Annotated in this window: 103 protein-coding genes and 1 pseudogene (2 of these 104 cut by a window edge); 63 read left to right on the top strand and 41 right to left on the bottom strand. The window is 75.9% G+C overall.

All coding sequences use genetic code 11. From position 1 onward, the window contains the following. The 7 genes from ACI79O_RS03875 to ACI79O_RS03845 all read right to left on the bottom strand — a co-directional run. A protein-coding gene (locus ACI79O_RS03875) for a hypothetical protein (protein WP_456887741.1) crosses the window boundary here: on the bottom strand, positions 1-177 show its 5' end (the start). The gene continues 1059 nt to the left of window position 1, outside the view; only the first 177 of its 1236 coding nucleotides appear in the window; its start codon is at positions 175-177; its stop codon lies beyond the left edge, outside the window. Positions 178-284: 107 nt separating this feature from the next. Continuing rightward, positions 285-1427 carry a glycosyltransferase family 4 protein gene (locus ACI79O_RS03870; protein ID WP_456887742.1) on the bottom strand — a complete coding sequence of 381 codons (1143 nt, stop codon included), beginning with the start codon at positions 1425-1427 and terminating at the stop codon, positions 285-287. A gap of 228 nt (positions 1428-1655) precedes the next feature. Continuing rightward, positions 1656-3968, bottom strand: coding sequence for an LGFP repeat-containing protein (locus ACI79O_RS03865; protein WP_456913410.1), 2313 nt, complete (start codon positions 3966-3968; stop codon positions 1656-1658). Beyond that, the gene (locus tag ACI79O_RS03860) at positions 3965-4546 is read right to left on the bottom strand and encodes a hypothetical protein (protein ID WP_456887747.1); all 582 of its coding nucleotides are present in this window, start codon (positions 4544-4546) and stop codon (positions 3965-3967) included. The genes ACI79O_RS03865 and ACI79O_RS03860 overlap by 4 nt, the downstream gene beginning before the upstream one ends. Before the next feature lie 321 nt (positions 4547-4867). Further along, positions 4868-6058: a glycosyltransferase family 4 protein gene (locus ACI79O_RS03855; protein WP_456913409.1), complete on the bottom strand. Its 1191-nt coding sequence runs from the start codon at positions 6056-6058 to the stop codon at positions 4868-4870. Positions 6059-6069: 11 nt separating this feature from the next. Beyond that, positions 6070-7266 (bottom strand): glycosyltransferase family 4 protein, encoded by a 1197-nt coding sequence (locus ACI79O_RS03850; protein WP_456887751.1) that lies wholly within the window; start codon positions 7264-7266, stop codon positions 6070-6072. Further along, entirely contained in the window at positions 7263-8561 is a 1299-nt protein-coding gene (locus tag ACI79O_RS03845; protein WP_456887753.1) for a lipopolysaccharide biosynthesis protein, read from the bottom strand. Before ACI79O_RS03845 ends, ACI79O_RS03850 begins: the two co-directional genes overlap by 4 nt. Before the next feature lie 96 nt (positions 8562-8657). Here ACI79O_RS03845 and ACI79O_RS03840 point away from each other — a divergent pair, with 96 nt between their 5' ends. Both ACI79O_RS03840 and ACI79O_RS03835 read left to right on the top strand, forming a co-directional pair. Beyond that, positions 8658-11747, top strand: coding sequence for an arabinosyltransferase domain-containing protein (locus tag ACI79O_RS03840; RefSeq protein WP_456913408.1), 3090 nt, complete (start codon positions 8658-8660; stop codon positions 11745-11747). Between the two features lie 152 nt (positions 11748-11899). Further along, positions 11900-12868: a decaprenyl-phosphate phosphoribosyltransferase gene (locus tag ACI79O_RS03835; protein WP_456913407.1), complete on the top strand. Its 969-nt coding sequence runs from the start codon at positions 11900-11902 to the stop codon at positions 12866-12868. A 10-nt stretch (positions 12869-12878) separates the two neighbouring features. On the opposite strand, the gene ACI79O_RS03830 is transcribed toward ACI79O_RS03835, so the two are convergent. Genes ACI79O_RS03830 through ACI79O_RS03810 form a run of 5 tightly spaced genes read right to left on the bottom strand, consistent with a single transcriptional unit; the run spans position 12879 to position 17674 of the window. Then, positions 12879-13700, bottom strand: a complete 822-nt coding sequence (locus ACI79O_RS03830; RefSeq protein WP_456887760.1) for a DUF1028 domain-containing protein — start codon at positions 13698-13700, stop codon at positions 12879-12881. 19 nt (positions 13701-13719) lie between these two features. After that, positions 13720-14388 (bottom strand): CoA transferase subunit B, encoded by a 669-nt coding sequence (locus ACI79O_RS03825; RefSeq protein ID WP_456877188.1) that lies wholly within the window; start codon positions 14386-14388, stop codon positions 13720-13722. After that, entirely contained in the window at positions 14385-15203 is an 819-nt protein-coding gene (locus ACI79O_RS03820; RefSeq protein WP_456887763.1) for a CoA transferase subunit A, read from the bottom strand. Before ACI79O_RS03820 ends, ACI79O_RS03825 begins: the two co-directional genes overlap by 4 nt. Positions 15204-15261: 58 nt before the next feature. Further along, entirely contained in the window at positions 15262-16062 is an 801-nt protein-coding gene (locus ACI79O_RS03815; protein ID WP_456887766.1) for a TIGR03089 family protein, read from the bottom strand. Positions 16063-16102: 40 nt separating this feature from the next. Then, a complete protein-coding gene (locus ACI79O_RS03810; protein WP_456913406.1) occupies positions 16103-17674 on the bottom strand; it encodes an LCP family glycopolymer transferase in 1572 nt (523 codons plus the stop codon). A gap of 385 nt (positions 17675-18059) precedes the next feature. On the opposite strand from ACI79O_RS03810, the gene ACI79O_RS03805 reads away from it, so the two are divergent. From ACI79O_RS03805 to glfT1, 6 genes are all read left to right on the top strand, one after another. After that, positions 18060-19319: a glycosyltransferase family 2 protein gene (locus ACI79O_RS03805; protein WP_456887771.1), complete on the top strand. Its 1260-nt coding sequence runs from the start codon at positions 18060-18062 to the stop codon at positions 19317-19319. Positions 19320-19487: 168 nt separating this feature from the next. Beyond that, the gene (locus tag ACI79O_RS03800) at positions 19488-21818 is read left to right on the top strand and encodes an N-acetylmuramoyl-L-alanine amidase (RefSeq protein WP_456913405.1); all 2331 of its coding nucleotides are present in this window, start codon (positions 19488-19490) and stop codon (positions 21816-21818) included. Between the two features lie 111 nt (positions 21819-21929). Next, complete coding sequence (locus ACI79O_RS03795; protein WP_456887775.1) at positions 21930-23888, top strand: DUF6541 family protein; 1959 nt, start codon at positions 21930-21932, stop codon at positions 23886-23888. A gap of 18 nt (positions 23889-23906) precedes the next feature. Beyond that, positions 23907-24764, top strand: a complete 858-nt coding sequence (gene wzm, locus ACI79O_RS03790) for a galactan export ABC transporter permease subunit Wzm/RfbD (protein WP_456887777.1) — start codon at positions 23907-23909, stop codon at positions 24762-24764. Then, positions 24761-25528: a galactan export ABC transporter ATP-binding subunit Wzt/RfbE gene (gene wzt / locus ACI79O_RS03785; RefSeq protein WP_456887779.1), complete on the top strand. Its 768-nt coding sequence runs from the start codon at positions 24761-24763 to the stop codon at positions 25526-25528. The genes wzm and wzt overlap by 4 nt, the downstream gene beginning before the upstream one ends. Then, the gene (gene glfT1, locus ACI79O_RS03780) at positions 25525-26439 is read left to right on the top strand and encodes a galactofuranosyltransferase GlfT1 (RefSeq protein ID WP_456913404.1); all 915 of its coding nucleotides are present in this window, start codon (positions 25525-25527) and stop codon (positions 26437-26439) included. Before wzt ends, glfT1 begins: the two co-directional genes overlap by 4 nt. Before the next feature lie 69 nt (positions 26440-26508). Here the strand turns inward: glfT1 and ACI79O_RS03775 are convergent, their stop codons facing one another. Further along, positions 26509-28458, bottom strand: a complete 1950-nt coding sequence (locus tag ACI79O_RS03775) for a glycosyltransferase (RefSeq protein WP_456913403.1) — start codon at positions 28456-28458, stop codon at positions 26509-26511. Between the two features lie 18 nt (positions 28459-28476). Next, on the bottom strand, positions 28477-29664 hold the full coding sequence (glf, locus tag ACI79O_RS03770; protein ID WP_456887784.1) for a UDP-galactopyranose mutase: 1188 nt from the start codon (positions 29662-29664) through the stop codon (positions 28477-28479). 188 nt (positions 29665-29852) lie between these two features. On the opposite strand from glf, the gene gmd reads away from it, so the two are divergent. The 6 genes from gmd (at position 29853) to ACI79O_RS03740 (ending at position 35719) form a co-directional block, all read left to right on the top strand. Continuing rightward, entirely contained in the window at positions 29853-30833 is a 981-nt protein-coding gene (gene gmd, locus ACI79O_RS03765; RefSeq protein ID WP_456887786.1) for a GDP-mannose 4,6-dehydratase, read from the top strand. A gap of 1 nt (position 30834) precedes the next feature. Next, complete coding sequence (locus ACI79O_RS03760) at positions 30835-31803, top strand: GDP-mannose 4,6-dehydratase (RefSeq protein WP_456887787.1); 969 nt, start codon at positions 30835-30837, stop codon at positions 31801-31803. Positions 31804-31820: 17 nt separating this feature from the next. After that, entirely contained in the window at positions 31821-32714 is an 894-nt protein-coding gene (locus tag ACI79O_RS03755) for a glycosyltransferase family 2 protein (protein WP_456913402.1), read from the top strand. Then, a complete protein-coding gene (locus ACI79O_RS03750) occupies positions 32711-33808 on the top strand; it encodes a mannose-1-phosphate guanylyltransferase (RefSeq protein ID WP_456913401.1) in 1098 nt (365 codons plus the stop codon). Before ACI79O_RS03755 ends, ACI79O_RS03750 begins: the two co-directional genes overlap by 4 nt. A 99-nt stretch (positions 33809-33907) precedes the next feature. Continuing rightward, entirely contained in the window at positions 33908-34678 is a 771-nt protein-coding gene (locus ACI79O_RS03745; RefSeq protein WP_456887793.1) for an SDR family NAD(P)-dependent oxidoreductase, read from the top strand. Positions 34679-34732: 54 nt separating this feature from the next. Then, a complete protein-coding gene (locus ACI79O_RS03740; RefSeq protein ID WP_456913400.1) occupies positions 34733-35719 on the top strand; it encodes a DNA-3-methyladenine glycosylase family protein in 987 nt (328 codons plus the stop codon). Positions 35720-35834: 115 nt separating this feature from the next. Here ACI79O_RS03740 and rfbA read toward each other — a convergent pair whose 3' ends face one another. From rfbA to cofD, 3 genes are read right to left on the bottom strand one after another with little or no spacing between them, the layout of a single operon-like run. Continuing rightward, a complete protein-coding gene (gene rfbA / locus ACI79O_RS03735) occupies positions 35835-36707 on the bottom strand; it encodes a glucose-1-phosphate thymidylyltransferase RfbA (protein WP_456913399.1) in 873 nt (290 codons plus the stop codon). Positions 36708-36736: 29 nt separating this feature from the next. Beyond that, positions 36737-37795, bottom strand: a complete 1059-nt coding sequence (locus ACI79O_RS03730) for a coenzyme F420-0:L-glutamate ligase (RefSeq protein WP_456887799.1) — start codon at positions 37793-37795, stop codon at positions 36737-36739. Then, on the bottom strand, positions 37788-38759 hold the full coding sequence (cofD, locus tag ACI79O_RS03725) for a 2-phospho-L-lactate transferase (RefSeq protein WP_456887801.1): 972 nt from the start codon (positions 38757-38759) through the stop codon (positions 37788-37790). Before cofD ends, ACI79O_RS03730 begins: the two co-directional genes overlap by 8 nt. A gap of 315 nt (positions 38760-39074) precedes the next feature. Between cofD and ACI79O_RS03720 the strand changes: the two genes are divergently transcribed. Together ACI79O_RS03720 and ACI79O_RS03715 are read left to right on the top strand one after the other, a co-directional pair. Then, a complete protein-coding gene (locus tag ACI79O_RS03720) occupies positions 39075-39326 on the top strand; it encodes a WhiB family transcriptional regulator (RefSeq protein WP_176449815.1) in 252 nt (83 codons plus the stop codon). A gap of 151 nt (positions 39327-39477) precedes the next feature. After that, on the top strand, positions 39478-40425 hold the full coding sequence (locus ACI79O_RS03715; protein ID WP_456887803.1) for a hypothetical protein: 948 nt from the start codon (positions 39478-39480) through the stop codon (positions 40423-40425). On the opposite strand, the gene ACI79O_RS03710 is transcribed toward ACI79O_RS03715, so the two are convergent. Then, positions 40400-41386 (bottom strand): hypothetical protein, encoded by a 987-nt coding sequence (locus ACI79O_RS03710; protein WP_456913398.1) that lies wholly within the window; start codon positions 41384-41386, stop codon positions 40400-40402. The genes ACI79O_RS03715 and ACI79O_RS03710 overlap by 26 nt on opposite strands. Positions 41387-41459: 73 nt before the next feature. On the opposite strand from ACI79O_RS03710, the gene ACI79O_RS03705 reads away from it, so the two are divergent. Beyond that, positions 41460-42353, top strand: coding sequence for a hypothetical protein (locus ACI79O_RS03705; RefSeq protein WP_456875292.1), 894 nt, complete (start codon positions 41460-41462; stop codon positions 42351-42353). Between the two features lie 68 nt (positions 42354-42421). Here the strand turns inward: ACI79O_RS03705 and ACI79O_RS03700 are convergent, their stop codons facing one another. Continuing rightward, positions 42422-42901 (bottom strand): metallopeptidase family protein, encoded by a 480-nt coding sequence (locus ACI79O_RS03700; RefSeq protein ID WP_456875293.1) that lies wholly within the window; start codon positions 42899-42901, stop codon positions 42422-42424. Positions 42902-43112: 211 nt separating this feature from the next. Here ACI79O_RS03700 and ACI79O_RS03695 point away from each other — a divergent pair, with 211 nt between their 5' ends. From ACI79O_RS03695 to hpf, 13 genes are all read left to right on the top strand, one after another. Continuing rightward, positions 43113-43463 (top strand): DUF3499 domain-containing protein, encoded by a 351-nt coding sequence (locus ACI79O_RS03695; protein ID WP_089402638.1) that lies wholly within the window; start codon positions 43113-43115, stop codon positions 43461-43463. 91 nt (positions 43464-43554) lie between these two features. Continuing rightward, on the top strand, positions 43555-44916 hold the full coding sequence (locus ACI79O_RS03690; RefSeq protein WP_456913397.1) for a phosphomannomutase/phosphoglucomutase: 1362 nt from the start codon (positions 43555-43557) through the stop codon (positions 44914-44916). After that, entirely contained in the window at positions 44913-45122 is a 210-nt protein-coding gene (locus ACI79O_RS03685; RefSeq protein ID WP_456874385.1) for a Trm112 family protein, read from the top strand. The genes ACI79O_RS03690 and ACI79O_RS03685 overlap by 4 nt, the downstream gene beginning before the upstream one ends. Further along, the gene (locus ACI79O_RS03680; protein ID WP_456874386.1) at positions 45119-46261 is read left to right on the top strand and encodes an SIS domain-containing protein; all 1143 of its coding nucleotides are present in this window, start codon (positions 45119-45121) and stop codon (positions 46259-46261) included. Before ACI79O_RS03685 ends, ACI79O_RS03680 begins: the two co-directional genes overlap by 4 nt. A 137-nt stretch (positions 46262-46398) precedes the next feature. Next, positions 46399-47355 carry a DUF808 domain-containing protein gene (locus ACI79O_RS03675; RefSeq protein WP_456887807.1) on the top strand — a complete coding sequence of 319 codons (957 nt, stop codon included), beginning with the start codon at positions 46399-46401 and terminating at the stop codon, positions 47353-47355. A gap of 114 nt (positions 47356-47469) precedes the next feature. After that, positions 47470-48645 (top strand): mannose-6-phosphate isomerase, class I, encoded by a 1176-nt coding sequence (gene manA, locus ACI79O_RS03670; RefSeq protein WP_456913396.1) that lies wholly within the window; start codon positions 47470-47472, stop codon positions 48643-48645. A gap of 66 nt (positions 48646-48711) precedes the next feature. Further along, positions 48712-49551, top strand: coding sequence for an HNH endonuclease family protein (locus ACI79O_RS03665; protein ID WP_456887810.1), 840 nt, complete (start codon positions 48712-48714; stop codon positions 49549-49551). Positions 49552-49672: 121 nt separating this feature from the next. Further along, the gene (gene ahcY / locus ACI79O_RS03660; protein WP_456913395.1) at positions 49673-51169 is read left to right on the top strand and encodes an adenosylhomocysteinase; all 1497 of its coding nucleotides are present in this window, start codon (positions 49673-49675) and stop codon (positions 51167-51169) included. Between the two features lie 216 nt (positions 51170-51385). Further along, on the top strand, positions 51386-52093 hold the full coding sequence (gene mtrA / locus ACI79O_RS03655; protein WP_456874391.1) for an MtrAB system response regulator MtrA: 708 nt from the start codon (positions 51386-51388) through the stop codon (positions 52091-52093). Between the two features lie 7 nt (positions 52094-52100). Beyond that, complete coding sequence (gene mtrB / locus ACI79O_RS03650; RefSeq protein ID WP_456887813.1) at positions 52101-53819, top strand: MtrAB system histidine kinase MtrB; 1719 nt, start codon at positions 52101-52103, stop codon at positions 53817-53819. Beyond that, positions 53816-55534 (top strand): LpqB family beta-propeller domain-containing protein, encoded by a 1719-nt coding sequence (locus ACI79O_RS03645; protein ID WP_456913394.1) that lies wholly within the window; start codon positions 53816-53818, stop codon positions 55532-55534. The genes mtrB and ACI79O_RS03645 overlap by 4 nt, the downstream gene beginning before the upstream one ends. A 62-nt stretch (positions 55535-55596) precedes the next feature. Further along, on the top strand, positions 55597-56382 hold the full coding sequence (locus ACI79O_RS03640) for a ComF family protein (protein ID WP_456887816.1): 786 nt from the start codon (positions 55597-55599) through the stop codon (positions 56380-56382). 36 nt (positions 56383-56418) lie between these two features. After that, positions 56419-57141, top strand: coding sequence for a ribosome hibernation-promoting factor, HPF/YfiA family (gene hpf, locus ACI79O_RS03635; protein WP_456913393.1), 723 nt, complete (start codon positions 56419-56421; stop codon positions 57139-57141). Between the two features lie 39 nt (positions 57142-57180). Here hpf and ACI79O_RS03630 read toward each other — a convergent pair whose 3' ends face one another. After that, positions 57181-57735: a GNAT family N-acetyltransferase gene (locus ACI79O_RS03630; protein ID WP_456887819.1), complete on the bottom strand. Its 555-nt coding sequence runs from the start codon at positions 57733-57735 to the stop codon at positions 57181-57183. Between the two features lie 10 nt (positions 57736-57745). Further along, positions 57746-58138, bottom strand: a complete 393-nt coding sequence (locus ACI79O_RS03625) for a pyridoxamine 5'-phosphate oxidase family protein (protein ID WP_456913392.1) — start codon at positions 58136-58138, stop codon at positions 57746-57748. Positions 58139-58181: 43 nt separating this feature from the next. Here ACI79O_RS03625 and ACI79O_RS03620 point away from each other — a divergent pair, with 43 nt between their 5' ends. Both ACI79O_RS03620 and secA read left to right on the top strand, forming a co-directional pair. After that, positions 58182-58895, top strand: coding sequence for an SDR family NAD(P)-dependent oxidoreductase (locus tag ACI79O_RS03620; RefSeq protein ID WP_456913391.1), 714 nt, complete (start codon positions 58182-58184; stop codon positions 58893-58895). 71 nt (positions 58896-58966) lie between these two features. After that, on the top strand, positions 58967-62071 hold the full coding sequence (secA, locus tag ACI79O_RS03615; protein WP_456913390.1) for a preprotein translocase subunit SecA: 3105 nt from the start codon (positions 58967-58969) through the stop codon (positions 62069-62071). A 57-nt stretch (positions 62072-62128) separates the two neighbouring features. Here secA and ACI79O_RS03610 read toward each other — a convergent pair whose 3' ends face one another. Both ACI79O_RS03610 and ACI79O_RS03605 read right to left on the bottom strand, forming a co-directional pair. Further along, positions 62129-62677 carry an Rv3235 family protein gene (locus tag ACI79O_RS03610; RefSeq protein ID WP_456913389.1) on the bottom strand — a complete coding sequence of 183 codons (549 nt, stop codon included), beginning with the start codon at positions 62675-62677 and terminating at the stop codon, positions 62129-62131. Positions 62678-62749: 72 nt separating this feature from the next. Further along, positions 62750-63448, bottom strand: coding sequence for a hypothetical protein (locus ACI79O_RS03605; RefSeq protein ID WP_456887828.1), 699 nt, complete (start codon positions 63446-63448; stop codon positions 62750-62752). A gap of 83 nt (positions 63449-63531) precedes the next feature. Here ACI79O_RS03605 and ACI79O_RS03600 point away from each other — a divergent pair, with 83 nt between their 5' ends. After that, positions 63532-64101 (top strand): hypothetical protein, encoded by a 570-nt coding sequence (locus ACI79O_RS03600; RefSeq protein WP_456913388.1) that lies wholly within the window; start codon positions 63532-63534, stop codon positions 64099-64101. A 2-nt stretch (positions 64102-64103) separates the two neighbouring features. Here ACI79O_RS03600 and ACI79O_RS03595 read toward each other — a convergent pair whose 3' ends face one another. Then, positions 64104-64421 (bottom strand): helix-turn-helix domain-containing protein, encoded by a 318-nt coding sequence (locus ACI79O_RS03595; protein ID WP_456887832.1) that lies wholly within the window; start codon positions 64419-64421, stop codon positions 64104-64106. A 206-nt stretch (positions 64422-64627) separates the two neighbouring features. Here ACI79O_RS03595 and ACI79O_RS03590 point away from each other — a divergent pair, with 206 nt between their 5' ends. From ACI79O_RS03590 to ACI79O_RS03575, 4 genes are all read left to right on the top strand, one after another. Beyond that, a complete protein-coding gene (locus ACI79O_RS03590) occupies positions 64628-65563 on the top strand; it encodes an SAF domain-containing protein (protein WP_456913387.1) in 936 nt (311 codons plus the stop codon). Continuing rightward, positions 65563-66855 carry an AAA family ATPase gene (locus tag ACI79O_RS03585; protein WP_456913385.1) on the top strand — a complete coding sequence of 431 codons (1293 nt, stop codon included), beginning with the start codon at positions 65563-65565 and terminating at the stop codon, positions 66853-66855. Before ACI79O_RS03590 ends, ACI79O_RS03585 begins: the two co-directional genes overlap by 1 nt. Before the next feature lie 104 nt (positions 66856-66959). Then, entirely contained in the window at positions 66960-68342 is a 1383-nt protein-coding gene (locus tag ACI79O_RS03580) for a WS/DGAT/MGAT family O-acyltransferase (RefSeq protein ID WP_456913384.1), read from the top strand. Positions 68343-68411: 69 nt separating this feature from the next. Further along, positions 68412-68924 (top strand): DUF6912 family protein, encoded by a 513-nt coding sequence (locus ACI79O_RS03575; RefSeq protein ID WP_456887840.1) that lies wholly within the window; start codon positions 68412-68414, stop codon positions 68922-68924. Between the two features lie 8 nt (positions 68925-68932). Here ACI79O_RS03575 and ACI79O_RS03570 read toward each other — a convergent pair whose 3' ends face one another. Then, positions 68933-73111: an FtsK/SpoIIIE domain-containing protein gene (locus ACI79O_RS03570; RefSeq protein ID WP_456913383.1), complete on the bottom strand. Its 4179-nt coding sequence runs from the start codon at positions 73109-73111 to the stop codon at positions 68933-68935. Between the two features lie 157 nt (positions 73112-73268). Between ACI79O_RS03570 and ACI79O_RS03565 the strand changes: the two genes are divergently transcribed. After that, the gene (locus tag ACI79O_RS03565; RefSeq protein WP_456874409.1) at positions 73269-73562 is read left to right on the top strand and encodes a WXG100 family type VII secretion target; all 294 of its coding nucleotides are present in this window, start codon (positions 73269-73271) and stop codon (positions 73560-73562) included. Between the two features lie 3 nt (positions 73563-73565). On the opposite strand, the gene ACI79O_RS03560 is transcribed toward ACI79O_RS03565, so the two are convergent. After that, positions 73566-74498, bottom strand: coding sequence for an MFS transporter permease (locus ACI79O_RS03560; protein WP_456887843.1), 933 nt, complete (start codon positions 74496-74498; stop codon positions 73566-73568). Then, positions 74495-74983, bottom strand: a complete 489-nt coding sequence (locus ACI79O_RS03555; RefSeq protein WP_456887844.1) for a hypothetical protein — start codon at positions 74981-74983, stop codon at positions 74495-74497. The genes ACI79O_RS03560 and ACI79O_RS03555 overlap by 4 nt, the downstream gene beginning before the upstream one ends. 189 nt (positions 74984-75172) lie before the next feature. Here ACI79O_RS03555 and ACI79O_RS03550 point away from each other — a divergent pair, with 189 nt between their 5' ends. After that, positions 75173-75826, top strand: a complete 654-nt coding sequence (locus ACI79O_RS03550; RefSeq protein WP_456887846.1) for a TIGR04222 domain-containing membrane protein — start codon at positions 75173-75175, stop codon at positions 75824-75826. Positions 75827-75956: 130 nt separating this feature from the next. Then, the gene (locus tag ACI79O_RS03545) at positions 75957-76466 is read left to right on the top strand and encodes a MaoC family dehydratase (RefSeq protein ID WP_456887848.1); all 510 of its coding nucleotides are present in this window, start codon (positions 75957-75959) and stop codon (positions 76464-76466) included. 24 nt (positions 76467-76490) lie between these two features. Here ACI79O_RS03545 and ACI79O_RS03540 read toward each other — a convergent pair whose 3' ends face one another. Then, the gene (locus ACI79O_RS03540) at positions 76491-76943 is read right to left on the bottom strand and encodes an NUDIX hydrolase (RefSeq protein ID WP_456887850.1); all 453 of its coding nucleotides are present in this window, start codon (positions 76941-76943) and stop codon (positions 76491-76493) included. An 81-nt stretch (positions 76944-77024) separates the two neighbouring features. On the opposite strand from ACI79O_RS03540, the gene ACI79O_RS03535 reads away from it, so the two are divergent. The 5 genes from ACI79O_RS03535 to ACI79O_RS03515 all read left to right on the top strand — a co-directional run bounded on the left by ACI79O_RS03535 (position 77025) and on the right by ACI79O_RS03515 (position 80374). After that, positions 77025-77648 (top strand): DUF6758 family protein, encoded by a 624-nt coding sequence (locus tag ACI79O_RS03535; RefSeq protein ID WP_456874415.1) that lies wholly within the window; start codon positions 77025-77027, stop codon positions 77646-77648. A gap of 127 nt (positions 77649-77775) precedes the next feature. Then, a complete protein-coding gene (locus ACI79O_RS03530) occupies positions 77776-77934 on the top strand; it encodes a hypothetical protein (protein ID WP_456874416.1) in 159 nt (52 codons plus the stop codon). Between the two features lie 6 nt (positions 77935-77940). Then, positions 77941-78579: a PH domain-containing protein gene (locus ACI79O_RS03525; protein WP_456887852.1), complete on the top strand. Its 639-nt coding sequence runs from the start codon at positions 77941-77943 to the stop codon at positions 78577-78579. A 43-nt stretch (positions 78580-78622) separates the two neighbouring features. Next, a complete protein-coding gene (locus tag ACI79O_RS03520; RefSeq protein ID WP_456913382.1) occupies positions 78623-79480 on the top strand; it encodes a PHP domain-containing protein in 858 nt (285 codons plus the stop codon). 36 nt (positions 79481-79516) lie between these two features. Beyond that, complete coding sequence (locus ACI79O_RS03515) at positions 79517-80374, top strand: RecB family exonuclease (protein WP_456913381.1); 858 nt, start codon at positions 79517-79519, stop codon at positions 80372-80374. Here ACI79O_RS03515 and ACI79O_RS03510 read toward each other — a convergent pair. Beyond that, on the bottom strand, positions 80371-81009 hold the full coding sequence (locus ACI79O_RS03510; protein ID WP_456874420.1) for a LysE/ArgO family amino acid transporter: 639 nt from the start codon (positions 81007-81009) through the stop codon (positions 80371-80373). The genes ACI79O_RS03515 and ACI79O_RS03510 overlap by 4 nt on opposite strands. Before the next feature lie 76 nt (positions 81010-81085). Between ACI79O_RS03510 and ACI79O_RS03505 the strand changes: the two genes are divergently transcribed. Next, positions 81086-81973, top strand: a complete 888-nt coding sequence (locus ACI79O_RS03505; protein WP_456913380.1) for a LysR family transcriptional regulator ArgP — start codon at positions 81086-81088, stop codon at positions 81971-81973. Here the strand turns inward: ACI79O_RS03505 and ACI79O_RS03500 are convergent. From ACI79O_RS03500 to ACI79O_RS03485, 4 genes are read right to left on the bottom strand one after another with little or no spacing between them, the layout of a single operon-like run. Beyond that, entirely contained in the window at positions 81970-82839 is an 870-nt protein-coding gene (locus ACI79O_RS03500; RefSeq protein WP_456913379.1) for an oxygenase MpaB family protein, read from the bottom strand. The genes ACI79O_RS03505 and ACI79O_RS03500 overlap by 4 nt on opposite strands. Further along, positions 82836-83756: an alpha/beta fold hydrolase gene (locus ACI79O_RS03495; RefSeq protein ID WP_456887867.1), complete on the bottom strand. Its 921-nt coding sequence runs from the start codon at positions 83754-83756 to the stop codon at positions 82836-82838. Before ACI79O_RS03495 ends, ACI79O_RS03500 begins: the two co-directional genes overlap by 4 nt. A gap of 48 nt (positions 83757-83804) precedes the next feature. Further along, positions 83805-84968, bottom strand: a complete 1164-nt coding sequence (locus tag ACI79O_RS03490; protein WP_456887869.1) for an outer membrane protein assembly factor BamB family protein — start codon at positions 84966-84968, stop codon at positions 83805-83807. 15 nt (positions 84969-84983) lie between these two features. Beyond that, positions 84984-86516: a DEAD/DEAH box helicase gene (locus tag ACI79O_RS03485; protein ID WP_456913428.1), complete on the bottom strand. Its 1533-nt coding sequence runs from the start codon at positions 86514-86516 to the stop codon at positions 84984-84986. A 477-nt stretch (positions 86517-86993) separates the two neighbouring features. On the opposite strand from ACI79O_RS03485, the gene ACI79O_RS03480 reads away from it, so the two are divergent. Then, on the top strand, positions 86994-87644 hold the full coding sequence (locus tag ACI79O_RS03480) for a ferritin-like fold-containing protein (RefSeq protein ID WP_456874425.1): 651 nt from the start codon (positions 86994-86996) through the stop codon (positions 87642-87644). A gap of 60 nt (positions 87645-87704) precedes the next feature. Here the strand turns inward: ACI79O_RS03480 and ACI79O_RS03475 are convergent, their stop codons facing one another. Then, on the bottom strand, positions 87705-87941 hold the full coding sequence (locus tag ACI79O_RS03475) for a DUF3107 domain-containing protein (protein ID WP_089402287.1): 237 nt from the start codon (positions 87939-87941) through the stop codon (positions 87705-87707). A 97-nt stretch (positions 87942-88038) separates the two neighbouring features. Beyond that, entirely contained in the window at positions 88039-88680 is a 642-nt protein-coding gene (locus ACI79O_RS03470; protein WP_456887876.1) for a TetR/AcrR family transcriptional regulator, read from the bottom strand. A gap of 68 nt (positions 88681-88748) precedes the next feature. On the opposite strand from ACI79O_RS03470, the gene ACI79O_RS03465 reads away from it, so the two are divergent. The 10 genes from ACI79O_RS03465 (at position 88749) to ACI79O_RS03420 (ending at position 103045) form a co-directional block, all read left to right on the top strand. Continuing rightward, complete coding sequence (locus tag ACI79O_RS03465; RefSeq protein ID WP_456887877.1) at positions 88749-89837, top strand: alpha/beta fold hydrolase; 1089 nt, start codon at positions 88749-88751, stop codon at positions 89835-89837. Positions 89838-89963: 126 nt separating this feature from the next. Then, positions 89964-90926, top strand: a complete 963-nt coding sequence (locus ACI79O_RS03460; protein ID WP_456913378.1) for a DUF3152 domain-containing protein — start codon at positions 89964-89966, stop codon at positions 90924-90926. A 120-nt stretch (positions 90927-91046) separates the two neighbouring features. Then, positions 91047-91985, top strand: a complete 939-nt coding sequence (locus ACI79O_RS03455; RefSeq protein WP_456913377.1) for an ATP-binding cassette domain-containing protein — start codon at positions 91047-91049, stop codon at positions 91983-91985. After that, entirely contained in the window at positions 91982-93622 is a 1641-nt protein-coding gene (locus ACI79O_RS03450; protein ID WP_456887882.1) for a hypothetical protein, read from the top strand. Before ACI79O_RS03455 ends, ACI79O_RS03450 begins: the two co-directional genes overlap by 4 nt. 105 nt (positions 93623-93727) lie before the next feature. Then, positions 93728-94888 (top strand): adenylyltransferase/sulfurtransferase MoeZ, encoded by a 1161-nt coding sequence (moeZ, locus tag ACI79O_RS03445; RefSeq protein ID WP_456887883.1) that lies wholly within the window; start codon positions 93728-93730, stop codon positions 94886-94888. A gap of 91 nt (positions 94889-94979) precedes the next feature. Further along, complete coding sequence (locus tag ACI79O_RS03440) at positions 94980-95570, top strand: TIGR03086 family metal-binding protein (RefSeq protein ID WP_456887885.1); 591 nt, start codon at positions 94980-94982, stop codon at positions 95568-95570. 3 nt (positions 95571-95573) lie between these two features. Next, a complete protein-coding gene (locus tag ACI79O_RS03435) occupies positions 95574-95873 on the top strand; it encodes an MGMT family protein (protein ID WP_456887887.1) in 300 nt (99 codons plus the stop codon). A 66-nt stretch (positions 95874-95939) separates the two neighbouring features. Continuing rightward, positions 95940-99128 carry an ATP-dependent helicase gene (locus tag ACI79O_RS03430; RefSeq protein ID WP_456913376.1) on the top strand — a complete coding sequence of 1063 codons (3189 nt, stop codon included), beginning with the start codon at positions 95940-95942 and terminating at the stop codon, positions 99126-99128. Further along, positions 99125-102529, top strand: coding sequence for an ATP-dependent helicase (locus ACI79O_RS03425; protein ID WP_456913375.1), 3405 nt, complete (start codon positions 99125-99127; stop codon positions 102527-102529). Before ACI79O_RS03430 ends, ACI79O_RS03425 begins: the two co-directional genes overlap by 4 nt. A 21-nt stretch (positions 102530-102550) precedes the next feature. After that, the gene (locus ACI79O_RS03420) at positions 102551-103045 is read left to right on the top strand and encodes a GNAT family N-acetyltransferase (protein WP_456887894.1); all 495 of its coding nucleotides are present in this window, start codon (positions 102551-102553) and stop codon (positions 103043-103045) included. A gap of 40 nt (positions 103046-103085) precedes the next feature. Here ACI79O_RS03420 and ACI79O_RS03415 read toward each other — a convergent pair whose 3' ends face one another. The 3 genes and pseudogenes from ACI79O_RS03415 to ACI79O_RS03405 all read right to left on the bottom strand — a co-directional run bounded on the left by ACI79O_RS03415 (position 103086) and on the right by ACI79O_RS03405 (position 106335). After that, the gene (locus tag ACI79O_RS03415) at positions 103086-105035 is read right to left on the bottom strand and encodes a DUF222 domain-containing protein (protein ID WP_456913374.1); all 1950 of its coding nucleotides are present in this window, start codon (positions 105033-105035) and stop codon (positions 103086-103088) included. A 61-nt stretch (positions 105036-105096) separates the two neighbouring features. Further along, a pseudogene (locus ACI79O_RS03410) lies at positions 105097-105309 on the bottom strand (GNAT family N-acetyltransferase); the annotation flags it as partial. A gap of 189 nt (positions 105310-105498) precedes the next feature. Next, positions 105499-106335, bottom strand: a complete 837-nt coding sequence (locus tag ACI79O_RS03405) for an alpha/beta fold hydrolase (RefSeq protein WP_456874439.1) — start codon at positions 106333-106335, stop codon at positions 105499-105501. 46 nt (positions 106336-106381) lie between these two features. On the opposite strand from ACI79O_RS03405, the gene ACI79O_RS03400 reads away from it, so the two are divergent. From ACI79O_RS03400 to nudC, 5 genes are all read left to right on the top strand, one after another. Then, entirely contained in the window at positions 106382-107785 is a 1404-nt protein-coding gene (locus ACI79O_RS03400; RefSeq protein ID WP_456913373.1) for a M20/M25/M40 family metallo-hydrolase, read from the top strand. 90 nt (positions 107786-107875) lie between these two features. After that, positions 107876-108784 carry a DUF2510 domain-containing protein gene (locus ACI79O_RS03395; RefSeq protein ID WP_456887902.1) on the top strand — a complete coding sequence of 303 codons (909 nt, stop codon included), beginning with the start codon at positions 107876-107878 and terminating at the stop codon, positions 108782-108784. 44 nt (positions 108785-108828) lie between these two features. Then, entirely contained in the window at positions 108829-110139 is a 1311-nt protein-coding gene (locus tag ACI79O_RS03390) for a M16 family metallopeptidase (RefSeq protein WP_456913372.1), read from the top strand. Further along, positions 110136-111512, top strand: coding sequence for a M16 family metallopeptidase (locus ACI79O_RS03385; RefSeq protein ID WP_456887906.1), 1377 nt, complete (start codon positions 110136-110138; stop codon positions 111510-111512). Before ACI79O_RS03390 ends, ACI79O_RS03385 begins: the two co-directional genes overlap by 4 nt. Next, the gene (gene nudC / locus ACI79O_RS03380; RefSeq protein WP_456913371.1) at positions 111509-112468 is read left to right on the top strand and encodes an NAD(+) diphosphatase; all 960 of its coding nucleotides are present in this window, start codon (positions 111509-111511) and stop codon (positions 112466-112468) included. Before ACI79O_RS03385 ends, nudC begins: the two co-directional genes overlap by 4 nt. An 86-nt stretch (positions 112469-112554) precedes the next feature. On the opposite strand, the gene ACI79O_RS03375 is transcribed toward nudC, so the two are convergent. From ACI79O_RS03375 to ACI79O_RS03365, 3 genes are all read right to left on the bottom strand, one after another. Beyond that, positions 112555-113025, bottom strand: a complete 471-nt coding sequence (locus ACI79O_RS03375) for a uridine kinase (RefSeq protein WP_456887909.1) — start codon at positions 113023-113025, stop codon at positions 112555-112557. Positions 113026-113210: 185 nt separating this feature from the next. Beyond that, complete coding sequence (locus tag ACI79O_RS03370; protein WP_456913370.1) at positions 113211-113822, bottom strand: ANTAR domain-containing protein; 612 nt, start codon at positions 113820-113822, stop codon at positions 113211-113213. A 121-nt stretch (positions 113823-113943) separates the two neighbouring features. Beyond that, a complete protein-coding gene (locus tag ACI79O_RS03365) occupies positions 113944-114207 on the bottom strand; it encodes a mycoredoxin (RefSeq protein ID WP_456874447.1) in 264 nt (87 codons plus the stop codon). A gap of 173 nt (positions 114208-114380) precedes the next feature. Between ACI79O_RS03365 and ACI79O_RS03360 the strand changes: the two genes are divergently transcribed. Beyond that, positions 114381-115343, top strand: the start of a protein-coding gene (locus tag ACI79O_RS03360; protein ID WP_456913369.1) for an ATP-dependent helicase. Its footprint extends 1077 nt past the window's final position; only the first 963 of its 2040 coding nucleotides appear in the window; its start codon is at positions 114381-114383; the stop codon falls past the right edge of the window.

Genomic DNA, 115343 nt, shown 5'->3' with positions numbered 1-115343 from the left:
CGCGGCGGCCGCCTGGACGCCGTTCAGTGGCTGGAAGCAGATGAGCGAGTAGGCGATCAGGGCGCTGACCTCGGCGAACTGTGCCGCCCCCAGCATCCGGGCCGCCACCACGTAGAACAGGTAGTTGCCCGCGTGGCCGATCATGGATGCGGTCAGGACCGTCAGTCCCGAGCGCACGCCGCCACCGGAACCCTCCGCCGCTGTCGAGCTCATCGATACCGGGGAGGTGGCGTCCGGCGCCGGCGCGGACGACATACCGCTGCCGGGCGTGCTCGGTGAGGCGCTCACGAGGCGGTCGTCCGCGCGCCGGAGGAGCGGGCGCCGTCCACAGCTCGGCGTAGGGACGCTGCCGTCAGCCGGGCCGTGGTCTCCCAGGAGAAGCGCCCCGCTCGCGCACGCCCGGCAGCGGAAAGTGCGGCGCGCTGCCCCGGCGAGGCGATGAGCTCCTGCACCGCCGCGGCGAAGGTGCGTGGGTCACCCGGGGCCACGTAGCGGGCCGCGTCACCGCCGACCTCGCGCAGCACCGGGATGTCCGACGCGACCACCGGGCAGCCGCGCTGCATCGCCTCCAGGACGGGCAGGCCGAAGCCCTCGAACAGGGAGGGGCATACGTAGAGGTCGGCCCGGGCGAACAGCGCCTCCAGTTCACCGCGCGTCACCCAGCCGAGCAGGACGACGTCGTTCTCGAGACCCAGTTCGGTCACCAGCGGGCGGAGCGGGTCGTCGCCCTGGCTGCCGGTGACCACCAGCAGGGGACGGCCGTCGGCGGGCACCTGGCTCCACGCGCGCAGGAGCGTCGGGAAGTCCTTGTGGGGGAGCCGGTTGCCGGTGCTGAGCACCAGTGGCCGGCCGGTGTCCGGCACGGCGGCCGGGAGCCGGTCGGCGGGGTCCGGCGGCGCGGGACGACCGGCGGCGAGCGGGACGACGTCCACGCGCTCAGGACCGATACCGATGAACTCGGAGATGTCGGCGGCCGAGGCCTGTGAGTCGGTGAGGACCCGTGAGGCGGCACGGGCGGCGCGGCGGCAGAGGACCCCGACGGGTCGGCCGATCGGGCCTGCCACGTCGGGCAACCGGAACGACAGCAGGTCGTGCACCGTCAGGACGGTAGGAAGCGCCTGGAAGACCGGCCCGAAGTTGGCCGGGGAGTGCAGCACGTCGGCGCCCAGCCGCCGGCCGACCGGGCCGACGACCAGGGACTCGGCCACCGCCCAGACGACGCGGTTGCGCCCGGACATCGGGATGCGTCGCACCTCTCCGGGGAACCAGTCGAGGGGGAGCTCGGTCCCGGCGTTCACCAGTGCCGTGAACCGCAGGTCGGGTGCGACGGCCGGCATCGCGCGGTACAGCTCGTGTGCGTAGGTTTCGGTGCCTCCGCGCTGGCCCGTCAGGTGCATCAGGTCGACGGCGACGTGGGTTGTCGTCATGCCCCACGGGTCCTGGCCGGTCGGTGCATTGCCATCTCGTCGGGTACCTCACTCTGGTCGACTCGAAGCGTCAGCCTGGGCGGCTGCGCTCCAGGAACGGCGGTCACGCCGAGGAGCCGCCAGAGCCGCCGGGGCGCCGGTGGGCGGCGCAGGGCCTCACCGAGGGTACCCGGACGAGCACGGCGCCGCGGCCGCCGAGCGGTCCGACACCGTGCTCGTCCGGCCGGGTCAGCGCCGAGTGATCACGTGGGTGCGGGAGTCCCACGACAGGGTGCCGCCCTGGAACTGCTGGGTGCAGCCGGCGGAGGTGCACGCCATGTCGCTCGTCGGGTAGCCCAGTGGACCGTCGGCCCGTCCCTCGTTCACCCAGGTGGCGCCGAAGCCCCCGGACACGGCGTGGGCGCCGGTCGCCGCCGACCAGGCGACCTCCCCGGCGGCGAACCGCTGGGTGCAACCGTCGTCGCGCAGGCCGCAGGTCGTGCTCGTCGTCGGGTAGCCGAGGTAGCCGTTCTCCCAGCCGGTGGCGGCCCAGGCGTCGCGGACCGGACCCCAGGACGCCCAGACGCCGGTGGTGGGGGACCAGTAGGCCGAGGCGCCGGTCATGTGCTGGGCACAACCGCCTCCGCGCAGGCCGCAGACCATGTCCATAGTCGGGTAGCCGAGCGGGCCGTCGGCCCCGCCCGTGGACACCCAGAGCGCGGCGATGCCGCCGGACAGGGCCCGGGTGCCGGTGGCCGGCGACCAGGTCAGCTGGGCGTATTGGAACGGCTGCGTGCAGCCACCGCCGGAGTGCCCGCAGGTCATGGCGCCGGTGGGATAGCCGAAGGAACTCCGGTCGTGCCCGCTCGCCGCCCAGGCGGCCAGGATGCCGCCGGACATGGCAGCGGTGCCCGACTGGGGACTCCAGGTGACGACCCCGCCCTGGAACTGCTGGCTGCAGCCGCTGCGATTCAGACCGCAGACCATCGCGCCGGTCGGGTAGCCGAGGGAGCCTGCCTGACCGCCACCGGCTGCCCACAGTCCTCCGATGCCGCCCGAGACCACTCGTCCACCGGTGGCCGGCGACCACGTCACCGACCCGAACTGGAAGTCCTGCCGGCAGCCGCCGCCGGTCAGACCGCAGACGACCTCGGCCGTCGGGTAGCCGACGGGCCCGTCCTGCCAGCCACTGTCGGCCCACGTCTGCCGGACCACGCCCGCGGTCAGCTGCGCCCCGGTGGGCGCCGTCCAGTACAGCGAGCCGCCCTGGAAGTGCTGTGCACACCCGCCCTGGCGCAGACCGCACACGAGGTCGGTGACCGGATAGCCGAGGACGCCGTCCTGCCATCCCCGGGCCGCCCACGCGCTGCGAACAGCACCGCTGGTCGCGCGGGCGCCGGTCGCGGGACTCCAGTAGACGGAGCCGCCCTGGAAGTGCTGGGCGCAGCCGCCGTCGCGCTGGCCGCAGACGGTGTCCATCGTGGGGTACCCGAGCGATCCGCTCTGCCACCCCCTCGCGGCCCACAGGTCGCGGACCGGACCGAGCACGGCCCGGGCACCGGTCGCCTCGGTCCAGTAGACCGAGCCACCCTGGAAGTGCTGGGCGCAGCCGCCCTGTTCCAGGCCGCAGACCATCCGCGTGACGGGTTGGCCGAGGACGCCTCCGGCGCCGCCGAGCGCGTTCCACGTCGCCGCGATGCCGCCGGAGACGTATGGCACGGTGCTCGAGCCGAACCAGTCGTTGAAGTACAGGTAGAAGTTGCGGTTGCCGTATGCCGCGCAGGTGTCGTTCGCCGCCTTGTACCCGGCGGCGAGGGCGGCCGCGGTGGGCTGGTAGGGCGTGTAGTTGTACAGGCCCGCGGTGGCCTGGTTGGCGATGTAGACCTGGGAACCCCCGCACTCGGCCTTCGGGGAGTAGCGCACGAAGTTCGTCCGGCCGGCGACGTGCGCGTAGCCGGTGGGGTTGGCTGCGTAGCGCTGGAACTGCCGGGCGGCGCCGTAGACCTGGTTGAAGAACCCGTAGTAGGCGGCGTCGCACGCCGCGGTGTCCGGGCAGCCCATGCCGGCGGCGCTCTTGTAGCGGTTGGCCCAGAGCGTCGAACCGTCGTTGGTCACCAACGACTGTTCCTTCTGGATCAGCACGAGCAGCACCTGCGGGTTGACGCCGCAGGCGCGGGCGACCTTGGTAAGGATGGTCGCCGCGCTCTCGCGGGCGGCGCCGGTGTAGGTGCCGCGACACAGCGAGTCGGCGTTGCGAGTGTAGGTGTCCTGCACGAAGTCCTTCAGGCACGGCGTGCCGTCGGAGCCGGTGCGGCAGGAGGCGCCCTTGGCGTTGATGAAGGCGGCGACGGCAGCGGCGTCCATCGACGTCGCGTCGAAGAAGACGTCGTCGCTGATGATGTTGCCGGCGTCGAACTGGCTGACGTCCGCGGTCTCCACCAGCTGCGGGGTGGCCGGGGTGCCGTCCGGCAGCGTGCCGGCGCCGACGATGAGGAGGGCGGCGCAGCAGACCGCGGAGACGGCGAGGCCGAGCAGGCGCCTGGACGGGCCGACGAGGTTCACGGGACGACCACCTCGGCGGCCTGCGACGCGCCCTCACCGGTGTCGGAGACGTAGCTCAGCACCGCCTGCCACGTGCCCGTCGACAGCCGCGGGTCGGCGAGGCTGATCTGCCCGCAGGAGGTCGTGCTGGCGTCGGCGAGCGCCTGCGTGGTGGTGCTGAGGACGGTCGGGCCGCTGGTCAGCGTGAGGGTGCAGGTGCCGCCGACCTCCACGACACCGGACACGTAGCCGGTGGCCTGCACCGCGGCGTTTGCGGCTTCCCAGGTGACCGACGTGAGGACGGCCTGCAGCGCGTCACCGTCCGAAGGCGGCGGTGCGTCGGTGGCGACGTCCTCGGGTGCAGGTGGGGTGACCTCGGCCACGGGGAGCCCTCCGCCGCCGTCACGGGGAGGCGGGGACGACGGGACGGAGGAGGCGGTCTCCGACGCCGTCGCGGGCGGCGCCGCCGTGACCGACGGCACGCTCGTCGCCGTGCTCGTGGCCTGCTCCGGCCCGTCGCTGGACCGAGGAGCGACCAGGACGGCACCGGCGGCCGCGACAGCCGCCGAGACGCCCAGGGCGGCGAGCACCAGCGTCACACGACGACGGTGGACTCGGGACACGTGACCTCACAGGCATGTCTCGTGGCGACCCTCAGGTCGCACCGGGTGGGACCGGTCAGGACCGGACCGGTCCTCACCGGGACAGTCATCGGCAGGACTCCAGGGATCCATGACGGGTCGGACCGGGAGGGCCGTCCGGTGGCACCGGGTCCGCCTCCCGCGGACGGCGGCGCGCCGGCCGGAGGCGGGCGAGCTCAGGACGGCACGTGGTGGTCCGTCAGCACGTCCGGCTCCCGGGTCGTGTGTCGACGCAGGGCCACCGCGGTCACCGGGAGGGACGGTGTCGCACCGCCCGGGTCAGGGCAGCGGAGCCGCACCCCGGGCGTTGGTCAGCGCGGCCAGCACACCGTCCGCAGCGGCGGTCATGGTGCGGGTGCGGGCCGCCTCCTCGAACCACGCGCGGGTCGATCGCCGCAGGGCCTCCCCGGCGAGCACCACCTCGGCGATCGCCGCGCCGAGGTCGGCGGGCTCGGTGCTGCGGGCGACCGCTCCGTTGACCCCGGGCTCGACCAGCTCCAGGGAGGCGTTGTCCGGCGCCTCGGCCAGCACGACGGGTGTCCCGGTCGCGCACGCCTCGACGACCACCAGCCCGTAGCCCTCCCGGCGGGAGGGGTTGACCAGGCAGGCCGCCCCCGCCATCGCGCGCTCCAGCTCGTCCTGGGCGACGAAGCCCGGGACCTCGACGACGTCGTCCAGACCGAGACGGGCGACCTCCGCCACCACCGCCGCGCGGCTCTCGCCGTCGCCGAACAGGCGCGCCCGCAGCGCGGGGACCCGCGCCCCCGCCTCGGCCAGCGCCGCGGGGATCGACTCCACCCGCTTGTCGGGGATCATGCGCCCCGCGTACACCACGGTCGGCGGCTCGTCGGGCACCGGCCGGGCCTCGGCGTGCGTGTCGCCGTGGATCAGGCCGGGACTGATCACCGGTGGTGTCCGCAGGCCCTCCGCCTCGAGGCGCCGTCCGTTCATGCGTGAGTGGCAGCTGGCGAGTGGGCTGAGTCGGACCGCGAGCCGCTGCAGCAGCGTGGCGATCCGCCCGACCACGGCGCCCGAGTACTGGCGCCACTGCTCCGGTCGCCAGACCTCGAGGAAGTCCGCGCAGATCGGCATCCGGCGGCCCAGGAGCGCGAGCCGGACCGCCGGGACGTTGAGAGCGGGCAGCGCGCTCACCAGGACGGCGTCGTACCGCCGCCGACGGCGGAGCAGGTGCCGGGACACGGCCAGCGCGAAGCCGAGGGCCGGGGGGAGCCGCCGGCCGCCGTGCTCGTCGTACAGCCGCGCACGCCCGGCCACCTCGACCACCTCGAGGCCGGCCGGGACGGGAGGTGGCGTGTCGTCCCACTGTCGCCGCGTCAGGTACGAGACCCGGTGTCCGCGCTCGACGAACCGCTCGGCGAACGCCCGGTACTGCCGCTCCCCGCCACCCGTGGTGGCCGGGAAGAAGCAGTCGTAGACGACCGCGATGTGCAGCCCGTCGGCGTCGGCCACCCGTGTCCCCCTCACCCGCTCCAGCGCCCACCCGGGCGGGGCCGACGGTACCGACCGGGTCGGTGCGGATCGCTCAGCAGCCCCCCGGTGCGCTCGACCGCGAGACGGGCGAACAGCTCCTCGTGCGCGTCCAGCACCGCCGAGACGGAGTAGCGCGCACGCGCCTGCTCACGGCCGCGCCCTGGGTCGGGTGGATCCGTGGCCAGGCGGCGCAGGCCGGCCGTGATGCCCGGGACGTCGCGTGGTGCGACCACGGTGCCGAAACCGGTCTCCCGCACCGGGACCCGGACGCCCGGCAGGTCGCTCGCGAGGACCGGGACGCCGGCCAGCATCGCCTCGACCTGGACGATGCCGAAGGCCTCGAAGGCGTTGACCGACGGCAGCGCGAAGACGTCGAGTGACGCGTAGAGGTCGGCGAGGTCCTCGTCGGGCACGAACCCGAGCAGGCGCACGCGGGTGTCGTCGCCGATCGCCGCCCGGACCCGGGCCACGACCGAGCCTCCCGCCACGTCGGCGAAGGCGCCGCCGATGAGCAGGCGGGCGTCCGGGTCCTCGAGTGCGCGGAAGGCCCGGACCAGGTACTCCAGCCCCTTCTCCTCGACGATCCGGCCCAGGAAGCCGACGTGCGGCCCCCCGGTCTCCCGGAACCGCGGCCGGCCGGCCGGGCGCGCGTGGCACGGTGGGGGGATCACCGTCGTCCGCCCGTCCATGGCCGGCCAGAGCCGGCTGGACCGCGCGTAGTCCTCACTCGTCACCACGACAGCGTCGGCCCTGGTCAGGGCCCTGCGACTGGCTGCGTCCACCCCCGCGGTCTGCAGCCGGTTGACCGCTCCCGGCGGGAGGCTGACGTCGCAGTGGTACGTGGTGGCCACGGGGGAGGCCAGGCGGCCGGCGAGGAGCGCCGCCTCCGGCATGGGCAGGTGCAGGTTCGTCACCGCGGCCCCACGGGCCGCCCGCCCGATCCGGCTGACCAGCGACGGAGCCGCGATCCCCTTGCCCAGCCGGGCCAGGACCGGCGCCCGCTCCACCTGGACCCCGTTGAGCACCTCCCGCTCGGGGAGGGACCGGTCGTGCCGGCTGGTGAGCACGCGGACCCGGTGCCCGCGCGCGGCGAGGCCCTCGGCGACGTCGCGCGCCACGTTGGTCAGGCCGCTGACGTAGGGCGTGTAGTAGTCCAGGGCGACCAGCAGGTCCAGCGGACCGGTCATGCCCGGCCTCCTCTCTCTCCGTCGGTGGACGCGACGAGGTCGCCGGCCGCGGCACGCCGGCCGGCCAGCAGGAGCCCGAGGCTGACCGCCAGCGCAGCCCCGGACCCGAGGGTGAAGGCCAGCCCGGCACGGAGCACGAGGTCGGGGACGACGGCGAACACGACCCCCGCGACGGCCAGCCCGGTGACCCACACCGTGGCCACGTCCCGGTGCCGCCCGTCGACGAGCAGCGCCTGGCCGGTCAGCAGCAGCCCCAGGTACAGCCCGCTGCCGACGGCGAGCACCGCGAGGGAGCCGCCGTCGAGCGCGTAGCGGTCCCCGAAGAGCACCCCCACCAACGCCGGGCCGGCCAGCCACCCCAAGAGGCCACCGGCCGCGGCCACCGCCGCCACGCCGGCAGCGGTCCGCCCGACCAGGCGGCGGACCGCGTCCCGGCTCGCCCCCGCCCCGGTCAGCGCCGGGATGAGCGCGCCCTGGAGCGGGACCGCCACGAAGAGGGGCAGCCGGACGAGGGTGAAACCGGCGACGAACTGCGCGGCGAGCACCCGCTCGTCCGCCATCGCGACCGCCGTGACGAGCACCGGTGCCGCGTTGAGCAGCGCCTGGGCGCACAGTGACCCGACCATGAGGTGGCCCACGTCACCCCAGCGCAGGCGCAGCCTCCGGTCGTCCCCCGGCGAGGAGGACCGGCGGCGTCCGAACCGGAGAAGGACCGGCGCATGGGCCAGCAGCACCGCGGCGGCCAGCGTCCAGCCGAAGTCACCCGCACCGTCGGGCCCGGCGAAGGCGGCCACCGCCCCTGCCGCGGCCAGCCGCAACACGGCCTCGGCGAACAGCACGGTCCCGTGCAGCCGTATGGCGCCACGGCCGAGGAGCAGCCCGCGGAGCACGAACTGCGGGGCCGAGCCGAGGCACACGACCAGGAGGGCGACCAGGAGCGCCACGTCCGCGCCGAGAACGCGCCGCAGCAGCGGCCACCCGGCGAGCACCGCGAGGAGCGTGACGGCGGTGATGGCACCGGCCACCCGCACCGTCCCCCGCGGCAGGCGTCCGCCGCCGTCCAGGTGCACCAGCCGGGCGATCTCCAGCTCCAGCGGTTGGAAGGCCCCGAGTCCCACGACGAGCGCGATGGACCAGAAGGCGCCGAAGTCGGCGTACTCGGCCGCTGGCACCGACCGCGCCACCACGGCAAGGTAGGCGTAGGTGAGGATCCCCGAGCCTGCTACGCCGACGGCGGCCCAGCCGAGGGAGGACGCGAGTCGCGGCGCCGGGCGGTTCAGGACCGGGTCCCGCACGCGCTGCGGTCCAGTGGCCGCCCCGGTAGCACGGGACCACCGTAGCGGCGCGCGTCGTGGAGCGAACGGCACAGGACGGAGTGACGGGGTGCATGCGTGGGCGTGATCGACCAGGAGCAGACCGGCGAGACGGGCAGCGGTGCCGCCGGAGCCGCCGTCGCCCGGCGCCCGGTGACCGGGCTGGTCCCGCTCGTTGTCGCGCTGGTGGCCGTCCTCGGCGCCGTCCTGCTGCTCCTGGCGCCCGTGCAGATGAGCGTCCCGACCGCGACCTGGCCGCAGGAACCGACGCGGCCGGCGTCCACCATGCTCGAGTTGACCAACCAGACCCCGCAGGCGATCGACGCGCGGTTCAGTTGCAGAGCCGTGCGGGCCGCCGCCGGTGCCGAGGGCGGCGTGGTCCTGTCGACCCTGGTGCCCGACCAGCCCGCGGCCGCGGGAGAGGGACTCCTGGTCACCACACGGGACGGCCGCCTCACCGTGGTGCTGCGGGGACAGACGCTCCTCGACGAGCCGATCGGCAGCGGGAACTGCTCGTACCGGCTGACCGGCACCCCGGACGCGGTGGTCCTCGAACGGGACGGGTCGCCGGTCGGCGCCGCGCGCGGTGACCGCGTCCTGCCGGACGTCGACGTCCTGGCCACGAGCGTCGCCCAGCTGCCCTCGGACGACGACCTGAGGGTGACCCTGCAGGTCGACAACCAGTTCAACACCACCCCGACGGTCGCCAAGCTCGTCTTGACCGCCGTGGTCGTGCTGGCGGCACTCGCGTCCCTCGTCCTGCTGCGCCGGGCCGACCGCAGGACCGCGCGGCCCGCCGACCCCGGGACCCGGGCGCGGGGCGGCCTGCCGGCGGTCGTCGTCGACGTCCTCGTCGTGGGCGCGATGGTCCTGTGGCTGTTCATCGCGCCGGCGTCCGACGACGACGGCTACTACGCGGCGATGGCCCGCAACGCCGCGGCGGAGGGGTTCGTCGGCAACTACTACCAGCTGTTCAACCAGTCCTTCACGCCCTTCACGTGGTTCTACCGACTGCTCGGCTGGTGGCAGCCGGCCGGGGACAGCCCGGTCGTCCTGCGGATCCCTGCGCTCGTCGCCGGCCTGGTCACCTGGCTGCTGCTCCGGCGCTACGTCGCCGCGCCCGGTGCCCTGCCGGCCGCCGTCCGCGAGCGGCGCTGGGGCCCGGCCACGGCGGCGCTGCTCCTGGCCGCGGCCTTCCTCGCCTGGTGGCTGCCCTACGGCATGGGGGTGCGGCCGGAGGCGGCCGTCGGGCTGCTGGCGCTCGCGTCGCTGGCCGGCGTGGTCACCGGCCTGCGGACGCGGCGGCTGTTCCCCGTGGCCCTCGGTCTCACCGCCGCCGCGCTGAGCGCCACCTGCCACCCGACCGGCCTGGTGGCCCTCGCGCCGTTCCTGGTGGCGCTGCCCCGACTGGTCCCCCTCGTGGGCGACGGCGTCTCCCGCCTCGGCGCGCTCACCCGCACCGCCCTGGTGGTCGCCCCCGGTGCCCTCGGCAGCGTCGTGGCCTTCGCGGACGGCACGCTGCACGACTTCCTGCGCGGCCAGGAGCTGTTCCTCTCGGTACAGGAACAGAACTCCTGGTACGACGAGTACCAGCGGTACAACTTCCTGCTCAGCCCCATCCCGATGGGGTCCTACGCCCGCCGCGCCGCGGTGCTGCTCGGGGTCGTGGCCCTGCTGTGGTTCCTCGGCCTCGCGGCCGCCGCCCGCGCCCGGGACGTCGCCGTGCCTCTCCCGCTTCTGCTGGCCGGCTCGTCGCTGGCGGCGGCGTTCCTGCTCCTGTGGATCACGCCGAGCAAGTGGACCCACCACTTCGGGGCGCTCGCCGGCCTCGGCCCGGTGTTCCTCGGGCTCTTCCTCGTCAGCCTGCCGTGGCTCGCCGCGCAGGTGACGCGCGGGCGGCGGACCGGCGCGGGCGTGCCGGTGGCCGTCCTGGGATCGCTCGTGCTGGCCTGCGCGCTGGCGCTGCGGGGGCCCAATCAGTGGGCCTACAGCTGGCTGCCCGGCATGCCCCAGCCGATGGTGCCGCCGTACCTGGGCCCGCTGACGCTGGGCAGCCCCGTGCTCTGGGCCGTCGTGGCGGTCGCGGTGCTGGGTGTACTCACCCTCGTCCGGCGGCGCACGGGGGGCTCCTGGGCGCGGTCCTGGGTGGCCGCCCCCGTCGTCGCCCTCGTATGCCTCGGGACCGGCCTCACCTACCTGCTGGGCAGCTTCGCCTACGCCGCCGTGACGACGCTCGACGACTGGTCGCCCTGGGCCGACGCGCTCGCCGACCCGCTGGCCGACGACTGCGGGGCGGCCGGCGGCATGGAGGTCCTCGACGTCGGGGCGGCGCGCCCGCTGGTCCCCGGCGACGACGCGGCGGCGACGACCAGCACGGCGTTCGTGCCGGACGGCGGCTGGTTCCCGGTCGACCCGCCCCCGCCCGGGACCGGGGACGTGTGGGGAACCCTCGCCCCGCCGGAGGGGGAGGACGCCACGGGGACGCTCACCACGCCCTGGTACCCCGTGCCCGACCTCGCAGGCGACGAGGCGCTGACGGTCCTGGCCGCCGGGCGTCTCGACCGCGGCAACGAGGTCTCCGTGGAGTACGCGACGGCCGGGGACGGCGGGGAGCCGGTGCTCACCGGCCGCCAGCAGCTCACCGACGCGGTCGACTCGCCCGTGTGGCGCACGTTCGTCCTCGACCCCGGTGGGGCCGGAGGGGCGCCGGACCTCGTGCGGCTGGCCGCGGAGGACCGCTCGGGAGGAGCCGGCGGTTGGCTGGCCGTGACCTCGCCCTCGGTGCTGCCGTGGACGCCCCTGCAGGACGTCCTCCCCGAGGACGAGGCGGTGGCCACCGCCTGGCAGGTGTCCTTCCTCTTCCCGTGCCAGCGCCAGCCCGTCGTCCGCCTGGGCGTCACCGAGCCGGTGACCCACGGCGTCGTCTGGCGCCCGGGCCCCGGCGCGTGGGGACTGGACGACAACACCTGGCAGGTCCCGCGCGGCGGGCTGTTCGCGCCGGTCGAGCGGACCTCCGCGGTCACCGAGCTGGCCACGCGGTTCCCCGACTGGCCCGACGTCCGCGACCTGCAGGTCTTCCGGTTCGAGCTGCCCTACACCCCCGACGCCTACGACCTCCGGGTCGACCGGGAGACCCGGCTGGGCTGGCAGGGGGCCCCGGCCGGGTGACGGAGCCGTCCGCCCCGCGGGCGCTCGATGTCGGTACTCTTCACGCCCTGCCGGGAGTGGACCGGCCACGTTCAGGGCACCGGTAACGCGACACGGGGGTAGGACGACGCCGCGGAGGCGGGTGGACGACGACGGTCGGGGAGGACGGACCAGTGGACGTCGAGGGCCAGACCGCGCCGGGCCGGACCGTGGAGTACCGGGACAACGTCGCCGTGGCCGCCCCGCTGGTCCCTCCCCCGCGCACGGGTCTGAGCATCGTCCGCGGCCTCTGGCGGACCATGCGACCCCGCCAGTGGGTCAAGAACGTGCTCGTCTTCGCGGCTCCGCTCGCCGCGGGGAGGGTCCTCGACCTCGACGTGCTCCGCGCCACGCTGGTCGCCTTCGTCCTCTTCTGCGCCGTCGCCAGCGGCATCTACCTCCTCAACGACGTGCGCGACGTCGAGGAGGACCGCCGGCACCCGACCAAGCGGTTCCGGCCGGTCGCGGCCGGCGCCCTGCCAGTACCCCTCGCCGTCGTCGCGGGGACAGTCCTCCTCGTCGCGGCGTTGGTCGCGGCGGTGCTCCTCACCCGGGTGCAGCTCGCCGGCGTGCTGGGCGCCTACGCCGGGATCTCGTTGGCCTACGCGTACCTCCTCAAGGACCAGCCGGTCATCGACCTCGCGGTCGTCGCCTCGGGGTTCCTGCTCCGCGGCGTGGCCGGCGGTGCGGCGGCGGGGATCGCACTGTCACAGTGGTTCCTGCTCGTCGCTGCGTTCGGCGCGCTGTTCATGGTGGCGGGCAAGCGCTACGCGGAGCTGGTCGCAGTGGGGGAGGAGGCCGCCACGCGGCGGTCGCTGAAGGAGTACTCGGCCAGCTACCTGCGCTTCGTGTGGAGCCTCTCGGCCGGGGTGACCTGCACCACCTACTCCCTGTGGGCGTTCGAGCTCTACGAGGACGACCCGGGGTTCCCGTGGCAGACGCTGTCGATCGCCCCGTTCGTCCTGGCGCTCCTCCGGTACGCCGTCGACGTCGACCGGGGCCGAGCCGGCGCGCCCGAGGAGCTCGTGCTGCGGGACCGGGTGCTGCTGGGGCTGGGCGTGGTGTGGGCGCTGTTCGTCGGGATGGGCGTCTTCGTCAACTGACCGGGCGGGATCAGTCGAGCAGGCGGGAGACCGCGGTCAGTCGCGAGTCACCGGCCATCGAGGCCAGCCACGCCGACCAGCCCGGCCGCCGCCGCACCGCGGCGAGGGCCGCACGGGCGGCCGCCCGGTCGCCCCGGCGGGAGGCGGCCAGCGCGGCGTAGAGGTCGCGGGCGCCCTCGGGGGCGAACAGGGCGAGGGTCTCGTAGTCGCGCTCGTCGTAGGCCCGTTGGAGGTTGCGCAGCATCCGCAGCTGGGCCACCGGGTCGCCCGAGTCGTCGACCCGCAGGTCCATCCGCACGCCGTCGTCCTCCTCCGACGCCGGCTCGCCGCTCACCACCAGCAGCGCCGCCGACTGCCGCCCCCGCAGGTCGCCGCCGGCGTCCTGGCCGGCGGTGAGCGCGGCCAGCAACCGGTCGGCCAGCCCGCCGTCGTCGGCCTGGTAGGCCGCAGCCATCGCCGGCAGCACCTCCGGCGAGCCGAGCATGTTGCCCTGCACGCTCCACCCGTCGCCGACCAGGTGGCCGCTGACCGGGAACGAGCCGGGCCCGGTGTCGGCGGCGACGGCGCCGTCGGGCGCGAGCACGGCGATCTGCCGGTCCACGTCCTCGGCGGCGTGCGCGGCCCGGCGCACCAGCACCTCCGGCGCCGTGCCCTCGGCCAGGCCGCCGAGCAGCACGTGGCCGAGGCCGCGCGGGCTGCGCGCCTGCACCGCGACGACGCCGACGCCGGGCCGGGCGCTGGGCACGGCGCGGCCGACGGCGAGGATGCAGGAGGAGACGGCGATGCCCATCTCCCCGGTGACCGGGTCGCGGGCGACGACCGAGAACGTCACCGGGGGCGGGCGGGGGTGCTCAGACGGTCGCCGGCAGCGCCATCGTCGGGACGTCGCCGGGGACGGTCAGCGGGGCGCCGGTCTTCTCGACCACCTCGTCGGGGGTCACGCCGGGGGCGACCTCGCGGAGTACGAAGCCCCCGGGCGTGACGTCGACGACGGCGAGGTCGGTGACCACGCGGTCCACGCAGCCCTTGCCGGTCAGCGGCAGCGAGCACTCCTCGACCAGCTTCGGCGACCCGTCCCGGGCGACGTGCTCCATCATGATCACCACGCGGCGGGCGCCGTGGACGAGGTCCATCGCCCCGCCCATGCCGTTCACCATCTTCCCGGGGATCAGCCAGTTGGCGAGGTCGCCGCGGGGGTTGACCTGCATGGCGCCGAGGATGGCGAGGTCGAGGTGCTTGCCGCGGATCATCCCGAAGCTGGTGGCCGAGTCGAAGAAGCTCGCGCCCGGCAGGATCGTGACCGTCTCCTTGCCGGCGTTGATGAGGTCGGGGTCCTCCTCGCCCTCGACGGGGTAGGGCCCGACGCCCAGGACGCCGTTCTCCGAGTGCAGCACCACGTGCACGCCGTCGGGGACGTGGTTGGGCACCAGGGTCGGCATGCCGATGCCGAGGTTGACGTAGGCGCCGTCCTCGAGTTCCTGGGCGACGCGGGCGGCGAGCTGGTCGCGGGTCAGGGTCACTGGGCGCTCTCCTCGGTGGCCTCCTCGCCGGCGGCGGCGAGGGGCGCGTCGTCGGTGCCGGCGGCCGGCCGGGGACGGGTGGTGCGGCGCTCGATCCGCTTGCCCTCCGGGCCCACGACGACCACCCGGTCGACGAAGACGCCGGGCAGGTGCACGTGCTCGGGGCGGATCTCGCCGGGCTCGACCAGCTCCTCGACCTCGGCGATCGTGATCCGCCCGGCCATGCCGGCGAGCGGGTTGAAGTTCATCGCCGACTCGTGGAAGACCAGGTTGCCGTGCCGGTCGCCGACCGCGGCGCGGACCAGGCCGTAGTCGGCGGTCAGCGCGGTCTCGAGCACGTACTCGACGCCGTCGAAGACGCGGGTCTCCTTGGGCGCGCTGGTCTCGACGACGTTCCCGTCGGCGTCGTAGCGGACCGGGATGCCGCCGTCGGCGACCATCGTGCCCACGCCGGTGGGCGTGTAGAAGGCGGGGATGCCGGCACCGCCGGCGCGCAGCCGCTCGGCCAGCGTGCCCTGCGGGGTCAGCTCGACCTCCAGCTCGCCGGACAGGTACAGGCGGGCGAGCTCCTTGTTGCCGCCGACGAACGAGCTGATCGTGCGGCGGATCCGACCGGCGTAGAGCAGCACGCCCAGCGCCTGGTCGTCGACCCCGCAGTTGTTCGAGATCGTGACCAGGTCCCGCGCGCCCTGCTCGAGCAGCGCGTCGATCAACCGGATCGGCACGCCGCACAGGCCGAACCCACCGACGGCGAGCACGGCGCCGTCGGTGATGTCGGCCACCGCCTCCCGCGTGCTCGCGACGACCTTGTCCATCAGGCGACCCCGTCCATCAGCTGACCACCGTCTCTCCCGGCGCGGCGGGCCGGCCGCCTCAGGCGGGCCGGCCCAGCTCGCGGATGCCCTCGATCCGGACGCCGAGCGTAGCGGTGACCCGCTCGGCCTCCGCCCGGCCGCGCAGCGTGGCGGGATCGGTGTCCCGGCACAGCACCAGGGAGGCGCCGGCGGCCAGCGGCGCCAGCAGCCAGGCCACGGGGCCGGCCTCCGCGGCGGTCCGCTCGTCGACCAGCAGCCGGTCCCCGGCCGCGATCCCCAGCCGCCCGGCGAGTTCCCCGGCGGCGGCCGCGAGCCCGCCGAGGGTCAGCTGCAGACCGCCGGCGGACAGGCCGGGGGAGTCCGGGTCCGGGGGGACGTACGGGGTGAAGACGTCGCCGTGGCCGCGCACCTCGAGCGCGAAGTCGCGGGCGGGTCCGGCGTACCCGGCCATGCCCAGGCCCAGCGGGTGCAGGGAGAGGCCGAGCAGGTCGGGCAGGTCCTGCTCCTCCAGCGGGGCGAGCCGGTCCTGGGCGGCGAGGACGACGTCGGCGGCGTCGAGGCTGCCGTCGTCCTCGGCGGCGGTGTCCAGCACCGCGGCGCCGCAGCTCCAGACCCCGAGCAGCACCGCGGCGGTCTGCCAGTGCACCGGCAGCACGACGGCCACCGTGCTGCCCGGGCCGACGTCGAACTCGTCCTGCAGCAGGTTGGCCGTCTTGGCCACCCAGTTGGCCAGCGTCGCGGCGGAGAGCTCGACGCGCCCGCCGCTGGTGTCGTCGTAGGCCGTGACCAGGGGAGCGGAGGGGGCGTGCCGCAGTACCCCGGCGAGCAGGTCCGACGGGGTCCTCGGCGCAGGGCTCATGTGCCGAGCTTCCCAGCCGGCCTGGTCGGGGATGCGTCCCTCAGTTGATGCAGCTGGTGTCGGCTGCCGTCCGGGGGACCTCGGCGGTGGTCTCGCCGGCCGGCGCGGGCGGCGTGGTCGGCTGCCCGATGCCGTTGAAGTCGCTGCCCAGGACCAGCTGCACGGTGCCGCTCGCGGCGTCCTCGCTGACCTCGGCAGTGGCTCCGGGCACCTGCCCGGCCAGTGTCGTCGCCAGCGCCTCGTCGCCGGCGGCATGCCGGACGACGGTCTGCTCGTAGTCGCTGCTGTCGGCGTTGCCGGTGGAGGTCACCGCGAAGCCGGCGGCCTCGAGCTCGGCAGCGGCCTCGGCGGCCAGTCCGGAGGTACCCGAGCCGTTGTAGACCTCCACCGACACCTGCGACGGCGCCACGGTGGCCGGGGCCTCGGTCTCGGGTGCAGCCGGGACCTCCGGCTCGGCGGAGAGGTCGGCGAAGAACTCGTGCAGCGTGTCCTCGTCGGCCAGCTCGAGGATCGAGCGGCCCTGCTCGTCGCGGCCGTCGCCGACGATGGGCACGGTCTGGAACTCGATGCTGTCGGCGGCCACCGCCTGCATCTGCTGGGCGAGGTCGAGCAGCACCAGGTCGCGGTCGATGGTCAGCGACTCCGACGCCGCCTGCACCAGCTGTCGCTGCTTGCCCAGGTCGAGCAGCACGTCCTCGGAGAGCATCTTGCGCAGGACGCCGCCGATGAACACCTGCTGGCGGACGATCCGGTCGAGGTCGCCGCGGGGCAGTCCGTGCCGCTGCCGGACGAAGGCCAGCGCCTCGGCGCCGGAGATGGTCTGCTCGCCGGCGGGGAAGACCGCGCCGGAGAACCCCGAGTCGTCGACCGCCTCGCACAGGTTCACCGTGACGCCGCCGACGACGCTCGTGAGGTTGAAGAAGCCGAGCAGGTCGACCTCGGCGTAGTGGTCGATCTGCAGACCGGTGAGCTGGCTGATCGTGCGCACCAGCAGCTGTGCGCCGCCGGCCTGGCGCTCCTCCTCCGGCGCGGAGTCGTCGACCTCCGCGTACCCGTGGGCGTAGGCGGCGTTGAGCTTGTCCATCCCGTAGCCGGGGATCTCGACGTAGGAGTCGCGCGGGAAGGAGACGAACGAGGCGCGCGACCCGTCGGCGGGGACGTGCACCAGGATCATCGTGTCGGTGTTGATCCCGGAGTCCGAGCCGGCGGTGAGCTCGGCGAGCTGCTCGGGGGTGAGCGCGGCGCGGCTGTCGTTGCCGACCAGCAGCAGGTTCATCGCCTCGGGGGCGCCCCCGGTGTCGGCGTTGCCGTCGGTGGGGATGGCGTCGGTGCGGTTGACCGTGGCCTCGGCGACCCGGCCGAGGTACCAGCCCCAGCCGCTGCCGGCGAGCAAGAGCACCGACAGGACGACGGCGAGCGGGCGGGCCGCGACGGCAGCGCGGCCTCCCCGGCGGCGCGGCTCGCCGGCCGTGGCGCTGCTGCGAGCGCCCCGCGGCACGGCCTCCTCGCCCGTGGCGCCCCGGCTGCTGCGCGGGCGGGACGGGCGACCGGCACGCGGGTCGAGCCGCGCCGGGAGCGGCCGGCCCGAGGGCTCGTTGCGGTCTCGGCTCACGCGATCGAGGTTAGGGGCGGCCGGTGGCGGCAAGCGGTCCGCGACACGGGGGAACGCTCCGTCTCGGCGCGCGTGCCCGTCTGGCACCGGCCGCCCGCCTGGTCGTGCACTGCCCCACCGGGCACGGCCGTCACAGGGGCACCCGACGGGTCCGGGCCCCGCGTGGCTCACCGGCTCCGGCCGAGGGCGCTGCCTGCCCGGAATATGCTCTGCAGATCGTCGGCGACCCGGGCCCGGCGCAGTGCTCCGGTCTCCACCGCGAGGCGGCGTGCTGTTCCAGCACTCGTGACACTTCCGTCACAGTCGTCGGCGACGTTCGGGCGTGTCCGCGGTGTGGCCGCTTACCGTGGCCCTGTTCTCACCACGAGCCCGAGGAGCTGCACCTGTGGGTGCCCACGACACCGAGATCGAGCTGTCCATCGTCATGCCCTGCCTCAACGAGGCGGAGACGCTGGCGGTCTGCATCCGCAAGGCGCGCGGCTTCCTCGAGCGCAGCGGCGTGAGCGGTGAGGTCGTCATCGCCGACAACGGCAGCACCGACGGCTCGCAACAGATCGCCGAGGCCGAGGGCGCGCGGGTCGTGCCGGTGACCGAGAAGGGCTACGGCAACGCCCTGCTCGGCGGCATCCGGGCCGCACGCGGCCGCTACGTGGTCATGGGCGACGCGGACGACAGTTACGACTTCTCCGACCTCGGGCCCTTCGTCGCCGAACTGCGGGCCGGCGCCGACCTCGTCATGGGGAACCGTTTTGCGGGTGGCATCGCCGACGGCGCGATGCCGCCGTTGCACCGCTACGTCGGCAACCCGGTGCTGTCCTTCATCGGTCGGCTCTTCTTCAAGGCCCGCGTCGGGGACTTCCACTGCGGCCTGCGCGGCTTCAACCGCCAGCGGTTGCTCGAACTCGACCTGCACACGACGGGCATGGAGTTCGCCTCCGAGGTCGTGGTCCGCGCCGTCCTCGCCGGACACCGCATCGCCGAGGTCCCGACGACGCTGAGCAAGGACGGGCGCAGCCGGCCCCCGCACCTGCGCAGCTTCCGGGACGGCTGGCGTCACCTCCGCTTCCTGCTGCTCTACGCGCCGCGGTGGCTCTTCCTCTTCCCTGGTTTCGCCCTGGCCGGCGTCGGTGCGCTCGCCACGGCGGTGCTGCTGTTCACCCCGGTGACCATCGGCTCGGCGACCTTCGACATCGGCACGCTCGGCTACGCGGCCGCCGCCCTGTTGATCGGCAGCCAGGCGATCGCCTTCTGGCTGCTGACCAAGGTCTACGCGATCGAGGAGGGCTTCCTGCCACCGGATCCGCGCATGACCCGGCTCTTCCGCCGCTTCACCCTCGAGGTGGGGCTGGTCACCGGCGGTCTCCTCTTCCTCATCGGCGTCGTCGCGGGGGTCGTCTCGCTCGTCAGGTGGGGACAGGCCGGTCTGGGCGCGCTCGACACCGGGACACAGATCCGCATCGTCGTCGTCGCGATGATCGGCCTCATCCTGGGCGCGCAGGTGGTCCTCAACAGCCTCTTCGTGTCCATCCTCGGTCTCGGGCGCAAGGACCGCCCCCGCGTCGACATCGCCGATCCCGGGGTCCCGGCCCGGATGCCCGTCACGCAGGTGTCCCCGGTCGTGTCTCGGGGGCAGTCCGCGGCCTGAGAGGGCTCCGGCCGGGGCGAGCGGGTGGCTCGTCCCGGCCCGCCAGGTCTCACGGGCGGTTCCGGTCACGAGAGCGCACCTGCCTGCCGATGACGAGATGACCGGGTCGTGCGGGTGTCGCACCTCCTGGCACAACCCTCGAGTCGTCGAGTCCTGGAGCTCCCTGTCGTGCGTCGCCTGTTCGCGGGACTGCTCGCCTTCGTAGCGGTCACCAGCACCCTTCTGGTCCTGCCCGTCTACGCGGCTCCCCAGCCGGGGGCCGAGCCGGTCCAGACCTCGGTCGAGGAGGTCCCGCTGGGCTCCGTGGAGGACCCCGCGCCGGAGGCCGACGTCCAGGAGGGGACCACCGAGCCCGTGAGTGGGGTGCCGGACACCGCGTCGGTCCTCACGGTCACCCGGGAGTCGACCGACGAGTTCTCCCTGGTCGGCGTCACCTGGGCGCCGGACCCGGCCGTCGTCGACGTCGCCGTCCAGGTCCGGGTCCGCAGCGGCGACGAGCCCTGGGGCGAGTGGGCGCAGGTCGGTCCGGAGGACGCTGGTCAGGACGCGGGACAGCCCGCCGTCGGGAATGGAGAGCCGCGCCGGGCCGGCACCGCGCCGCTGTGGACCGGCCCCAGCACCGGTGTCGAGGTCGAGCTGGTGACCCGGTCGGGTGCGGCGCCGACCGACGTCCGACTCGACCTGGTCGACCCCGGGGAGAGTGCAGCCGACGCCGCGCTGGAGACGCCCGACATCCAGGACACCGCCGACGCGGCGCTGGCCATGCCCCCGGTCTACTCACGCGCGCAGTGGGGCGCCGACGAGTCCATCCGCACGTGGGCTCCTCAGTACGCCCCGACGATCAAGGCCGCGACGCTGCACCACACCGCGGATGCGAACGGCTACACGGTCGACCAGGTGCCGGCGATGATGCGGTCGATCTACCGCTACCACACCGTCAGCCTGGGCTGGGGCGACATCGGCTACAACGTCGTCGCCGACAGGTTCGGCCGGTTGTGGGAGGGCCGTTCCGGCGGTCTGGCCAGCACGGTCGTCGGCGCCCACGCGGGCGGCTTCAACAGCGGCACCTTCGGGGTGTCGATGCTCGGGAACTACGACACGGTGGCGACGACCCAGCCGATGGTCGACGCGGTCGCCGCGATCATCGCGTGGAAGTTCTCGCTGTACGGCGTGGACCCCACCGGGACCACGACCCTGATCTCCGGCGGAGGCGGGACGGCCCGGTACGCCTCCGGGACACCGGTGACGCTGCCGACGGTCTTCGGCCACCGCGACGTCGGCTCGACCGCCTGTCCGGGCCGCTACGGGTACGCCAGGCTGCCCGAGATCCGCGCCAAGGTGGCTCGCACGCTGAGTACGTCCGTGGACCCCGGCACCGCCATCGGCTCCCGCTACCTGGCCGACGCGAGCGTGCGGGTCGCCCTGGGCGCGCCCACCGGACCGGAGCAGGACGGCGGCGGGTACCGCTGGCAGCCCTTCGATCGAGGTCGGATGTACTCCTCAGCGGAGACCGGGACGCACTTTCTCGTCAACGGCAACCTCGCCGCCTACCTGGGGACTGGTGGCCCGCCGGTGCTGGGCCTGCCGACGACCGACGAGCTGGTCGTCCCTGGCGGTGGCGGCGTCTACAACCACTTCCCCCACGCCTCGATCTACTGGTCACCGGCCACCGGGTCCCAGGTGGTCGTCAACGCCATCCGGGCGCTTTGGATCCGCAGCGGCTGGGAAGCCGGCCGGCTCGGTTACCCGACCAGCGGGGAGATCGGGCTGCCCGGCGGGCGCGGCGTCGTCCAGCACTTCGAGGGCGGCGACGTCTACTGGTCGCTCGACACACCGAGCACCGCGGTCGTCGGTGGGATGAAGGTGTCCTACGACCGGCTCGGCGGGCAGCAGAGCCGACTCGGGTACCCGCTGTCCGGAGAGGAGCACCTCGCCGTGACCGGTGGCTTCCGCCAGCGGTTCCAGGGGGGTGACGTGTACTGGACCGAGCGGACCGGTGGCCAGGTCGTGGCGGGTGGTATCGCGCTGGCCTACCAGCGTCTCGGCGCCGACGCGGGGCGGCTGGCCTACCCGGTGGCCGGGGAGGAGTACCTCGGCGACGACCGCGGCTTCCGGCAGCGGTTCCAGAGGGGGGCCGTCTACTGGACAGCCGCCACGGGGGGCATGCAGGTCACCGGGGGCATCGGCGGGCTGTACACCGCCATGGGCGCGCAAGCCAGCCGGTTGGGCTATCCCCTCACCGACGAACGGGGCCTCGCGGACGGTCGCGGGATCGTCCAGTCGTTCGAGGGCGGCGTCGTCTACTGGAGCGCGCGCACGGGACCGCACTACGTGGCCGGGGGCATCGGCGCCCTGTACCGCGACCTGGGCGCGGAGAAGAGCCGGCTCGGGTACCCGACCAGTGACGAGACGGCGGTCCCGGGTGGCTTCGTGAGCACCTTCGAGCACGGGCGGATCACCTGGACGCCCGCGGAGGGGCCGCGCGTCTGGTACGGCTGAGACGAGCGTGTCGGGTGGGGGTGACCGGTCCGTCCGCCTCCGCGTCGGCGTGCACCTCCCTGGCTACCCTGGGCCCATGCCCCGCGGTGCCCTGTCGACCTCCCGAGCCCAGTGAGCGCCGGGCTCGCCGTCGCCGCCGCTGGCCTCCTCCTCTTCTTGCCGGGAGCGATCGCTGCGTCGGCCCTGGGCATGAGGGGTGCGTCCGCCCTGGGGGCGGCGCCGGCGCTGTCATTGGGCCTGTACGCCTGCGTCGCAGTGGTCTTCGGGGCCGCCGGGGTGCGGTGGGAGCCGACGACGGTCGGCCTCGCTCTGCTGGTCGTCCTGATCGGCCTGACCGCCGCTCGCCGTCCGTGGCGGCGGGGCGTCACGGACGCGCCGGACAGGACGGGGACCCGCGCGGCGCGGTGGCGCCCGTGGTCGGGGCACGCCGCCGTCCTCGCGCTGTGGGCGGTGGTCTCGGCGGTCTCCGCGTACCTGGTCGTGCGGGCCAGCCAGGGTCTGCAGCGACCGCAGCAGTACTGGGACGCGATGTTCCACGCCAATGCCGTCCGCTGGATTGCCGAGCACGGCGACATCGCTCCCGCCGATCTCGCGCCCCTGGCCCAGCCGGAGAACGACGCGTTCTACTACCCCGACGTCTTCCACGGTGTCGCAGCACTGCTGGTCGACCTCGGTGCCGGGTCGGTGCCGGTCGCGATCAACGCAGTTCTCGCCGTGCTGCCGGGGGTATTCGCCGCTGGGGCGGGGCTGCTCGCCTGGGTCCTGTTTGGCCGCCCCGTCGTCAGTGCCGCTGCCCTCGTGCTCGCCACGGTGGTCACCGCCTTCCCCTACGACCTGTTCTTCTGGGGGCCGCTGTGGCCGTTCGGCACAGCGGTGGCCGCCATCGGTTCAGCGGCAGCGCTCATCCTGCTCCTGGCGCGCCACGGGAGCTCGGCTACTGCGGTGGCTGCGGCCCTGGGGTTGCTGGGGGTCGTCCACACGCAGCCGGCCGCCGGCGTTGGCTGCCTCCTCCTCGCCGTGGTCCTGGGCCTACCCCAGATGCTCGTCTGCCTCCGGCGGCTCCCCGGGCCTCGCGAGCGGCTGCAGCACGCGGGTTGGGTCCTGTTCGCGGCTGCTGTCTTCACCCTCGTGTCCGCCCCGCTGGTGTCCTCGCTGACAGGACAGAGCGGCGGCCTCGGCGGTGTGGACTGGCCAGCGGTTGCCTCGCCGGGTCAGGCAATCGGCCAGTTGCTGACCTTCAATCAGGACTCGGCCCACCCCCAGTGGGCGTTGGCCGCACTCCTGCTGGTCGGTGTGCTGGCGGCCCCCCGCTGCGGTTGGCGGGGCTGGTCGCTGCTCGTGGCCACCGGACTGTTCGCCGCCCTGTACGTCATGGCCGCCGCGTACGACGAGCCGCTCCAGCAGTCGCTGACCTCGCTGTGGTGGAACGACCGCTGGCGTTTCGCAGCGCTGTTCGCGGTCCCGGCGGTGATCGTGGCCGCCGTCGGCGTGCAGGTGGCCGCGGACGGGCTGCGAGACCTCATCGCACAACTGCCGGGAGCCGCAGGACGACGAGGACGGCGACTCGTCCCGGTGCTGGTCCTGGTCGTCGTGGCGGGAGTGGTGGTCCTCGCCTATTTCCCTCGCAACCAGGAACGGGTGGCGCTCGGCTACACCGACGGCCCCACCTTCTCCGAGGAGGAGCAGAGGGGCTATGCCGTCTTGGCGGATCTGCACGACGGTGGAGCCGTCCTCAACGACCCCTTCGACGGGTCGGCGTGGTCCTTCGCGTACTACCAGCTGCCGCTGGTGTTCCGGTCACCGATCACGCCGCCCTACCGACCCGAGGACATCGGCGAGGACCGGCTCCTATTGTTCCGGGAGTTCAACCAGTTGGACACCGACGAGGCCGTCCAGACAGCCGTCGAGGACTTGGACGTGCGCTGGGTGGTGATCAGTGAGGGCTTCACCGCCGTCGGCCAGACGCGGGCGGCGGGTCTCACCGATCTCGACCAGGTCGATGGGCTGGAGCTGGTCTACAGCGATCGGCAGACGAGCATCTACCGCCTCACCCGACCCGGACGGGTCTGAGAACCAGAGAGTCCTGACATGAGCCTCGACGCACCCGCGGCGCCGCCGCCCGTCACGTCCAACACCCGGCCGTGGCGCAGCGCGTTCGCCGATCTCTCCGGCGGCTGGCGCCAGCGCCAGCTCTGGGGGCACCTGGGCTGGCAGGACATCCGGCAGCGCTACCGGCGTTCGGTCCTCGGCCCGGTCTGGATCACCATCAGCATGGCGGTCACCGCCGTCGCGCTCGGCATCCTCTACTCGGGCCTGTTCGACATCCCGCTGGAGCGGCTGCTGCCGCACGTCCTCGTCGGCTTCATCGTCTGGGCCTTCATCAGCGGCTGCATCACCGAGGGCTCAGAGGTCTTCATCGCCAACGAGGGTCTGATCAAGCACCTGCCGTCTCCGCTGTCGGTGCACGTCTACCGGCTGGTCTGGCGGCAGACCCTGTTCTTCCTGCACAACCTGATCGTCTACGGGGTCATGCTCCTGGTCTTCCCCCAGCCGTTGAAGTGGACGGCGGTGTACGCCGTCCCGGCGTTCGCGGTGCTGGCCCTCAACGGCGTCTGGGTGGCCCTCGCCGTCGGCATCATCACCGCACGGTTCCGCGACATCCTGCCGATCACGCAGAGCGTGGTGCAACTGGCGTTCTTCCTGACGCCGATCGTCTGGATCTACGACGAGCTGGTGAACAGCCCCAACCCGGACATCGCCGAACGGGCACGGCTGGCCGAGTTCAACCCGTTCCTGCACTTCCTCGAGATCATCCGTCGTCCGCTGCTGGGCCAGGACCAGCTGCTGCGGTACTGGGTGGTCGTCCTCGCCATCACGGTGGTCGGCTGGGCGCTGACACTGCTCGTGCTGCGCCGCTACCGGTCCCGCGTCTCCTACTGGGTGTGAACGTGTCCGACATCTCCTATTCGATCGGCATCACGACCAAGGACGCCTGTGTCGACTTCCCGATCTTCGACGCCAAGAGCCGGTCGCTGAAGAAGACCGTCATGGGTCTGGTCGGCGGCAACATCGACAGCGGCGCCAAGGTGCCGGTCATCGAGGCGCTGCGGGACATCACCGTGCACCTCGAGCACGGCGCCCGAGTCGGGCTGGTCGGTCACAACGGCGCCGGCAAGTCCACGCTGCTGCGGCTCCTGTCGGGCATCTACGAGCCCACGCGCGGGATCGCGGAGGTCCGTGGCCGGGTGGCGCCGGTGTTCGACCTCGGCGTGGGCATGGACCCGGAGATCTCCGGCTTCGAGAACATCATGATCCGCGGGTTGTTCCTCGGCATGACGCGCAAGCAGATGCAGGAGCGCGTCGACGACATCGCCGACTTCACCGAGCTCGGCGACTTCCTGCACATGCCGCTGCGCACGTACTCCACCGGCATGCGGGTACGCCTGGCCCTCGGCGTGGTCACCAGCATCGACCCGGAGATCCTGCTGCTCGACGAGGGGATCGGCGCGGTCGACGCCGCCTTCCTCGAGAAGTCCAAGCGGCGGCTGGTGGAGCTCGTCGACCGCTCGGGCCTGCTGGTGTTCGCGTCGCACTCCGACGAGTTCCTCCGCGAGCTGTGCGACACGGCCATCTGGATGGAGCACGGCCGGATCAGGCAACAGGGCGACATCGACGACGTGCTGCGCGCCTACAAGGGCCAGCCCGCGTGACGTCGTCGGCAGGCGGGGGCCGGTCGTCGGAGCGCGTCGTCGCCGTCGTCGTGACACGGCACCGCAGGGAGCTGCTCGCCGAGAGCCTGGCCGCGATCGCCGCGCAGAGCCGCGGCGTCGACCACGTCGTCGTCGTGGACAACGGCCCGGACCGGTCTGCTGCCGACGTCGTCGCGGCCAGCGGGCTGCCCGCCACCTACCTGCCCAGTGAGCGCAACCTGGGTGGCGCCGGCGGCTTCGCCTACGGCATGCTGCACGCCCTCGCCACGGGTGCGGACTGGATCTGGTGCGCCGACGACGACGGCCGGCCCGCCGACGACACCGTGCTCGCCACGCTGCTGGCCGCCGCGGAGCGGCACGGGTTGGCCGAGGTCAGCCCGCTGGTCACCGACATGGCCGACCCCGACCGGTTGGCCTTCCCGCTGCGCCGGGGGCTGACCTGGCGCCGCCGCCGGAGCGACTTCGACGGGCTGGACCTGCTGCCGAACTACGCCTCCTTGTTCAACGGGGCGCTGTTCCGGGCCGAGGCGCTCGACGTCGTCGGCGTCCCGGACCACCGGCTGTTCTTCCGCGGCGACGAGACCGAGATCCACCGGCGGATGCTGCGCGCCGGCCTGCGCTTCGGCACCTGCCCGCAGGCGGCCTACCTGCACCCCGAGGGGACGACGGAGTTCGCTCCGATCCTCGGTGGGCGGCTGTCGGCCCAGTACCCGGCCGACGAGGTGAAGCGCTACTTCACCTACCGCAACCGTGGCTACCTCATGTCGCAGCCGGGCATGCGCTGGCTACGGCCGCTGGAGACGATTCGCTTCGGGTGGTTCTTCCTCGTCTCCCGTCGTGACCGCGCGGGGTGGAGGGAGTGGCGCCGGTTGACCCGCGCGGGCCGCCGGGAGCAGCTCACTCGCCCATGACCGGGGCCGGACCCACGACGAGAGGGGCCCACACCGGCCGGTGTGGGCCCCTCGTCCCGGATCGCTGTATCAGCGCTGTGTGGCCTCGCCGCTGGTGAAGGCCTTTTCCCAGCTCTGGGGTGACGTGAGCTCGCCGAGGTGGGCGCGGTACTGCCTCGCCAACGAGGGGAACTCGCGGTAGAGCCGGGCGTGTACCCGGATGGAGTGCCGCAGCATCTCCCAGAAGGTCCGCGGCTCCCGGCGGCGGAAGGTGACGCCGCGACCGTCGGCCGTGCCGACGGTCGCACTGTCGAGGCGGGAGAGGAGGAACCAGCGGGCGTCCTGGGCGCTGATGTTGAGCTCCGGCCGGTCCTGGCTCTCGGGCTTCGGCTTCCGCAGGTTGTGCGCCATCGCCGCCAGCAGCGTGCGGCCGATGGTGAGCGGCGTCGTCGGCGGCTTCATGAACCTCTCCGCCTTCACCGCGCCCAACGAGGGCAGCGGCAGGTCCGAAGAGGAGGGGAGCACGACCCCGTCGGGGTGGTCGCCCTGGTGCCGCAGGGCCGTGGGCAACGCGGTCGGCAGCAGCGGGAAGAGGCGCTCGGGTCCGGCGAGGAAGTCGTCGTACGCCCGGTGGTGCAACGCCGCGGTGGCGTACTGCAACATGATCAGGAACTTGAGGTCGAACTTGAAGGTGTCCCGCAGCAGCGTGCCGCCGTGCTTGTACTGGCTGTGCAGCGCGGCGGCGACCAGGCGGTTGCGGGTGTGGAAGTACGCCTGCCAGCCGGCGGTGTCGTCCTTGTCGCTCCACGACAGGTGCCAGACCGCGACGCCCGGGAGGGTGGCTACGGGGAAACCGTTCTCCCGAGCGCGGATGCCGTACTCGGCGTCGTCCCACTTGATGAAGACGGGCAGTGCGAATCCGAGCCGTTCCAGCGCCTCACGCGGGATCAGGCACATCCACCAGCCGGTGTAGTCGACGTCGATGCGGCGGTGGAGCGACGGCGACCTCCGCAGGCTGTCCCTCGCGAAGTCGTGCGCGTACTCGGTGTTGGGCGCCGCTCGCCAGAAGAACTTGTCCGGGGCCACGACCTCGCCCATGGTGTGCAGCACGGAGCGGTCCTGCAGCGCCAGCATCTGGCCGCCGACGAGCATGGGGGTCTTGGCGAAGCGCGCGAAGGCGAGGACGCGGGCGATGCTGTCGGGCTCGATCTGGACGTCGTCGTCGAGCAGCAGGTGGTGGGTCGCGTCGGTGTGGGTCAGGCTCTCGTACATCGTCCGCGAGAAGCCGCCGCTGCCCCCGAGGTTGCCCTGCGCGACCAGCATCAGCCGGCCGCCGAGATCGGACTCGGCCGTCGCGAACCCGGCGGCGTCGCGCACCTTCTTGCTGCCCTGGTCGGCGACGATGACGGTGGAGATCTGCTCGCGTACGTGATCATCACCGGCGAGGGCCTGCAGCGCCGCCACGCAGTCGTCCGGGCGGTTGAACGTGCAGATGCCGATGGACAGCCGGGCCTCACGCTCCGGAGCCTGCGGGGAGTACCAGGCGGCATCGCGGATGGTCAGCGGAGAGTCGTCGGCGGTGAGGTCGAACCAGTACCAGCCGCCGTCCTCGAACGGGGTCAGGTCCAGGGCGAACTCCAAGCGCCGGTCGTCGCCGGTCGTGGTCACGCCGGTGACGTGGATGACGCTGCCGTCGGCCTTGGACCGGTACACGTCGATGCGGCCAGGGCCGGAGACGGTCATGCCGAGGACCACCTCGCGGAGCACCGTCCACCGCCGCCAGTAACTGGCGGGGAAGGCGTTGAAGTAGGTGGCGAAGGAGACCTCGTTGCCCGCGGCCACGGTGGCGTCCGCGCGGGACGCCGACTTGGCCCGCTTGGTCCGGTCCTCGTCCACGTACAGCGACCGGACCTTCAGCGGGTCGCCGGGACGGGGCAGGATCACCCGCTGCAGGAGTGTGACCGCCTTGCCCGAGGCCAGGTCCTCGGCCGAGAGCTCGCTGACCCGCTCCGGGGAGACCGGGGACTGCGTCGTCGTCATGGGAGTCAGTCCTCGCTGTCAGTCATCGAGGCGGCCGTCGAGCGAGCCGCCCTCGTCGAAGAAGGGCCGGATGCGGTTGTCGAACATGCTCAGCGCCGACCCGATGGCCATGTGCATGTCCAGGTACTTGTACGTGCCCAGCCGGCCACCGAAGAGCACACGCTTCTCGGCGGCCTCCTTCTTGGCCAGCTCCCGGTAGCGCTCGAGCTTGGCGCGGTCCTCGGGGGTGTTGATCGGGTAGTACGGCTCGTCGCCGGTCTCGGCGAAGCGCGAGTACTCCCGGACGACGACGGTCTTGTCCGCCGGGTAGTCCCGCTCGGGGTGGAAGTGCCGGAACTCGTGGATCCGGGTGAAGGGCACGTCCTCGTCGGCGTAGTTCATGACCGAGGTGCCCTGGAAGTCGCCGATCGGCAGGACCTCGGTCTCGAAGTCCAGCGTGCGCCAGCCGAGCTCGCCGGCCTCGTAGTCGAAGTACTTGTCGATCGGGCCGGTGAAGACCGTCGGCACGTCAGCGGGCAGCTCGTCGCGGACGTCGAAGTAGTCCGTCGACAGCCGCACCTCGATGTTCGGGTGGTCGGCCATCTTCTGCAGCCACGCGGTGTAGCCGCCGACGGGCAGGCCCTCGTAGGTGTCGTTGAAGTACCGGTTGTCGAACGTGTAGCGCACCGGCAGGCGGGCGATGACCGCGGCGGGCAGCTCGGTGGGGTCGGTCTGCCACTGCTTCTTGGTGTAGCCGCGGATGAAGGCCTCGTAGAGGGGACGGCCGATCAGGGAGATCGCCTTCTCCTCGAGGTTCTGCGCCTCGGCGGTGTCGATCTCACCGGCCTGCTCCGCGACGAGCTCCCGGGCCTCGGAGGGGGAGAAGCTCTTGTCGAAGTACTGGCAGATCGTGGCCAGGTTGATCGGCAGGGAGTAGGTCTTGCCCTGGTAGATCGAGTAGACCTTGTGCTGGTACTTCGTGAAGTCGGTGAACTGGTTGACGTACTGCCAGACCCGCTCGTTGGACGTGTGGAACAGGTGGGCGCCGTACCGGTGGATCTCGATGCCGGTCTCGGGCTCGGGCTCGGAGTAGGCGTTGCCCCCGACGTGGTCGCGTCGGTCGAGGACGAGCACGCGCTTGTCCAGCTGGCTGGCCACCCGCTCGGCGACGGTCAGACCGAAGAAGCCGGAGCCGACGACCACGAGGTCAGGTCTCGCTGAGGTCACGGGACCCGACGATACCGTCGCGGCCCGCTCGAGCCCCGCTGCCCGAGGTGTGCCGGACCCGTCCGGTCCGCTCGTCTGCCCCGTGGGCCACAGGGTCACCAGGGACCCCTGCAGGTGCGCCGCCCCGGCACCGCCCCCACGGGGCCGTGCGAGCATCGGCGGGCAACCACCGTCTCAAGGAGCAGTTCATGAAGCGCGCGTTGATCACCGGGGTGACCGGTCAGGACGGTCTCTACCTGGCGGAGCTCTTGCTCGGCAAGGGCTACGAGGTCTACGGCCTCGTCCGCGGGCAGAACAACCCCAAGGTGGAGATCGCCCGGCAGATCCCGGGGCTCGAGCTGCTCTTCGGGGACCTCACCGACCTGTCCAGCCTGCTGCGCGCCGTCCAGGCCGCCCAGCCCGACGAGGTCTACAACCTGGGGGCGATCTCGTTCGTCGCCTACTCGTGGGAGAACGCCCACCTCACCTCGGACGTCACCGGCAAGGGCGTGCTCAACATGCTCGAGGCCGTCCGGCTCTCCTGCGGCGACGACCCGGGCCGGATCCGCTTCTACCAGGCGTCCAGCTCGGAGATGTTCGGCAAGGTCCAGGAGGTCCCCCAGCGCGAGACCACCCTGCTCTGGCCGCGCTCGCCCTACGGCGTGGCCAAGGTCTTCGGCCACTACATGACGATCAACTACCGCGAGTCCTACGGGATGCACGCCTCATCGGGGATCCTGTTCAACCACGAGTCCCCGCGCCGCGGGCCCGAGTTCGTCACCCGCAAGGTCACCCGGGCCGTCGCCCGGATCCACCTCGGCCTCCAGCAGGACCTCCAGCTGGGCAACCTGGACGCGCGCCGGGACTGGGGGTTCGCCGGCGACTACGTCGAGGCGATGTGGCTGATGCTGCAGCAGGACCAGCCCGACGACTACGTCGTCGCCACCGGCGAGACGCACTCCATCCGCGAGCTGCTCGACGTCGCCTTCCGCGCCGTCGGGGTCGACGACTGGGAGCCCTACGTCAAGCTCAACCCCGCCTTCGTCCGACCCGCCGAGGTGGACCTCCTCATCGGGGATGCGTCGAAGGCCGAGGAGAAGCTGGGTTGGAAGCCGAAGGTCGGCTTCGAGCAGCTGGTCCAGATGATGGTCGAGTCCGACCTCGCGGAGCAGCGCTCCCTGGCCGGCTGAGATGGCCGTCGCGCTGGTGACCGGGGTCAGTGGTCAGGACGGGGGCTACCTGGCCGAGCAGCTCGTCGCCGCCGGGCACCAGGTGCACGGCACGGTCACGGGTGAGGGCGGAGGACCGCTGCCGCCGCACCTGGCCGCGCTCGGCGACGCCCTGTGCGCGCACCGGGCCGACCTCCGCGACCCGGCGTCGCTGACGGCGCTGGTCGACGAGGTCGCCCCGGACTGGGTGTTCAACCTCGCCGGCGTGTCCAGCGTGGCGGCGAGCTGGTCGGACCCGGTGGGCACCCTCGACGTCAACGGCCGGGCGGTCCTCGCCCTGCTCGAGCACCTCCGCCGCCGGCAGGAGGACGGTCTGCTCGTCCGGCTCGTCCAGGCCTCGAGCGGGGAGGTCTTCGCCGGTGGCGCCGGGACGCCGGTGACCGAGGACTCGCCGGTCCGTCCGGTCAACCCCTACGGCGCGGCCAAGGCCGTGGCGCACCAGGCGGTCGGCATCTACCGCGCCCGAGGTGTGCACGCGAGTTCGCTGGTGCTTTTCAACCACGAGTCCCCGCGGCGTCCCGAGCGCTTCGTCACCCGCAAGATCACCCGCGGGGTCGCCGCCATCGCGGCCGGCCGGGCCGACCGGCTCGTGCTCGGCAACCTCGACGTGTGGCGGGACTGGGGCTGGGCACCGGACTACACGGTCGCCATGCTGCTGGCCGTCCAGGCGGCGGAGGCCGACGACTACGTCGTCGCGACCGGGCGCGCACACAGCCTGCGGGACCTGGTCTCGGCCGCCTTCGCCGAGGTGGGGATCGACGACTGGGCGCCGCTCGTCGAGTCCGATCCCGGCCTGGTCCGGCCCGCGGACGCCGAGGTCCTGGTCGGCGACTCGTCGCGGCTGCGCGAGCGCCTGGACTGGGCGCCCACCGTCGACTTCGAGGAGATGGTGGCGACGATGGTCCGCCACGACGTCGAGGAGCTGTCCTGAACGACGTCCTGCGTGTCGTGGCGGTGACGTACTCGCCCGGTGAGGCGCTGGAGGGGTTCGTCACCTCACTGGCCGGGGCCACCACTCGCCCGGTCGAGGTGGTGCTGGCCGACAACGGCTCCACCGACGGCGTCCCTGAGCGGGTCACGGCGGAGCACCCGCACGTCCGGCTGCTGCGCACCGGGGGCAACGTCGGCTACGGCGCCGCGGTCAACGCGGGCCTGGCCGGGGCGCCCGGTCGGTACGCGCTGGTGGCCAACCCCGACGTCCGCCTCGAGCCCGGCGCCGTCGACGAGCTGCTCGCCGTCGCCGCCCGCTGGCCGCGGGCGGCCACCGTCGGCCCGGCGATCCGCACGCCCGCGGGTGAGCTCTACCCCTCCGCCCGCGACCTGCCCCGGCTGTCGACCGGCGCCGGGCACGCGCTGCTCGGCTGGGTCTGGCCGGGCAACCCGTGGACGGCGCGCTACCGCCGCGAGCGGGAAGCGCCGCGCGAGCGCACCGCCGGGTGGCTGTCGGGCTCGTGCTTCCTCGTGGACCTCGAGGCGTTCCGGGCGGTCGGCGGCTTCGACCCCGGCTACTTCATGTACTTCGAGGACGTCGACCTCGGCGAGCGCCTCGGTCGTGCCGGGTACCTGCACGTGTACGCGCCCAGCGCCGTCGTGGTGCACGAGGGCGGGCACGCCACCCGGCGCGAGCCGCACCGCATGCAGCGGGTCCACCACACCAGCGCGCTGCGCTATCTCGCCGGCCGGTACCCCGGCCGGTGGAATGCGCCGCTCCGGGGTGCGCTCCGGGTCGGACTCGGCGGCCGGATGCTCGTCTCCTACGTCAGTGGCCGGGTGGCCGCGGGCGCGCGTTTCCAGCGCCGGGCCGACGATGTCGGCCGCGGCAGTCGAGAGGCAGGTGCATGAGACACGCGGTGATCATGGCCGGCGGGTCGGGCACACGGCTGTGGCCGCTGTCCCGGTCGGCCCGGCCCAAGCAGCTGCTCGACGTCGTCCAGGACCGCGACGGGGGCGCGCACAGCCTGCTGGCCGAGGCGTTCGCCCGGCTGGAGACCGTGCTGCCGGCCGAGCGGATCTGGGTGTGCACCGCCGCGCGCTACGGCGACGGGGTGCGGGCGGCGCTGCCGCGGCTGCGGCCCGACCGCCTGGTGCTCGAGCCGGTGGCCCGCGACACCGCCAACGCCGTCGGGCTGGCCGCCGCGCTGGTGGCCGAGGCCGACCCCGACGCCGAGCTCGCCGTGGTCAGCGCCGACCACGTCATCCGGCCGGTCGAGCGGTTCGCCGCCGCGCTGGGCACCGCCTACGACGCCCTCGCCGTCCGTCCGCGGGCGCTGGTCACCCTCGGCATCCGGCCCACCGCGCCGGCCACCGGGTTCGGCTACGTGCGCCGCGGCCCCGCCACCGAGGTGCCCGGGGTCGCCGAGGCGGCGGCGTTCAAGGAGAAGCCCGACCGCGCCACCGCGGAGGGCTACCTCGCGTCCGGGGAGTACCTGTGGAACTCGGGCATGTTCGTCTGGCGGGCGCGCACCGTGCTCGACGCGCTCGCCGACCACCTGCCCGCGACGGCGGAGGGCCTGGCGCGGGTGGTGGCCGCCCCGGCCGGGCCGGCCCGCGACGCCGTCCTCGCCGAGGTCTTCCCGACGCTGCCGAAGACGAGCGTCGACTACGCGGTCCTCGAGCCCGCGGCCACCGAGCCGGGCCGGGTGCTGGTCGCCGACCTCGACGTCGAGTGGCTCGACGTCGGCTCCTGGCCGGCACTGGCACAGACGCTGCCGCAGGTGGGGGAGGACGCCGTCGGCGGGCTGGCGGTGACCCTCGACAGCGCCGGCAACATCGTCTTCAGCGACGACCCCGGGCACCTGGTGGCGCTGGTCGGCGTCCGCGACAGCGTCGTCGTGGCCACCGCCGACGTCACGATGGTCTGCCCCGTGGGTGACGCCGAGCGGGTCAAGCAGCTGCTGGCCGCCGTCGAGGAGCGCTTCGGCCCCCGCTACAGCTGATGGAGGACCCCCTGGCCCCACGCCTCGCTCTCGCTCGGAGCGGGACCCCGCAGGAGGGCCGTTCCCCTCCGTCACCGAGGGCGTGGTGGGATGCCGGGCATGCAGAGCTTCGACGTCGCAGCTGTCGTGTCCGGCGGGGCCTCGGGCCTCGGGGAGGCCACCACCCGCGCACTCGCCGCGCGCGGGACCGCGGTCACCATCGTCGACCTCAACGAGGAGCGGGGGAAGGCGCTGGCCGCCGAGCTGGGCGGGCACACGACCTTCGTCCGCACCGACGTCACCGACGAGGGCCAGGTGGCCGCGGCGGTCGAGGACGCCACCGGCAAGGACCGGCCGCTGCGGATCGCGGTGAACTGCGCCGGCATCGGTTGGGCGCAGCGCACCGTGGGCAAGGGCAACGTCGCCCACGACCTCGACCCGTTCCTGCGCACCGTGATGGTGAACCTGGTCGGCACCTTCAACGTGCTGCGGCTGGCTGCCGCGGCGATGGCCGCCACCGAGCCGGAGGAGGACGGCGAGCGCGGCGTCGTGGTCAACACCGCCTCGATCGCGGCCTTCGACGGGCAGATCGGCCAGGTCGCCTACGCCGCGTCCAAGGGCGGGATCGTCGGGATGACCCTGCCCGCGGCCCGCGACCTGTCCAGCGTCGGCGTGCGGGTGTGCACCATCGCGCCCGGCCTGGTCGACACCCCGCTGCTCGGCGGGCTGCCCGAGGAGGCGCGCACGGCGCTGGCCAACGGAATCCCGTTCCCCAAGCGGCTGGGCCGTCCCGACGACTTCGCGCAGCTGGCCCTCGGCATCATCGAGCACGGCTACCTCAACGGCGAGACCATCCGCATGGACGGCGCCCTGCGCATGGCCCCGCGCTGACCGCGACCGCCTGCTGAGGCGCAGGACCGCTCTCCCTCTTCCCCGGAGACCCGCGTGACCACCTCCCTGCCGGCCGCGACCCCGCCGGTACCCGCACCCCGCCCCGAACCGGCGTCTGCCGGCACGGGCGCCGACGCCGACTTCGCCGACTGCTGGCGGCCGGACTGGCCGGTCGACCTCCGGGGGGTGCTGTACCCGCACCAGCGCAGCGCCGGCGACCCGGCGATGCAGTGGGAGGGGGACGCCGTCTGGCGGACGACGACCACCCCGTGCGGCCCGGCGACCGTGCGGATCACCCACCGGGCCGGCGAGGTGCGGGTGCTGGCGTGGGGGCCGGGCGCCGAGTGGGCCGGCACGGCGGTGCCCGGCTGGCTGGGCGCGGACGACGACCCGGCGGGCTTCGACCCCGACTGCCACCCGCTGGTGCGCGAGCTCGCCCGACGCACGCCCGACCTGCGGCTGGGCCGCACCGGCCGCACGTGGGACGCGCTGGTGCCGGCGGTCCTCGAGCAGAAGGTCACCGTGGTCGAGGCGCACCGCGTCTGGCGGGCGCTGCTGCGGCTGGCCGGCGACCCCGCGCCCGGACCGGCCCCCGCGGGCATGCGGGTGCTGCCCTCGCCCCGTCGACTGCGGGAGGTCACCGACTGGGAGTGGCACCGCTGCGGCCTCGACGGCGCCCGCCGGCGCGCGCTCCTGCACGTCGCCTCGGTCGCCCACGCCCTCGAGCCCGGCGAGGACTGCGACTCCCCGGCGCTGCAGCGGCGGCTGCGGACCGTCCCCGGGATCGGCGTGTGGACCGCGGCGGAGGTCGTGCAGCGCACCCACGGCTGCCCCGACACGGTCAGCTACGGCGACTACCACCTCAAGAACCTGGTCGGCTGGTCGCTGGCCCGCCGCAAGACCGACGACGACGGGATGATGGTGCTGCTCGAGCCCTGGCGCGGGCACCGGCAGCGGGTGGTCCGGCTGCTGCGCCTGGGCGGGAGCATGCCGCCCCGGCGCGGCCCGCGGACCGCGCCGACGAACCACCGCCGCATCTGACGCCCGCGCCGTCCTCCCTCGCCGTAGCGCGTCCTCCCTCGCGGTGGGCCGTGAGGGAGGACGCGCCACGATCAGGTCACCTGATCCCGGCGGGGGCGCGGCGGGGCGGGCGAGCTCAGCGGTGGCCGTCCTCCAGCAGGCCGAGCAGGTAGGCGCCGTAGCCGCTCTTCGCCAGCGGCTCCGCGGCCCGGCGCAGGCCGTCGTCGTCGAGCCAGCCCTGCCGCCAGGCGACCTCCTCGATGCAGCCCACCTTGAGGCCCTGCCGCTCCTCGACCACCGACACGAACTCCGTCGCCTGACGCAACGAGGTGAAGGTCCCGGTGTCCAGCCAGGCCGCGCCGCGGTCGAGCACGGTGACGGTGAGCCGGCCCTCGTGCAGGTAGTGCTCGTTGACCGCGGTGATCTCCAGCTCGCCGCGGGCGCTGGGCCGGATCGAGCGGGCCACGTCCACCACCCCGGCCTCGTAGAAGTACAGCCCCGGGACGGCGTAGGAGCTCTTGGGCCGGGCCGGCTTCTCCTCGATGGACAGCACCCGGCCCGCCCGGTCGAACTCCACGACGCCGTAGTCGGCCGGGTTGGCCACGTGGTAGGCGAACACGTGCCCGCCGTCGGGTGCGGGCAGCCGGCCCAGCGCCGTGCCGAGGCCCGCGCCGTAGAAGATGTTGTCGCCGAGCACCAGGGCCACCGGCTGGTCCCCGACGAAGTCGGCACCGATGAGGAAGGCCTGCGCCAGCCCCTCGGGCCGCTCCTGCACGGCGTACTCCAGCCGCATGCCCAGCCGGCTGCCGTCGCCCAGCAGCGCGCGGAACGCGGCCTGGTCGCCCGGGGTGGTGATCACCAGCACCTCGCGGACGCCGGCCATCATCAGCGTGGAGAGCGGGTAGTACACCATCGGCTTGTCGTAGACCGGCATCAGCTGCTTGCTGACCGCCTGCGTGATCGGGAAGAGACGGCTGCCGGTGCCCCCGGCCAGGATGATGCCGCGCATGACGGCGGACGCTACCGACGGCGGCGTGCTCAGACCCGGGGGGAGCCGAGCCACAACCTCCCGACGAGGGAGGAACCGCCCGGCGTGCCCACCGGCTCCCAGCGGGTCGCCCAGCCCTCGGCGTGCAGCTGCACCACCACCGCCCCGAGCAGCGCCCCGAGGTTGACCGCCGCGGTGGTGGTGGCCCGCTCGGGCAGGTGCACGTCGACGACGCCGTCGCCCTCTCCGCCGTGCCGCAGCACCACCGGGAACTCCGGCAGCGCAGCGCTGGCCACCCGGAACGCCGCGGCCACCGCCTCCCGGTCGCCGTCGCGGGGCACCAGGTCGGCCCCGGGCCGCCGGCCGGCCACCAGGTCGCGGCTGCCGTAGGGGAACAGGTCGCCGGGCCCGAGCCGCACCAGCGCCCGCGCGCCGGGGTCCTCGGCGACGGGTGCGAAGGCCAACCCGCGCACGACGGCGACCGGCACGCCGTCGAGCTTGCCCTTGACCAGGTCGGCGGCCGAGGCCAGCTCGTCGACGACGGCGACCTGCGTGGTCTCCAGCCGGTTGCCGTGCGCGTCGACCGCGCCGCGGTGGTCGGTCAGCGGCGCGATGCCGGCGGACCCGACCGCGACGTCGGTCAGCCCCTCCCGCCAGGTCCGGCCGAAGGTGTCGCTGACCACCACCGCCACGTCGACGCCCAGCAGCTCCCGCAGCCGGGCGCGGAGGCGGCGGGCGGAGGCGTCGCCGTCCTCGGGCAGCAGGACGAGGGCGTCGCCGGGCACGTTGGAGGCGTCGATGCCGGCGGCGGCCACCACCCAGCCGTGCCGGGTCTCGACGATCCGCAGCGGCCCGCGGCGGGCGACCACGCGCACCGTCTCGGCGTCGATGGCCCGCTGCCGGACCGCCTCCCGATCGGCGCCCGGCGGCACCGGCACCACCCGGCCCTCCACCTTGGACACGACCTTGGAGGTGACGACGACGACGTCGCCGTCGGCCAGCCAGGGCGCGGCGCCGGCGACCGCCGCGGCCAGGTCGTCGCCGGCGGTGAACTCCGGCAGCCCGCGGACCGGCAGGACCCGCAGGCCGTCCTCGGGCGGCTCAGCCACGGACCGGGACCCCGGCGGCGTCCAGCGCGGCCCGGGCCATCGCGGCGGTGGCCTCCGGCGAGCTCATCAGCAGCGGCACGGCACGCACGTCGACGCCGGGCACCTCGGCGGGATCCCCGGTGTGCACCAGCCAGGCGTCGAGCAGACCGCCGTCGGACCGCGCCCCGTAGTGGCGGCCCACCCCCTCGGCGCTGACCTCGACGCCGAGCACCGGCAGGCAGCGGTCGGCCATCCCGCGGACCACCCCGCCGGCGACGACGGGGGAGACGCCGACGACGCGGCCGGGGGCGGCGCGCAGCGCGTCGCGCAGGCCGGGCACGCCGAGGACCGTGCCGATGGACACGACCGGGTTGGACGGGGCCAGGACGACGGCGTCGGCGCGGGCCAGCGCCTCGACCACGCCCGGCGCCGGGCGGGCCTGTTCGGCGCCGACCTGCACGAAGGCGTGCGGCTGCGGCTCGGCGCGGTGGCGCACCCACCACTCCTGGAAGTGGATCGCGCTGCGGCGCCCGGTGCCGGGGTCGTCGACGACGACGTGGGTCTCCACGCGCTGGTCGCTCATCGGCAGCACCCGGACGCCCGGCCGCCAGCGGTCGGCCAGCGCGGCGGTCACGTCGGAGAGCGGGTAGCCGGCGTCGAGCATGCGGGTGCGGACCAGGTGGGTGGCGAGGTCGCGGTCGCCCAGGCCGAACCAGGTCGGCTCGGCGCCGTAGGCGGCCAGCTCCTCCTTGACCGTCCAGGACTCCCCGGCCCGGCCCCAGCCCCGCTCCGGGTCGATGCCGCCGCCGAGGGTGTAGACGACGGTGTCGAGGTCGGGGCAGATGCGCAGGCCGTGCAGGGTGACGTCGTCGCCGGTGTTGACCACCGCGGTGATCGACTCCGGCGGGGCGACGTCCCGCAGGCCGGTGAGGAAACGGGCTCCTCCGACGCCACCGGCGAGCACGACGATCTCCACGAAAGTCATCGTGCCCCATGGTCAGTTGTCCACTGTTCGACGGGCGTGTCGGGTATGTGCACGAGAAGTGACGAACGATCCGTGACGGGTGTGACGGCTGTGGTCGAGCGCTTACACCGGGCGCAGTTGACGCTCGGGCAACGACACGCGTGTAATTCCGGCGGTGTGAGGGGCGGGGCAGCGCCGGGGACGGACCCGGTGCCCGACGCCCCGGACGACAGCGAGAGGGGACGCATCGTCATGGCAGAGGTCTCGTGGCTGAGTGACTACGTCAGCGGGGCGGACCGGACCGGCCGGGGTGCCGGGTCCGCCGACCAGGGGCTGATGGGGATGCTCGGCATGGGCCTGACCGACGACGTCGCGTCCTGGCAGGAGCGCGCGCTGTGCGCCGAGACCGACCCGGAGGCGTTCTTCCCCGAGAAGGGCGGCTCGACCCGGGAGGCGAAGAAGATCTGCACCGGCTGCGAGGTCAAGGCCGAGTGCCTCGAGTACGCGCTCGCCAACGACGAGCGGTTCGGCATCTGGGGCGGGCTCTCCGAGCGGGAGCGCCGCCGCCTGCGCCGCCGCGCCATCTGAACGCAGGCCCCGGCAGGGGCCGAACGGGACCGTCCGACACACCGCCGTGCGACATCCCCCGTCCACTCCCGCAGCCCCCGACGGCACCGCCGTCGGGGGCTGCGGCGTCCCCGGGCCGGGGGTGCCGGAGGCCGCGTGGTCGGATGGAGGGGTGCGCCCCGGTCCCGGCCCCACGGCGGGACGGGAGACCCGCGTCGTGCTGGGCCGGGCGCGGGTGGCCCGCGAGGTCCGTGCCGCGGTGCCGCTCGCGCGCAGCGTCCGGTCCCCGCTGACCGCGTCGGCGCCCTGGCTGACCACGGTGCTGGCGGTGCAGGCCGCCCACCGGCGGCCGCGGCTGCTGCCCGCCGCGGTGGTGGTCGGGCCCCACCGGTCGGCCCGGCCCGACGCGCTGGCCCTGCTCGCCCTCGCCTCCGCCGGCCCGGTGGTCACCGCCACGCTGCTCGGCGACGGCCTGCCCGTCCCCGGCGGCCGGCCCGCCGCCCGGCTGCCCGCCCGGGACGACGACGCCGCCGCGCTGCTGGCCGCCGGCGTCCTCGGCCTGCTGACCTCGTTCCGCCGGCCCTGGCGGCTGCGACTGGCTGGGCTGCCGCTGGGCGACCCGACCGTGCGCGCGCTGGCCCGGCTGCGGCCCGACGCGGTCGTGGCCACCACCCGCAGCCGGCGGCTGGTCGACGACCTCGACGCCCTCGCCGCCGCCACCGGCGCCCGGGTCGAGCGCAGCCGGGACGCCCGCGCGCTCGACGCCGCCCTGCCGGCGCTGCTCGCCGGCGAGCGCGACCCCCGGGCCCGCGACCTGGTGCGCGCCGCGGCCCGCCTGCACGCCGCCGTCGGCCGCCTCGAGGTCGCCACGGTGACCGACGGCGGCCGGCTGCGCGGGGGCCTGCTCACCCTGCTCGACGGCGACTCCCCCGGGGGCGGCGGCCCGGCCGGCGCGGACCGGCTGCCCTGGTGGGGGCTCGCCGAACCCGGGGGCCTGCGCGAGGAGACCGGCGCCCCGCTGGTCGGCGTCTCGGTGGGCGGCCGCGGCCGCGTGGTGCGCGCGGTGGCCGACCGCGCGCTGCGGCTGCTGCCGGTCAGCCCGCGACGCGGATCCGGCTGAGCAGGGGATCGCGGAGTGACTCCGCCCGCTCGGTGCCGAGGAACAGCGTCCCCTGGGCGCGCGCCTCACCGTCGCGCAGCCGCGCGGCCGGGGCCACCGTGACGCTGAGGTCGTAGACCCGGCCGGTGTAGACCGGGGGTGTCCCGGCCGGCCGCGTGTAGGTGGGGAACCGCCCGGCCAGCCGCAGGGCGTCGCCGTCGCGGGTCACGGCCAGCGCCGGGGTGGGCAGGTCGGCGTACTCGGCGCCGGTGGACGTGCAGCCGGCCGCCTCCGGGTCGCGCGGCGCGGTGGTGCCCAGGCAGTTCCAGGTGGGCAACCGCAGGTGCGCCAGCGCCGTGCCGTCCTCGCCGACGGTCACGCTCACCGCCGGGTAGGTGGCGGTCACCCCGACCGCGCGCCGCTCGAGCACCAGGCCGCCGAGGGCCAGCCGGGCGCTCACCCCGTCGTCGCCGAGGGGGACCGACCGGGCGGCGAGCCACCCGGCGCCCTGCTCCCCGGGCAACGGGTCGGCGGGCACCGGGGGCAGGTCGGGCGGGCGGGTCGTCGGCGTGGCGGGCGGCGGGGACGGGGGAGCGGCCGGCGGGGGAGGAGCAGCCGCGGGCGCCTCGCCGCGGCCGGAGCCCAGGGCGAGCGCGGCCAGGACGGCGACCAGTGCCAGCGCCGCCGCGGTGAGCGCGGCGACCGTGCGGACGGCGGCACCCTCGCCGGCCGGCGCGGCCGAAGGCGGCTCCGGCCGCGCGGGAGCGGGACGGGGCGGCGTCCCCGGCGGCGCCTCGAGGAACCCGGGGAGGTCGTCGTGCGCCCACCGTCGGGTGACGGCCGCCGCCTCGGCGGGAGGTGAGGGGTCCGGCGGGGCGGCGCCCCGCGGCCGGGTGCGGACCAGCAGCACCGCCACGGCGGTGAGGGCCGGCAGCGCCCCGCCGAGCACCACCCAGGCGGCGAGCGGCGCGGGGGAGTCCATCCCCTGCAGCATCGCAGGGCACCGGCCCGGCCATCTGCGTGCGGCACGCCGCGAGCCCTGGCACGATCCCCCGGTGGCCGAGAGCGGGACGACGTCGTCCGGGATCCGCGACCGCGTGACCTCGCTGCTCGCCGAGCTCGGCGTCGCCCAGCCCGTCCTGGCCGTCGCCGACCTCAGCGCCCGCCTCGGCGTGGTGCAGGGCGTGCTGGCCGACCGGGTCCTCGACCTCGCCGTCACCGAGAGCGGCCGACGCCGGCTGCGCGCGGAACTGCGCGGACGGCGCTGGGCCGAGGAGCGGCAGGTCGGCGTCCCCGAGGTGCTCGCCGCCGCCGACGACGGCCGCTGGCTGCTGTCGCGCCGGGTCCACCCCGGCCCCTCCGGCGGGCCGCGGTGGACGGCGGCCGCGGTCGAGACCGCGGTGCGGATCGCGCCGCTGCCGGTACCGCCGGGGCAGCCCTGGTCGCCGCCGTCGGGTCCCGCGCTGCGCCGGGCGCGGGCCTCCGTGGGCGACACCGGCCGGCTGCTGCGTGGCGGGCTGCGCCTGGGCGAACTGCGCGCGGTCCGGGCCGCCGCCGCACAGCTGCCGCTGTCGGAGGTCGGCCACGGCGACTACCGCGCCGCCAACCTCGTCCTCGACGGCGACGCCCCCGAGGGCGAGGAGCGGCTGGTCGTCCTCGAGTGGTCCGGCGTGCGCGCCGCGCCGCGCCACCGCGACCTGCTGACCCTGTGGGCCACCACGCCCGACGCGCAGGACCGGGCACAGGTCGGCGAGGTCGTGCTCTCGCGCACCGCCGGCTGGGAGGAGCCCGACGTCGGCCTGCTCTGGCACGCCGTGGCCTTGGAGCAGCTGGTGGCCCGGCTGACCCGGGCCGACCGCGGCGACGGGCTGGACGTCGCCTTCGCCCGCGCCCGCCTCGACGAGGCGCGCCGCATGGCCGAGGAGCTCGGCAGCCCGGTCGAGAGGTGATGGAACGGCCCCCTCGCGGGGGGCCCGCGGCGAGCGGGGCGAGGCGTGGGGGCGAGGAGGTCCTTCCGTCAGCCTGTGGGGTCGATCTCCTCCGGGTCGCGGCCGAGCAGCACCGCCACCTGGTCGACAACGACGTCGCGGACGAGGTCGGCGAGGTCGTCGCGGTCGTGCGCCCGGATCTCCAGCGGGCGCCGGTAGACGACGATCCGCGCGGGCACGTCGCGGCCGTCCTCGCGGTGGGCGGGCAGCACGCGCGCCAGCGGCACCGTCGCGTCGTCCAGGACGTCGGGGTCGAGGACCACCTCGTCGGGGCTGGTGTGGTCGACCCAGGGCACGTCCTCGACGGCGAACTCGACACCGGCCAGCTCGCGCTCCCAGCGCCGCTCGATGTCCTCGACCGCGTCCAGGACGAGGTCGTCGAACTGCTCGGCGCGGCTGCGCGACAGCGGCACCTCCTCGGGCACCAGGCGTCCCCGCAGGCCCCGGCCGTGCCGGTCGCGACGGGAGCGGGCAGGACCGGAGGAGGGACGCTTCGCGGGTCGGCTCATGGCGGGGCGAGCGTACGGCCGACCGGAGGACGCGGGCAGCGCCCGCGGGCGACGCGGGGTCCGCGGCGACCCGCCGACCCCGCCCGCGAGCCGCCCCCTGCCGGGGCGCACGGGGACGTCGGGTTGGATGGGAGAGGAGGTGCAGCGGGCGGTGCGCCTGCTCGCCGCGACCCCCGCGCGCGGCTACTGTGCCTCGCGTGAGGAACCGGTGGTGAGGCAGTCTCGTCGCTGCTCGCGCAGCGGCTGCGCGCAACCGGCGGCGGCGACGCTGACCTACGTCTACGCGGAGTCGACCGCCGTCGTGGGCCCGTTGGCCACGTTCTCGGAACCGCACAGCTACGACCTCTGCGAGTTCCACGCCGAGCGGCTGACCGTGCCGCGGGGCTGGGAGGTCGTCCGGCACGAGATCGACGTCGAGGACTCCGGCCCGACCGGCGACGACCTGCTCGCGCTGGCCGACGCCGTCCGGGAGGCGGCCCGGCCCGAGCCCCCGCGCGCCCCGGCCGACGACGGCCGCGGCACCCGCCGCGGCCACCTGCGGGTCCTGCCCGACCTGGACTAGCCGGACCTCCGGGGAGCCCGTCCCCGCCCGCGTCGATAAGGTCGGCCGGACCGGGGGACCAGCGCCCGGCCAGTCCAGGCGAGGGTGGGCAGTGGCGGGTCTGTCGTCGATCATCAAGGCGTACGACGTCCGGGGCGTGGTCCCCGACGAGTGGGACGAGGACGTCGCGCGGCGCATCGGCGCCGCGTTCGCGGAGTTCGTGGTGCGCGAGAGCGGCGCGACCACCGTCGTCACCGCCCACGACATGCGCCCCTCGTCGGTGCCGCTGTCCCGGGCCTTCGCCGCCGGTGTCCTCTCCCGCGGCGTCGACGTCGTCGAGGCGGGCCTGGGCTCCACCGACCTGCTGTACTTCGCCGCCGGGTCCCTCGACGTCCCGGGCGCGATGTTCACCGCCAGCCACAACCCCGCGCAGTACAACGGCATCAAGCTCTGCCGGGCCGGGGCCGCCCCGATCGGGCAGGAGTCGGGGCTGGTCACCATCCGCGAGTGGGCCGAGCGCGACGACTACGAGCGCACCCCCGACCGGGCCGGCGAGGTCACCTCCCGCGACGTGCTGCACGAGTACGCCGCGCACCTGCGCTCGCTGGTCGACCTCTCGACCATCCGGCCGCTGCGGGTCGTCGTCGACGCCGGCAACGGCATGGGCGGGCACACCGTCCCGGTGGTCCTCGACGGGCTGCCGCTCGACGTCGTGCCGCTGTACTTCGAGCTCGACGGCACCTTCCCCAACCACGAGGCCAACCCGCTGGACCCCGCCAACCTGGTCGACCTGCAGGAGGCCGTCCGCCGGGAGGGCGCCGACATCGGCCTGGCCTTCGACGGCGACGCCGACCGGGTGTTCGTCGTCGACGAGCGCGGCGAGCCGGTGAGCCCCTCGGCGGTCACCGCGCTGGTCGCCGTCCGGGAGCTGGCCAAGGGCCGCGGCACGACGGTCATCCACAACCTGATCACCTCGCGCGCGGTGCCCGAGATCGTCCGCGAGCACGGCGGGCAGCCGGTGCGCACCCGCGTCGGGCACTCGTTCATCAAGGCCGAGATGGCCCGCACCGACGCCGTGTTCGGGGGCGAGCACTCCGCGCACTACTACTTCCGCGACTTCTGGCGCGCCGACACCGGCATGCTCGCCGCCATGCACGTGCTCGCCGCGCTCGGCGAGCAGAGCCGGCCGCTGTCCGAACTCACCGCCGCCTACAGCCGCTACGCCGCGTCGGGCGAGATCAACTCCACCGTCGGCGACGCCGCCGGGCGCACCGCCGCCGTCCGGGAGGCGTTCGAGGGGGAGGGCGCGACCGTCGACGAGCTCGACGGGCTGACGATCGACCTCCCCGACGGCTCCTGGTTCAACCTGCGGGCGAGCAACACCGAGCCGCTGCTGCGGCTCAACGTCGAGGCGCCCGACAGGGCGCGGATGGAACAGCTGCGGGACCGAGTGCTGGAGATGGTGCGCGCATGACCGCTGGAGGCCCGCTCGGCCTGGACCCGGTGCTGCTGGGGATCCTCGCCTGCCCCGACACCCACCACAGCCCGCTCACCGTCGACGAGGCGGCCGGCGAGCTGGTCTGCGTGACCTGCGAGCGCGCCTACCCGGTGCGCGACGGCATCCCGGTGCTGCTGCTCGACGAGGCACGGCGCCGGGACGGCGGGACGGCGGCGCCGTGACCTCGCCGGAGCTGGCCGAGGAGGTCCTCGACGACCTCGACGTGCTGCGCGCCCGCGACCCGCGCGGCCTGCTGCCCGCCGTCGCCGGCGCCGGCGCGCAGGTCCGTGAGACCTCCCGGCTGGTCGACGAGGCGGAGCTGGAGCGGGTGACCGGCGGCGGGCGCCCGCGCGGGCTGGTCATCGTCGCCCGCCGCGAGGGCGCCGTCGCCGCGTCGGTCCTGCGCGCCCTGCTGGGACCCTCGAGCCCGGTCACCGTCGACGTCGTCCCGGGCCCCGACCTGCCGGTGTGGACCGGGCCCACCGACATCGCCGTCGTCGCCACCCGCACCGGCGCCGGCCGGTACGCGGTGACGCCGGCGTACGAGGCCGCCCGCCGGGGCGTGAGCCTGCTCGGCATCGGCGCCGAGGACGCCCCGCTGCGGGCGGCCTGCTCCACGGCGCGGATGCCCTACGTGCCGCTGCCGCGCTCGCGGGTCCGGCACACCACGCTGTGGTCGCTGCTGACGCCGCTGCTCCGGCTGGCCGGCGAGCTCGGGCTGGTCCGGGACGAGGTGGCCGATCCCCAGGCGATCGCCGCCGCGCTCGACGAGATCGCCGTCGAGTGCGGGCCGGCGCGGGAGTCCTTCGTCAACCCGGCCAAGACCCTCGCCCTCGAGCTGCTCGACGCCTTCCCGGTCATCGCCGCCGAGGGACCGCTGGCCGGCACCGTCGCCGAGCGCTTCGCCGACCAGCTCGCCACGCTCGCGGGCCTGCCCAGCACCGGGTTCCGGCTGCCCGACCAGCGGGTGGCCGCCTGCGCCGTCCTCGGGGGTCCGCTGGCCGCCGGTGACCCCGACGACTTCTTCCGCGACCGCGCCGAGGACACCGGCCGGCGGCTGCGGCTGCTCACCGTCCGCGACACCGACGCCGCGCTCCACGACGGCGCCGGGGAGCGGGAGCCGCGGTCGGCACAGGAGGCGATGGCCGAGGTCCTGCGCACCGCCGCGAGCGGCAACGTCCCGGTCAGCGGCCTGGCCGAGCACGGTGAGCCCGACCGCCACGGCCGGCTGCCCCGCCTGGCGCGGCAGCTCGCGGTCGCCGACTTCAGCGCCGTCTACCTCGCCCTGGCGCTGGACCAGGAGCGGGCCCTGCGCCGGTGAACCGCGCGTTCCCGGTCCCGCGGCGTTCGATCGCGTTCCGGTGGGTACCGGCACCCGGGGGTGCGCCGGCGCTGCGGCCGGACGGACCCCCACGACCGTGACAGCACACGAGTGCTGACCGACTGGAAGGACCTCCCGTGGCCGGTGGACTCGTAGCCCTCTTCGACGACGTGGCGCTGCTCGCCCGCACCGCCGCCGCCTCCATCGACGACGTGGGGGCCGCGGCCGGGCGGGCCAGCGTGAAGGCCGCCGGCGTCGTCGTCGACGACACCGCCGTCACGCCGCAGTACGTGCGCGGGATCGCCGCCGAGCGGGAGGTGCCGATCATCCGGCGCATCGCCCTCGGGTCGCTGCGCAACAAGCTGCTGATCATCCTCCCGGCGATCCTGCTGCTCAGCCAGTTCCTGCCCTGGCTGCTCACCCCGATCCTCATGATCGGCGGTGCCTACCTCTGCTACGAGGGCGCCGAGAAGATCTGGCACCGGCTCAAGGGCGGCCACGACGACCACGGCTCGGCGGAGGAGGCGATGCCCGACGAGGACACCGTCGTCCGCGGCGCCGTGCGCACCGACTTCATCCTGTCGGCGGAGATCATGGTCATCGCGCTCAACGAGGTGGCCGCCGAGGGGTTCTGGTCGCGGGCGGTCATCCTCGCCGTCGTCGGGCTGCTCATCACCGTCGTCGTCTACGGCGTCGTCGCGCTGATCGTGAAGATGGACGACGCCGGGCTGCGGCTGTCGCAGTCGGGGAAGAAGGGCGTGGCCGGGCTCGGCCGCGGCCTGGTCAAGGGGATGCCGAAGCTGCTCAGCGCGCTGACGGTGATCGGGACCGTCGCGATGCTGTGGGTCGGCGGCCACATCCTGCTCGTCGGCAGCGAGGAGCTCGGGCTGCACGCGGTGTACGACGTCGTCCACCACTGGGAGGAGGCGGCGCACGAGGCCACCGGGGCAGTCGGCGGCGTCGTCGGGTGGCTGGTCAACACCGGGGCCAGCGCGGTCATCGGACTCGTCGTCGGTGCGCTGATCGTGCTCGTCCTCAGCCTCACCCTGCACCGGCGCAAGGACCCCGCCGCGAGCGGGACGACGACGCACTGACCCGGGGAGGCCCGCCCCGGCCGCCGGGAACCCGTCCGTCACGTGCGCCCCGGGTGCCTCTCAGGATGACAATCTGCCCGGTCGCCTCCTGCCGCGCCGGTAGCCTCCGGGGCGATGTGGCAGATGACCAACGCCGTCCGGCACTATCCCTGGGGCTCCCGGACCGTCATCCCCGGACTGCTCGGTGAGCCGGTCCCGGCCGACCGGCCCTACGCCGAGTTGTGGATGGGCGGCCATCCGGACGAGCCCAGCGTCCTGTCCACCGGGGCCCCGCTGGACGCGGCGATCGCGGACCGGCCCGGCGAGATGCTCAGCGCGGAGGTGTACGAGCGCTTCGGTGCCCGCCTGCCCTTCTTGATGAAGGTGCTGGCTGCCGACGCCCCCCTGTCACTGCAGGCGCACCCCACCATGGCGCAGGCGCGCGTCGGCTACGCCGCCGAGGAGGCAGCGGGAGTCCCGAAGGACGACCCGACACGGACGTTCAAGGACCCGTGGCACAAGCCGGAGCTGCTGCTCGCGCTGACCACCTTCGAGGCGCTCTGCGGCTTCCGGCCGGTCGAGGAGTCGCTGCACTGCCTGGCCAAGCTGCAGCTGCCCGAGCTCAAGCCGACGATCGCCGCCCTCGCCCGTGGCGGCCTCCAGGCCGCCATCCCGCAGCTGCTGGCGCTGTCGGGGATGCGGCGCTCGCACCTGGTCGAGGTCGTGGCCGAGAAGGCGGGGGAGTACGTCGCCGCCCACGACCCCGAGTTCATCAACACCTACCGCTGGGCCGCGACCCTGGCCGAGACCTACCCGGGCGACCCCGGTGTGGTGATCTCGCTGATGTGCAACCACCTCAAGCTGGCCCCCGGGGAGGCGGTCTTCCTGCCCGCCGGGAACCTCCACGCCTACCTCTCCGGAGCCGGCGTCGAGGTCATGGCCAGCTCCGACAACGTGCTGCGTGGCGGGCTGACCGACAAGCACGTCGACCTGGCCGCGCTCATCGAGGTCCTGGACTTCTCCGACGGCAAGGTCCCGGTCCTGCACCCGGTGCTCGGGCCCGGAGGCCTGCGCTACCCCGTTCCGGTCGACGACTTCGACCTCACCCGCTGCCAGCTCGACGACCTCACCGGGTCGCTGAGCACCCGCGGTCCCCAGGTCCTGCTGTGCACCGAGGGCCGTGCGGTCCTGACCGGGGCCGACGGCGAGGTGGCCCTCGAGCGCGGGCAGTCGGCGTTCGTGCCCGCCGGTGCCCCGGTCACCGCGCGCGGCCCGGCGGTGCTCTACCGGGCGACGACGAACCTGCGCTGAACCGGGAGGAACCCACGGGGGCGTGTCGCCGCCGGGACCGCCGGGGTGGCGGACGTAGCGTCGGTCGTGCTCACCCGGTCCTCCTGGCGGGCGGTCCTGGCGCTCGGCGTCGCAACCGTGCTCGCGTCCGGCTGCGACGCCGTCGAGGCACCCGCGGCGCCCGTCCCGTCCGCCGGCACCGCCCTGGCCGAGCTCGAGCAGATCGAGCTCCGCGGCCGGGCGCCACGCACCGGCTATGACCGCGACGAGTTCGGTGACGCCTGGGCCGACACCGACCGCAACGGCTGCGACACCCGCAACGACGTGCTCGCCCGCGACCTCACCGGCGAGGTGTTCCGACCGGGCAGCGACTGCGTCGTCGTCTCCGGGACACTCCAGGACCCCTACTCCGGCGCCACCATCGAGTTCCGCCGCGGCGAGGGCACCAGCGAGGCGGTGCAGATCGACCACGTCGTCGCGCTGTCGGACGCCTGGCAGAAGGGCGCGCAGCAGTGGGACGACGCCCGCCGCACAGAGTTCGCCAACGACCCGCTCAACCTGCTCGCCGTCGACGGGCCGCTCAACCGGGCCAAGGGTGACTCCGACGCGGCCACGTGGCTGCCGCCGGCCCGCGGCTACCGCTGTGCGTACGTCGCCCGCCAGGTCGCGGTCAAGCGTGCCTACGGGCTGTGGATGACCGCCGCCGAACGCGACGCGGTGGCCACCGTGCTCCGGGGCTGCCCCGACGAGCCGCTGCCCGGCAGCACCCCGCTGCCGGCCCAGCAGACCCCGCCGGCCCCCGACCCCGGGCCGTACCCCGACTGCGCGGCCGTCCGCGCCGCGGGTGCCGCGCCGATCCGCGCGGGCGACCCCGGCTGGAACCCCGACCTGGACGGCGACGGCGACGGCGTCGGCTGCGAGTCCTGAGCCGCTCCAAGGCCGGCGTTATGCTGGTCGACGGCACGAGCCCCGCCGAAGCCTCGGCATGCTCGCTCACCTCAGCGACCCCGAGTCCCCGCCGCGGCGGGGGCGTCGACCCTGGAGCGACATGACCGCCACCACCGGCACCCGCGCCCTGACCACCCCCGACGGCGAGACCGACTTCAAGGTCGCCGACCTCTCCCTGGCCCCCTTCGGCCGCAAGGAGATCCAGCTCGCCGAGCACGAGATGCCCGGTCTCATGGCGCTGCGCGCCGAGTACGGCGACGCGCAGCCGCTGGCCGGCGCCCGGATCGCCGGCTCGCTGCACATGACCGTGCAGACCGCCGTCCTCATCGAGACCCTGGTCGCGCTCGGCGCCGACGTGCGCTGGGTCTCCTGCAACATCTTCTCCACCCAGGACCACGCCGCCGCCGCGATCGTGGTCGGGGAGGGCACCGCCGAGCAGCCCGCGGGCGTGCCCGTGTTCGCCTGGAAGGGCGAGACGCTGGAGGAGTACTGGTGGTGCACCCAGCGCCTGTTCGAGTTCCGGAACGGGGGCGGCGACGTCGTCGGCCCGAACATGCTGCTCGACGACGGCGGCGACGCCACCCTGCTGGTGCACCTGGGCACCCGGTTCGAGACCGACGGCGCCGTCCCGGACACCACCGAGGCCGACTCCGAGGAGTACGGCGTCATCCTCGAGGCGCTGCGCGGCACGCTGGCGCAGGACGGGCAGTACTGGACCCGCATCGGCCAGGGCATCCGCGGCGTCACCGAGGAGACCACCACCGGCGTCATGCGCCTCTACGAGCTGGCCCGCGAGGGCCGGCTGCTGTTCCCGGCGATCAACGTCAACGACTCGGTCACCAAGAGCAAGTTCGACAACCTCTACGGCTGCCGGCACTCCCTCATCGACGGCCTCAACCGGGCCACCGACGTGATGATCGGCGGCAAGGTGGCCGTGGTCTGCGGCTACGGCGACGTCGGCAAGGGCTGCGCGGAGTCCCTGCGCGGCCAGGGCGCCCGCGTGATCGTCACCGAGATCGACCCGATCAACGCCCTGCAGGCGGCGATGCACGGCTTCGAGGTGACCACGCTCGACGAGGTCATCGGCAGGGCCGACATCGTCATCACCGCCACCGGCAACCGCGACATCATCACCGCCGAGCAGCTCGGGCGGACCAAGCACCAGGCGATCATCGGCAACATCGGCCACTTCGACAACGAGATCGACATCGCCGGCCTGGCCCGCACGCCGGGCATCGAGCGGACCACGATCAAGCCGCAGGTCGACGAGTGGCGGTTCCCCGACGGCCACACCGTCATCGTGCTCTCTGAGGGCCGGTTGCTGAACCTGGGCAACGCCACCGGGCACCCCAGCTTCGTCATGAGCGCCTCGTTCTCCAACCAGGTGCTCGCCCAGATCGAGCTGTGGGGCAACCGCGCGGCCTACGAGGGCAGGGAGCCCTCGGTCACCGTGCTGCCCAAGAAGCTCGACGAGCACGTGGCGCGGCTGCACCTCGACGCCCTCGGCGTGAAGCTCACCGAGCTCACCAAGGTGCAGGCCGACTACATCGGCGTCCCGGTCGAGGGGCCCTACAAGAGCGACCACTACCGCTACTGAGCGGACCCTGCGCCCCTGCTCGACGCGGGCCCGTCGGGCGTCCTCCCTCACCGTGGGGCGTCCTCCCGCACGGTGGGACGTGAGGGAGGACGCTCGATGATCAGGTCACCTGATCCCGGCCAGACCCCGGTGACACCCGGGGCGGATGGTGGCGCCGGACCGGTCGTGTCGGTCCGGCGCCACCGTGATCCGGCCGTGACGTCGCAGAATGGTCGCGTGCCTCCGACCGCAGCGAACACCGGGCCCAGTCGCGGCCGCGTCCTGGTCGTCGACGACGACGCCGCTCTCGCCGAGATGCTCGGCATCGTGCTGCGGCGCGAGGGCTACGACCCCGCCTTCGTCTCCGACGGCAACCGTGCGCTGTCGGTGTTCCAGCAGACCCGGCCCGACATCGTCCTGCTCGACCTGATGCTGCCCGGCCGCAACGGCCTGCAGATCGCCCAGGACATCCGGGCCCAGTCCACCGTCCCGATCGTCATGCTCACCGCCAAGGGCGACACCATCGACGTCGTCCAGGGCCTCGAGGCCGGCGCGGACGACTACGTCACCAAGCCGTTCAAGCCGGTGGAGCTCGTCGCCCGCGTGCGCGCCCAGCTGCGCCGCGGCGAGACCGGGCAGGCCGAGACGCTGGCCATCGGGGACGTGCAGATCGACGTCCCCGCGCACCAGGTGACCCGGGACGGCCAGCCGATCGCGCTCACCCCGCTGGAGTTCGACCTGCTGGTGGCCCTGGCCCGCAAGCCGCGCCAGGTGTTCACCCGCGAGCTGCTGCTCGAGCAGGTGTGGGGCTACCGGCACGCCGCCGACACCCGGCTGGTCAACGTCCACGTGCAGCGGCTGCGCGCGAAGATCGAGCGCGACCCCGAGAAGCCCGAGATCGTGCTGACGGTGCGCGGGGTGGGCTACAAGGCCGGCCCGCCGTGATGCGGCCGTGAGCACGACCGAGCGGGCCGCTCCCCCCGAGGGCGACGCCGCGGTGCCCGCCCCGCCGGCCGCGCCGGCGCGGCGGCTGCCCCGCGACCTGCCCACGCTGCGCCGCGGGGTGCGCCGGCGGGCCGGCCGGGCCCGCCGCGCGGGGCGTGCGCTGCTGGCCGCCGCGCTGTCGGCCTGGCGGTCGTCGCTGCACGTCCGCATCGGCGCGATCACGATGGTGGTGGCCGGCACGGTCGTCGTCATCGTCAGCCTGGTGCTGTTCAGCCAGATCCGCACGCAGCTGCTCACCGTCAAGCAGCAGGCCGCGGTCGACCAGGTGCAGTCGGGCGTCTTCTACGCACAGACCGAGGTGGTCGGCATCGCCGCCGGCGACGCGGCCAGCGTGCGCACCGCGCTGGACCGCACGGTGCAGCAGCTGCTCACCCGGGGCGGGTCGGCCGGCGACTTCGACGTCGTCATGGTGTACCGGACCGGCGACACCGAGCGGCCGCCGGCGGTCAGCCGGCAGGGCGTCTACCCGGCGCTGCCCGACGGGCTGCGCGCCGACGTCCGCGGCGGCGGGCAGTCCTACCAGTACTGGCCGGTCCCCAACGACTCCGGCGAGCCCCGGCCGACGCTGCTGGTGGGGTCGCCGGTCCCCGGCGGCGCCTCGTCGGCGGGGCAGATCGAGCTCTACTACGCCTTCCCCCTCGACCAGGAGGAGGAGACGCTCTCGCTGATCCGCAGCACCGTGGCGATCAGCGGCATCGCGCTCACCCTGTTCGTCGCCGGCATCGGCGTGCTGGTCACCCGGCTGGTGGTCGACCCGGTGCGCCGCGCCGCCGGCATCGCCCAGCGGCTGGCCGAGGGGCAGCTCGAGGAACGGATGACCGTCCGCGGCGAGGACGACCTGGCCCGGCTGGCCACCAGCTTCAACGCCATGGCCGACAGCCTGCAGCGCCAGATCACCCAGCTCGAGGCGCTCTCCCAGCTGCAGCAGCGGTTCACCTCCGACGTCAGCCACGAGCTGCGCACCCCGCTGACGACGGTGCAGATGGCCGCCGAGGTCCTGCACGAGTCGCGCGGCGACTTCCCGCCGCACGTGGCCCGCTCGGCGGAGCTGCTGCACGAGGAGCTCGACCGGTTCGAGCGGCTGCTGTCGGACCTCCTGGAGATCAGCCGCTACGACGCCGGCGCCGCCGTCCTGGACTGGGCGCCCACCGACCTCGGCGTGCTCGTCGGGCGGGTGACCGACGGCATGTCGGCGCTCGCGGAGCGGCACGGCTGCGACCTGCAGGTGACCTGCCCGCCGGACCCGGTGATCGCCGAGGTCGACGCCCGCCGCGTCGAGCGGGTGCTGCGCAACCTCGTGGGCAACGCCATCGAGCACGGCACCGGCCGGCCGGTCGAGGTGACGCTGGCGGCCAACCGGACGGCGGCCGCGGTGACCGTCCGCGACCACGGCGTGGGCCTGTCCTCGGCGGACGCCCAGCACGTGTTCGACCGGTTCTGGCGGGCCGACCCCTCCCGCGTGCGCACCGTCGGCGGCAGCGGCCTGGGCCTGTCGATCAGCCTGGAGGACGCCCGGCTGCACGGCGGCTGGCTGCAGGTGTGGGGCCAGCCCGGGCTCGGCGCCCAGTTCCGGCTCACCGTCCCGCTCAGCGCCGGCGCGGACCTGACCAGCTCGCCGCTGCCGCTGCGGCCGACGATCGTGCGCCGACCCGCGGTGCCCCGGTGAGGCGGCGCCCGGCCGCCGTGGCCGCCCTCGTGCTCGGGCTGCTCACCGCCTGCTCGACCGTGCCCAGCGCCTCGGCGCCGGTGCAGATCACCGAGGCACCGGCCCGGCCGGCCGGCGAGGTGGGCATCGAGCCGCTCGGCCCGGCCCCGGACGCGCCCCGGGAGGAGATCGTCCGCGGGTTCGTCGACGCCGCGGCCAGCAACCTGCAGCGGCACCCGGTCGCCCGCGACCACCTGACCCCCGACGCCGCGGCCGCCTGGTCCGACGAGTCGGGCATCACCCTGGTCGGCGCCGACTACGCCACCGTCACCACCGACGCCGGCACCGTCGTCATGACCGGCGACCTCGTCGGCGCCATCGACCCCCGCGGGGTGTTCACCGCGGCCGCCGCGGGCGAGGTGTTCACCCACGAGTTCACCCTCGCCGAGGTCGGCGGCCAGTGGCGGATCAGCAACCCGCCCGACGGGCTGGTCATGCTCGTGCCCGACTTCGAGCGGCTCTACGACGACCTCGCCGCCTACTTCGTCGACCGGACGGGGCAGCGGATGGTGCCCGACCCGCGCTACCTGCTCGGCGGCGAGGCGCAGCCGACCACCCTGGTCCAGCGGCTGATCGACGGTCCGTCGCCGACGCTGGCCGCCGGCGTCGACAACCCCCTCACCGGCGTCACCCTCACCCGGGCGGTGACCGTCAGCGGGGCCACCGCCACCGTCGACCTCGCCGGGCTCGGCGACGTGGCACCGGCGCAGGTGTCCCAGCTGTGCGCCCAGCTGGTCTGGACCCTCGACCAGCTCGACGGGATCAGCTCGGTCGAGATCACCGCCGGTGGCGACCCGCTGCCCCTCGACGGTCTCCCGGCCGTCCAGCGCACCGACGACTGGGCCGCCTTCAGCCCCGAGTCCGTCCCCGCCGACGCCGTCGGCCACTACCTCGACGCCGGCCGGCTGATGACAGTCGACGGCCAGCCGGTGGCCGGGCCGGCCGGCACGGGCCAGTACGCCCTGTCCGCGGCCGCGGTGTGGGCCGACCCGCGGACCAGCGCGCTGACCGACATGGTCGGCGTCTCGGTGGACGGAGCGACGGCGACCCTGCTGGCCGGGCGGTACGGCCAGGACCTCGCGCCGGTGCTGCCGGCGAGCCGGCTGTCGGCGCCGACGGTGGCCGCGACCCGCCCGGAGTTCTGGGTGATCCGCGACGAGACCACCGTGGTGCGGGTGCCCGCGGGCGGCTCGCCGCAGCCGGTCAACGCCCCGACGTTGTCCGGGCAGGGCCGGGCGACGGCGCTGGAGCTCTCGCCCGACGGGGTGCGCGCCGCCGTCGTCGTCAGCCGGGGGGACGGCTCGGCGCTGCTCGTCGGCACCGTCGTGCGCTCCGAGGACGGGCCGGTCGCGCTGCGCGACCTGCGCGAGATCGCCCCCTCGCTCAACGCGGTCACCGACGTCGCCTGGCGGACCTCCGGCAGCCTGTTGGTGCTCGCCGCCGACGGCGGGGAGGACGGCGTGGTGCCCTACGTCGTCGGCGTCGACGGGTGGGGCCTGGACGAGGAGCCCACCGCAGGCCTGCCCAGCCAGCCCACCGCCCTGGCCGCCGCTCCCGGGCAGCGGCCGCTGGTGAGCGCCGGCGGCTCGATGTGGGAGCTGTCGGGCGGCACCTGGGTGACCCTCGTCCGCGGTCAGCAGCCGGTGCCGGGCACCGAGCCGTTCTACCCGGTCTAGGCCGCGTCCACAGGTCGGGCGGGGACGGCCCGCGGGCTCCCCGGACGCCGCAGGATGCGGCGGTGCGTGCCCTCGCGGCGGCCCTCGCCGACCTCGTGCTGCCGCGCACCTGTGCCGGCTGCGGCGTCCCCGGGCCGGTGTTCTGCGGGCGCTGCGCGGGTCTGCTGACCCGGCCGCGGGAGGCCGCGCCGCGGCGGGTGCCGTGGGGCATGCCGCCGACGGTGGCCGCCGGCGCCTACGCCGGGCCGGTGCGCCCGGCGGTGGTCGCCTTCAAGGAGCGTGGCCGGGCGGAGCTGGCCGGCCCGCTCGGCGCCGCGCTGGCGCTGGCCGTCGGGGTGCACGCCGCGCTGCTCCCCGGCCGGCCGGTGCTGCTCGTGCCGGTCCCGCCGACCCGGGCGGCGCTGCGGGCACGCGGCCGCGACCACGTCCGCGAGCTCGCCGTCGCCGCGGTCGCGGAGCTGCGGGCGGCCGGCGTCGACGCGCGACCGGCGCGGTTGCTCGCGCGCACCGGCCGGGTGCGCGACTCGGCCGGGCTGGACGTCGCCCAGCGGCGGGCCAACCTGGCCGGGACGTTCACCGCCCGGGCGGGCGCGGTGCCGCCGGCGTCGCTGCTGGTGGTCGTCGACGACGTCGTGACCAGCGGTGCGACCCTCACCCAGGCGGCCGCGACCCTGGCCGCGACCCGTCCGGACGGCGCCGCGCCGGTGCTCGCCGCCGTGGTCGCCGCGACCCCGCGTCCGGACCCCGGAGCCGTTCCCGTTCCGGCACCGGCGGGGTCCCCGCACGCCGTCCGGAGCCCGTCCGGCGGTCGTCTCGATCGACTGTCCGGCCCCTCGGACAGGGACTAGCGTGGCATCGGTCACACCCCATGACCGGGAGGTCTGATGGAGATCGTGGTCCGTGGCCGCAACGTCGAGGTGCCCGAGCACTATCGGCAGCACGTGGAGGACAAGGTCGGCCAGCTCGAGAGGTTCGACGGCAAGCTGTCCCGCATCGACGTCGAGTTGTTCCACGAGAAGAACCCTCGCCAGTCCGCCAACTGCCAGCGGGTGGAGATCACCCTCCGTGGCAAGGGACCGGTGGTCCGCGCCGAGGCCAGTGCGCCGGACTTCTACGCCGCGCTCGACCTGAGCTGCGCCAAGCTCGACAACCGGCTGCGCCGGGCCAACGACCGCCGGCGCGTGCACCACGGCCGCCGGACGCCGCCCAGTGTCCGCGTCACCAGCGCGCCCGAGGCCGCACCGCTGCAGACACCGGCGGTGGGCATCCCCGACCTCGCACAGCTCCCCGGATCACAGGTCGACGCCGAACCGCCCGAGACCGACGCCGAGGAGCACCTGCCGGGACGGATCGTCCGCGAGAAGCACCACCCCGCCGTCCCGATGACCGTCGACCAGGCCCTGCTCGAGATGGAGCTCGTGGGGCACGACTTCTTCCTGTTCCACTGCGCCGACACCGGCCGGCCGACGGTCGTCTACCGGCGGCACGCCTTCGACTACGGCCTCATCCGGCTGGTCGACCCGCCCGTCGGGCAGGCCGGCACCGCCGCGTCTCCGTCCGCCGCCGCCACGCCCGCCGCCACCGAGCCGGCGGCCGTCCCGCGCTGACACCGGCGGGGGCCCGGCGCGTCCGCCGGGCCCCCGCCCTCACCCCTCGGCCACCCGGCCGAACAGGACGGCGTCGCCGCGGGTGCCGTCGGCGTAGTCCAGGCACCGCCGGACGACGCCCTCCTCCGCGAACCCCGCCCGCCGCGCCACGGCCTGCGACGGCTCGTTGGCCACGTCGGTGAACAGGTGCACCCGCGCCGCCCCGCGGGACAGCGCCCAGACGGCCAGCCCCGCGGCCGCCTCGGCCGCGTAGCCCCGCCGGCGCGCCCACGGGGCGATCCAGTAGCCGATCTCCGGGCCCAGGCGGCCGCCGGTCAGGTGGTGCATCCCGCACGCCCCGACGAACGCGCCGTCGGCCTCGATCGCGCAGCCGAGGTCGGTCCCGGCGGCCCGGCCGGCGGGCGCGGTGCGCAGCACGAAGTCGGCGGCCGAGTCGCGGGTGTAGGGGGAGGGCAGCGCGGTCAGCCAGCGCCGGGTCTCGGCGTCCTGGCAGGCCCGGAACACCGGGTCCACGTCGTCCTCCCGCATCGGCCGCAGCAGGAGGCGCTCGGTGCGCACCACCTCGGTGGTCAGGTCGACGCCGGTCAGGTCCACCGGCCCATCCTCAGGCGTTGCCCAGCACGCGGTCGACCGAGATCTCGAGGACCACCCGCGCGGGGTTCTCCCGGGGTGCGCGGTAGCGCCGGGCGTAGCGCGCCTCGGCGTCGGCCACCGACGCGGGGTCGTCGCGCACCACCGCCGTGCCCTCGAGGGTCAGCCACCGGCGGCCGTCGACCTGGCAGACGGCCACCCGCGCCTGTCCGGCGCGCACGTGCCGGGCCTTGGCCGACCCGCCGGAGGTGATCACCCGCGCGGTGGCGGTGCCGGGGTCGAAGGTGACGCCGACCGGCACGACGTGCGGGCTGCCGTCGGCGCGCAGCGTGGTGAGCGTGGCCAGGTGCCGCTCGGTCAGGAAGGCCAGCAGTTCCGGCGCGAGATCGTGCGGGTCGTGGGCCACGGGGAGAGGTTAGGTCGCCGTCGCGGCGGGCACCGGCCCGCGCGTGGAGCTGACGGGGGCGCGGGTGCTGGTGGCCGGCGCGACGGGCGTGCTCGGCGGGGAGCTGGCGCGGGCCCTGGCGGGGGCCGGTGCCCGGGTGGCGCTGACCGGCCGCGACGACGGGCGGTTGCAGGCGCTGGCCGCGGAGCTCGGCGGGGCGCCCGCACTCGCCGCGGACGCGGTCGACGTCGACGTCGACGTCGACGCCGTCCGGGCCGCCGTCGGGCACGCCGCCGACGCCCTCGGTGGCCTCGACGCCGTCGTCGTCGCGTGGGGCGTGGTGGCCTTCGGTCCCGCCGCCGACGCCGACGACGCGGTCGCCGAGGAGTTGTTCGCGGTCAACACGCTGGCGCCGATGAGCCTGGTGCGGGCCGCGCTGCCGCACCTGGCCGAGGGTGGGGCGCTGGTCCTGCTCTCGGCGATCGTGGCCGACGCGCCGACCCTGGGCATGGCGGAGTACTCGGCGAGCAAGGCGGCCCTGTCGGCGTGGGCCGCGGTGCTGCGCCGCGAGCTGCGCGGCCGGTCGATCGCGGTCCTCGACGTCCGGCCCCCGCACGTCGACACCGGCCTGGTCGACCGGGCCCTGGCCGGGGCGCCGCCGCGGCTGCCCGCCGGGCACGACCGTGACGAGGTGGTGCGGGCGGTGCTCGACGGGTTGCGGCAGGGAGCCCGCGAGGTCGTCCTCGACCAGCGGGAACGGCGGCTCGTCGTCCGCTGACCACCCCCGTCGCCGCGGCAGGGTACGTGCGGCGTCCCCGGCACGCCGGGTGGGCCGCCTACGCTGGACCCGTGGTGTTCTCGAGGATCCTCCGTGCCGGTGAGGGAAAGCTCGTCCGTCGACTGGAGCGGATCGCCGACGCGATCGACCTGCTCGCCGACGACGTGGCCGACCTGACCGACGCCGAGCTGCGCGCCAAGACCGACGAGTTCAAGCAGCGTCTGGACGACGGCGAGACCCTCGACCAGCTGCTGCCGGAGGCCTTCGCCGTCGTCCGGGAGGCCGCCACCCGGACGCTGGGCCAGCGGCACTTCCGGGTGCAGCTCATGGGCGGCGCCGCGCTGCACCTGGGCAACATCGCCGAGATGCGCACCGGTGAGGGCAAGACCCTGACCGGCGTGCTGCCGGCCTACCTCAACGCGCTCACCGGCGAGGGCGTGCACGTGGTCACGGTCAACGACTACCTGGCCAAGCGCGACGCCGAGTGGATGGGCCGGGTACACCGCTTCCTCGGCCTGAGCGTGGGCACGATCCTGTCCGGCGAGAAGCCGGCGTACCGCCGCGAGCAGTACGCCTGCGACATCACCTACGGCACGAACAACGAGTTCGGCTTCGACTACCTGCGCGACAACATGGCCTGGTCCAAGGCCGACCTGGTGCAGCGCGGCCACCACTACGCGATCGTCGACGAGGTCGACTCGATCCTCATCGACGAGGCCCGTACCCCGCTGATCATCAGCGGCCCCGCCGAGTCGGCCGGCAAGTGGTACGTCGAGTTCGCGCGGATCGTCCCGCTGATGAAGCGCGACGTGCACTACGAGGTGGAGGAGGCCAAGCGCACGGTCGCCGTCACCGAGGAGGGCGTGGAGTTCGTCGAGGACCAGCTCGGCATCGACAACCTCTACGAGGCGGTCAACACCCCGCTCATCGGCTACCTGAACAACGCGCTGAAGGCCAAGGAGCTCTTCCACCGCGACCAGCAGTACATCGTCAGCAACGGCGAGGTGCTCATCGTCGACGAGTTCACCGGCCGCGTGCTGGCCGGCCGGCGCTACAACGAGGGCATGCACCAGGCCATCGAGGCCAAGGAGAAGGTGCAGATCAAGGACGAGAACCAGACGCTCGCCACGATCACCCTGCAGAACTACTTCCGCCTCTACGAGAAGCTCTCCGGGATGACCGGCACGGCCCAGACCGAGGCGGCCGAGCTCTCCCAGACCTACAAGCTCGGCGTCGTCCCGATCCCGACCAACCGGCCGATGGTCCGCGAGGACCGCTCCGACGTCATCTACAAGACCGAGTCGGCCAAGTTCGACGCGGTCATCGACGACATCGCCGAGCGCCACGAGGCCGGGCAGCCGGTGCTCGTGGGTACCGCCAGCGTCGAGAAGTCCGAGATCCTGTCGAAGCTGCTGCTGCGCCGCGGCATCCCGCACGAGGTCCTCAACGCGAAGAACCACGCGCGGGAGGCGGCGATCGTCGCCCAGGCCGGCCGGCTCGGCGCGGTCACCGTGGCCACCAACATGGCCGGCCGCGGCACCGACATCCAGCTCGGCGGCAACCCCGAGTTCATCGCCGACGAGGCGCTGCGGGCCCGCGGGCTCTCGCCGTCGGAGACCCCCGACGAGTACGAGGCCGCCTGGGACGAGGCGCTGACCGCCGCCAAGGACCAGGTGAAGGCCGAGCACGAGGAGGTCACCGAGGCCGGCGGCCTCTACGTGCTGGGCACCGAGCGGCACGAGAGCCGCCGCATCGACAACCAGCTGCGCGGCCGCTCGGGCCGGCAGGGCGACCCGGGGGAGTCGCGGTTCTACCTCTCCCTCGGCGACGACCTGATGCGCCGCTTCAACGGCCCGATGCTCGAGTCGATGATGACCACGCTGCGGGTCCCCGACGACCAGCCGATCGAGTCGAAGATGGTCACCCGGGCCATCCGCTCGGCGCAGACGCAGGTCGAGCAGCAGAACTTCGAGGTCCGCAAGGACGTCCTCAAGTACGACGAGGTCCTCAACCGGCAGCGCACCGTCATCTACGACGAGCGCCGCAAGGTCCTCGACGGCGAGGACCTGCACGAGCAGGTCCAGCACATGCTCGACGACGTCGTCGGCGCCTACGTCGACGGCGCGACCGAGACCGGCTACGCCGAGGACTGGGACCTCGAGCAGCTGTGGACCGGCCTGCGGTCGCTCTACCCGGTGGGCCTGCAGCTGGCGGAGCTGCTCGACCGGGTCGCCGACGGCGAGCAGTCCGCGCTGACGGCCGAGACGCTCAAGAGCGAGCTGCTCGACGACGTCCACCGCGCCTACGAGGAGCGCGAGGCGGCGCTGGGCTCGGAGGTCATGCGGGAGCTCGAGCGGCGGGTGCTGCTGAGCGTGCTCGACCGCAAGTGGCGCGAGCACCTCTACGAGATGGACTACCTGCGGGCCGGCATCCACCTGCGCGCGATGGCCAACCGCGACCCGGTCGTGGAGTACCAGCGCGAGGGCTACGACATGTTCTCCGCGATGCTCGACGGCATCAAGGAGGAGTCGGTCGGCTTCCTGTTCAACCTCGAGGTCAAGACCAAGGAGCAGCAGGAGGCCGAGGCGCGGGCCCAGCAGGCCGAGGCCGAGGCCCGGGCGCTGGCCGCCGCGCAGGAGGGCACCGCCCGCGTGCTCGCCCGGCAGCGAGCCGCGCAGGAGGCCGCCGCCCGGGAGGCCGCCGCCGCGCAGGCCGCTGCAGCCCCGGCTCCGGCCGAGGCCCCGGCTCCGACCGAGACTCCGGCTCCGGCCGACGGGGACGGCGCCGCGCCGGCCCCGGCCGCTCCGGTGTCGGTGTCCAAGCCGGCGGCCAAGCCCGCCGCCCGCCGCTCGACCGGTGCCCCGGCGGGCCGGCCGGGCGCACGCACCGGCGGCCGGCACGCGGCGCCGACGACGCCGGCCGCTCCGGCCGACGAGTCGCCGTCGCCGTCGGGCACCGGCCCGCAGCTGGCGGTCAAGGGTCTCGACGAGCCGCGGCGGCAGGAGAACCTGAGCTACTCGGCACCCTCGCTCGACGCCTCCCCCAAGGAGAGCGGCCCGGCGAAGGCGGCCAAGACCGCGACGGTCACCGGCACCAAGGAGCCCGCCCGCAACGCGCCCTGCCCGTGCGGCTCGGGCAAGAAGTACAAGGTCTGCCACGGAGCAGCCGCCCGCTGACGCCCGCACCTCACGGCGCCCCGTCGACCCGCGTGGTCGGCGGGGCGCCGTCGTCCGTCATCCGATCGACAGGGCGGTGCACCGCCAGCGCCCGTCGACGCCCTCGAGCCGCGCGGCGACCGCGTGCGCCCGGCCCGACCGGCGCGCCACCGCGCTGACCTCGGCCACGCCGTCGACCGGCTCGCAGACGTGCACCGGCCCCAGCAGCAGCGGCGCGGTGCCGCCGGTGCACCACGCCGGACGCCGTCCGGTGGCCAGCGCGCCGTGCACCCCGGGCGCGGTGAGCCGCTGGACCTGCGACAGCGGCCGTCGGCCGGCCAGCGCCTCCAGCACCGTGGTGAACAGCAGCCGGCCCGCCGCGCGCGGGTCGGGCAGGTCCGCCCGGACCGACCAGGCGGGGCCGAACAGGTCCGGCCGCCGGCCGCCGTCGGGGACCGGGCGCGGGCCGGGCCGGTGCGGCGGACGGGGCGGCGGGGTGCTGGGGTCGACCAGCGCGACGGCCGGCCCCTGCAGCGGCGGGTGCAGCGCGGGGACGATGGTGAGGCGGGGCGGGCGGCCGGTGCCGGGCGGGGTCTGCGGCGCGGTGGTCTGCGGAGGGGCGGTCACGGGGGCTCCCGGGGTCGGGTCGGTGGCGGTCGGCTCGGGCCGGGGGAGCGGCCGTGGGAGGCGGTGCCGTGGTCAGGTCGGGGGGCGCAGGACCTGTCCGGGCAGCAGGAGGTCGGGGTCGTCGCCGATCACGGCGGCGTTGGCCCGCCACCAGCCGTGGACGGCGCCGGCCACCTCGGCGTCGGTCGGCTCCCGGCCGGTGCGGGCGCGGAGATCGGCCTCGGCGATCGACCACAGGCACTCGCCGCGGAGCACGACGTGGTCGCCGGGCGCCGGCGCCGGCCAGTCGGGGACGGCGGGCGCCGGCGCCGGCCCCGACGCGGCGGCGGGTGCTGACGAGGCCGGTGGCCAGTCCGGCAGGGTCGCGGCCTGCACGGCGGCCGCCGGGGCGACCGGTGGAGCGGACACCGTCGTCGTGCAGCCGGTGAGCGCGGGCGCTGCGACCAGGCCGACGCCGAGGGCCAGGGCGGCCGCGCGCCGGGCCGAGGCGGGCAGCAGGCGGCGGAGCACGGCCCCGGCGACCGCACCGGCCAGGCCCGGCAGCGCCGACAGCGCGGTGAGGACCAGGCCGAGGGCGCCCCACGCCCAGACCAGCCACGCGGCGGCGGCGACCGCGGCGAGCAGCAGGGTCTCGGGGCCGGCGGTGTCGGCAACCCGCTGCGGGTCGACCCCGACCGCGGTCAGCGCGGCGAGGTCGGGCGTGAGCAGCCGCAGGACGGCCGCCACCCCGGCCATCGCCGCCGTCGTGGCGACGAGTCGACTCCCTGACATGTGCCCTCCTCCACGCGGTTCGCAGCACTAAAGCAACCAAACGCGTACAAACGCAAGAGTCGTTGTGGATCTAGGCTCCGGGCATGCGCTGGCAGCAGCTGTTCGCCGACCTGCAGGCGGAGTTCGACGAGGCCTCCGCGGCCGAGGAGCGGGCCGAGCTGCCCTCCCGGTCACGGGCGGAGACGGCCGCGGTCCGGCTGGCGGAGCGGCTGGGTGGTGCGGTGGGCGAGCGGGTGTCCCTGCGCTGCCGGGGCGCCGGCGAGGTCGCCGGCCGGCTCGGTGAGGTGGGCCCGGACTGGGCGCTGCTCACCGACGACGCCGGCCGTGAGGTGCTGGTGGCCCTGCCGGCCGTCGTCGCGGTGTCCGGGCTGGTGCGCTCGACCGCGGCGGCCGGGCCGGTCTCCCCGGTGCGGGCGGCGCTGGACCTGCGCCGGGCGCTGCGCGGACTGGCGCGCGACCGCAGCGCGGTGGCCGTCGTCCTCGACGACGGCGGGGTGCTGACCGGGACGGTCGACCGGGTGGGGGCCGACTTCGTCGAGCTGGCCGAGCACGCACCCGACGAGTTCCGGCGGTCGGGCGCCGTGCGGTCGGTGCGGGCGGCGGTGCTGGGCGCGGTGGCGGTGGTGCGGACGCTGGCCCCCGGCGCCCCCTGAGGTCAGCCGCGCGAGCGACGTCCGCGGGCGGGCGCGGCCGTGGCCGGGGTGTCGGCCGGCGTGCCGGTCCCCGTGTCCGCCGGTGCCGCGGGGGCCTCCGGGGCGAGCTCGTCGGCGGTCGGGACGGCGCCGGCGCGGGCCTCGGCGTACTTCTGCTGGATGAACCGCTCGAGCTCGTCGGTCTCCACCCGCCACTGGCCGCGGCCGCCGATCTGGATGGCGATCAGCTCACGGCGGCGTACGAGCGCGTAGGCCTGCGACCACGAGACGTTGAGGATCTCGGCGACGTCGTCGAGGGTCAGGAAGCGCGGTGTGGGCATGGCTCTCCGTCCGGTCGCCCGCCAGTCTGTCAGGAACGCGCTCACCCGCGGGCATCTCGTCCACACCCGAACGTGTGGACAGTCCGTGCACGCAACCGCTCCCGTACCGCATCATCTGCGTCCGACCGCGCTGATCGCCGGTCAGGTCCGTGCCCACCGCGCGGTGGGCGGCCGGGGCGTCCCGGACAGCAGAGGAGGAGGGTCCGGTGAGCGCTGCCACGCGCACGGCGCCGGTGGCGGGGGAGGCGGCGGCCGGGCCGGTGCCGCGGCGGGTGCGCCCGCCGCGCTGGCTGGACCTGCGGCTGGTCCTCGGGGTGCTGCTGGTGCTCGGCTCGGTGCTGCTCGGCGCCCGCGTCGTGAGCGCCGCCGATGCCACCGTGCCCGTGTGGTCGGTGGCCGGCGACCTGGCCGCGGGCACCGAGTTGGCGGCCACCGACCTCGTCGCGGTCGAGGTGCGGCTGGGCGACGCCGCGGGGGCCTACCTGTCCACCGGCACCGACCCCGCCGGGCGCACCCTCGCCCGCGCGGTGCGCGCCGGGGAGCTCCTGCCGCGCAGCGCCCTCGAGGAGCCGCAGGACCTGGTTCAGGTCGCCCTGCCGGTGCAGGCCGGCTACGTACCGCCCGGACTCGCGCGCGGGCAGGTCGTCGACGTCTACGGCGTGACCGACCCCGCCGGTACCGCGACCGGCGAGGGCGTGACGCTCGTGGTCGCGGCCGCGCCGGTGCAGGCCGTCAGCGGCCGCGCGGAGGGCGTGCTGTCGACGGCGGCGACGACCGTCCAGGTGGTCATCGGCGTCCCTGCCGCGGAGGCCGCCGCCGTGCTCGGGTCGATCGGCGGCCGGCCGCTCGTGGTGGTCGTGCACGGCTCGGTGGACGACGCCGCGGCGTCGACGGGGGCACCGGAGGGCACCGCGCGCCCGGCCCGTCCCTCGGCCTCGGCCCCACCGAGCACCCCGTCGAGTACCCCGCCCGCCTCCTCGCCGTCCGCCACGCCGCCCGCCTCCTCGGCGCCGGTCTCCTCCGTGCCGGCCTCGTCACCGCCGCCCGCCCCGCTGCCGGTCGCGCCGTCCCTGGACCAGGCGACGGCTCCCGTGCCCCCCGCCGCCGCTCCGCCGGCCGCACCCGCCGGGTCGGCGCCCTGATGGCGCTGCAGGTCGTCACCGCGGTCACCGGCGCCGCGTGGGAGGCCGCGCTGGTCGGCGCTCTGGACCGGGCCGACCACGGGGTGACCGTGGTCCGGCGGTGCGTCGACGCCTCCGACCTGCTCGCCACGGCCGCCACCGGCACCGCCCAGGCCGCGCTGCTGTCGGCGGACCTGCACCGCCTCGACGTCGACGCAGTCGCCCGTCTCGGCACGGCCGGGGTCGCCGTCGTCGGGCTGGCCGACCCCGCCGACGGCCGTGCCGCCGAGCGGCTGCGGGCGCTGGGGGTGGCCACCGTGCTGCCCGCGGACGCGCCGCCGGAGGACGTCGTCCGCGCGCTGCGCGAGGCCGTGACCGGCCCGGTGGCGACCGGACACGACGTGGCCGACCCCCGCACGGCGCTGCCCGCTCCCGGCCGGACCGCCCCCGAGCTCGCGCCGCGGCGTCCCTCCCGGGGCCGGGTCGTGGCGGTGTGGGGCCCGACCGGGGCGCCGGGCCGGACGACGGTCGCGGTCGGTCTCGCCGACGAGGCGGCGCGCCTGGGTGTGCCGACGCTGCTGGTCGACGCCGACGTGTACGGCGGGGTCGTCGCGCAGGTCCTCGGACTGCTCGACGAGTCGCCCGGGCTGGCCGGTGCCGCGCGCCAGGCCGCCGCGGGGACGCTGGACGAGGCCGCCCTGCGCCGGCTGGCCTGGTCGGTCCGTCCGCAGCTGTCGGTGCTCACCGGGCTGGCCCGGGCCGACCGGTGGCCCGAGCTGCGTCCCCACGCGGTCGCGGCGGTGCTCGACGAGGCCCGCCGGACGGCCGACCTGACCGTCGTCGACTGCGCGTTCAACCTCGAGGAGGACGAGGAGCTGTCCTTCGACACCGCGGCGCCGCGGCGCAACGGGGCCACCGTCACCGTGCTGGAGTCCGCCGACGACGTCCTCTGCGTGAGCGGCGCCGACCCGGTCGCCCTGCAGCGCACCATCCGGGCGCTGGGCCAGCTCCGCGACCTGCTGCCGGACGTCGAACCGGTCGTGGTGGTCAACCAGCTGCGCCGCGGTCCTGTGCCCGGCGACCCCCGCGAGGAGATCGGCGACGCGCTCGAGCGCTTCGCCGGCCGCGGCGTGCGGAGGTTCCTGCCGACCGACCGGGCCGCAACCGACGCGGCGCTCGCCTCCGGGCGGACCCTGGCCGAGGTGGCACCCGGGTCCCCGCTGCGGGCCGGACTGCGCACGCTGGCCGCCGACCTCGCGCGGGTGCCCGAGCCGGCACGGGGACGCCGGGGTCTGCGCCGGCGCGCCGGCTGAGCCGCCGGCCCGCCGCGGCTCCCCCGGGAGGGCGGTCCGTGCCGGTCCGGCTGGGGAGGACGCCCTCGTCGCCGTAGCGTGGACCCCCGAGCCGGAGGAGGACGATGGCCGAGCGGCTGAGCACCCTGGATGCGTCGTACCTCTACCTCGAGGAGCCCGGCGCCCCCCTGCACGTCGCAGGCGTGCTCGTCCTCGAACCGGTCGAGGGCGGGCTCGACGCCCTCGCCGACCTGGTCGAGGCGCGGCTGCCGCTGGTGCCCAGGTACCGGCAGCGGGTCGTCCCGGTGCCCGGGCACCTGGCCAACCCGGTCTGGGCCGACGACCCGGACTTCGACGTCGCCTACCACGTGCGGCGGTCGGCGGTGCCGAGGCCGGGCACCCGGGCGCAGCTGCTCGACCTGGTGTCCCGGGTGACCTCGCGCCCGCTGGACCACGCCCGCCCGCTGTGGGAGGTCTACCTCGTCGAGGGCCTGGCCGAGGGGCGGGTCGCCGTGGTGACCAAGACCCACCCCGCGCTCGTCGACGGGCTCGGCGCGGTGGACATCGCCCAGGTGCTGCTCGACACGACCCCGGACGCGGCACTGCCCGCTGTCGACGACTGGGTGCCCCGCCGCGTCCCCGGCCGCGTCGAGCTGGTCCGGGACGCGCTCGCCGAGTACGTCCAGCGGCCCACCACGGCGCTCGAGAACGCATGGTCGGCGATGGGCGACCTGCGGGCGACGGCGGCCCGCGTCCGCAGCGTGGCCGGCGGGCTGGTCCGCGCCGCCGGGTCGGCCGTCGTCCCGGCAACGCACGGGCCGCTCGCCCGGACGCTGGGCACCCAGCGGCGGGTGGCGGTCGCGCGCGCCGACCTCGAGGACCTCAAGGCGATCCGCAAGGCGCACGGCGGAACGGTGAACGACGTCCTGCTCACCATCCTCACCGGCGCCCTGCGCGACTGGCTGCTCTCGCGCGGGGAGCCGGTGCTCGCCTCGACCGCCGTGCGCGCGCTCGTGCCCGTCTCCCTGCAGGACGAGGAGGGCGGCGCCGCGGGCGGCGGCGTGTCGGCCCACCTCGTCGACCTGCCCGTCGGCGAGCCCAACCCCTGGGTGCGCCTGGCGCAACTGGGCTACGCCATGCGCGGGGTCACCGACTCGGGACGGTCGGTGCGGGCCGACGCCCTCGTCGCCCTCACCGGGTTCGCCCCGCCCACGCTGCACGCGCTCGGTGCCCGCGCGGCCCGCGGGCTGTCGCGGCGGGTGTTCAACCTGGTCGTGACCAACGTCCCGGGACCGCAGCTGCCGCTCTACGCCGCGGGCAGCCGGATGCTCGAGGTCTTCCCGGTGGTGCCGCTCCTCGGCGGTCAGGCGCTGGCGGTGGGGATGACCAGCTACGACGGGCGGGTCTACGTCGGGCTCAACGCCGACCTCGACGGCGCCGGCGACGTCGACGTGCTCGCCGACCTGGTCGAGCAGGAGGTCGCGGCGCTGACCGAGTCGGTGCGCTGACCGGCTCGGCGCGGTGCGCCCGCGGGCGCGGGATACCGTCGCCATCCCCGACAGGAGAGGAGCGGCCGGGTGCGGATCTACCTGCCGGCGACGACCAGCGTCCTGCGGCGACTGGTCGACGAGGGCCGGGTCGGCGGACCGCACACGGCCTTCGCCGTGACCCCGGGGCTGCGGGACCACTACGCGCTCAGCGACGCCGCGGCCGACGTCGAGGAGCTCGAGTACGCGGCCCTGCTCGCCGCCGCCCGGGCCAGCCTGCGGCTGCTCGACGTCGACCCCACGGCCGCCCGCCGCCGCGTGGTCCTGGCCGCCGACGTCCCCGACGCCGCCGTCACGCCGGCCGACGACGTCGACACCGACCCCGGCGCGGTCCGGGTGACCGCCGACGTGCCGCTCGCCGACGTGGCCAGCGCGCACGTCGACGGCGCCGCCGCCGAGACCGACGTGCAGGCGGCGGTGGCGGTCGTGCTGGAGGCCGACCTGGGCAGCGACGAGGCCCAGTTCGTGGTCGACCAGGCCGAGGGGCACGAACTCGCCTGGTACGCGACGCAGGAGATCGGCGCGGTCCTCGACCTGCTCTGAGGACGCCGTCACGGCCGGCGGGGGTGCCGGGCGACCTGCACCCGACGGGCCGCGCCCGCGGTGACCAGCCAGCCGGAGCCGGGACGCACCGGCACCGGTGTGCGGGGCAGCCGGATGCCGAGCAGGTCGGCGTCCCCGGGGCCCGGGCAGAGCAGCAGGCCGCTGCGGCCGCGGCGGAGGTCGGCGACGGGTCCGCGGAAGGCCCCGGCGAGCTCTCCGGGGGTGCCGGCGGCGAGGACCACGACGTCGTGCCCGGCCAGGTCCGCCGCCGACGTCAGCGCCAGGACCGGCGCGTCCGCGAGCGTGGCCGCGTCGTCGAGCACCAGGACGCCCGGACGCCCGGTGAGGTCCGCCAGCCAGGCCCGCCAGCCGGCGACGTCGTCGGCGGGGATCGGCACCGCGCCGGAGGAGTCCGGGCCGGCCGCGCGGGGGCCCCGCACCAGCCACGCAGCCCGGACGCCCGCACCGGTCAGCGTCGTGGTCAGCGCCCGCAGCGTGGCCGTCCGTCCGCTGCCTGGGGGACCGACGACCACCAGCCCACCGCCGCGGCGCAGGTCGACGCGCAGCAGCCGCCCCTCGTCGCCGCCCGGCCCGAGCGGCACTGCCGAGGGTGTGGTCCCGGCCGATGCGCTGACCGGCAGCTCGGGATCGGCCGGCAGCTCCGGGATGCGCAGTGCGCTCGACGGGCCCGGCTCGTCCGCGTGTGGCGCCGGCAGCGGCCGGGGCAGTGCCACCTGGCACTCGAGCGCGTCCTCCCCGAGCAGCGCCCGCCCGGGCGGCCGGGACCCGGGCACCGACCGGACCGGCACACCGGCCACGGCGTAGTCGGCGCGGTCGGGCAGCGGCAGGACCAGCCGGGTGCCCGCGGCCGCGGCCAGTCGGCTGCCGGGGACGGCGCGGTCGGCGGTCATGACGCAGGTCAGGCCCGCCGAGGCACCGTCGCGCACCAGCCGGAGGAACTCCGCCGAGCCCTGTCCGGGGACGGCGTCGTCCAGCTGGGTCATCAACGACTCCACGCCGTCGACCAGCAGCAGCACGGCGGGGTCCGCGGGGTGTGCTCCGGTGCCCTCTGCTCCGACCCCGGGCGGCGCGGCGCGGCGGGCGGCGACGTCCTCGGTCAGCCGGGCCACCAGCCGGACGCTGCGCAGGGCGTCGGCGCCGCCGACCACGGTGCCGGTGTGCGGCAGCCGCGCGGCCGCGGCGCCCAGCGCGCCCCCGGCGTGGTCGAGGACGTGGACGTGCAGCCGGTCGGGTGGCAGGCGGTCGACCGCCTCGGCCAGCACCGTCCGCAGCAGGGTGGTGCGGCCGCTCCCGGGGCCGCCGACGGCCAGCCAGCCCCCGCCCCGGGACAGGTCGAGCACGAGCGGCTCCCATGACTGCCGGTCGGGCCGGTCGACCAGGCCGACGGGCAGCTGCGCCGGGGCGCTCCCGGACGGGACCGGCAGGTCGGCGGCGGTGACCCGGCCCGGCAGCGCGGGTTGCCAGGGACGGTGCGGCGCGCGCACGCCCGCGCGGTCGGTCGCGCGGGCGGTGGCCTCGGCGATGCGCGCCAGGTCCGACGGGCCCCCGACGGCTGCGTCGTCCGCGGGCGGCGGGGACGGTGGCCAGGTCCAGCGCCGGACCGTGGGCCCGGCCGGCGCCGACGGGCCCACCGCCACCCGCGCGGTCTGGAAGGGCACCGGCGGGGCGGAGCCCACGCGCAGCAGGCCGCCGCCGGGCCGGTCGGCCGGGATCCGGGCCGCCTCCGGGCTGCCCAGCACGTCGCGCGAGTCGGCCTCGTCGATCGTGCGCAGGCACAGCCGCAGCGAGCAGTTGGCCCGGATCTCGGGCGAGACGACCCCGCCGGGACGCTGGGTCGCCAGCACCAGGTGCACGCCCAGCGACCGGCCGCGCTGGGCGATCCCGACCAGTCCGCCGACGAACTCCGGCAGCTCCTCGGCCAGGCCTGCGAACTCGTCGACGACGATGACCAGCCGCGCGAGGTCCACCTCGTCGGGCAGCGCGCCGACGTCGGCGACGCCGGCCGCGGCCAGCAGCGCCTCCCGCCGGGTCAGCTCCGCGGTGAGCGAGCGCAGCGCACGCCCGGTGGCCGCGGCGTCGAGGTCGGTGACCAGGCCCACGGTGTGCGGCAGCGTCGCGGCCTCCGCGAAGGCGGCTCCGCCCTTGTAGTCGACCAGCAGGAACGAGCAGCGGTCCGGCGGGTGTCCCAGCGCGAGCCCGGCGACCAGGGTCTGCAGCAGCTCCGACTTGCCCGAGCCCGTGGTGCCGGCCACCAGGGCGTGCGGCCCGTCGCGGCACAGGTCGACCGTGACCACCCCGTTCCCGCTCAGCCCCAGGGGGACGGTGAGCGACGTCCGCGCCCGCGTCCAGGCCACCGCCGGCCCCTCGGTGTCCCCGGCCGGCCCGCCGGAGGTCAGCTCCAGCAGGCGGACCGCCCGGGACAGGGCCGAGGCGGTGCGCCCCGGGGACAGGGCGGCGAGGTCGCGGGTCCACCGGGCGGCGACCGGCCGCGGCAGCCGGTCGACGACGAGCTCGGTCCGCGGCGTGCCGTCGCCGCGGTCGAGCAGGCCGGTGTCCCCGGTCTCCCCGCCGACCTGCAGCAGGACTCCGCCGGGCACCGGCAGGTCGTCCGCCCGCGAGCCGAGGGACAGCAGCACGGCACCGGAGTCGCGGCATCGGCACAGGACGTCCCGCAGGTCCGCGCCGGCCGGCCGGTCGACCACCAGCAGCAGCCGACCGGGGACAGGCGGCGCGCCGGGACGGCGGGCCGCCTCCTGCCTGCCGGCCACGTCCCCGAGCCGGCGCAGCAGTGCCGCCTCGTCCTCGTGGGCCCCTCCTCCGGCCGGGCGCACGTGGACCGCCTCGGGGACCAGGTGCGGTAGCCACCGCGCCCAGCTCCAGTCGGCGGCACGTGCGGCCGTCGTCAGGACCGCGACGTCGACGCCGCCGGGTGGGAGCAGGGTGCCCACCTGGGCGAGCACCCCGGCCACCACGCCCAGCGCCGGCGCCCGCGGGCCCGTGACGCCCAGGTGCCCAGCGCGGCGCAGGTCGACGGTGACCGGCAGGTCGGCGGCGGTCTCGACCTGCGGCCGGCCGTCCTCGACCCGGATGACGCGCGTCGGCCCCCACCCCGTACCCAGGCGCACCACCAGCGCGTCGTCGTCGCCGGGACCGCGCGACCACAGCACCGCGGTGCGCCGGCGCGCCGCGGTGGCCAGCGCGGCGAGGTCGGGGCAGGCGCGGTGGGCCGCCCGGACGTCGGCGCGCACCGCCTCGGCCAGCCGGGCACGGGCGGCGCGGAGCTGCTCGGCGTGGACGGCCGCCGCGCGACGGCCGGAGCGGCGCCCCGCCCACCGGTCCGACGCCCAGGTGCCGACCGCGACCAGCGGTGAGAGCAGCGCGAAGAACAGGAACGTCGGGGTGGACAGCAGCCAGGCGAGGGACACCCCGGCGACCGCCGGCAGGAGCACCGCGATCCAGGCCAGGCGGCGGCGGGCCGGCTCGTCGGGAGCGGCCGGCACGGCGAGCTCCACCTCGGATCGCTCGACCGGCGGCGCGGCGCCCGGGTGCACGAGCCACCGCCCGCCCGGTCCCGGGCGCAGCCCCGCCGGGACGTCCCGGGGGCCCGCGACCGCCAGGGCGCTGGCGCCCAGGCGCAGCACGGCGCCCGGCGGCCAGGCCACCGGGTCGCCGGTCACCTCCTCGCCGTCGAGCCGGGTGCCGTTGGTCGAGCCGAGGTCGGCGACCGTGGTCCCGCCGGCGCCGACGTCGAGCCGGGCGTGCCGGCGCGAGACACCGGGGTCGGGGAGGGACAGCGTGGCGCCGGCGCCGCGGCCCAGCACGTGCCGCCCGCTGGCCAGCCCGGCCGTGGTCCCGGCCGCGGGACCGCCGACCACGTGCAGCTCCAGCGGGCTCGACGCCGGCCGGCCGGTGCGGGGCGCGGGGCGGCCGACGCCGAGGACCGCGCCGTGCGCGAGGAGGGGAGAGGTCAGCGGCAGGTCCGCGGACAGCGCGGTGCTGCCCGACCACACGGGCGCCGGCGGGACGCCGAGGGCGGCGGTGAGGGCCGGCAGCACGGCGCCGAGCGGATCGCCGTCGGCGGCGCGGACCTCGACGTCCACGGCGCCCTCGGGACCGACCACGGTCCAGCAGCGCGGCGGGACGTCGGGAGGCGGGGCAGCGGGCACCCGCCGACCGTCGCCGGCCGCTGCCGGTCGCGCGGCCGGCGCCCGGGGGCTGTGGACGCGCCCCCTGCCTGTGGACGGTGCGGAGACCGTCGTCCGGGCCCGGCCCTAGCGTCCGCAGCCGATCCCGGGAGGTGCCCGGGACGGACGGGAGGACCTCGTGAAGGTCGACATCGCCACGCTGCAGTCGATGGCCGGGCAGTGCCAGGCCGAGGCGGCCGAGACGGCGGCCCGGCAGGCCACCCTGTCGAGCAGCGTCACCGGCTCGGTGCTCGACGGGTGGACCGACAGCCAGGCGGCCGTGCAGTTCAGCGCCCTCTACGAGCAGTGGCGGGTCTCCGCGCAGTCGGTCAGCGACGCGCTCACCGGGATGGGCGGGCTGCTCACCGCGGTCGCCGCCTCCTACCAGCAGCACGAGGCCGAGGTGGCCGCCCGGATCGGCGCGCTGGTCTGAGGCTCAGCCCGGTGGGGCAGGGGCGGCCGCGGCCGGTACCCGTCGCCGCCCGCCCCGCCGGCGCACCTCGGCGACCAGGTCGGGGAAGCGCTCCCACGGCAGGATCGACAGGATCGCGACGCAGTGCGGCAGGAAGATGATCCGCAGCCCGCCGAAGACCATCAGGTGGAAGCCGAGCAGGAAGACCACCAGCGCCACCCGCGCCCGGTCGGACCGGACGAGCAGCATGAGCGGTGCCGCGAACTCGAGCAGCAGCATCGCCCACTGCACGGTGGTGAGCAGGCCGGGCACGTCGAGCGTCCACTCCGAGAGGGCCGTGCCCCGGCGGATCACGGCGCGGGTGATCGTCGAGCCGGTCGCCCAGTCCCAGCCGCCGAAGCGCACCTTCGCCCAGGCGGCCAGGAAGTAGGTGAGCACCACGGTCACGAACACCGCAGCCATCGCCCAGCCCGCAGCCTCCGACGACCGGCGGTCCCGCCACCGTGCCACGCCGATCGTGGGCAGCACGGCCAGGGCGACGAGGTAGGCGATGCGGTCGTGGTCGACCTTGCCGTAGCTCATCGCGATGACCATCCACTCCAAGTAGAGGAGGAACACCGCGGAACCGAGCAGACGGGGTGCGCGACCGGTGGCGGCGGCCAGGGCGGTGGCCACCAGGGCCCACTGGACGACGTGCACGACGGTCGGGGTCGGCGTGGGCAGGTGCAGCAGCTGCCCGATGACCAGGGGCTGGTAGTAGGCGGTCGGGACGTCGGCGTGCGCGCTCACCCACGCGGTCGTGAGGAAGACGTCGACCGGCACGAACAGGTAGGCGATGGTGCGGAACACCGCGATCCGGGCCAGCGGCACCGGCCGGGTCCAGAACCCGCGCAGAGCACTGAGGACCCGGCGGCCGCCGGGCGCCGCCGGGGTTGCGGTGGGCAGGGTGGCGCTCACGGGCCGACCTCCAGCTCCTGCTCGACGAGGACGCGGTCGGTCCACGCGCCGGTGGCCGCGCCGTCGACGAGCTCGAAGTGCCGCTGCACCACCTGCACCTCGACGAGCTCCGGCCCGCCGGGGTGGTTCTCGGCGTAGGTGTCGGCCAGCAGGACCAGCAGCGAGGGGTCGTCGACCAGGCGCGGCAGCTGGCCCTCGAACTCGGCGCGGCGCAGCCCGACCTCACCGCCGGACAGCCGCACCTCCCGGCCGTCGCCGGTCAGGCCGACGACGCGGGTCGAGATCACAGGAGCGTCGGTGTCGGCGCGCGTCGAGTACATCTTGAACGGGCCGAACGGGAAGTGGGCGTCGGTGCCCCACAGCGTCCCGGTCAGCAGCAGGGCCAGGACCACGGCGGAAGCGGCCAGGCGGATGCGGCGCCCGGCGGGGGACAACACGACGACGTCGCCCTCCGCGGGGTCGCCGGAGCGGAGCGGGCGGACCACCGGGGCATCGTAGGATCGGCGGCCGCGCAGATGGGGCACCGACGCCGCGTGATGGCCGGCTGGCCTCGCCACGCCCGCGGAGCGGCCCTCGCGCCGGACGGGCTGCGCGTGCCCGGCACTTCCGCCGGCCGGCCCGGCGGTGGGACCGTTGTCCCGCACGAGCCCTCCGCCCGAAGGTGAGGCCGCGCCATGGCGGCATCCCGGACCCCCTCCCAGCTGGACGTCTACGACGCGGCCCACCTCGGCGGCGGACCGCCCCGCGTGGTCGACACGGCCATCGTGGCGCTCGTGCGCTCGGGACGGGTCCGGGTGCACTCACCCGGCCAGCTGGCGACCGTCGAGCTCGCGCGGCAGCACCCGGTCGAGGCGGCGGTCCTCGACGCCGTCGGGCCGTCGGGCCACCGCTCGGTCGACACCGTCCAGTGGCGGCTGCAGGACGACGCCCGGCTCCTCGAGGTCGGCAGACGGCTGCGCAGCGACGGCCTGGTGTCCCGGTCCGCCCTGGGACGGGCGCTGCGCCGGGGCCCGGCGACGGTCGCGCTCACCGCCGACGGACGACGGGCACTGGCCTGGCTGCAGGACCAGCGGGGCGAGACCGACGACGTGTGGCGGGTCGCCCTCCACGGCCGCGCCGCCATGCACGACGGCGCCCTGCGGGCCGCCGTCTTCGAGCCGCCACGCACCGACCACGACCTGAGCCGCCGCAGCGTCCGCGCCGAGCGGCAACGGCTCGCTGCCGAGGACCCGGGCATCGCCGCACGGCAGACCTACGGAACGGCCACCGGCGGCGCCGCCGCCACGGGGTTCCTCGGAGGCGGCGCGGGCGACGGGGGAGGCCTCTAGCCCGGCCCGGACCACCGGTCACACGACCTGCGGCACCCCTGTGCGAGTGTGCTGCCCACGGTCGTGGCCTGCCACCGCCGTGCCATCGGTGCGGTCAGCGGCGCGCTGGCCTGCAGGAACAGGAGGAACGGTGCAGTTCGGTCGGTACTACGAGGAGTTCGAGGTCGGCGCGGTCTACAAGCACTGGCCGGGGAAGACCGTCACCGAGTACGACGACCACCTGTTCTGCCTGATCACGATGAACCACCACCCGCTGCACCTGGACAGCCACTTCGCCGCGGAGACCACGGAGTTCGGCGAGAACGTCGTCGTCGGCAACTACGTCTACTCGCTGCTGCTGGGCATGAGCGTGCCCGACGTCTCGGGGAAGGCGATCGCCAACCTGGAGGTCGAGTCGCTGCGGCACGTGGCGCCGACCTTCCACGGCGACACCGTCTACGGCGAGACGACGGTCCTGGACAAGACCGAGTCGCGGTCGAAGGACGACCGGGGCGTCGTGCACGTCGAGACCATCGGCTACAAGCAGGACGGCACCGTCGTCTGCGTCTTCCGGCGCAAGGTCATGGTGCCCAAGCGCTCCTACGGCGAGGCCCGCGGCGGCGAGCAGCCCGGCCGTCCGGAGCCCCGGCCCCGCTCCTGAGCAGGTGGCGCGCCGCCCGCCCGGTCAGGCGGGCAGCGCGCCCCAGCCGCGCAGCGTCTCCAGCAGCCGCGGCGTGCAGGGCAGCCGCTCGAGGTCGGCCGGGCCGGCGAACACGACCGCGTCGGCGTCGTCGCCGGGTACCGGCTGGGCGCGCGGGTCGGTGAGCGTGCAGCCGAAGTCGACGACGTCGTAGACGACGCCGTCGCCCGGGATGGTCACCCGCCCGACCTCGGCGCCGACGCGGACGTCCAGCCCGGTCTCCTCGCGGACCTCCCGCGCCACCGCGGCGGCCAGGGACTCGCCCGGCTCCACCCGCCCGCCGGGCACCGACCACAGCCCGCGGCCCGGGGCGTTGCGCCGGCGGACCAGCAGCAACCGGCCGGCGCCGTCGAGCACCACCGCCCCCACGCAGGCCACCGTCGCGGCACCGTCCCGAGCCGGGGGAGGCGCGGCCGGCGGGAACGACGCGGACGGCACCCGCGCAGGGTACGACGGCGCGGGCCGGGATCGTCCGCCCGCGCTTGACGTGAGCCCCGCGTGACAGGACGGTGTTCCCCGATGAGCCCCTCCCCGGTCTGCCCTCGCTGCGGCGAGCCGCTGGTCGTGCGCCCCGGGGACTCCGCCGTGGCCTGGTGCCACCTGCACGGCGCCGTCACCCCGCTGCACCACACGGCGCTCATCGCGCACGACGCGATCGCGGCGGTCACCGCCGACGCCCGCGTCCCGGCCTGGGTGCCCGACCCGATGCCGACGGGCTGGTCGGTCACCGGCCTGGCGTGGGGCGGGGAGCCTGGCGCGCGGGCGATCGTCGTCGGCTGCGCGGGCCCGGCACCGCTGGGCGGGTCGGCCGAGATGGTGCTGGTCGCGGAGGAGCCGGGCATGGGCGTGGGCTGCGGCTACGCGGGCCTACCGGGTCTCGACCCGGGCGACGTCATCACCGGGCCGTCGTCGGCGGCGGTCGAGGCCGCCGGGCAGCACGCCCCCCTGTGGGCGGTCCCCACGTCCGACGACCGGGCCGCCTTCGTGGGCGAGGCCTACGGGGTGTGGCTGTGGCTGGTCACCTGGCCCATGTCGGCCGGCTGGCTGCTGGCCGAGCCTCGGCGGCTGCTCGACCTGCGCGAGCGGCTCTACCCCGACCTGCCACTGGGCCCGCCCAGCGAGCACCTGCTGCCGGGGGAGTGAACGCCCGGTCCCGACCGGCGTGTCCGGACGGTCCCGGCTGGGGCCTGTGTTACCCATGGGACCGGCCTCCGGGCCGAGCCGCGCGGGCACGCCGCCCGCGGGTCCGAGCACATCCCCGGAGGTGACGGTGAACCTGAAGAAGGTCCTCGTCTGGCTGGCCATCGCCTTCGTCGTCTGGTACGTCATCCAGCAGCCGGAGTCCTCGGCCGAGATGGTGAAGAGCGCCGGCGAGGCCCTCGGTGACGCCGCCTCCTCCATCGCCGCCTTCGTCACCTCGCTCGTCTAGGCGGCCGTGACCGGCCCGGCCGACGGCCGCCCGCCGCGGTGGGCCAAGGACGCCGCCAAGTACCTGCTCCCGGGCGAGCAGGCCGTCGTCGCGACCCGCCGCCACTGGGCGGTGCTGCTGTGGCCGGCCACCAAGACGCTGCCGGTGCTGGCGGCCGGTACCTGGGTGCTCACCCTCGACCCGGACAACCGGTTCTCGGCCGGCCTCGGGCTGCTCGTCGTCCTCGCCGCGCTGGGCACGCTCGCGCTGCGGGTCGGCGAGTGGTGGATGCGGCACTTCATCGTCACCCGCCGCCGGGTGCTGCTGACCTCGGGGATCATCGCCCGCACCGTCACGCTCCTGCCGCTGCGCCGGATCACCGACCTGACCTGGAAGGAGACGCTGCTGGGTCAGGTGCTGGGCTACGGCACCTTCCGCTTCGAGTCCGCCGGTCAGCAGCAGGCGTTGTCGCAGATCACCTTCCTGCCGCGCGCCGACCTGCTCTACCAGGAGGTCAGCGGGCTGCTGTTCGCCAGCGACCTGGGCAGCGCCGCCGCCGGCGACGACGAGGGCAACCCCGAGCCGCCCGCCCGCGAGCGGCCGCGGCACGACACCCAGCCGATCCCCGGCGCGCCCCGCCAGGACCCGCCCGCACCGGCGCGCTGACCGCCCGGGCGCGGCCAGCGCGGGCAGGGGAGGCTGGACGCCGATGCGCATCGACCTGCACACCCACTCGTCGGTCTCCGACGGCACCGACAGCCCCGCGGCCCTGCTCGCCACCGCCCGCGCCGCCGGCCTCGACGTCGTCGCCCTCACCGACCACGACACCACCGCCGGGTGGGCGGCCGCCGCCGCGGCCCGCCCACCCGGGCTGACCGTCGTCCCCGGCCTGGAGCTGTCCTGCCGGTGGTTCCCCGCAGACCAGCCGCCGATCAGCGTGCACCTGCTGGCCTACCTCTTCGACCCGGGGCACCGGGCGCTGGCCGGCGAGCTGACGAGGCTGCGCGCCGAGCGCCTGGGCCGCGGCGAGCGGATCGTCGCCGCGCTGGCCGCGGCCGGCTACCCGGTGGTCTGGGAGCGCATCGTCGAGGCCTCCGGCGGCGGGGTCGTCGGCCGGCCGCACGTGGCCCGGGCGCTGGTCGAGGCCGGCGTCGTCGAGTCGGTGGACGAGGCGTTCGCGACCCTGCTGTCCCACCGCAGTCCCCACTACGTCGCCAAGGCCGACACCGAGGTCCTCGAGGGCATCCGGCTGGTCCGGGAGGCCGGCGGCGTGCCGGTGTTCGCGCACGGCCTGGCCACCCGGCGGGGGCGGGTGGTCGATGACGCCGCGGTCGCCGCGATGGCCGACGCGGGGCTGCTCGGCCTGGAGGTCGACCACCCCGACCACAGCCCCGCCGAGCGCGACCACCTGCACGGGCTGGCGCGCGAGCTGGGCCTGCTCACCACCGGGTCCAGCGACTACCACGGTACGAACAAGACGACGCCGATCGGCGCCTGTACCACCGATCCCGGACAGTTCGAGGCGCTGCTGGCCGCGGGCACCGGCAGCGCGCCGTTCACCGACTGACGCGGGTCCGCCGTCCCCGGCGGCTAGCGTGGCGGTGTGGGGAGCGCGCAACTGGAGATGCCGGGCATGCCGCGGCGGCTGTTCCCCGCGACGCCGAGCAAGCTCGCCGCGTTCGCCGACTGCCCGCGCCGCTACCGGCACGCCTACGTCGACCGGCCGACGCCGCCCAAGGGGCCGCCGTGGGCGCACAACACGGTCGGCTCGGCCGTGCACGCGGCGCTGCGCTCGTGGTGGGACCTGCCGCGGGCGAGCCGCACGGCGGTGGCCGCGCGGCAGCTGCTCTACGGCGTCTGGTCCGACACCGGTTTCCGGGACGCCGAGCAGTCCGCCCGCTGGCGCGCCCGCGCCGCCGGGTGGCTCACCGGCTACCTGGCCACGGTCGACCCTGACGACGAGCCGGCCGGCCTGGAGCGCCAGGTCGCGGCCACCACGTCGGCGCTGGCGCTGTCGGGACGGGTCGACCGGATCGACCAGCGCGGGGACGAGTTGGTCGTCGTCGACTACAAGACCGGCCGGGTGCCCAGCACCGAGGACGAGGCGCGCGGCTCACCGGCGCTGGCGGTGTACGTCCTCGGCGTGCAGCGCACGCTGCGCCGGCCCTGCCGCCGGGTGGAGCTGCACCACCTGCCGTCGGGAACGGTCGCGGCCTTCGAGCACACCGAGCGCTCGCTGGCCAACCACGTCCGGCGGGCCGAGGACGTCGCCGCCGACATCGGCGTCGCCACCCGGCGGGTCGAGGAGGGCGTGCACCCCGACGAGGCGTTCCCGGCCGCACCCGGGCGGCAGTGCGGCTGGTGCGACTTCCGGCGCAGCTGCCCGCCCGGACAGGCCGCCGCGCCGGCGCGCGAGACCTGGAGCTTCCTGCCGGCCGACGAACCCGCCGCGTCTGGCTAGGCGCCGCGGACGCCCTGCACGACCAGTGACGCCGCCAGCGCCAGCATGACGACGGCGATGACGGCGTCCAGCACCCGCCACGACGCCGGCCGCGCGAAGACCGGCCGCAGCAGCCGCGCGCCGTAGCCGAGGGCGACGAACCAGACGGTGCTGCCCAGCGCGGCGCCGCCGGCGAACCACCACCGCAGCTCCTCCCAGGTGCCGGCCAGCGACCCGAGCAGCACCACCGTGTCGAGGTACACGTGCGGGTTGAGCCAGGTCAGCGCCAGGCAGGTGGTCAGCGTGGCCGCGAGCCCCGCGCGGCGTCCGGTCTCGTCGGGGACCAGGGCCGCCGCGCGCAGCGCCCGGCGGGCGGCCAGCAGACCGTAGGCGGCGAGGAACGCCGCGCCGGCGAAGCACACCGCGGTGAGGACGCCGGGCACCCGGCTGACCAGCGTGCCGGCCCCGGCGGTCCCGGCGGTGATGAGCGCGACGTCGGAGACCAGGCAGACGGCGACGACGGCGGCCACGTGTTCGGCGCGCAGCCCCTGCCGCAGCACGAAGGCGTTCTGCGCGCCGATCGCCACGATCAGCGAGAGCCCGAGCCCCAGTCCGGAGACGGCGGCGAGCAGGGCGGGGGACACGGCAGCGGACACGGCGGCGACGCTAGGCGGCACTCGTCGGAAGCGCCGTTCGCGTGGCTGCAGGATCTGTAGCTGCTCTGATGGCCGGGTGGACCTCGACCTCGGACAGCTGCGCGCCCTCGAGGCGACCGTCGCCGCCGGCACCCTCGACGGCGCCGCCCGTGCCCTGCACGTCACGCCGAGCGCGATCAGCCAGCGGTTGCGGGCGCTGGAGACGACCACCGGCCGGGTGCTGCTGGTGCGCAGCAAGCCGGTGCGGGTGACCGGGTCCGGGGAGGCGGTGCTGCGGCTGGCCCGTCAGCTGACGCTGCTCACCGCCGACGTCACCCGGGAGCTGGTGGGCGACGCCGCGCACGGGCCGGTGCCCCTGCCCGTCGCGGTCAACGCCGACTCCATGGCCACCTGGGTGCTGCCGGCGCTGGCCCCCCTCGCCGGCGAGCTGGCCTTCGACCTGCACCGGGAGGACGAGGAGCGTACGGCGGTGCTGCTGCGGGAGGGCCGGGTGACGGCGGCGGTCACCGCGGACGCCGAGCCCGTGCCCGGCTGCAGCGTCACCCGGCTGGGCAGCATGCCCTACCGGCCGATGGCCACGGCCGCGTTCGCCGAGCGCTGGTTCGCCGACGGGGTCACCGCCGGGGCGCTGTCCCGGGCGCCCGTCGTGGTCTTCGACCGCAACGACGACCTGCAGTACCGCTACCTGCGCTCGCGGGGGGTCGACGAGCGGACGCCACCGGTGCACCACGTCCCGGCCTCGGCCGACCACGTGACCGCCGTCCGCCTCGGGTTCGGCTGGGGCATGGTGCCCGCCCCGCAGGAGCCGCCTGGCGAGCTGGTCGCGCTCGACCCGGACGGCGCCGTCGACGTCGCGCTGTACTGGCAGCAGTGGAAGCTGCGCTCGCCGTCGCTGGACCGCGTGGCCGCCGCGGTGCTGGCCGCGGCGCGGCGCGCCCTCGACCAGCCCGCCGCCGGTGGTTAGGCGCCCAGGGCCGTCGGCGGCGCCGTCCGCTCGAACCCGGCGCGCACGACCGGCGACAGCCGCGCCCGGTCCGGCAGCGCCAGCAGGCCGGTCCGGAACGCCCGCAGCGCCGCCGTCGCCGCCGCGTCGGTGACCGCGAACCCCGGCAGCGAGGCCAGCCGGCGGGCCCAGGGCGGCAGCGTCGCCACCGCCAGCGACGCCAGCGTGCCCCACGCCGGCCGCGCGGGGGTCAGCAGCTGCACCCACCGCGGCATCGGCGGCAGGGCGATGAACCGCCAGGCGTCGCGGGCGTCCGGGGTGAGCGCGAGCGCCGGGCGCATCCGGGTGAAGTAGGCCTCCAGGTCGGCCACCGAGGCGGGCACGTCGCCGGCGTCGGCGCCGATGAGCTCGGCCGCGACCACCTGCTCGGCCACGTAGCGGTCGGCCTCGGCGAGCGTGACGACGTCGGCCCGGCGGGCGACGTCGAGCAGCGAGTCCACCTGGCAGGCGTGCACCCACAGCAGCAGGTCGGGGTCGTCGACGCGGTAGGTGCGCCCGGTCGTCCCCTCCGTGCCGCCGAGCCGCCGGTGCATGCCGCGCACCCGCCGCACCAGCCGGATCGCCTCCCGCCGGGTGCCGAAGGTGAGGGTGTCGACGTACTCCCCGGTGCGGGCGAGCCGCTGCCACGGGGACTCCCGGAACACCGAGTTGCGCGCGACGCCGTCCATCGCGACCGGGTGCAGGGCCTGCAGCAGCAGCGCCCGCAGCCCGCCGACGCCGTAGACGGGGTCGGCGTGCACCCGCCAGGTGATGCTGTCCGGCCCGAAGAAGCCCAGCCGGTCCTCCTCGGGCGTCCAGTCGCGCGCCGAGGGCCGCCCGCCGCTCACCGGGTGGTCCCGGGCAGGGACGCCCAGAAGGTCTCGAGCACCTGCACCGTCCGCAGGGGGTTCTCGACGGCGGGGGAGTGGATGGCGTGCGGGACGACCTCGTGGCGGGCGCCCAGCCGCCGGGCCATGTCCTCCTGGACGGCCGGGGACCAGGCGTCGTCGGCCTCGCCGTGGGCCACCAGCACCGGGACCCCGGTGGCGGCGAGCTCGGCGACCCGGTCGGGCTCGGTGGTGATCGCCTGCGCCATGCCCCGCAGCCCGGCGGCGGTGTTGCCGAGGAACCGGCGGCCGTAGAACGCGCGGGTCGCCCTCGGCACGGCCAGGGCGCGCTCGTCGGTCATGGCCAGCTGCTCCAGCGTGGCGGCCACCAGCGGGACGCCGCCCTGGTCGAGCAGCGGCCCGAGGTGCTCGAGCAGGTCGACCCGCGGGCCGGCCAGCGCGGCGGGACCGGAGCCGAGCAGCGTCAGTGACCGGAACGCGGCCGGGTCGGCCAGGACCGCCGCACGGCCGACCAGGCCGCCGAAGCTGTGCCCCACCAGGTGCGGGGTGCCGGTCTCCTCGCGCAGCAGGGCGGCGACCGCGACGACGTCGGCGGCGAGCTCGGCGACGGTGTAGGCCGCGGGGTCGTCGGGCCCGGGGGACTCGTACTGCCCGCGCTGGTCGATGGCGACCACCCGGTGCCCGCGGGCGGCCAGCGGCGCCAGCAGGGGCGCGAAGTCCTCCTTGCTGCCGGTGTAGCCGGGCACCAGCAGGACGGTGCCGCGGCGCCCGTCGCCGCCGGTGTCGAGCGCGGCCAGCGGGCCCGCCCGGCCGGCGAGGGTCCGCGGGGTGGCGTCGTGGTCGGCCAGCTGCCGCAGGTCGTCGGACGGGATGGCGAGGGTGACCGACGGCATCTCGGGGCTCCCGGGCAGGACCATGTGTCCAGTCAACCTCCGCCGCGGCGGCGCCGCAGCGAGGCCGTCCGGTCAGGCGAAGCCGTGCACCCGGTCGGGGAGCCGGTAGAGCAGCACCGGCCCGACCAGCGAGGCCTGCCCGCCGGCCTCCAGGCCGCCGTCGACCGCCGCCCGGCCGGCCTCGGCGCCGGTGGCGAGGTCGCGCAGCACGAACCCGCCCGACTCGGGCACCCACACGGCGGCCGAGCCCGATGCGGTCTTGCCGACGTCCCCCGTGGGCAGCCCCTGCGCGGGCAGCTCCCACCGCGGGGCGCCGGTGCCCGGGTCCAGCGCCCACAGGGTGCCGCGGGCCCACACCAGCGCGACGTCGCCCGCGCCGGCCTGCAGCAGCGGCTCGGCGGCCGGGTCGACCCCGGCGGTGGGCAGCGGGAGCTGCTGGAGCAGGGTGCCGTCGTCGGGGCGGTGCACCAGCAGGGTGTCGCCGGTGACGACGACGACGAGCCGGTCGGCGCCGACCAGCCGGACGCCGCCGCCCTCGGGGGCGGAGACGTCCCTGGTCCACCGGGGCTGGCCGGTGGAGGCGTCGAACAGCCGCAGCTGCAGCGCCGCGGTCCCGGGGCAGCGCTGCAGCAGCACCACCCCGGCGCTGCCGACGTCGGTGTCCTCGAGGCGGCAGTCCTCGGCCGCCGCGACCCGCCAGCGGACGTTGTTGCCCGCCGGGTCGAGCACCACGACCCCGGTCGGGCTGCTGGCCAGCACGGCCTGCTCGGTGCCGGAGATCGTGGCGTCCGCGCGGAGGCTGAGGTTGCGGGTCCACTGGCGCACCCCGGTGGCCGCGTCGAGGGCGAGGGCCTCGTCGCAGCGGTCGTGGGTGCGGAAGACGGCGACCACCAGCCCGTCGACCGCGGTCAGGCCGCACAGCCGGGCGTCGGCCCGGCGGTAGTGCCAGGCCTCGTCCCCGGTGACGGCGTCGACGGCGGTGAGGCCGCGCTCACCGGGCACGACGACCCGGCCGCCCTCGACGACCCGGCGGGGCAGCCCGGCGTCGGCCGCGACCGACCAGGCGCGGGCCACCCCCGCGGCGGGCGCGGCGTCGGAGACCCGCGGCGGGTCAGCGGTCGTGCTGTCGGTGGCCGCGACGCTGGAGCCGCGCCAGAGCAGGACGGCGACCAGCGCCAGCGCGAGCGTGGCCGCCGTCCAGACCCAGACCCGCAGCGGCGGGGGACGCAGCGCCAACGGCGGAGACCGGCGTCAGGCGGCGGACTCGGAGTCGCCGCCGTCGCCGGAGTCGCCGCCCACGTCGGTGCCGGCGGCACCGGCGGAGCGGCGACGGGCGCCCCCGCGGCGGCGACGGCGGCGGCGCGGCGCACCCTCGTCCGCGGGCTGCTCCGCAGCGGCGTCCGCCGGGTCGGCGGCAGTGGCGGCGTCGGCGGCGGGGGCCGACCCGTCGGCGGGCTCCCCGCCGCGCGTGCGGCGGCGGGAGCGCGACCGCGAGCGGGACGGGCGGTCGCCGTCCTCCCGGGAGGAGTCGCGGACCTCCTCCCGTGCCGGACCGCGGCCGGCGCCCTTGGGCTTCCGGCCGGTCTCGCCGAGGTCCTCGAGCACCTCGGCGTCGAGGCCCTCGCGGGTGCGCTGCGAGCGCGGCAGCCGGCCCGTGGCGTCCTCGGGGACGTCGAGGTCGGTGCGGACCCACGGCGAGGTGGAGTAGGTCTCCGGCGGGTCGGCGAACGGCAGGTCGAGCGCCTTGTTGATCAGCTGCCAGCGCGGCACGTCGTCCCAGTCGACGAAGGTGACCGCGACGCCCTCGCGCCCGGCGCGGCCGGTGCGGCCGATCCGGTGCACGTAGGTCTTCTCGTCCTCGGGACACTGGTAGTTGACGACGTGGCTGACGCCGGTGACGTCGATGCCGCGGGCGGCGACGTCGGTGGCGACCAGGACGTCGACCTTGCCGCTGCGGAACGCGCGCAGCGCCTGCTCGCGGGCGCCCTGGCCGAGGTCGCCGTGCACGGCGGCGGCGGCGAAACCGCGGTCGACCAGCTCGTCGGCGACCTTCTGCGCGGTCCGCTTGGTGCGGCAGAAGACCATCGCGAGGCCCCGGCCGCGCGCCTGCAGCACGCGGGCCAGCAGCTCGGGCTTGTCCAGGTTGTGCGCCCGGTACACGAACTGGGTGGTCTGCGGGACGGTCGAGCCCTCGTCGTTGCCGTGCGCCCGGATGTGGGTGGGCTGGGTCATGAACTGGCGGGCCAGGTTCACGATCGGGCCGGGCATCGTGGCGGAGAACAGCATGGTCTGCCGCTTCGCCGGGACCATCCCGAGGACCCGCTCGATGTCGGGCAGGAAGCCCAGGTCGAGCATCTCGTCGGCCTCGTCGAGGACCAGCACGCTGACCTTGCCCAGGATCAGATGACCCTGCTGGGCCAGGTCGAGCAGCCGGCCGGGGGTGCCGACGACGACCTCGACGCCGGCCTGCAGCGCGGCGACCTGCGGCTCGAAGGCCCGGCCGCCGTAGATGGCCTGCACGCGGATGCCGCGCTTCTTCCCGGCGGTGGCCAGGTCGCGGGCGACCTGCACGCACAGCTCGCGGGTGGGGACGACGACCAGCGCCTGCGGGACGCCGTCACCGCCCTCCGCGGCGGGGACGACGCGCTGCAGCAGCGGGACGCCGAAGCCGAGGGTCTTGCCGGTGCCGGTGCGGGCCTGCCCGATGAGGTCGTTGCCGGCCAGCGCCAGCGGGAGGGTGAGCTCCTGGATCGCGAAGGTCCGGGTGATGCCGGCCTCGGCCAGCGCCGCGACGACGTCGGGGTGGACGTCGAAGTCGCTGAACAGCGGCGCGGTCTCCTCGACGGGCGCGCCGCCGAGGGCCTCGACGGTCTGCTCGACCTGCTCGGGGGCGGGCGCGCCGGTCTCGGCGTGCTCGAGCTCGGGGGTGGTGGGGGTGTGGTCTGTGGAGGTCAGTGCTCTCGCCTCTGGTCGGCTGGGGGAGCGGCCGGCGGGCGACGACGGCGTCGTCCGGGCGCTCCGCGGTCGGGTGTCGCGGGATGCGTGTCCAGCGCCGACGCGGCCAGCGGACCGGGGCTCGATCTGCCCCCGGCGACGGCCCGGTGTGCCCGGTCACGGGCTCCTCGGGGCGTCGGCGAGCGATCGTCAGCGCACAGATACCAGCGGACCTGGCGGCCCGCCTGTTCCCATGGTAGCGCGGGGAGCGGTTAGCCTCTGTCGCCGCGCGGGCCGCCCGCCCCCGACCCCACCCGGAGGTGGCACGTGAGCACGGTCGACAGCCGCGCCGTCGTCGACCTGCTCGGCGTGCTGGCCTACGCCGAGCTGACGGCGTTCGACCGGCTGGCCGAGGACGCCCGGCTGTCTCCGACGCTCGACGGCCGGGCCGCGCTGGCGCGGATGGCCGCCGCCGAGATGGGCCACCACGACCGGCTCGCGGCGCGGCTGCGGGAACTGGGCGCAGACCCCGCCGCGGCGATGGCGCCGTTCGTGCCGGCCCTCGACGGCTTCCACGAGGGCACCCGGCCGCGGACGTGGCTGGAGGGCCTGGTCAAGGCCTACGTCGGGGACGGCCTGGCGGCCGACTTCTACCGCGAGATCGCCGGCTTCCTGCCCGAGCCCGACCGCTCGCTGATCCTCGAGGTGCTCGCCGACACCGGGCACGCGGAGTTCGCCGTCCGCGAGGTGCGTGCCGCCATCCGCTCCCAGCGCGCACTCGCCGGGCGGCTGGCCCTGTGGGGACGGCGGCTGGTCGGGGAGGCGATCTCCCAGTCGCAGGCGGTCATCGCCGAGCGCGAGGGGCTGGCGCAGCTGATCATGGAAGGGACCGGCGACCTCACCGGCATCGCCCGGCTGGTCGACCGGATCACCGCCGCGCACACCGAGCGGATGCGCACCCTCGGCCTCAAGCCCTGACACGACGCAGGGGCGCCCCCGCGGTGCGGGGACGCCCCTGCGGGACGTGCGTCGCCGGAGCTAGGCGCCGGCGACGAAGCCCACCCGGCGCTGGTCGGCCTGCGCGATCTCCACGTAGGCGATCCGGTCGACCGGGACGAGGACGCGGCGGCCCCGCTCGTCCTCAAGGGTCAGCAGCCCGTCCTTCGTGCCGCCGGACATGGCGGAGGCCACGTCGGCAGCGATCTCGTCGGGGGTCTTCGGGCTGTCGACGACCAGCTCCCGGGGGGAGTGCTGGACACCGATCTTGACTTCCACTCGGGATGCCTCCTCGGGTTGCACGGCTGCCGACCACGCTAGTCCAGCGCCGGTCTGCGGGCCCCGTCGCGCGGCTGCGCCGTCAGCGAACGCCTGCTCAGCCCGCCGGGTGCTCGCCCTCGACCCGGGGGAACCCCGAGATGCCGCGCCACGCCAGCGCCGACATGAGCGACACCGCCTCGTCGCGCGGGACGGTGCCCTTCTGCGCCAGCCACCACCGGGCGCTGGTCTCGGCCAGCCCGGTCAGCCCCGAGGCCAGCAGGTGCGCCTGCTCCGGCGGGCTGCCGGTGTCGCCGGCGATGACCTCCGCGATCGCCTCGACGCAGGCGCGGTTCCCGCGGTCGACCAACGCCCGCACGTCCTCGTCGTTGCGCAGGTCGGACTCGAAGACCAGGCGGAAGGCGCCGCCCTCGGCGTCGACGAAGTCGAAGTAGGCGCCCACCGCGCCCTGCACCCGCTGCCGGTTGTCCTCGGTGCCGCCCATCGCCTCGCCCAGCCGCTCGGTGAGCTCGGTGACCTGCTGCTCCAACAGCGCCAGGTACAGCTCCCGCTTGCCGGGGAAGTGCTGGTACAGCACGGGCTTGCTGACGCCGGCGCGGTCGGCGATGTCGTCCATCGCGGCGGCGTGGAAGCCCTGCGCGACGAAGACCTCCTGCGCCGCCTGCAGCAGCTGCAGCCGCCGGGCGCCGCGCGGCAACCGCGAGGTGCGGCGGGCGGGGACCGGACGGGAGGACTGCATGGCGCCGGGGATGTTACCGGCGGGTCACCCGGCGCACGCGCCGCGGCCGCCTGGCATACCGTCGCCGGGTGCCCGAGGCCCGCCGAGCGCGCACCCGCCGGACCCCCGCGCCCCCCACGGTGGCGCCGCTCTCCACCGCCCGCCTCTCGACGGCGGACCTGACCGTCCCCGCCGCCCCGCCCGCCGCCTGGCCCGGGAGGGAGGTGCCGGTCACCGGCGGCACGGTCTTCGTGCGCACCACGCCCGGCACCGGCCCGGCCGACGGGCCGCGCGAGCGGGCGGTGTACGTGCACGGCCTGGGCGGCGCCTCGACCAACTGGACCGACCTGGCGGGGCTGCTGGCGGTGCGCTGCGAGGGCTGGGCGCCCGACCTGCCCGGCTTCGGCCGCTCGCAGCCGCCGCCGTCGGGCTCCTACTCGGTGCGCGGTCACGTCCGCGCCGTCGTCGACGTCCTCGAGCACGTCGTGGCGCAGCCGGGCGAGGCGCAGGGCCGCCCGGTGCACCTGCTGGGCAACAGCCTCGGCGGGCTGGTCAGCCTGGTCGCCGCCGCCCGCCGTCCCGACCTGGTCGCCACCCTGACGCTGGTCTCGCCGGCCATGCCGGTCTACCGCGTGCCGCAGGCCTTCGGCCGGGCGCTGCTGCTGCTCCTGCTCCCGGGGGTGCCCACCCTCGCCGAGCGGCGGCTGGCCCGCGTGACGCCCGAGCAGTCGGTGCGCGGCGTGCTGGCGATGTGCTTCGGCGAGCCCGCCCGGGTGCCGCGCGAGCGCCTCGACGCCGCCGTCGAGGAGGCGCGGGAGCGCGCCGCCCAGGCCTGGGCCAACCGGTCGCTCGCCCGCAGCATGCGCGGCCTGCTCACCTCCTACCTGCGGGTCGGCCGGGCCAACGCCTGGCGGCTGGCCCGTTCGCTGCGGATGCCGACGCTGGTGGTCTGGGGCGACCGCGACCGGCTCGTCGACCCGCGCCTCGCGCCGCGCCTGGCCGCCACCGTGCGCGACGCCCGGCTGCTGGTGCTCGAGACGGTCGGGCACGTGGCCATGCTCGAGGCGCCCGAGGAGACGGCGCGGGCGGTGCTCGGCCTGCTCGAGGACGCCGGGCGGCCGGACGAGCGGCCCGCGCCGGGCAGTGGGACGAGCACGCCGGAGGCCCGGGCCGGCTGACCCGCCCGACGCGCCCTTCCCCGCGACGCGCCCGGCGGGCCGCGGCGGCGTGAGAACCTGACCCCGAGGCGCGCGATGCCACCCGGGGCGCGGCGCGACGGCAGGACGACCGCGAGGAGGCGGCACGTGGCAGGTCCGCCGCCCGGCCGGCGCCCCGGCGCCCCGCTGCGGCCGGTACCCGAGCCGGTGCGCCGCCGGCCTCCGGTCCCGCCCGCACCCCCGCCGGGGCGCCGTCCTCCGTCCGGTGAGGTCGCCGCCCGACCGCCCGCGCCGCGCCGCCGGCGGCCCGGCCGGCTGCGCCGCTTCGTCGCCCGGCACGGCTGGCGCGCCTACGCCATCCCGCTGCTGACGGTGGCCACCGTCCTGGCCCTGGTCGACGTGGTCACCGCCGGGCGGGCCACCTCCTCACCGGCCCCCGCAGCGAGCCCGGCGACGTCGTCGGCGGCCCCGACCGCCGGGTCGACCGCGCCGTCCACCGCCGCCACGACCCCGCCGCCCGCGCCGGCCGAGGGCGACGCCGGCCCGACCGGCCTCCCCACGGCCGCGGCCGGGACCTACGTCGAGCAGGGCGCGGGCACCGTGACCGTGGTGCCCGGCTCCTCCGGCGTCTACGGCAGCGGGCCGCTGCAGCGGTTCGTCGTCGAGGTCGAGGACGGCATCGGCGTGGACGCCGCGGCCTTCGCCGCCGCGGTCGAGGCGACCCTGGGCGACCCGCGGTCCTGGGGCAACGGCGGCCGGATGGCCTTCCAGCGCGTCGACGCCACCGACCCGGGCGCCTACGAGTTCCGGGTGAGCCTGGTCAGCCCCGGGAGCATGGAGCGCTACTGCCCGGGCGTGGGCACCGGCGGCTACACCTCCTGCCGGTACGGCGAGCGCGCGGTCATCAACCTCGCCCGCTGGGAGACCGCCGTCCCGCACTACGACGGCGACATCGCGACCTACCGCCAGTACGTGGTCAACCACGAGGTCGGCCACGCGCTGGGCAACGGCCACCAGCCGTGCCCGGGGCCGGGTCTGCCCGCGCCGGTCATGCAGCAGCAGACGCTCGGTCTCGACGGCTGCGCGAGGAACGCCTGGCCCTTCCCCTGACCGGCCCGGTCGGGGTGACCAAGGTCCTCCCCGGGGCGGGCCCCGGGCACTACGCTGCTCGGCGGTGCGCCGGGAAGCCTGGTCGGCAGTCGTGGTCCCTACGGCTCCGATCGGAGTGCCATGGCCGAGTCCGCCACGCCCGAGTCCGCTCCGCCCCGGTCCGCTCCGCCCGCCGTCCTGTTCGAGGCCCTGGGCAAGCGCTTCGGCGCCACCCGAGCCGTGGTCGACCTGTCGCTGTCGGTCCCCGCGGGGGAGGTCTTCGGCTTCCTCGGGCCCAACGGCGCCGGCAAGTCCACGACCATCCGCATGCTGCTGGGCCTGCTGCGGCCCACCACCGGCCGGGCCGAGGTCTTCGGCGACCCGGCGGACGACGTCGAGCGGGCGCACCGCCACCTCGCGTACGTGCCGGCCGACGTCGCGCTGTGGCCAGGGCTCACCGGCCGCGAGTGCCTCGACCTGCTCGCCGGCGTGGGACCGGGCACCGACCTGCCCTACCGCGACGAGCTCGTCGAGCGGTTCGCCCTGGACCCCGGCAAGCGGGCGCGCGCCTACTCCACCGGCAACCGGCAGAAGGTGGCCCTGGTCGCGGCCTTCGCCACCCGGGCGCCCCTGCTGGTGCTCGACGAGCCGACCAGCGGCCTGGACCCGCTCATGGAGCGTGAGTTCCGGCGCTGCATCGCCGAGGCCGCCGAGCGGGGACAGACGGTGTTCCTCAGCTCCCACCAGCTGGCCGAGGTCGAGGCGGTCTGCACCCGGGTGGGCATCCTGCGGGCCGGCCGGCTGGTCGAGGTCGCCGGGCTGGAGGAGCTGCGCCGGCTCCGCCGCTCGGAGGTCACCGTCGAGCTCGCCCGCCCCGCGCCCGGCCTCGAGCGGATCGCCGTGCTGCCCGGGGTGGCCGACGTCCGCTGGACGACGCCCCTGCAGCTCACCCTCGCCCTGACCGGTCCGCCCGGCGCGGTGCTGCGCGCCCTCGGCGAGGCCGACGTGGTGCGCCTCGACGTCCGGGAGGCCTCCCTCGAGGAGATCTTCCTCGACTACTACGGGCGGGCCGCGGCATGACGACCCGGACGCCCTCGCGGGTCACCGGGGTCCGGCGGCCGGCCGCGCCGGCCTCCCCGCGCACCGTCGTCCGCCGCGCGGCGGTCCGCGAGGTGCGCCGGGGGACCCTCGTCGTGGCGGTGCTCTGCGGCGGGCTGACCGCGTTCGTGGCCCAGCAGTACGAGCAGACGTTCAGCGGCGCGGTCGGGCTCGACTCGCTCACGGCGCTCGCCGACAACCCGGCGATCCGGACCCTCTTCGGGCCACCGCTGGCCCTCGACGACCCCGGCGGCTTCACCGTGTGGCGCACCGGCACGGTCGCGGCGGTGCTCGCGGGGGTGTGGGCCGCGCTGGCCGGCACGCGGGTCACCCGGGGCGAGGAGGACGCCGGCCGGACCGACCTGCTGCTCGCCGGCCGGGTCCGGCTCGCCACGCTGGTCCGCACCACGCTCGGCGTGCTGCTCGCCGCCGGCGCCGTCGTCGGCGCCGCCGTGGTCGCGGGCATGCTGCTGGCCGGCACCGCGCCGGCCGGCGCGGTGCTGTTCGGGGCGCTCGTCGGCGGCACCGCCATGGCCGGCGGCGCGCTCGGGGTGCTCACCGGGCAGCTGCTGGGCGACCGGCGCGGAGCCTCCGGGCTCGCCGTCGCGGTCCTGCTCGCCGGCCTGCTGGCCCGCATGGTCGGTGACGGCGTCGCGGCCCTGGCGTGGCTGCAGTGGCTCAGCCCGTTCGGGCTGCTCGGCCGGGTGGCCCCGTACGCCCACGACCGCTGGGCCCCACTGCTGGTCCTCGCCGTCCTGGTCGCCGTGCCGGCCGTCCTGGCCGCGATCCTGGCCGGGGCGCGCGACGTCGGCGCCGGCCGGTGGCAGGGCCGGGACCGGGCCCGCCCGCCGAGCCGGCTGCTGCGCTCGCTGCCCGGGTTCGCGGTGCACCGGACCCGCCGCGCGACGCTGACCTGGTCGCTGGGCGTGGGGGCCTACTTCCTGCTCATCGGCCTGCTGGCCACCGCGATGCTGGACTTCCTGCGGGACAACCCGGTCTTCGCCGAGATGGCGGCCGCCGCCGGCTTCTCCCGGCTGGCCTCGGTCGAGGGCTACGCGGCCTCCCTGTTCACCCTGCTCGCGGTGCCCGTCGGCGCGTACGCCGCCGCGCGGATCGCCTCCGTCGCCGCCGACGAGTCGGCGTCCCGGCTCACCCTGCTGTACTCCCGGCCGGTCGGGCGGGTGCGATGGGTGACCTGGGAGGCCGCGACCGTCGCCGTCGGCACCGTCGTCGTCGCGGCCACCGCGGGCCTGACCACCTGGGCCGGGGCGTCCTGGGTCGGGGCCGGGCTCGGCCTCGGTGACGCCCTCGCCGGCGCGCTGTCGGTGGTCCCGGTCGCGCTGCTGTGCCTCGGTGCCGCGCTGCTGGCGCTGGGCCTGGCGCCGCAGGCCGTGCTCGCCATCGGGGTCCTGCCCGCCGCCGGGGGGTACCTGCTGCTGGTGCTCGCCGACAGCTTCGGCTGGCCGTCGTGGGTGCGCGGGATCTCCCCGTTCGCGCACCTGGCGGCGGTCCCCGCCGAGCCGGTGGACGTCGCCGGTGCCGTCGGCATGCTGGTCACCGCTCTGGTGCTCGCGGTCGCCGGGCTCGCCGCGTACGCGCGCCGGGACCTGCGCGGCTGAGGCCCTCGCTCCGGGGCTCGCGACGGGGGAACAGCGGCGCCTGGGACGCTGTTGTCCGCACGAACACCGGCCCGTGCCGGAGTCCGCGAACCAAGAGGAGCAAGCGTGTCCCTGCCGCCCCTGGTCGAGCCCGCTGCCGACCTGTCGATCGACGAGGTGCGCCGGTACAGCCGCCACCTGATCATCCCGGACGTCGGGATGGACGGGCAGAAGCGCCTGAAGAACGCCAAGGTGCTGGCCGTGGGCGCCGGTGGCCTGGGCTCGCCGGTCCTCATGTACCTGGCCGCGGCCGGCGTCGGCACGCTGGGCATCGTCGAGTTCGACGTCGTCGACGAGTCGAACCTGCAGCGCCAGATCATCCACGGCGCCTCCGACGTGGGCCGGTCGAAGGCGGAGAGCGCGCGCGACTCGATCAAGGAGATCAACCCGCTGGTCGACGTGCGCCTGCACGAGACGCGGCTGGACAGCGACAACGTGCTCGAGATCTTCGGCCAGTACGACCTGATCGTCGACGGCACCGACAACTTCGCCACGCGCTACCTGGTCAACGACGCGTGCGTGCTGCTCGGCAAGCCCTACGTGTGGGGCTCGATCTACCGCTTCGACGGACAGGTGTCGGTCTTCTGGGCCGAGCACGGGCCCAACTACCGCGACCTCTACCCGGTGCCCCCGCCGCCCGGGATGGTCCCCTCCTGCGCCGAGGGCGGCGTGCTGGGCGTGCTGTGCGCGACCATCGGCGCCATCCAGGCCACCGAGGCGGTCAAGCTCATCACCGGCATCGGCGAGACGCTGCTGGGCCGGCTGATGGTCTACGACGCCCTGGAGATGACCTTCCGCACGATCAAGGTGCGCAAGGACCCCGAGGCCGAGCCGATCACCGGGCTCATCGACTACGAGGCGTTCTGCGGCGTCGTCTCCGACGAGGCGCAGGCCGCCGCCGCCGGCTCGACGATCACCGTCGACGAGCTCAAGGACATGATCGACGCCGACAAGGACTTCGAGCTGATCGACGTCCGGGAGCCCAACGAGTACGAGATCGTGTCCATCCCGGGCGCCAAGCTGATCCCGAAGGACGAGATCCTCTCCGGCCGGGCGCTCTCGCAGCTGCCGCAGGACAAGCCGATCGTGCTGCACTGCAAGACCGGTGTCCGCTCGGCCGAGGTGCTCGCCGCGGTCAAGAACGCGGGCTTCTCCGACGCCGTCCACGTCCAGGGCGGCGTGACCGCGTGGGCGACCCGCATCGACAAGACGCTGCCCACGTATTGATCGGTCCCGTGCCGAGGTGCCTCGGCGCGCCGCCAGGGCCCGGCACCCCGCAGCGGGTGCCGGGCCCTCGGCGTCCGTGTTGACTGGCCGCGTGCCCGAGCCGACGCCGTCCCCGACCGAGCTGCTGGAGCTCTTCCAGCGTGCACAGGCCACGTTCACCGACCGGGTCGACGCCGTGGAACCCGGGCAGTGGGACCTCGAGGCGCTGCCCGGCTGGACCGTCGCCGACCTGGTCGCGCACCTCGTCGGCGAGGCGCACTGGGTGCCCGGCCTGCTGGCCGGCGAGCCGCTCGACGACGTCGCCGCGCGGGTGCCCGCGGGCACCGACCCGCTGCTCGCCCCCGACCCGCTGACCGCGTGGGAGGCCGCGGCCGACGAGGCGCTGGCCGCCGTCGCCGGCGCCGACCTGGCCGACGGCACCGTGCAGCTGTCCCGCGGGCCCGCCCCGGCGTGGGAGTACGTCGACGAGCTGACCGCCGACCTCACCGTGCACTCCTGGGACCTCGCCCGCGCCACCGGCGGTGACGCGACACTCGACCCGGCGCTGGTCCGCGCCGCCGGGCGGCTCGCCGCCCGGCTGCCGCGCGACGGGGTGCCCGGCCTCTTCTCCGCACCGGTCCCGGTCCCCGCCGACGCGTCGCCCCAGGTCCGGCTGCTGGCCCGGTTCGGCCGCCGGGCGTGACCCGTGGGCGCCGCTGACGCCGACCCCGCAGACGTCGACGAGGCGGTCTTCGACGTCGTCGAGCGCATCCCGCCGGGCCGGGTGAGCACCTACGGCGCGATCGGCCGGCTGGTCGGCGTCGGGCCGCGCCGGGTCGCCCGCGCGCTGTCCTCCGGCGGGGCGGCGGTGCCCTGGTACCGGGTGGTCCGCGCCGACGGCACCTGCGCGGAGCCGGTGCGGGTCGAGCAGCTCGGGCGGCTCGCGGCCGAGGGCGTGCCGGTGCGCGGCGGGCGGGTCGACCTCGACGCCGTCCGCTGGCCGTGAGCCCCGGGCGACCGACGTGACCGACGGCTCCCTGACGGTGTCGGCCGCGCGTGGTGTCATCGGAGGGTGGCGGTACGGGGGGACGAGGCGGCACCGGTCTACCGGCTGGTGCAGCCGGCGGCGGGAACGGCGCCGCGGCCGGTGCTCGACCCCACCCAGCAGGCCGTCGTCGACCACCCGGGCGGGCCGCTGCTGGTGCTGGCCGGCCCCGGCACGGGCAAGACGACGACGATCGTCGAGGCGGTCGCCGCGCGCATCGACCGCGGCGTCGACCCCGAGCAGATCCTCGTCCTGACCTTCAGCCGCCGGGCCGCCGCCGAGCTGCGCGAGCGGGTCACCGCGCGGGTCGCCCGCACCATCCGCGAGCCGCTGGCCCGCACCTTCCACTCCTACGCCTACGGGGTGCTGCGCCGTGCGGCGCTGCTGCGCGGGGAGGCCCCGCCCCGCCTGCTCACCGCCGCCGAGCAGGACGCCGTCGTCGCCGAGCTGCTGCGCGGTGACGTCGCCGGCGAGGGCGCGGTGCGCTGGCCGGCGTCCCTGCTGCCCGCGCTGTCGACGGCCGGGTTCCGCGACGAGCTGCGCGACCTGCTGCTGCGGGCCACCGAGCGCGGCGTAGGCCCCGAGACGCTGGCCGAGTGGGCCCGCGAGACCGGGACCGAGGCCTGGCTGCACGCGGCGGCGTTCCAGGAGCAGTACGAGGCGGTGACCGCGTTCTCCACCGCCGGCGGCGGCGACGCGTCCGGCTACGACCCCGCCGAGCTGGTCCGGGCCGCGATCGCCGAGCTCGAGGACGACCCCGCGCTGCTGCGCGCCGAACGGGAGCGGGCCCGCTGGCTGTTCGTCGACGAGTACCAGGACACCGACCCGGCGCAGGTCGAGCTGCTGCAACTGCTCGCCGGCGGCGGGGGCGACCTGGTCGTGGTCGGCGACCCCGACCAGGCGATCTACGCCTTCCGCGGCGCCGAGCCGCGCGGCATCGTCGAGTTCCCCGACCGCTTCCGCACCGTCACCGGCCGGCCCGCGCCGCGGCTGTCGCTGGGGGTGTGCCGCCGCTCGGGCCCGGCGCTGCTGGCGGTCAGCCGCCGGGTCGCCGAGGCGCTGCCCGGACCGTGGGAGCACCGCCGGCTGGCCGCCGCCGAGGGCACCGACGAGGGCGCCGCGGAGGTGCACGTCTTCGGGTCCGCGGCGGTCGAGGCCGCCTACGTCGCCGACACGCTGCGCCGCGCGCACCTCGTCGACGGCGTCCCGTGGTCGGGGATGGCCGTCGTCGTGCGCACCGCGCTGGCCATCGGGCCGCTGCGGCGGGCGCTGACCGCGGCCGGCGTCCCGGTCGAGGTGGCGAGCGACGACCTCCCGCTGGCCGCGCAGCCCGCCGTCGCGCCGCTGCTGGCCGCGCTCACCGCGCTGCTGCCGCGGCCGGGCGCCGAGCCCGGCACGCTGGCGCTGGACGAGCCCGGCGCCGAGGCGCTGCTGGCCTCCCCGCTGGGCGGCGCCACCGTGCTCGACCTGCGCCGGCTGCGCCGCGCGGTGCGGATCGCCCAGGCCCAGCGGGGGGTCGACGCCGACGAGCGCGGCGCGCCGCTGGCCACCGCGCTCGCCGACGAGGCGCTGCTCGAGGAACTGCCCGAGGCCGTCGCCCGCCCGGCCCGCAGGGTCGCCGGGGTGCTGGCCGCCGGCCGCGTGGCGCTGGCCCGCGACGGGTCGGCCGAGGACGTGCTGTGGGCGATGTGGCAGCGCAGCGGCCTGGCCGGCCGGTGGGCGCGGGCCAGCGCCGCCGGTGGGTCGGCCGGGGCGGTCGCCGACCGCGACCTCGACGCCGTCGTCGCGCTGTTCGACGCCGCCGCCGGCTTCGTCGACCGGCTGCCCTCGGCCACCGTCGGCGCGTTCGTCGAGCACCTCACGGCCCAGCAGCTGCCCGGGCTGGCCGACGCCGGCCGCGGATCGGTGGCCGAGGCGGTCCGGCTGCTCACCGCGCACGCCGCCAAGGGTCTGGAGTGGGACGTCGTCTGCGTGGCCGGCGTGCAGGAGGGGATCTGGCCCGACCTGCGCGACCGCGGCACGCTGCTGGGCACCGAGCTGCTCGTCGAGCGGGTGGCCGGGATCGACGGCGCGGTGGTCGACCGGCGCACGCAGATGCTGGCCGAGGAGCGGCGGCTGTTCTACGTCGCCTGCACCCGCGCCCGCCGCCGGCTCGTGGTCACCGCCGTCGAGGGGGCGCTCGACGGGCCCGACGCCGGCGCCACCGCCTCCCGCTTCCTCGACCTCGTCGCCGCCCCGCCCGACGACGGCCGGCCGTTGACGCCGCTGCCCCGCTCGCTCACCCTGCCGGCGCTGGTCGCCGAGCTGCGGCGGGCGGTCAGCGACCCGCAGACCGGGCCGGCCCGCCGGTCGGCCGCCGCCGCGGTGCTGCGCCGGCTGGCCGACGACGGCGTGCCGGGCGCCTCCCCGGCCGACTGGTGGGGCCTGGCGCCGCTGTCCGACGACGCCCCGCTGGTGCCCGACGGCGAGCCGGTGCGGGTGCGCCCGTCGGCGATCGAGACCTTCCAGCGGTGCCCCCTCACGTGGGTGCTCGGCGCGGTCGGTGCCGAGGCCTCGCCCGACAGCACGCGCACCGTCGGCTCGGCGGTGCACGCCGTCGCGCAGCGGGTGGCCGAGGGGCTCGCCGCGGCCGAGGCGCGGGCGGCGCTGGCCGAGGAGCTCGACCGGCTCGACCTCGGTCCCGGCTGGGCCGACCAGCGACAGCGGATCGCCGCCCGCGACATGCTCGAGCGCTTCCTCGGCTGGCACGCCGCCAACCGCCGCGAGCTGCTGGCCGCGGAGGCCGACTTCGACGTCACGGTGGGCCGCGCCCGGATCCGCGGCCAGGTCGACCGGCTCGAGCGCGACGGCGCCGGGCGGCTGGTCGTCGTCGACCTCAAGACCGGCCGCACCCAGGCCAAGGACATCGACACCCACGGCCAGCTGGCCGCCTACCAGGTCGCCGTCGCCGCCGGTGCCTTCGGCGACCACGGCGACGCCCCCGGCGGGGCGGCGCTGCTGCAGGTCGGTTCCGGGCAGAAGGCCAAGGAGCAGGCGCAGGACCCGCTGCCCGCCGACGTCCCGGTGGCCGACAGCTGGGCCGGGCAGCTCGTCGCGCAGGTGAGCGACGGCATGGGTGCGGCCACCTTCGAGGTGCGCACCGGCAGCCACTGCGCGCGCTGCCCGGCCCGGCGCAGCTGCCCGCTGCACGAGCGCGGCCGGCAGGTCACCTCGTGAGCCGGCGGACGCCGGCCCCGGTCGAGGACCAGCTCGCCTTCGACGACGCACTGTTCGGCGCGGCGCCCGAGCCGGTGCAGCCGCGCCGGGTGCTCACCCCGGCCGAGGTCGCCGCGCGCTGCGGGCTGTCCTACGCGCCGTCCGACGAGCAGGCGCGGGTGGTGTCCGCGCCGGCCGACCGGCCCCTGGTCGTCGTCGCCGGGGCCGGGTCGGGCAAGACCGAGACGATGGCCGCCCGGGTGTGCTGGCTGGTCGCCAACGAGCTGGTGGCCCCCGACGCCGTCCTGGGGCTGACCTTCACCCGCAAGGCCGCCAGCGAGCTCAACGAGCGCATCCGGCTCCGGCTGGCCGCGCTGGCGCGCCACCCGGAGACCGACCCGGGGCTCCGGGAGCGGCTCGCCGTCGCGATGCCGACGGTGTCGACCTACCACGGCTACGCCGCGTCGCTGGTCAGCGAGCACGGGCTGCGGATCGGCGTCGATCCCGGCGCCGGCGTGCTCGGCCCGGCGATGTGCTGGGGACAGGCGTCCTCCGTCGTCTCCGGCTGGACCGGCGACATGTCCGATGTGCCGCTGAGCCCGCTGACCACCGTCGAGGACGTCCTCGCGCTGGCCGGCGAGCTCGGCGAGCACAACATCAGCGCCGACCGGCTGCGGGAGTGGACCGCGCAGCTCGAGCGGCGCATCGCCGGCTACCCCGACGCGAAGGGCAAGCGCGGCCCGTACAAGCCGGTGCTCGACATGCTGGCCCGGCAGCGAGCCCGCGTGGCGCTGCTGCCGCTGGTCGAGGCCTTCGAGGGGCGCAAGCGGGCCGCCGGCGCGATCGACCACTCCGACCAGGTGGCGCTGGCCGCGCGGGTCGCGGTCAGTGCACCCGAGGTCGGCCGCCGGGAGCGCGCCCGCTGGCGGATCGTGCTGCTCGACGAGTACCAGGACACCAGCGTCGGCCAGCTGCGCATGCTCGAGGCGCTGTTCGGCCGCAGCAGCGGGCACCCGGTGCTCGCCGTCGGCGATCCCCGGCAGTCGATCTACGGCTGGCGCGGCGCGTCGGCCGGGACGATCGAGCGGTTCGCCCGCACCTTCCCCGGCGCCCGCGGGAAGGAGGCGCAGCGGCTGACCCTGGCCACCAGCTGGCGCAACGACGGCGCGGTGCTCGCCGTCGCCAACGACGTCGCCGGGCTGTTGCCGGCGCCGGACGTGCCGCTGCCCGACCTCACCCCGGCGCCCGGCGCCGGGCAGGGGCTGGTCACCGCCGGCCTGTACACGACGGTCGCCGAGGAGACCGAGGCGCTGGCCGACCGGCTGGCCGCCTGCTGGCGCGGGGAGGACCCGGACCTGCCGCCCCGCGCCGACGGCCGCCCGCCGACGACGGCGGTGCTGGTGCGCACCCGCAAGCAGCTGCCCGGCATCGCCGCCGCCCTGCGCGCCCGCGGCCTGCCGGTCACCGTGGTGGGCCTGGGCGGGCTGCTGGAGGTGCCCGAGGTGGCCGACGTCGTCGCCACGCTCACCGTGCTCGTCGACCCCACCGCGGGCGACGCGCTGGGCCGGCTGCTCACCGGCGCCCGCTGGCGGATCGGCCCCCGCGACCTCGCCGCCCTCGAGGCCCGCGCCCGCGCGCTGGTGCACTCCCGGAAGCCGGACCCCGAGGACGACGACCCGCGGCCGTCCGAGCGGGGCAGCATCGTCGAGGCGCTCGACGACCTCGGCGACCCGTCGGCCTACTCGGCCGCCGCGCACCGGCGGCTGCGCCGGCTCGGCGCCGAGCTCGCGCACCTGCGCGGTCGGCTGGGCGAGTCGCTGCCGGACATGGTCGACGACGTCGTCCGGGTGCTGGGCCTGGAGACCGAGCTGGCGAGCGCGCCCGGCGCCAGTCCCGGGTCCGCGCGGGCGCACCTGGACGCGCTGCACGCCGTCGCCGCGGAGTTCACCGAGCTGGCCGAGCTGCCGTCACTGCCGGCCTTCCTCGGCTACCTGAAGGACGCCGAGGAGCGCGAGCGGGGGCTCGAGCCCGGCGAGGTCGCGGTCGACCCCGAGTCGATCCAGCTGCTCACCGGGCACTCGGCCAAGGGCCTGGAGTGGGACGTCGTCGCGGTGCCGGGCATGACGGCCGACCAGTTCCCGGCCCGCACCGACACCGCCGACTCCTGGGTCAAGGACCCCGGCGCGGTGCCGGTCGACCTGCGCACCACCGACCGTGCGGAGCTGCCGCAGCTGCGCCTGCCGGTGCCCGGGTCCGGCGACCAGGCCGCGGTGCGCGCCGCCCTCGAGGACTACGTCGAGGAGTGGAAGGACTTCGGCACCGCCGAGGAGATCCGGCTGGGCTACGTCGCGGTGACCCGTGCCAAGCACCTGCTGGTGTGCTCGGGCAGCTGGTGGCGCGAGGGCGTCAAGCCCAACGGCCCGTCGGTGCTGCTGGACACCGTGCGCCGCGCGTGCACCGCCGGCGCCGGCGTCGTCGTCGCCTGGGCCGAGCGGCCGGAGGAGGGCGCCACCAACCCGGCGCTGGAGGAGTGGCCGGTCGGCGTCTGGCCGGCCGACCCGCTGTCCCAGCCGCGCCGGCGCGCGCTCACCGCCGCCGCCGAGCTGGTGGCCGGTGCCGCGCCGCACCCGCTCGACGCCGCGGCCGCCCTCGGCGCCGGTGACCCGGTGGTGGAGCAGTGGGTGCGTGACGCCGACCTGCTGCTGCGCGAGCGGCGCCGCACCGCCCGGCCGAGCGTCGAGGTACCGCTGCCGAGCCACCTGTCGGTCTCCGAGCTGGTCACCCTGCGGCGCGACCCGGCCGAGCTCGCCCGGCGGCTGCGCCGGCCGATGCCCGCCGCGCCCGCGCCGCTGGCCCGCCGCGGCACCGCCTTCCACGCCTGGCTGGAGGAGCGGTTCGGGGTCGCGCGGCTGCTCGACCTCGACGAGCTGCCCGGCTCCGGCGACGAGTCCGCCACGCCGGACGGCGCCCTCGGCGCGCTGCAGGCGGCGTTCCTGGCCAGTCCGTGGGCCGACCGGCAGCCGGTGGAGGTCGAGGTGCCCTTCGAGACGCCGTTGGGCCCGCTCACCCTGCGCGGGCGGATCGACGCGGTGTTCACCGACGGTGCCGGCGGTTTCGAGGTGGTCGACTGGAAGACCGGTCCGCCGCCGTCGGGCGCGGAGCTGTCGGCCGCGGCGGTGCAGCTCGCCGCCTACCGGTTGGGCTGGTCGCGGCTGACCGGGGTCCCCGTCGAGCGGGTGAGTGCCGGGTTCCACCACGTCGCCGCCGGGGTCACCGTGCGCCCGGTCGACCTGCTCGACGAGGCCGGCCTGCTCGCGCTGGTGACCGGCCGCGCGGTCCACGCCCCGCTCCCCGACGACCTGCCGCCCGAGCCGGACGACGACGAGCTGCCCCCGCCGCCGGAGGACCCCGAACTCGGTTGACGGCACCGCCAGCCTGACCGCGTGACCGTCGAGATCCGCGACCTGCGGGACGCCGACGTGGACGCCGTCGTCGCGCTGTCGCTGCGCGCGTGGGCGCCGGTGTTCGCCTCGTTCGAGACCGTCCTCGGGGCTCGCGTGTACCGGCACCTGTACCCCGACTGGTCGCGATCGCAGGCGGCGGCCGTCGAGCGGGTCTGCCGCGACCCGGGGGTGCGCGTCCGGGTGGCCGACGAGGACGGCCGTCCGGTCGGGTTCGTCGCAGTCCTGGTGCACGACGAGTCGTTCGACGAGCCCGACAGCGGGGAGGTCGAGATGCTGGCCGTCGACCCCGCGGCCCAGCGGCGCGGCATCGGCCGCGCGCTGCTCGACGACGGGGTGGAGCAGTTGCGGCGGGCCGGGGTCCGCCTCGTGGCCATCGGCACCGGCGGCGACCCCGGGCACGCCCCCGCCCGGCGGACCTACGAGGCGGCCGGCTTCACCGCCCTGCCGCTGGTGCGCTACTACCGGCTGCTCTGACTGTGCGGCCGGCCGGTCCGCCCGCCGCTCTGGTCACCCGTCAGTAGGGCGGTGGGGTGGTGGCGGCGGTGAGGCCGGTGGGTGTGGTGACGGTGAGGGTGCCGTCGGGGGCGAGGGTGTGGCGCCAGCCGGGGGCCTGGTGCTTGCCGCGGTGGTGGCCGGTGCAGTAGCCGGTGAGGTTGGCCGCGGTGGTGGGGCCGGCCGGCCAGGGGGTGGCGTGGTCGAGCTCGCCGCCGCGGGGCACGGGGCGGCGGCAGCCGGGGAAGCGGCAGCGGCGGTCGCGGGCGCGGACGTGCCGGTTCAGCGCGGCGCTCGGCCGGTAGCCGGCGGTGGCGGCGGGGGCGCCGAGCCCGGTGCCGGTGCGGGCGGTGCGGTGCAGGGCGGGCAGGTCGGTGAGGGCCAGCAGCGCACCGCCGGCCGCGTGGGTGAGCGCGATCCGGGGCCGGTCGGTCAGCCCGCCCCCGGCGGTGGCGGCGAGCAGCGCGGCCAGGTCGGCGCGGGCGGTGTCGGTGGCCGCGGTGAGCGCGGTCAGCGCGTCGGGGGCGGCGCTCACCCGGCCGGCGGGGCTCGCGGCCCAGGTGGCCTCGTCGGCGGTGTCGGCGCGTTGCGCGGTGGCCACCGTGCGGCGGGCGTGGCCGAGGGCGCGCTCGAGCCCGAGCAGGGCGGTGCTCGCCTGGTCGACGGCGCGGTCGGCGCGCGCCCACCAGCCATCGGCGTCCGGTGCGGCCACCTCGTCGGCGTCGGCCGTGGCGTGCGCGTCGGGCGGATCGTCCGGTGGCAGGTCCTCATCGAGGTAACAGGGCCCGGGGCGGGCATCGAACTCCCCGGCCAGGATCCGCGCTTCCAGCTCCTCGGCCCACCGGGCGAAGTGCTCGTCCTCGGTGAGGAACGCCCCGGCTCCGACCGCATCGACCTCCACGGCCGCGTCGGTGCCGGCTGGCTCGGTGTCGGCGCGCTCGACATCCGTGCACTCGGCGGCGACCGGCTCGGCCCCGGCGGGCTCGGTGCCGGTCGCCTCGCCATCGGCCGCGGTGTCGGCCGCGGTGTCGCCGGTGTCGGTGTCACTGGCGGCGTCGGCCCGCTGGCCGGTGAGGGCGGCCAGCAGCGCCCGGACCAGCTCGGCGGGCACCACCTGCCCGTCGACCTCGCACGGCTGGTCCCCGCCCAGCAGCGCCCCGACCGGGGCGACCACGGTCAGGGTGACCTGCACCGGCGGCAGCCCGGTCTCACCGGGGCGGAGCACCAGGTCCAGCAGGCAGTCGGCCATCTTCTGCCCCCGGGTCCGCCCATCGGCCGGATCGGCGGGCAGCGCGTCGGCGTACGCCCCGAGGGCGGCGAGCAGCGCGGCGGCCTCCGGGGTGGTCAGCAGTGCTGAGACCACGCTCATCCCCTCGACCCGGTCCGGACGAGCCGACACCCCGCGCTTCCGCACCGCGCGCAGCAGGTCATCGGCGGCGGCGCGGGCGGTGTGCGTGAGCAGCTCCCGGCGGGCCTTGTCGCCCAGCTGCGCCGGGGTGGTGTGCCGCCCGGCGGCCCAGGCCAGCAGCTCCCGCTCGATGGTGGTGCGCAGGGTGTCGTCGGTGATCGGGGCGACCTTGTCGATCAGCGGGCCCAGGTGCCCGACGTGCAGCGCCCCGGCCTCCAGTGCGGCCAGCGTGCCCGGCAGCCGGTGCACCAGGGCCAGCGACCGCTCCAGCAGCGCCTGCGCGGCCTGGGCCGACACCGAAAGCGCCACGGCCAGCTCGTCGGTGGCCCACTCGCTCACCGGCCGGAGCAGGTCAGGACGGGCGGCCCACCGGTCGGCGGCCATCGCCCCGCGCTCGCCTTGCTGCCGGTCGACGGAGGAAGGCCGGGATGCGGCGAACGCGGCCACCGCCCGCGCCCGCAGCGCGGTCCGCCGGGCGATCTCCCGGTCGGCGGCCTGCACCGCCCCCAGTGGCCCCGACGCCCAGCCCACCAGGGGCTCGTCGACCGCCAGGACTCCCGCCATGCATTCGATCATACGTTCGAGCACCGTGTCGATCAAGTCCTGTAGGCGAGAAAGGCCCAGCTCAGAGCGACGTCATCGGTCGGGAGCGAGCCAACGCGACGCCGAACTGGAGGACCGGAGCCCCGGACGGTGAGCGGAGCCGGGCCTCCTCGGCGAAGCCCAGCTTCCGCGCGACCGACAGCGAGGCCGCGTTGTCCGCGTGCACCATCGCCACGACCCGCGGTACCCCCAGAGCCCGCGCCCGTTCCAGCGCGAGCCGCCCCGCCGCCGTCGCGGTCCCACGGCCTCAAAACCGGCGGCCGAGCCGCCATCCCACCTCCGGCACCCGGGTGGGCGCCCACGGCTGGGTCCAGGGCTGGGCGCCGGTGAAGCCGGCGACCTCCTCGCCGACGAGCACCGACGGGCACCGAGGAGGCCGGCCCAGACGTCGGCGTCCTCCGCGTGGGGACGCAGAGGCGGACGGTCACGAGGACGCGATGCGGTCCAGGATCGCGGCGGCGAGGGCGTCGGGCGCCTCCTCGGGGATCCAGTGGCTCACCCCGGACAGCTCGACGAACCGGTAGTCGCCGGTCACGTGCTCCCCGCAGCCCTCGGCGGCGATCCGGCCGATCGCGATGTCGGCGTCGCTCCACACGAAGGTGGTCGGCACCGGGACCTCGGCGACCGGCGTCGCCGAGCTCATCGCCCGGTACCAGTTGAGGGCCGCGGTCAGCGCACCCGGCGCCGAGAGCACCGACACGTACTCCTCGACGGCCTCCGGGTCGACGGCGTCGCCGTACATCCGGCGCAGTCGCCGGGCGCCGTCGGCGAGCAGGACCTCCTCGGCCTTGCCCTCCTGCCAGAACAGCCGGATGTAGGAGGAGCGCTCCTTCTGCTCGGGGTCGCTGCGCCAGGCCATCGTGAACGCCGTCGGGTGCGGGACCGAGACGGCGGTCAGCGACCGCACCCGGTCGCTGTGCCACGCCGCCAGCGACCACGCGACGTTGGCGCCCCAGTCGTGCCCGACCACGTCGGCCACCGGCACGTCCATCGCGGTCATCAGGTCGGCGGTGACCTGCGCGAGGTTGGTCATCGCGTAGGCGTCGACCTCCTGCGGCCGGGCGCCGGGGGAGTAGCCGAGCTGGTCGACGGCGTAGGTGCGCAGCCCCGCCTCCGCCAACCGCGGCTGCACCGCCGCCCACGACAGCGACGTCTCGGGGAAGCCGTGCAGCAGCAGCACCGGCCGTCCGTCCTCGGGGCCGTCGGCCCGCACGTCGAAGGTCAGGTCACCGACGTCCACCCGCAGCAGCTCTCCGGCCATGGGCCGCAAGGTAGCCGGTGCCGGTCCGCCGCTACCGTCGGCGACCGTGACGAGCCCGGAACGCGACTTCGTGCTGGCCCACCTCGACGACCTGCACGCCGACCTCGACGCCTGGCTGCGCATCCCGTCGATCTCGGCCGACCCGGCGCACGCCGGCGACGTCGCGGCGAGCGCGCAGTGGCTGGCCGACGCGCTGCGCCGCACCGGCTTCCCGACCGTCGAGGTGTGGGAGACACCCGGCGCGCCCGCGGTCTACGCCGAGTGGCCGTCGGCCGACCCCGGCGCCCCCGTCGCGCTGGTGTACGGCCACCACGACGTGCAGCCGGTCGACCCGCTCGAGCTGTGGGTGCACCCGCCGTTCGAGCCGACCCGCGTCGAGACCCCCGACGGTCCCGAGCTGCACGCCCGCGGCGCCATCGACGACAAGGGCAACGTCGCCTTCCACCTGCTCGGCATCCGCGCGCACCTGGCCGCCACGGGCCGCGACACCCCCGCGGTCACGGTCAAGCTGCTGGTCGAGGGCGAGGAGGAGTCCGGCTCGCCGTACTTCGCCGACCTGCTGCGCGAGCGCGCCGACCGGCTGGCCTGCGACGTCGTCGTCGTCAGCGACACCGGCATGGCCGCGCCCGACGTGCCCAGCGCCGTCGTCGCCATGCGGGGGCTGGCCGACGCCGAGATCACCCTGCGCGGCCCCGCCGTCGACCTGCACTCGGGCTCCTTCGGTGGTGCGGTGCCCAACCCGCTGCACGCGATGGCCGAGCTGCTCGCCGCGCTGCACGACGACCGGGGGCGGGTCACCCTGCCCGGCTTCTACGACCGGGTGCGGCCGTTGACCGACCGCGAGCGGGAGCTCATGGCCCGCGTGCCGTTCGACGAGGCCGCCTGGCTCGCCGGCCCGGCGGCGTCGCGTGCGACGGCGGGGGAGGAGGGGTTCAGCACCCTGGAGCGGGTCGGTGCCCGCCCGACCGCCGAGGTCAACGGCATGTGGGGCGGCTACACCGGCCCCGGGCACAAGACGATCGTCCCCGCCGAGGCGCACGCCAAGCTCGCCTTCCGGCTGGTCGCCGACCAGCGGCCCGCGGACGTCGGCCCGATGGTGCGCGCCTGGGTCGAGGCCACCCTGCCGGAGGGCATCACCGCCGAGGTGCACACGCCGCCGGGCGGCGTCGCCCCGTGCGCCAGCGACCTCGACTCCCCGCACACGGGCGCCCTGCTGCGCGCGATCGGGCAGGCCTTCGACACCGACCCCGCCGACGTGCTGCTCACCCGCGAGGGCGGCTCCGGCCCCGAGGCCGACCTGGTGGAGGTGCTCGGGGCGCCGCTGGTGTTCCTCGGCGCCGGACTGCCCACCGACCGCATCCACTCGCCGAACGAGCGGGTGCTGCTGCCGATGCTGTACCGCGGCGCCGAGGCCGCCGCCCACCTGTGGCGGGAACTCGCGGCGCGGTGACCCTCCCGGCGCGCCGGCCGCGGCCACAGCTGGGTCACGTCGCGCCGCGGCAGCCCTGACCGGCGGCGTCGTCGTCCTACGCTCACCCGCGTGAGCGCACCCGGCCAGCCGACCGCACCGGCGGGGTGGTACCCCGACCCCGACGGCGCCGCGGGCATGGTGCGCTGGTGGAACGGGGCGACCTGGTCCGACGTCACCACCCCGGCCGGCCCGGGCGTCGCCGTCCAGGCCCCGCCCGTGGCCGCCCCGCCGCGTCCGCCGGTCCCGCCCGCGGGCTGGGACGCGGGGCAGGGGTCCGGCTGGGAGCCCGGCCCGGAGTCGTCGCCGCGCACGCGGGCGCGGGCCGCCTGGTGGGTCGCGGGCGGGGTGCTCGCCGTGGTCGCCGTCGTGGTGGTCGCGCTGGTCGTCGGCCTGTCGGGCAGCCGCACCCCCGTCGCCGACCCGCCGCCGGTCGACCCGCCGGCCGGGACCACGTTCCCGCCCGGCACCGTCCGGATCATCGACGAGGAGGCGGGCATCTCCTACCCGTTCCTCGGCAACGGCTGGTTCGAGTACGACCTCGGGATCATGCCCGAGACCCGGACCATCGCCGGGCAGTACTTCACCACCCAGGAGGCGGTGCCCGGCGGCGGGGACTTCATCGCCCAGTGCACGTCGGGACCGGTCGCCGACGGGTACGGCTGGACCGGGCCGGGCAGCGAGCAGGCGACGGTGACCGCGCTGGCCGACAGCGTCCGCGCCGCCTACTACCCGTTCCCCAACGAGCGCGAGGTGCTGCGCGACGAGGCGCTCACCGTCGACGGCCGCAACGCCCACCTGGTCGAGTTCCAGCTCACCTGGGACGTCGAGGGCTACGACTCGACCGGCGAGCGCGCGGCGGTGTTGGTCGTCGACGTCGGCCGGCCCGACCCCGCGCTGCTCTACGTGTCCATCCCGAACACCCACGCCGAGCTCTACGGCGTCATCGACCGCGTCGTCGACGACATCGACGTGCTCTGACAGCCGCCCGGCACGGCGTGGTCCGGCGTGGTTAGGGTCGGTCCGTGACAGCAGCTGGGGCCGATCTCGTCCTGCGGCACCCGGTGGAGCGCTTCACGCTGGACAACGGGCTGCGGGTCGTCCTCGCGCCCGACCGCAGCGTGCCGGTCGTCGCCGTGTCCGTCTTCTACGACGTGGGCATGCGCAACGAGCCGGAGGGCCGCACCGGGTTCGCCCACCTCTTCGAGCACGTGATGTTCCAGGGGTCGCGCAACGTCCCGAAGATGGAGCACGCCCGCCTCGTGCAGGCCGCCGGCGGCACCTTCAACGGGTCGACCCACCAGGACTACACCAACTACTTCGAGGCGCTGCCCGCCGAGGCGCTCGAGCGCGCCCTGTTCCTCGAGGCCGACCGGATGGCCGCACCGGCCATCACCGAGGAGAACCTCCGCAACCAGATCGACGTGGTGAAGGAGGAGATCCGGGTCAACGTGCTCAACCGCCCCTACGGCGCCTTCCCCTGGCTGCAGCTGCCGCAGGTGGCGTTCGAGAGCTTCGCCAACACCCACGACGGCTACGGCTCCTTCGTCGACCTGGAGAGCTCGACGGTCGAGGACGCCACCGACTTCTTCTCCCGCTACTACGCCCCGGGCAACGCGGTGCTGTGCGTCGGCGGCGACCTCGACGTCGGTGAGACCGAGCGGCTGGTGCGCCGCTGGTTCGGCCCGGTCGAGGCCCGCGAGGTGCCGCCGACGCCGCACACCGGCGAGCCGTCCCCGACGGCGGTGCGGCGCGACGTCGTCGAGGACCGGCTCGCGCCCGCACCGGCCGTGGCGCTGGGCTGGCGGGTCCCCGACCCGGTCGGCGACCTCGACACCTACCTCGGCACCGTGCTGCTCGCCGAGCTGCTCAGCGAGGGCGACGCCTCCCGCCTGGAGCGCCGGCTGGTGCACGACGACCGGCTGGCGGTGGCGCAGAGCAGCTACGTGGGCCTGTTCGGGGACCCGTTCGACGTCCGCGACGCCACGCTGCTCACCACCCAGGTGCACCACCCCGCGCAGGTCCCGGTCGACGACGTCCTGGCCGCCGTCCACGACGAGGTCGGCCGGATCGCCGGCGAGGGCGTGACGCCCGAGGAGCTGGCCCGGGTGCAGGCCCGCACCAGCGCCCAGTTGCTGCGCCAGGCCGACTCGGTGCTGGGCCGCACGCTCGCCTTCGCCGCCGCCGAGCTCGTGCACGGCCGGGCCGAGCTGGCCGGCGAGCTCCCCGCCCGGCTGGCCGCCGTCACCCCCGACGCCGTGCAGGCCGCCGCCAAGGGCCTCGACCCCGGCACCGCCGCCGTGCTCGAGCTCCGCGCCACCGGGGGTGCCCGGTGAGCGCGCCGGTGCTCGACCTCACGCTGGTCCCGCCGCTGGGCGAGCCGCGGCCGCAGCCGGTCCCCGAGGTGGCGACGACGACGCTGCCCAGCGGGCTCACCGTCGTCGTCGTGCCGCGGCCCGGCGTCCCGCTGGTCGAGCTGCGGCTGCGGGTGCCCTTCGCGGCGGCCTCGCCGCGGGGCGCGGCACAGCACACCGCCCGCGCGTCGGTGCTCTCCGGCGCGGTCCTGCTCGGCACGGCCCGGCACGACGCCGCCGGCATCGCCGAGGCGCTGCAGGGCCACGGCGCCGAGCTGACCGTCGCCGCCGACCCCGACCGCCTGCTGTTCTCCACCACGCTGCTGGCCGAGGGCCTCGCCCCGGTGCTCGGGGTCCTGGCCGAGGTGCTCACCGAGGCCGCCTACCCGACCGACCGGGTCGAGGCCGAGCGCGAGCGGGTGGCGGAGCGGATCGCCATCGCCCGCTCGCAACCCGGGGTCATCGCCCGCTCCGCGCTGGCCGCCCGGCGCTACGGCACCCACCCGTACGCCGCCCAGCTGCCGGCGCCGGAGCTGGTCGGCCGGGTCGGCGCCGCCGCGCTGCGGAAGCTGCACCGCGAGCGGGTGCTGCCCACCGGCAGCACGCTGGTGCTCGTCGGCGACCTCGACGCCGCCGCGGCCACCGACGCCGTCGCCGCGGCCCTGGGCGAGTGGACCGGTGAGGGCGCCGCGGTCGGCGCACCGCCGGCGCCGGCGCTGGCCCCCGGGCACCTGGAGGTGGTCGACCGGCCCGGCGCGGTGCAGTCCAACATCCGCCTCGGCGGGCCCGCGCCCGGGCGCACCGACCCCGAGCTGCCCGCGGTCCGGCTGGCCAGCATGGTCTTCGGCGGCTACTTCTCCTCCCGGCTGGTGGAGAACATCCGCGAGCGGCGCGGCTACTCCTACAGCCCGCGCAGCGCCGTCGACCACCTGGCCGCGGCGTCGTCGTTCCTCGTCGAGGCCGACGTCGCCACCGAGGTCACCGCCCCGGCGTTCCTCGAGACCTGGGCCGAGCTGGGCCGGATGGCCCTGGCACCGGTCACCGAGGCCGAGCTCGACGCCGCCCGCCGCTACGTCCTGGGCTCCATGGCGCTCTCGACCGCCACGCACGCCGGGCTGGCCAGCACGCTCTCGGCGCTGGCCGGGTCGGGGCTGTCGGTGGAGTGGCTGGCCGAGCACCAGCGCGCGCTGTCGGAGGTCACCGTCGAGCAGGTGCAGGAGGCGGCCCGCCGGCACCTGGCGCCCGCCGCGCTCACCGGCGTCGTCGTCGGCGACGCCGAGCGGGTCACCGACGCGCTGCGCGCCCTCGGTCCGGTCGACGTCACCGCGAGCGCCGCCGCCGTGGACCCGGCGTGAGCGTCCCGCCGGGCGGGAGCACGGCGGCCGACGTCGAGCGGGGCCGGCAGGTGTGGCCCGCCGGCACGCCGCGGACGACGGGCACCGTCCCGGTGCTGTCCCGCTCGGCGCACGACCGCGACCACCTGGGCCGCGCGCTGCCCGACCCCACCCGGGGCCGGCCGGTCCGGGTGCTCACCGTCGACGAGCGGCGCACGGTGCCGGTCGTCGAGGGTGACGGCGGCCCGGCGCTGGTGTGGGACGAGCAGCCGGAGCTGCCGCTGGGCGCGGTCTACCTCGGCGAGGCCGACGGCGTGCCCTACGCGGCGGTGCGCGGCGAGCGCGCGCTGACGGTCAACGGCCGGCACGTCGACCTGTGGACCGGGCTGCGGGAGCTCGGCGCCGACCTCGGGGACCTCGACGCCGGGCTGCTCGCCGAGGCGATCGGCATCCTGGAGTGGCACGAGCGGGCCCGGTTCAGCCCGCTGTCGGGCGCGGCGACGACCATCGAGCGGGCCGGCTGGGTGCAGCGCGACCCCGTCACCGGGGCGGAGCTGTTCCCGCGCACCGACCCGGCGGTGATCATGCTCGTGCACGACGGCGGGGACCGGTGCGTGCTCGGCCGTCAGGCGGTCTGGCCGCCCGGGCGGTACTCGGTGCTCGCCGGGTTCGTCGAGCCGGGGGAGTCCGCCGAGGGCGCGGTGGCCCGCGAGGTGGCCGAGGAGGTCGGCCTCACCGTCACCGACGTCCGCTACGTGAGCAGCCAGCCGTGGCCGTTCCCGCAGTCGCTGATGCTCGGCTTCGTGGCCCGCGCCGTCGACGGCGACACGCTGCGGCTGGACCCCTCCGAGATCGAGGAGGCCCGCTGGTTCACCCGCGAGGAGCTGCGCTCGGGCCGCGGTCCCGAGGCGCTGCCCCCGCCGGTGTCGATCGCCCGGCACCTCATCGACCGCTGGGTCGACGGCGAGCTCGGGTGACCGACGATCAGGGTCCCTGATCGTGGAGCGTCCTCCCTCACGGTGCACGGTGAGGGAGGACGCCCGGGGATCAGGTCACCTGATCATCACCGCGCGCCGCCGAACCGCCCCTGCAGGACCAGCGCGGGGTGCCCGGGCCGGTCGGCCAGCACCACGGCGTCGGCCAGCCCGGCAGGGTCGACCTCGTCGTCGTAGCGGTCGAAGGCCGGCAGCTCCCAGGCCTGCTCCTCCGGCCAGCGCCGGCGCCGGGCGGCCGGGGCCACCCGCAGGTGGACGACGACGTCGAGGGCCAGCCCCGCTCCCTGCAGCAGCGCGCCGGGCACCAGGAGCACCCCGCGCGGCGGCATCGGCTCGTAGCCGGCGCGGGCGGCGCGGTCGCGGTCGACGTCCCACAGCACCGGCAGGTACTCGCCGGGACCGCCGGGGCCGACCCGGTCGAGGACCTCCCGGGCGAGCGCGCCGGTGTCCAGCCAGTCGGTGTAGCGCGCGTCGGGGTCGGTGCGGCCGTGCTCGAAGCGCAGGGACGCCGGCCGGAGGAACCCGGCGGCGGGGACCACGACCGCCGGGCGGCCGAGGGCCGGCAGCCGGTCGGAGACGGCGCGGGCCAGGGCCTCCGGTCCGGCGACGTCGGGACCGTCGACGCCGACCCGCAGCGCGGCCGCCCCGGGCAGGGGCTCGACGTCGGCGAGCAGCGCGGCCAGCCGGTCGGCCAGCGCGTCCGGGGTGAGCGGCTCCGGGCTCCTCAGGGACGGCCGTCCGCCGGAACCGAGCCGCCGGGCCGCACGGAGCCGCGCTCGACCCGGCGGCCCCCCGGGGTGCGGCGGGGGACCGGCGTCAGCACCGGGCCGGCGTCGGCCGGGTCGGGGTCGGCCAGCCGGTCGAGGGTGGCCATCACCTCGCGGGCCAGCTCGTGCACCGGCCGGCCGAGCGACCGAGCCTGGCCGCGCAGCACCTCGAAGGCCGACCGGGGGGCGGTGGCGTGCCGCTCGGCGAGCACGCCGATGGCGCGCTCGGTGGCCACCCGCGCGGCCAGGGCGTGCTCGAGCTGGCTGACGGTGCGCTCCAGCGCGGCGATGCGGGCGTCGCGCGGGTCCTCGGCCGGACCGGCACCCCCGGGAGCCCCGCGGGCGGCCCGGCGGGCGGCGCGGTCGGGCTCGGCGAGGCAGTCGAGCTCCTCGGCCAGGAGGTCGGCCAGGGACAGGCCCTCGAGCAGGTCGTCGACGTCGTGGGCGCACCCGGGCGCGAACACCCGCCAGCCCCGCTCGGTGCGGGCGACGACGACCGACGGCGCGTCGGCCGACGGGCGCTCCCCGGCCCGTCCGGGTACGGGGGAGGGCACGGAGTCCGAGGTCACGACGGCAGCTCCCGCGAGGTGGGCGGCCCGGCGGCCGAGGGTCGGGCGGCGGTCACGGTCGTGATCCGCCGGGGGACGATGATGCACCGCCGTCTCCCGCATCCCACGCAGCACCCGCCGGTCAGGCTCCCGGCAGCTGCGCGACCTGGGACCGGACCTGGTCGATGCTGGGGTTGGTCAGTGCGGTGCCGTCGGCGAAGACGAGCGTCGGCACGGTCCGGTTGCCGCCGTTGGCCTGCATGACGACGTCGGCCGCGGCGGCGTCGCGCTCGATGTCGACCTCGGCGAACGGGATGCCCTCGCGCTGCATCAGCTTCTTGAGCCGCACGCAGTACCCGCACCAGGTGGTGGTGTACATCGTCACGGCGGCGGGTGCGGCAGTCACTCGGGGACCTCCCAGGGGTCGTCGGGGACGGAGCGGAACTCCTGAGGGGCAGAACGCACACCGGCGGGCGGACCTTCCCGGCTTCGCCGGGGTGTCCCGGCGGGATGTCGGTACCGGCTGGGACACTCGGTGCCGTCCGCCCGCCCCGCCCAGTCCCCGAGGAGCACGCCCGCATGCCGCGGACCGCCGACCTGCCCGGACGCACGCCCGGGTCCGGAGCTCCGTCCGCCGGCGCCGAGGCGGTTCTGGCCGGCCTCGACGACGAGCAGCGCGAGGCGGCCTCGGCCGTCGACGGCCCGGTCTGCATCCTCGCCGGCGCCGGCACGGGCAAGACCCGCACGATCACCCACCGCATCGCCTACGGCGTGCACGCCGGCGCGTTCGTGCCCGAGCAGGTGCTCGCCGTGACCTTCACCGCCCGGGCGGCGGGGGAGCTGCGGACCCGGCTGGCCGGCCTGGGCGTGGGCGGTGTGCAGGCCCGCACCTTCCACGCCGCCGCGATGCGGCAGCTGCGCTACTTCGCCCCCCGCGTGCTGGGCGGGCCGATGCCGCCGCTGGTGGAGAACAAGCTGCGCCTGGTCGCCTCGGCCGCCTCCCGGGCGCGGCTGAGCACCGACAAGACCAGCCTGCGCGACCTCGCCAGCGAGATCGAGTGGGCCAAGACCACCCTGGCCACGCCCGAGGACTACCCGAAGCGGGCCCAGGCCGCCGGCCGCGAGCCGCCCTTCGACGCCGCGACCGTCGCCCGGGTCTACGCCTCCTACGAGTCGGCCAAGCAGCGCGACGGCGTGCTCGACTTCGAGGACCTGCTGCTGGTCACCGCCTACGCCCTCGAGGAGCACCCCGACGTCGCCCGGCAGGTGCGCGGGCAGTACCGGCACTTCGTCGTCGACGAGTACCAGGACGTCAACCCGCTCCAGCAGCGGCTGCTCGACGCGTGGCTGGGCGGGCGGGCCGACGTGTGCGTCGTCGGCGACCCGAACCAGACTATCTACTCGTTCACCGGCGCCGACCCCGACCACCTGCTCGGCTTCGCCGACCGCTATCCCGACGCCGCGGTGGTCAAGCTCGAGCGCGACTACCGCTCGACGCCGCAGGTGGTGGCGCTGGCGAACAAGCTCATCGGCCAGGCGCCG

The organism is Geodermatophilus sp. SYSU D00696, from assembly GCF_054050235.1.
The sequence above is the reverse complement of the archived record's forward strand: the minus strand, read 5'-3'. Positions and strand labels throughout refer to the sequence as shown.

Coding starts and splice junctions, on each gene's coding strand:
- ACI79O_RS03870 (WP_456887742.1), bottom strand. CDS start 1,427: ATGACGACAACCCACGTCGCCGTCGACCTGATGCACCTGACGGGCCAG.
- ACI79O_RS03850 (WP_456887751.1), bottom strand. CDS start 7,266: ATGACCGGTCCGCTGGACCTGCTGGTCGCCCTGGACTACTACACGCCC.
- ACI79O_RS03820 (WP_456887763.1), bottom strand. CDS start 15,203: ATGGACAAGGTCGTCGCGAGCACGCGGGAGGCGGTGGCCGACATCACC.
- ACI79O_RS03815 (WP_456887766.1), bottom strand. CDS start 16,062: ATGAGCCCTGCGCCGAGGACCCCGTCGGACCTGCTCGCCGGGGTACTG.
- wzm (WP_456887777.1), top strand. CDS start 23,907: ATGAGCCTCGACGCACCCGCGGCGCCGCCGCCCGTCACGTCCAACACC.
- ACI79O_RS03775 (WP_456913403.1), bottom strand. CDS start 28,458: ATGACGACGACGCAGTCCCCGGTCTCCCCGGAGCGGGTCAGCGAGCTC.
- gmd (WP_456887786.1), top strand. CDS start 29,853: ATGAAGCGCGCGTTGATCACCGGGGTGACCGGTCAGGACGGTCTCTAC.
- ACI79O_RS03760 (WP_456887787.1), top strand. CDS start 30,835: ATGGCCGTCGCGCTGGTGACCGGGGTCAGTGGTCAGGACGGGGGCTAC.
- ACI79O_RS03750 (WP_456913401.1), top strand. CDS start 32,711: ATGAGACACGCGGTGATCATGGCCGGCGGGTCGGGCACACGGCTGTGG.
- ACI79O_RS03745 (WP_456887793.1), top strand. CDS start 33,908: ATGCAGAGCTTCGACGTCGCAGCTGTCGTGTCCGGCGGGGCCTCGGGC.
- rfbA (WP_456913399.1), bottom strand. CDS start 36,707: ATGCGCGGCATCATCCTGGCCGGGGGCACCGGCAGCCGTCTCTTCCCG.
- cofD (WP_456887801.1), bottom strand. CDS start 38,759: ATGACTTTCGTGGAGATCGTCGTGCTCGCCGGTGGCGTCGGAGGAGCC.
- ACI79O_RS03720 (WP_176449815.1), top strand. CDS start 39,075: ATGGGGATGCTCGGCATGGGCCTGACCGACGACGTCGCGTCCTGGCAG.
- ACI79O_RS03710 (WP_456913398.1), bottom strand. CDS start 41,386: ATGGACTCCCCCGCGCCGCTCGCCGCCTGGGTGGTGCTCGGCGGGGCG.
- ACI79O_RS03700 (WP_456875293.1), bottom strand. CDS start 42,901: ATGAGCCGACCCGCGAAGCGTCCCTCCTCCGGTCCTGCCCGCTCCCGT.
- ACI79O_RS03685 (WP_456874385.1), top strand. CDS start 44,913: ATGACCGCTGGAGGCCCGCTCGGCCTGGACCCGGTGCTGCTGGGGATC.
- manA (WP_456913396.1), top strand. CDS start 47,470: ATGTGGCAGATGACCAACGCCGTCCGGCACTATCCCTGGGGCTCCCGG.
- ahcY (WP_456913395.1), top strand. CDS start 49,673: ATGACCGCCACCACCGGCACCCGCGCCCTGACCACCCCCGACGGCGAG.
- hpf (WP_456913393.1), top strand. CDS start 56,419: ATGGAGATCGTGGTCCGTGGCCGCAACGTCGAGGTGCCCGAGCACTAT.
- ACI79O_RS03605 (WP_456887828.1), bottom strand. CDS start 63,448: ATGTCAGGGAGTCGACTCGTCGCCACGACGGCGGCGATGGCCGGGGTG.
- ACI79O_RS03600 (WP_456913388.1), top strand. CDS start 63,532: ATGCGCTGGCAGCAGCTGTTCGCCGACCTGCAGGCGGAGTTCGACGAG.
- ACI79O_RS03595 (WP_456887832.1), bottom strand. CDS start 64,421: ATGCCCACACCGCGCTTCCTGACCCTCGACGACGTCGCCGAGATCCTC.
- ACI79O_RS03585 (WP_456913385.1), top strand. CDS start 65,563: ATGGCGCTGCAGGTCGTCACCGCGGTCACCGGCGCCGCGTGGGAGGCC.
- ACI79O_RS03580 (WP_456913384.1), top strand. CDS start 66,960: ATGGCCGAGCGGCTGAGCACCCTGGATGCGTCGTACCTCTACCTCGAG.
- ACI79O_RS03550 (WP_456887846.1), top strand. CDS start 75,173: ATGGCGGCATCCCGGACCCCCTCCCAGCTGGACGTCTACGACGCGGCC.
- ACI79O_RS03535 (WP_456874415.1), top strand. CDS start 77,025: ATGAGCCCCTCCCCGGTCTGCCCTCGCTGCGGCGAGCCGCTGGTCGTG.
- ACI79O_RS03520 (WP_456913382.1), top strand. CDS start 78,623: ATGCGCATCGACCTGCACACCCACTCGTCGGTCTCCGACGGCACCGAC.
- ACI79O_RS03495 (WP_456887867.1), bottom strand. CDS start 83,756: ATGGTCCTGCCCGGGAGCCCCGAGATGCCGTCGGTCACCCTCGCCATC.
- ACI79O_RS03470 (WP_456887876.1), bottom strand. CDS start 88,680: ATGCAGTCCTCCCGTCCGGTCCCCGCCCGCCGCACCTCGCGGTTGCCG.
- ACI79O_RS03455 (WP_456913377.1), top strand. CDS start 91,047: ATGGCCGAGTCCGCCACGCCCGAGTCCGCTCCGCCCCGGTCCGCTCCG.
- ACI79O_RS03450 (WP_456887882.1), top strand. CDS start 91,982: ATGACGACCCGGACGCCCTCGCGGGTCACCGGGGTCCGGCGGCCGGCC.
- ACI79O_RS03415 (WP_456913374.1), bottom strand. CDS start 105,035: ATGGCGGGAGTCCTGGCGGTCGACGAGCCCCTGGTGGGCTGGGCGTCG.
- ACI79O_RS03405 (WP_456874439.1), bottom strand. CDS start 106,335: ATGGCCGGAGAGCTGCTGCGGGTGGACGTCGGTGACCTGACCTTCGAC.